The organism is Hymenobacter chitinivorans DSM 11115 (assembly GCF_002797555.1).
GTDB classification, from domain to species: domain Bacteria; phylum Bacteroidota; class Bacteroidia; order Cytophagales; family Hymenobacteraceae; genus Hymenobacter; species Hymenobacter chitinivorans.
Map to the genome: position 1 here is coordinate 460,542 of NZ_PGFA01000004.1, position 114,012 is coordinate 574,553.

Genomic DNA, 114,012 nt, shown 5'->3' on the forward strand with positions numbered 1-114,012 from the left:
ATGGTTGGAGCGGAGCGAGAAAACCAGCCAGTCGTCATCGTACGTGGCCTTGTCGTCCAGGGCCTCGGCCCGATTCTCGTTCAGCAGTCGTTGCGTGACAACCCGGTCGGCTTTGCGGTTCAGCGGAAACAGGGACCAGGCCCTGATGCTGTTGCCCAAGGAAACCGAAGTCATTTCGCCGGTCTTGATAACCTTCAGCAAGTGCTTGGCCGTGACGGCAAAGGTGTCGGCGTGATGCTTAAGCAGGAAGCCACAACTAAAGCGGGGCTGGTCAAACTTTGCGTCGGTAAAGTCAATCCGGTTGACTAAGGCTATTTCTGGAAAGTGCTTCTTGGAAACCGGCTCCTGCCCGGAGCATTCGGTGGTCAGTACCAGAAGAAAAATCAGCCAGCTGAACTTCATGCTAATTCCGGTTTTGGGGCGCAACAGTAGCGTTGACAAGGCCTTAAACTACAGCAATTGGCCGATGATTAGCAACGGGTTTGGCTACCCCCGGCGAAAGTAGCCGACCAGCAAGCAGCGTCGCCACTGCTGCTACCGCCCAATCAGAAACACGGCGGGCTGCTTGTGAATCTGGGGGAGCTTGCCTTTCCAGCCGGCCACCGTGTCGGTGCGCACCAGCTCGTCGGGAGCGGTGAGGTTGGCGGCAATGCAGAGGCGGGTGCCGGGCTGGAGCTGGGTCAGCAAATCGTCCAGCATCTGCATGTTGCGGTAGGGCGTCTCGATGAAGAGCTGGGTCTGGTGCTGGCTCAGGGCCTGCTTTTCCAGGGCTTTGATGGCGGCAACGCGCTGGGCCCGCTCAATGGGCAGATAGCCGTGGAAGGCGAAGCTCTGCCCGTTCATGCCCGAGCCCATCAACGCCAGCAGCAGGGAGGAAGGCCCCACCAGCGGCACTACTTTGATACCGAGCTTGTGGGCCAGGCGGGCTACTTCGGCGCCGGGGTCGGCCACGCCGGGGCAGCCGGCTTCGGAAATGACGCCGGCATCCTGGCCCGCCACCACGGCCTTCAGCGCCTCCTGAATCTGGGCTTCGGTCGAATCCTTGTCGATGACGGTGAGGCGCAGGCTTTCGATAACCTGGGCCGGGGCCACGCTCTTGATAAAGCGGCGGGCCGTGCGGGCATTTTCCACCAGAAAGTACGACAGCGCCGCTACCTGGGAGGCCACCTGCGCCGGCAGCACCTGGGCGGCCGTGTCGTCGGCCAGCACGGTGGGAATAAGGTAGAGAGTACCCTTCATCTTTAGTTGATAGTTGTTCGTTGTCAGTTGGTAGGTCTTTTTGGTTGCCTATGATGCTGACAACTGCTCCCGCTATAGTAGTTGTTGGTTGGTAGTTGTTAGGAACAGCTGGCAGCACGAGCTAACAACTGACAACGAACAACTATCAACTAACTTTTCGCGAAGGCCTCGACCAGGGCGTAGATTTCCTCGGGCTTTTCGGCGTGTAGCCAGTGGCCGGCGTCCACCACGGTTTCGACCTGGCTGTTGGGAAACAGGGCCGGAATGGCGTAGAGCTTGTCTTCGGTGCTTACGTAGTCCGATTTGCCGCCGCGCACGAACAGGGCCGGCTTCACGAAGGGCGTGGGTCCGGTGATTTCGGCGCCAATGGCGGGCATATTGGCCGTCAGGGCCGCCAGGTTGGGGCGCCAGGCAAAGGAGTTGTCTTCGCGACGGTAGAGGTTTTTGAGCAGGAACTGCCGCACGCCCAGCTGCGGAATGTGCTGGGCCAGGGCCTCGTCGGCCTGCTGCCTCGACTCGATGGTGGCCAGGTTCACGGCGTGTAGGCCGGCCAGAATATCGTCCTGGTGGCGCATGTCCGACAGGCGGGGGGCAATGTCGAGCACGATGAGCTTGTCGAGGCGGGCGGGGTGGTCGAGGGCGAAGCGCATGGCTACTTTGCCGCCCATGCTGTGGCCCATCAGGGTCACGTGCTGAAGCTGGAGCAGGTCGAACAATTCCAGCACGTCCTGGCTCATGAGCTCGTAGCTGTGCTCGGCCGTCTGGGGGGAGCGGCCGTGGTTGCGCAAATCCACCACAATCACGCGGTGGGTTTCGGCCCAGCGCTTGGCCAGGGTCTGCCAGTTGTCGGAAGTGCCGAAGAGGCCGTGCAGGATAACGAGCGGGTTGCCGGCGCCCAGTTCGCGGAAGTGTAGTTGCATAGTGCGGCAAAGGTCGGAAGAAGCCGGCAAACAAAACGGGCCGGCCACTTGAAAGCGGCCGGCCCGGTCAAATCAGGAGTTAATTGCCTATTGCCGCACCACCTTCAGCACTTGTTGTTGGGTACCCTGGCGCACGGTGAGCGTGTACACGCCGGCCGGCCACCGGACTGCGGCCGGCAGGGGCAGCGTCGTTTGCCCGGCCGGCAGCGTTACCTGCTCGCGCAGCCACTGGCGGCCCGTCACGTCGTGGGCCGTAACTTCCACCGGGCCCGGCAGCGGAGCCAGCAGCTGCACCGTGAGCTGGTGGGCAAACGGGTTGGGGAAAGCCTGGGTCAGAGTCTGGGTTTTGACCGCCGCATGGTTGGCCGTAATAATCGGGTTCAGCCGGGCCAGGTAGCCCACCGTGTGCACCGCGCCGGGACTGGTGAGCGTGAGTGGCCCGAACGTGGCCGTGGTCGAGCCGTAGTTGCCGGAAAAGTCGCCGGCCACGTACACCTGCCCGCTGGAACTCAGGGCCAGGTCGTAGGTATAGTTGGTGCCCCCGACGCTGGTGGCCCATTGCCACTGGCCGGCCGGACTGAGCTGGGCCACGAAAGTATCGTAGTAGCTGCGGTGGCTATAGGGCAGGGTGGTGGAACCGAAAATACCGCCGGCACTGCGGAAGCTGCCCGTGACGTAGGTCGTGCCGGTGGCATCCACGGCAATGGCTGAGCCCTGGTTGGAGCCGCGCATCCCACCCTGAGCCGCCCACTGCCACTGCCCGGCAGAGTTGACTTTGGCCACGAAAACGTCGGAGCTGTCGGAGCTGGTGAAGGCTGTGCTACCAAACGTGGCCGGGCCGCTGAAGAAGCCCGTCACGTAGGCGTTGCCGCTGGCATCGGCCGCAATGGCAGCTGTGCCGGCGTAGTCCGCGCCGGCGCCGGCGGCCCACTGCCACTGGCCGGTGCCGCTGAGCTTGGCCACGAAGGCGTTGGAATAGCCCGGGTTGCTGACCGTGGCGCTGCCGAAGGTGGCGGAGGGGCTTTGCGTGGAGCCCGACACGTAGGCGTTGCCCAGGGCGTCGAGGGCAATGTCGCTGGCGGCATCGGGACCGGTGCCGCCGCCGCTGCTGGCCCACAGCCACTGGCCGTCGGAGTCGAGCTTAGCGGCAAAGACTTCGAATGTGCCGTTGCTGGGGTTGGTGACGGTGACGCTGCCAAACGTGGTCGAAGCGCCCTGAAACGAGCCGGCAACGTAGGCGTGGCCGGTAGCATCGACGGCAATGCCGTTGCCAAACTCATCGTTGGTGCCCAAGGCCTGCGTGGCCCACTGCCACTGGCCCGCCGTGTTGAGCTTGGCCACGAAGACATCGAAGCCGCCGACGCTGCTGAGTGTGGTGCTGCCAAAGGTAGCGTCGGCGCCTTTGAAGCAACCGGTCAAATACACGTTGCCGGCCGCATCCACGGCTAGGCTGCCTTTGTCGCTGTAGTAGCCGTAGCGGGCCGTGCCGGCGGTTTGCGTCACCCAAAGCCACTGCCCGGCCGCGCTGCGCTTGGCCACAAACAGGTCGTCGAGGGTGTGGCTGGTGCGCGTGATGGAGCCGAAGCTGAGCGTGCCGGTGAAGGAGCCCGTGACGTACACGTTGCCGGCCGCATCCACGGCCGTGCTGCTCACCGTGGCGCTGCCGCCCCCTTTCGACTGCTGAGCCCACTGCCACTGCCCGGTGCTGCCCAGCTTGGCTACAAACAGGTCGGCCGCGCCGCTGCTAGTGAGCGTGGTAGAGCCAAAGGTGACGTTGTCTTCTAGGTAGAAGCCCGTGACGTAGGCGTTGCTGCTGGCGTCCACGGCCAAACCGTAGGCGTTGGCGCCACCCGCGCCGCCCGTCTGCTGGGCCCATTGCCACTGGCCGCTGGTGTTGAGCTTGGCCACGTACGTGCGCTGGTTGGGGCCGCTGCCGTTGAGGGAAATAGTGCCGAAAGAAAGCTGGGTGCTGTTGGTAAAGCCCGTCAGGTAGGTGTTGCCGGCCGCGTCGGTGGTCAGGGCCGTGGCCGTCTTGGTGCCGACGCCGCTGACCGGCGCCACCCACTGCCACTGGCCGGCCGCGTTGAGCTTGGCGGCAAAGGCAACGCCGCTGTAGTTGTTGTTCAGTGTAATGCTGCCGAAAGAGGCGGGGCCCTGATCGGCAAACCCGCCTACGTACACGTTGCCGGCCGCGTCGAGGGTCAGGCCACAGGGGGTGTCACTGTTGTAACTGCCGGCCTGGGTAGCCCATTGCCACTGGCCGTTGGGGTTGAGCTTGGCCACGAAGATGTCGGACGCACCGCTGCCGGCCACGTTGCTGGTGTTGGTCAGCACGGTGGTGCCGAAGCTGGCCGTGGCCCCGTAGAAGGAGCCCGTGACGTACACGTTGCCGCTGGCGTCGGCCCGCAGGCCGTTGGTGTAGTTCATTTTCTCACTGCCAGCCTTCACGGCCCACTGCCACTGGCCGGCCGCGGTAATCTTGGCTACGAAAATGTCGGTGCCGGTCGAGGCCAGGGTGGTGGTGCCGAAGGTGGCGCCGGTGCCGAAGGTGCCGGTCAGGTACACGTTGCCGCCGGCGTCGAGGGCCAGGTTAGAGGCATGCTTGCTGCCGGGGCCGCTGGCCTGGGTAGCCCAGAGCCATTGCCCGGCGCTGCTCAGCTTGGCCACGTACAGGTCGGAGCCGTAGGGGTTGGTGCAGGTGTTGGTGAGCGTGGTAGTGCCCAGCGTAAGGGTGCGGCCGCCAAAGGAACCCGCCACGTACAGGTCGCCGGCGGCGTCCACGGTCATGTCGGCAGCGCCCACGCCGCCGAGCACCCACTGGCACTGGCCGGTAGCCTCGTCGAGCTTGGCAATAAAGGAGGAATAGTCGGTGCTGGTGAGGGTGCGGCCGCCCAGGCTGATGGTGCCCTGAACGTTACCGGTGAGGTAGAGGTGGCCGGCGCCGTCCGACACGAACTTCTGGCCGAAGGCCTGGCCGTTGTACTCGGAGGTGCCCAGGGCCTGGGCCGCGTCCCAGGTTTGGGCCCGGCCCAGGCGGCCCGCCAGCAGGAATAGTATCAGCAGCAACCAAGTGCGGGATTGAAATAGCCGTGGTAAAAGTGTACGCATAGAGAAGAGTTAGATAAGAAGCGGCCCCAAGCAAAAGCCCGCCGCTGCATTTAGAAACTGGGATTCAGACAAATATACCGCCCAAGGGCCGGGCGGCCGCGTAAATTATAGTTGCGGCAGCTCTACTAGCACGCTGGTGCCGCCACCCGGGGCGCTCTGAATGTCGAGCGTGCCGCCGTGGCGCTGCACGAAGGCCTTGCACAGCAGCAACCCCAGCCCCGTGCCCGTGCGGGGCCCAACGGGGCTGGTAGGCGTAGTCACCGGACTATTGCTGAGCACTTCGGCCACCAGGTTGGCGGGCATGCCCCGGCCCGAGTCCGTCACGGTTAGCCGCACCGACTTCGTATCCGGCACCTCGGCGGCCGAAAACTGCACCGTGCCGCCGAGCGGAGTAAACTTCAGCGCGTTGCCCACTAAGTTGCGCAGGATGGTGCGGGCCATGTTCTGGTCGGCCCAGAGCGTGAGCTCCGGCGGGTGCGCGGCCCGCAGCGTAATCTGCTTGGCCTCGGCCGTGGTTTGGTAGAGCTGCAGGTTTTCCTCAAACAACTCGGCTACCAGCAGCTGCTCGGGGCGGAAGGCCAGCTCCCCGGTCTGGCTCACGGCCCAGTTGAGCAGGTTGTCGAGCAGGTTGTTGAGGCTCTGGGCCGACTGCCGCACCAGGGCCGGCAGGCGCTGCAGGCCTTCCTCGTCCTGGCGCTTGAGGTAGAAGCCAATCAGCTCCGTGACGCCGACGAAGGACGTGACCGGGCCGCGCAGGTCGTGGGCCACAATGGCGTAGAGCCGGTCTTTGGAAGCGGCCATCTGGCGCAGCTCGGCGGTGGTTGCCTGCAGCACCAGGTTGTTGGCGGCCAGGGCGGCCCGGCTGCGGCGCAGCTGCCAGTACAGGAATCCGAAACCCACCAGCCCCAGCACCAACGCCGCAATGGCGCCCCACAGCTCCCGGTTGCGCAGCTTCTGCAGCTCGGCCTGCTGGGTCAGCAGCTGAATCTGCTGCTCCCGGTCTTCGCTGTCGTAGCGGCTTTGCAGGGCCGTGAGCGTGGCCAGGCGGCGGCCGTTGTTGAGGGAGTCGTTCAGGGCGTCGTAGTGCTGCTGCCACTGGTAGGCCTGCTGGTACTGGCCTTGCCGGGCGGTTACCTCGGCCAGCATGCTGTAGGCATCCAGCACCCGCTCCTTACTACGGCCCCGGCGGGCCTGCCGGAGCGAGAGCCGGGCCAGGGTGGCCGCTTCCTGGGGGCGCTGGGTTTCGAGCAGTACCATGCTCAGCAGGGCCAGGTCGCCGGCTTCGTAGCGGGGCTGGTGGGCCTGCTGGGTGAGGGCCAACGACTGCCGGATCAGCTTCTCGGCCAGCTCGTAGCGTTGCCCATAATAGTGGTAAGTGCCCAGGTTGGCCAGGTAGATAGACTCATTCATCCGGTTGCCGGTGCGCCGCGCCAGGGTCAGGGCCAGGTCGGTGTAGTGCAGGGCCCGGGCATCCTGACCCAGGTGGAAAAACAGGCTCGACAGGTTGCCATACAGGGTGAGCAGCGTGCCCGGCCGCACGCCGGGGCGGTCGGCCAGCTGCAGCGCGTGCCGGTAATGGCGCCAGGCACTGGCCGTGTCGCTCCGCTCGTGGTGCACGGCGGCCATGGTGGTGTAGGAGCGCACCAGCCCGTCGGAGTCGTTGAGCTGCCGGGCCAGGGCCTGCGACTGGGCATAGAGGGTCAGGGCGTAGGCGCCGTCGGAAAGCACGGCGTAGCAGCTGCCCAGCGTGGCCAGGCTGCGCATCAGGCCGCGCTGGTCGTGCAGGCGCTGGGCCAGAGCCACGGCCTGCTCCCCGTAGCGCCGGGCCGTGTCGGGCACAATATCGTGGAGGGCGTAGCTGAGGGAATCAAGCACCTGCACCCGGCGCGGCGACTCGGGCAACACCCGCAGCTGAAGCTGCAGACGGGTAACAACCGCCGGGTCCTGGGCCCGCAGGAGCTGTGGCAGGGCTAGTAGCAGCAACAAAAAGAGTAAACGTTGCCGCATTCGGTCTGGCCATAGTAAGAACTGGGCAAAAATAGCCCTTCTGCCCTTACCAGCAAGCTGAATATAGTACTTTTTCGGGAAGCTCCACCGTGCCGGCACCTCCCAATACGGCCTTTACAGCAGGCAAAACCAGCGCTGCCGGGCCTCCAGGTGCGAATTACGCAGGAATTCGGCTACCGGCGCCAGGTTGGTCAGCAAGGAGGTTAGCACCAGCACCTCCCCCGAGGCCAGGTGCAGGCGCAGGAAATTGTAATTGCTCCAGAACAGGCGGGGCGAACGGCAGGTCACGTACTCCACCCGCAGCAGGTCGCGCTGGGCGAAGGGAATCAGCACCCGGCCCTCGTACACCTCCAGCTTGTTGTGCTTGGGGTCGAAGACCAGGGTGGTGCGCAGGTTGTGGGCGTAGTACTGGGCGTGCAGAATAAGAGCCGGCACCGAAAAACCCAGAATTACGGCCGCCAGGGCCGTAAGCAGCACCAGCTCGTAGGCGCTCAGCGTGCCCAGATACAGAAACGAAATCAGGAAGGGCAGGCCCACGCTCATGCACAGCAGGGGCCAGAACAGCAGGTAGAACTGCCGCAGAAACGTGGGCCGGTACACCCGGCTGGCCTGGGTGAAAAAGCTGGTGATAAAGCGCAGCCCGAACACGATGGCGCAGACCGCCACCGTGAATTCGAGCAACGGCCGCAGGAAAGGAAATAGCTTCACCGCTTACTTGACCTCAATCCAGGGCTCCCCGGCCACGTGGGGGCGCAGGCTGCCAAACGATTCGAGCTGCAGGCCATACTTCTCGAACACGGCCTGCACCGCCGCCTGCCCACCGGGCTCCACGCACACCAGCAGGCCGCCCGAGGTCTGGGGGTCGCAGAGCCACTGGCGCTGCTCGTCGGTGATTTCCCCAATCTTGTGGCCGTAGCTGTCCCAGTTGCGCACCGTGCCGCCGGGCACGGCCTTCTGCTGGCGGTACTGCTCGGCCTCGGCCAGCAGGGGCACCTTGCTGAAGTCGATTTCGGCGGTCAGGTTGCTGCCCTCGCACACTTCCGCGAGGTGGCCCAGCAGCCCGAAGCCCGTGACGTCGGTCATGGCCCGCACCTGGGTGAGCTGGCCCAGGTCGTAGCCGATTTTGTTGAGCTGCATCATGCTCCGGGGCGCAATCTGCTCGTGCTCGGGCCGCAGAATGCCGCGCTTCTGGGCCGTAGTGAGCATGCCCACGCCCAGGGGCTTGGTCAGATACAGCTCGCAGCCGGCCGTGGCCGTGTCGTTCTGCTTCAGGTTCGGGATATCGAGCATCCCGGTCACGGCCAGGCCGAAAATGGGCTCCGGCGAGTCGATGCTGTGGCCGCCGGCCAGCGGGATGCCCGCCTCGGCGCAAATGCTGCGGCTGCCTTCGATAACCCGGCGGGCCACTTCGGGGGCCAGCTTGTCGATGGGCCAGCCCAGCACGGCAATAGCCATGACGGGCCGCCCGCCCATGGCATATACGTCCGAAATAGCGTTGGCCGACGCAATCCGCCCGAAGTCGTAGGCGTCGTCGACGATGGGCATGAAGAAGTCGGTGGTGCTGATGATGGCCTGCCCGCCGCCAATGTCGTACACGGCCGCGTCGTCGCGGCTGCTATTGCCGACCAGCAGCTTGTCGTGCTCGGGCTGCACGATGCTGGTGTGCAAAATCTGGTCGAGCACCTTGGGCGCGATTTTGCAGCCGCAGCCCGCCCCGTGGCTGTACTGGGTCAGGCGAATCTGGTCGGTGGCGGGGGAGGAGGTATCAGGAAGCATAAGCGGGAAAGTCAGACGTTGGCGAAGATAACCGGTAGAAGCGGCAAAGCTCCCGGAAAAGTTCAGCAGCCGGCCAGTCGTTGGGTTGTCGTGAACAAGCCTTAGAACAAAGGAAAAGCCAGTTAGCTGGTTCCGATTGGCGTTCGGCTGCACCAGAACGGCGTTCCGGAGCAGCCGAACACCAATCCGGAGCACGGGAATGGCATTCTGGTGCAGCCGAACGCCACTCTGCTGCACCGGGACGTCATTCCGGTACACCGGAAACACAAACCCCTACACAGGAATGGCATTCCGCTGTAGCCGAACGCCCTTCCCGTGCAGCCGATTGCCAATCCGGAGCAGCCGACCCCCCTCCCGGTGTACCGGTACCCCCTCCGGCTGCAGCCGACCCCCCTCCGGGAGCAGCGGAGGGGCCTCCCGGGCTTGGGAAAGTAGCTGCCGAATGAGCCATTCGGAAAGCAGGCGCTACCGTTGGGTTTATTTTTGCACGATACTTGACAATCAGAAGCTTATTAGTAGATTTCAGACATAGTATTCACCATATCTTTCCTGCTTATGCCCCGCAAACCGCGCATTATTATCCCCGAGAATTCAGCCGACTTGTTTAAGCTGAACAATCTTATCTATGCCCAGCACCAGAAGCTGGGAGCCAAGTCGCCGCTGCACACCCTGGAGGAGCTACCCAGCTGGGACGAAGTGGGCCCCAAGGTCCTGGATGCCCAGAAGCTGCAAGCCGAAATCGAGCAGCGCGAGAAGGACCTCAAGATCCTCTACGGCAAGCGCCAAGCTCTGGCTGACCTGCTGCTGCCCCAGACCCGCGGCACCCGCGACCTGCTCTCGGGCGTGTACAGCCAGAACCTGCGCCGCCTGGGTGAGTTTGGCTTCGAGGTGATTGACGAACCCGAGAAGAAAGCTACCCCAGCCCCCGTCAAAAAAGGGTAAGGCCTGCTAGTAGAGCCTACCCGCCACGCCAAGCCGCCCGCTCAGTAGCGCGAACTTTGTAGTTCGCGTGCCCCAACGACCACCGTTGAACCGGTGCGGGGCACGCGAACTACAAAGTTCGCGCTACTGCTTCCAGCTAGCCGGCTGGAGCACCACGCGGTAGCCGTCGGGGTCTTCGAAGGTGCGGCCCTGCTGGTCCCAATAAGGGTTGTAGGAAGGCACGGGCACGTAGCCGTGGTCCTGCAGGCGCTGCACGGCGGCCTGCCACTCGGCGGCGTCAGGCAGGTAGAAGACCAGCAGGTTGTCGGGAGTAGGGGCCCGGCCCACGGTGTGGCCGGGCTGGTGGGTAAACTCGAAGTGGTAGGGCCCGGCCGGGTGGCCCAGCATCACCCCGTCGAAGCCGTTGTGGTTTTCGAAGCTATACAGCTCCGGCAGGCCCAGTCCGTCGCGGTAGAAGCGAATTACGGCCGCCAGATTGTCGGTAGGGCGGGCCACCCGCAGCGTGGGCACCGGCATCTAGGCGGTTTGGAGCAAGCTGGCGTGCCGGGCGGCTTCCAGTACCAGGTCGGCATTCACTTGCGGGTCGCAGGTGTCGGACGGAAGCCGCAGCACCTGGCTGTTGGTCTTGTTGTCGAGCCCGAAGCCGTAGGTTTTGTCGTAGTAGGAGAGGGCAATATCGACCATCTTCTCCATGTCGCCAACCTCAATGGCGGCCAGGGCCTCCTTGGTAGCCAGGCCGCCCAGGCGCTTGCTGATGCGCTGAATGGCTTCGGCCAGCTGCTGCGGGTCTTCCTTGCCGTACTCGGCCGCCAGCTTGCGGGTGCGCACCGGGCGCGGGATGTCGAGCACCAGCAGGGGAGCCGCCCGCATCTGCTCGAAGAGAGGCTTGGGAATAGTCAGCCGCCCGATGGTCAGGCTCTCGTCTTCCAGCCAGGGCGTCACACCCGCAGGCAGCTGGCTGAGCTCCAGGGCCAGGTTGTTCTCGAACTGCTCGGGCGTGGGCTGGGGCGGCAGGCCAATGGCCCCGAACGAGGAGCCCTTATGATTGGCCAGCCCCTCTAAATCGACAATCGTTTCGCCGCGGCGGGCCAGCTCGTGGAGCACGTCGGTCTTGCCCGAGCCCGTGAGGCCGCCCAGAATCAGCATGGGCCGGGGCTCCGCAAACTGGGCCAGGGCCCAGCGGCGGTAATCCTTATAGCCCTTATCCAGCAAATGCACCTTGAAGCCGGCCAGCTCCAGCAGCCAGTGGACGGCCCCGCTGCGCATGCCGCCCCGCCAGCAGTGCAGGCGCACTTCCTTGTTGGGGGCCAGCTTCTGGGCCTGCTTCACCATCCGGCTCATCTTGGGCCCGAAGAAGTCGAGCCCGATGTGGATGGCCCGGTCCTGGCTGACCTGCTTGTAAGCAGTACCGATGCGGGCCCGCTCCTCATCCGAAAACAGGGGCAGACTCAGCGCCCCCGGAATATGGCCGTGGGCGTACTCGATGGGCGCCCGCACGTCCAGAATCGGGGCATCGGCGGGACCAGTCAGGAAATCGGAAAGGGGAATGCGAGGCAAAGGTGAAGTTGTGAGGTGGTGAAATTGTGAAGAGGGGAAAAATAGTGAGTCGTCCTGGCAGAGTTGTTAAAAACAACTTCACCATTTCACAACTTCACCACTTCACACCAGCTGGCGGCGGTACAGCTGGATGGTATTTTCCAGCCCGTAGTACAGTGCGTCGCACACCAGGGCGTGCCCGATGCTAACCTCGTCGAGGCCGGGTAAGTTCTGCTTGAGGTAGGCTAGGTTCTCCAGGTCCAGGTCGTGGCCGGCGTTCAGGCCCAGGCCGAGCTGCCGGGCCAGGGTGGCCGCCACGGTGTAGGGGGCAATAGCGGCCTCCCGGTTGGTCGGGTACTGCCGGGCGTAGTCTTCGGTGTAGAGCTCAATCCGGTCGGTGCCGGTGGCTACGGCGGCTTTCACCATGGCCGGGTCGGGGTCGAGGAAGATGGACACCCGGCAGCCGATGGACTTGAGCTCGGTCACGACGCCAATAAGATAAATCTGGTGGGTAATGGTGTCCCAGCCGGCGTTGGAGGTAATGGCGTCGGGCGCGTCGGGCACCAGCGTCACCTGCTCGGGCTTCACCTCGCGCACCAAATCGATGAAGTCCGGGGTGGGGTTGCCCTCCACGTTGAGCTCGGTGGTCACAATCTGGCGCAGGTCGCGCACGTCCTGGTAGCGGATATGGCGCTCATCGGGCCGCGGGTGCACCGTGATGCCCTGGGCCCCAAACCGCTCACAGTCACGGGCTACCTGGAGCACATCGGGGCGGTTGTGGCCGCGGGCGTTCCGCAGCGTGGCTATTTTATTTATGTTTACGCTAAGTTTCGTCATGAGAGAAGGCGAAAAACTGACTCCAGAACGGCCAGCGTGGGTCATCAATACGCGGCCAGTCGGAATCTACGGGTTCCAGACATTTACTACTACAAACTTATGGCTCTGAAGGAAACCATCGACGCGGATATCAAAAAGGCTATGCTGGCCAAGGACAAAGTTCGGCTCCTGACGCTGCGCAGCATCAAGTCGCAGATCATGCTGGCCGAAACGGCCGAAGGAGCCCACGGTGCCGCCCTGACCGAGGACGCCGAGCTCAAGCTCCTGAACAAAGCCGCCAAGCAGCGCCGGGAAGCCGCCGAAACCTACCAGAAGCAGTTCCGCTCCGACCTCGAAGAAGTGGAGCTGGCCGAGCTGGCCATCATCGAAGAATACCTGCCCCAGCAGCTCTCCGAGGCCGACCTGGTCGAAAAGCTCGTTGCCATCATCCAGCGCGTGGGTGCCACCGGCCCCTCCGACCTGGGCAAGGTCATGGGTGCCGCCGCCCGGGAGCTGTCCGGCCAGGCCGACGGCAAAGTCATTTCCCAGGTAGTCAGCAACCTGCTCAACAACACGAATGTCTAAGCGGTGAAATTGTGAAAGGTGAAGTTGTGAATCAATATTCTGGTGACGCGCCCCTTCACAAGCTGCTATTCACAATTTCACCCTTCACTACTTCACCTCATGTCCGGCTTTGATATTCTGCTGCTGATTCCGCTGGCGGTGGGGGCCGTGAAGGGCTTCCGGCGGGGCCTGGTGCTGGAGGCGGCGTCGTTGCTGGCCTTCGTACTGGGCATTATCGGCGGGCTGGCCCTGCTCAGCGACGCTATTCCGCTGGTGCGCCACTACGTGGGTGAGGCCTTTGGGCTGCTGCCCATCGTGGCGTTTCTGCTGGTGTTCGTGCTCATTACCTGGGGTGTGCACCTGGCGGGTGGCCTGGTCAAGACGGCCGTGCACCTGACCCCCCTGGGCATGCTCGACAACGTGCTCGGCGGGGCGGCCGGGGCCCTGAAATGGGTGCTGGGCATCAGCCTGCTGCTGCACGGCATCGGTTTCGCCGGCCTCAAGCTGCTTTCCCCCGCGGTAGTCGCCGACTCCCAGGTGCTGCCCGTCGTGGAGCAAGCCACCCCGTTTGCCCTCGAAATCGTGGGCTTCGTGATGCCCTTTGCCACCACGCTGCTCGAGCAGCTGCGCGGGGTGTTCTAACCAAACGCCGGGCGGCCGGTTGCTCGGGCGGGCCCCGACGCCCGAGCTGGAAAAAGCAGGCCGCTACCAACCTTTGCGCCGCCAACCGGCTCCTCCGCTATGATGCGCCTGCTGCTGCTCGACAACTTCGACTCCTTCACCTTCAACCTGCTGGATTACTTTCAGCAGCTGGGGGCCACGGTGCAGGTGGTCCGCAACGACGTGTCGCTGGCCGAAATCAGGCAATATGAGTTCGACGGCATCGTTTTGTCGCCGGGACCCGGCACGCCGGCCAAGGCGGGCTGCCTGATGCAGGTCATCGAGGAATATTACCAGCGCGTGCCCATGCTAGGCGTGTGCCTGGGCCACCAGGCCCTGGGTGAGTTCTTTGGGGCCCACCTTGCGCGGGCGGCGCGGCCCATGCACGGCAAGGTGTCGGATGTGGCCGTGGTCCGCCCCGACCCGCTGTTTGCCGGGCTGCCCACACAGTTTGCCGTCACGCGCTACCATTCACTGATTGTCAATTTATTACCTCCTGATTTAGAGGCCCTGGCTTACACCACCGATGCGGCACACGAACTGATGGGATTCCGCCACCGTACCTACCCTCTGTACGGCGTCCAGTTTCACCCCGAAGCGCTGCTCACTTCCCACGGATTGGCACTTCTCCGCAATTGGGTCAAGTGTTGTATCATTGCAAAGGATGGTCAGTCAGCCCTAGCCGGCCTCGAAATCTCCCCTGAAGATGGAATTGCAGATTAAGGAACAGAACGGTTTTCAGTATGTAGAAGAGGGCTCCGGCGAGGTGCTGCTGCTCCTACACGGCCTGTTTGGCGCGCTCAGCAACTGGCAGGACGTCATCCAGGAATTCGGTACCGACTACCGGGTTATTATCCCGCTGCTGCCCATCTACGACATGCCCCTGACCCAGGCTGGCGTGCCCGGGCTGGTGAATTACGTGGAAGACTTTCTGCGCGAAATGCGCCTGGAGGCACCCATGACGGTGCTCGGCAACTCCCTCGGCGGACATATTGCCCTGGTCTACGCCCTGCGCAACCCCCGCCTGGTGCAGCGCCTGGTGCTCACCGGCAGCAGCGGCCTGTTCGAGGATTCGATGGGCGGCTCCTTTCCCAAGCGCGGTAATTACAACTTCGTGCAGGAACGGGTGGCCTACACCTTCTACGACCCCAGCATTGCCACCAAGGACTTGGTCGACGAGGTATTTAACGTTACCAACTCCAACACCAAGGTGCTGCGCATCATCAACATTGCCCGCTCGGCCCAGCGCCACAACCTGGGCAAGGAACTCACCAAGATTACCGCGCCCACCCTGCTGGTCTGGGGTCTGAACGACACGATTACGCCCCCCGTAGTGGCCCACGAGTTTGCCCGCCTGCTACCCAACGCCGAGCTGCATTTCCTGGACCACTGCTGCCACGTGCCCATGATGGAACGTCCGCAGGATTTCAACCTGTTGCTCCGGCAGTTCCTGCGCCGCACGACTTTGGAGCCGGCCCTGCCGTAAGTACCGCAAACAAATTGCCCCCTTGGGAGCTTATTGGCGCCCACCCTTTAGTTTAATTCTGGCTTTCAGTTCTTTCCGCCCATGCATTCGATGATTGCTGAAGACTTGCTCAACCAAATGATTCCGCCGCTGAAGGTGTCGGACTCAGCCGGGAAGGCGGCCAAGTGGCTGGAAGAATTCCACGTTGGCCAACTGCCCGTGCTCGACAACCGCCTCTACCGTGGCCTGATTACCGAAGCCGATCTGCTCGACCACGACCAGCCCGACGAGCCCCTCACCAGCGTCGCCTTCGGCTTTGCCGACGTACACGTGCAGCGCGACCAGCACTTTTACAGCATCATGGAGCTGGCCATCCAGAACAAGGTGCAGCTCGTGCCGGTGCTCGACGACAAGCAGGAATACCTGGGCGTGGTTACCGTGGGGGATACGCTGGCCGCTTTCGGCCAACTGCCCATTGCCGCCGGCCAAGGTGGTATTCTGGTGCTGTCCATGGATGAGCGTGACTATTCCCTGACCCAAATTAGCCGCTACGTCGAGGAAAACAACGCCAAGGTCCTCAGTGCCCACGTAGCCCAGGACGAGCACGACCCCTACAAGATTCGCCTGACGCTAAAGCTCAATACCCCCAACATGGCCCGCATTACGGCCACGCTCGAGCGGTTTGGCTACGTCATTACCGCCCAGTTTAGCGGGGCCGGCGAAGTAGGTGAAAATGAGCAGGAGCGCTTCGACGGTCTGCTCAAGTACCTGAGCCTGTAGGTGTCCTATTCCCGCCCGCGTGTTGCCTCCTGAACCAGTGGCGTTGCCCGATAGTGCCCGGCCTAATAAGCCCGGCACTAGGCAGCGTAACCCGCACCGCGTCACGCTCCGGGCTATTTTTCTGCTTCTGCTGCTTGGTGGGCTACCCAGCTTCATAGCCGCGGCTGCCACTCTGCCCGACTCGGTGCGCCGGGCTCCGCTGGATAGCCTCATCCTGGCCCAGTGCCCCGGCTACCCCGTGCTGCGCGTGGGCCAGATCCTGTTCGTGGGCAACGACGTCACCAAGGAGCGGATTCTGCGGGCCGAGCTCGACTTCCGGGAAGGCGATACGCTTCGGGCTGCTACTCTGGCCCGCCGCCTCGAAGCCAACCGCCTGCGCGTGTTCAACCTGCAGCTGTTTCACCGGGTGCTGGTGCAGCCCGTGTGCCGCAACGGCGAGCTGACCATCCTCTTTAGCGTGCAGGAGCGCTGGTACACCTTTCCCATCCCGATTCTGTCCCTGGCCGACCGCAACTTCCGGTCCTGGCTCGACCGGCCCGACCGGTGGCGCCGGGTAGATTACGGCCTGCACGTGGAGCGTAAGAACTTCCGGGGGCGCAACGAGGAAATCAGGGGCAACCTGCAGCTGGGCTTCAACCGCAAGTATGAGCTCTTCTACGACACGCCCGGCTACGGCAAGCTCCGCCGCCTGGGCTTCGGCGTGGGTGGGTCCTATTTCCGCAGCCATTCCCTCGACTATGCCACCGTGGAAGACCGGCTAATCAACTTCCGCGACGATGCCGGCTTTCCCATCGAGCGGCGCTACGTCACGGCCGGGCTGCGCTGGCGCTACACCGTGCAGCGCCGCACCCTGCTCGACGTGTCTTACCACCGTGAAACCATTTCCGACTCCATCGTGCGTCGCAATCCGGACTACTACCTCTCCGGCAACCGGCGCGACTACGTGGATGTGGCCCTGACCACCATTTTCAACCACCGCAACACCTTCGCCTACCCGCTCACCGGGCACTACTTGCAAGTCAGCCTGATTCAGCGCGTATTTGTCACCAAGGCCCCGCCCATTACTACGCTGCGGGCCGAAGTAGCAAAATACGTAGCGCTGGGACACGATTTTTACTACAATATTGGGATCCAAGGACAGGTGCGGGTCGGGGAGCGGGTAGCCTACGCCGACAACCGGGCCCTGGGCTACAGCGCCCTGGTGCGCGGCTACGACCAGTACGTTGTCGACGGCCGGCACTACGGCCTGGTGCAGCAGGGCGTCTCCTACCGCCTCTGGGACGCGGGCCGCCTCCGGCTCGGCGGCATCGACAACCCCAAAATCAACAGCATCCCGTTGGTGCTATATTTAAATACCTTTGCCGACGCTGGTTACGTGGCCAGCCGCAGCGCCGAGCGCGGCAGCCGCCTGCCCAACCGCCTGCAGGCCGCCGCCGGCATCGGTTTGCACCTAGTCACGTATTACGACCGGGTCATTACCCTCGAGTATACCCGCAATGTCCTCGGGCAAGGCGGGTTTTTTCTGCGCACTGAATTTCCCATCTAGCCCCGGCAGTAAGCCGGCTGCTGGTTACGTTTTTGTTATGAAAATTGCGATTCTCGGCAAACCCTTCGACGAAGAAACCCTGCCGTTTCTGCAGGCCCTGCTCGACGACCTCGTCGCGCGCCGCACCGAAGTCATCATCGTCGAGTCGTTTCGCACTTACCTCGACAACCGCCTGCGCCTGCCCGAAGGCATCGGTACCTTCCGCCGCGGCGACTCCCTGCGCGACGTGCAGTTTGTCTTTAGCATCGGTGGCGACGGCACCCTGCTCGACACGGTCACCTACGTGGGCGCCCTGCAAATTCCGATTCTGGGCATCAATACCGGCCGACTGGGTTTTCTGGCCACCATCACCGTCGAGCGCATCGCCCAGGCCATTGATGCCCTCTTTAAAGGTCACTTCGTCCTGGAAGAGCGCAGCCTGATCCGGGTCGAGACGGATCCGGAAGTTTTTGATGGTATCAACTTCGGCCTCAACGAGTTTTCGATTCTCAAGCGCGATACGTCCTCCATGATTGTGGTGCACACGTATATCGACGGCGAGTACCTCAATTCGTACTGGGCCGATGGCCTGATCGTGGCCACGCCCACGGGTTCTACCGGCTATTCCCTGAGCTGTGGTGGACCCGTAATGTTGCCCCAGACCAACAATTTTATCATTGCTCCCGTATGTCCGCACAATCTGAATGTCCGTCCGCTCATCGTCTCCGACCGCAGCGTGATTTCCTTCGAGATTGAGGGCCGCAGCAATAACTTCCTGCTCTCCCTCGACTCGCGCTCGGTGGCCGTTGACGCCGGTATCCAGATTGCGGTTCGCCGCGAGAATTTTGCGGTGCGCTTGGTAAAGCTCAACCACGTTAACTTTCTGACTACGTTGCGCAGTAAGTTAAACTGGGGGCTCGACAAGCGTAATCCGGCCGGTATCTTGCTCTAATACATTGACTTTTTCTTGTATTTCTTTTTTAAGTTCCCGGCAACCTCTACTTTTGTCACTAACTGAACTCGTGCCCCTACGGTTTTAACGACGCTCACCTTCTTCGCATATCCTTAATCTCGCTCAATATGAAGCATTTCTTCACCAACATCTTGGCTCTGCTGCTAGTGATTTCGCTGGTCGCCACGGAGGCGAGTGCGCAACAGTTCAGTAAGCGAAAGCAGTACAACTCGGTTGGCGTAAGCATCAACGCAATGAACTACTTCGGTGACATTGTACCGAAAGCTAGCATTCCCAGCCTGCGTTTTGCCGCCACTCGCCCTAACATCGGCGTAAACTTCACCCACCGCTTTGCGCCCCGGATTTCGGCTCGTGTTGCTTTTGCCTACGGCCGTATCACCGGTGATGATGAGAAAGCCGCTGACAAAACCGATCCGGACGCCCGTTTCCGCTACCACCGCAACATGAACTTCCGCAACGACATCCTTGAGCTGTCGGCCGTGGGTGTGTTCGACCTGATTGCTAACCGCAACAACTATATCAAGCGTCCGGACTTCGTTCCTTACGTATTCGCTGGTATCGGCGTATTTCACCACAACCCTAAGGGTTTGGTACGTGGTGGGGTTGTTCCTTCAGATCTTTCGGAAGGGTCATACGTGAACCTGCAGCCTCTGCGCACGGAAGGTGTCGATTATAGCCTGACTGGCCTTTCAATTCCGTTCGGTGGCGGTGTTCGCTACAAAGTCAACAAAAGCTTCGATATTGGCCTGGAAATCGGCTGGCGCAAGACGTTCACCGACTACCTGGATGACGTAAGTCAGAACTACATTCCTGACGCGCAGCTGGCAACTCCCGCCGCCAAATATTTCGGCCGGGGCATCACTCGTACGGATGATGGATCGTATCCTAACTTCAACGTATCTGGCGAAATGCGCGGCAAGGGCAATGAAAAGGATTGGTACATCGTTACCGGTCTTAACGTAAACTACATTCTCGCTCCGCGCGTTAAAAGCCCCAAATTCCGATAGCCCGTTCTGGCTGGCTGTCGGGTCCAACTCACAGCTAGTCTAATGACGCATTCGAATCTCTTCAAAACACTCCTTGTTTGCTTCGTGCAAGCCGGGAGTGTTTTTTTTGCTTTCTCCGCTGCCGCCCAGAACACGAGTGAACTCGGGATTGGTATCGGGGGAATGGTGTACAAAGGAGAATTGGCCCCGGCCTATAAGTTCAATAATAATCGGCCCGCGGCTACCATCTTCTACCGCAAGGATCTGTCGGCGCCCATTACCCTGCGCGGCAGTGCCCTTTGGGGCTTGGTCCGTGCCGATGATGCCAACGTGCAGGGGGTGAATGGCAACGTGGCCCCGCTGCCGGCCTACCGGCAAACCAACGTCAAAGGAAATATTCTGGAAGCCGCGGCAGCCGTGGAATACAACTTCTTCGATTACCGCAACCGCAAGGAGAAGGTACACTTTACGCCCTACGTCTTCGTGGGGGTGGCCGGGTTTTTGGCCCGCACCCGCACTACCAGCAATGCTGGCCTCGACCAGCTGGAAAAAGATGGCAGCACGCTGGGCTTGGCCATTCCGGCCGGTATTGGCTTTAAGCTGGCCCTGTCTCCCCGCTGGAACCTGGGCCTGGAAGCTGGGGCCCGCAAAGCCTTTACGGACGACCTGGACCACTTAAGCACCCAAAATCCGCTCCTGGTGAATACCCACGACCAAGACTGGTATTTCTATAACGGATTGAGTGTTTCTTATACCTTTTATAAAATTCACTGTCCCGATTCCTACAAGTCTAATCCTAAACTGCTGCGGTAGAACTCGGATGGGCGGGGGCTTAATGCAACCATTTGCGTAACTTGCAGCCTCTTTACGCAAAAAGTACCGATGGCCGCCCGGTCCGAACTAGACACTCAGAATATTCCTGCCCACGTTGCCGTCATCATGGATGGTAACGGCCGTTGGGCCAAAAAAAAAGGTGGACTCCGCATTTTCGGGCACCAAAGTGCTATTACTGCCGTTCGGGAAACTGTGGAAGGTGCCGCTGAGCTGGGGGTTCACTACCTGACGCTGTACGCTTTTTCCACTGAGAACTGGGCGCGCCCCAAGCACGAGGTCATGGCCCTGATGCAGCTGCTGGTGCACACCATCCGGCAGGAAACTCCCACGCTGCTCAAGAATAGCATCCGGCTGCAGTCCATTGGCGACGTGGCCAGCTTGCCCGAATCCTGCCAGCGGGAATTGCGCGAGTCCATTGAGCTCACCAAAGGCGGCTCCCGGATGACGCTGGTGCTGGCTTTGAGCTACAGCGGCCGGTGGGACCTGACGCAGGCGGCCCAGCGGTTGGCGGCGGATGTAGCCCGTGGCAGCGTGCAGCCCGAGCAGGTAACCGAGAATACTATTGCCGGTTACCTCGCCACCGCCGGCATGCCCGATCCGGAGCTGTTGATCCGGACCAGTGGAGAGCAGCGCATCAGTAATTTTTTGCTGTGGCAGCTGGCGTACACCGAACTCTACATAACGGAGGTACTGTGGCCGGATTTTCGGCGTGAGCACCTCTACGACGCCATCCAGGCCTATCAGCGCCGGGAGCGGCGCTTTGGCAAAACCAGTGAGCAGCTAACCGTTTCGTAAGTTTTTCGAATGATTTCTTTTCAGAATAAATTTCTCCTGCTGCTAACGGTGCTTGCTCTGGGTGGAGCGGCTGCCGCGCCCAAGACCTGGGCTCAGGTTTCTTCGGCTAGCAGTGGGGAGCCTCAACGCTACGAACTCGGCGGCATTACCGTCAGTGGAGCTTCCTACTTAGATACCAATACGCTTATCGGGCTAACGGGTTTGAAAATCGGGGACCCGGTAACGGTACCCGGGGAGGAAATTGGCAAAGCCATTCGCCGCCTCTGGGACCAGGGTATCCTGGGTGACGTGAGCGTGTCTATTTCGCGCATCGAAGGCAATAAAATCTACCTGGACTTTAACCTCAAGGAGCGGCCCCGCCTATCCAAGTTTGAGTTTTCTGGTATCAGCAAGGGCCAGGCCGATGATCTGAAAAACAAGATCAAGCTGATCCGCGGCAAGGTGGTGACCGATGCCCTGCTGAATAATACCAAGTCTCAGGTACGCAAGTTCTACACCAACAAGGGCTACCTTGACGCAAAGGCCACGATTACGCAAACGCCGGATTCGAGCCTGTCGAATAGCGTGGTGCTGAATATCAAGGTGGACAAGGGCAACAAAATCCGCATTCGGGATATTGCCTTCGAAGGCAACGAGGCTTTTTCAGACAAGAAGCTCAAAGGCAAGCTGAAGAAGACCAAGGAGCGGAAATCCTACAAGTTCCTGACCTCGGGTAAGTTTCAGAAGGCCGAGTACGAGTCGGATAAAGACAAGCTGCTTGAGTTCTACAACGCCCAGGGTTACCGCGACGCCGCCATTGTATCGGATACGCTGATCCGCACCGACGACGGCCTGGCGCTGCGCATCAAGATGGATGAAGGCCCGAAGTACTACTTCCGCCACATTACCTGGAACGGCAACTACCTCTACGATTCCAAAACCCTGGCCTCGGTGCTTGGTATCAAGGAGGGCAGCGTGTACAGCAAGGAAACGCTGGACAAGCGCCTGAACTACAACCCCACGGGCCAGGACGTAACCTCGCTCTACATGAACGACGGCTACCTGTTCTTCCAGATTGAGCCGGTCGAAACCAAGGTGGAAGGCGACTCGATTGACATCGAGATGCGCATCAGCGAGGGCGTGCAGGCCCGCATCAAGGAGGTTAACATTGCCGGCAACACCAAAACCAGTGACCATGTGCTGCGCCGGGAACTGCAGACCCTGCCGGGCGACAAGTTCAACCGGGAGCTGCTGATTCGTTCCCAGCGCCAGATTGCAACCCTGGGCTATTTCGACCCCGAAAAGATTGGCCTGAACCCCGTGCCTAACCAGGCCGAAGGTACTGTGGACATCAACTACACGGTAGTCGAGAAACCTTCCGACCAGATTACGCTCTCGGGCGGCTGGGGCGGCTACGCGGGCTTTATTGGCACCGTAGGCCTGGTGTTCAACAACTTCTCCCTGCGCAAAGCCGGCAGCCTGCGCAACTGGACGCCGGTTCCGGCCGGTGATGGCCAGCGCCTGGCCCTGAACGTGCAGGCCAATGGCTTGCAGTACCAGGCCTACTCTTTCTCCTTTACCGAGCCCTGGCTGGGTGGCCGCAAGCCCAACTCCCTGTCGTTTAGCCTCAACAAGAGCATTCAGCGCGTGGGCACCAGCCTCGACGCCAACAACGACCAGTCCATCAAGGTGAACAGCGCCTCGCTGGGCCTGGGACGCCGCCTGCGCGTGCCCGACGACTACTTCACGCTGAGCAACTCGCTGTCGGTGAGCCAGTACAAGCTCAAGAACTACCCCTACATCCAGGGCTTCGCCAACGGTACGGGTAATGCTACCAACATTACCTTCAACACGACCCTGTCGCGCAACAGCATCGACAACCCGACCTACACCCGTCGGGGTTCCTCGCTGTCGTTGAGCGTAAACCTGACCCCACCGTACTCCATCTTCAAAGGTTCGCACCCGAGCGTAAACGAGTGGGTGGAATTCCACAAGTGGATGTTCGACGCCTCGTGGTTTACGCCCATCGTGGGCAAGCTAGTGCTCAACACCCGGGCCCACTTCGGCTTCATTGGTACTTACAACTCCAGCCGCGCCATTGGTCCGTTTGAACGGTTCAAGCTGGGCGGCTCGGGCCTGGGTTACGGCGGCTCGTCGAACTTCCTGGTGGGCACCGAATACGTGGGCCTGCGGGGCTACGACGACCCTAACAATGCCAACTCCATTCAAAACCCGAACTCCAGCGGCGGGGTGGCCTACAATAAATACGTACTGGAAATGCGTTACCCAGTGTCGCTGAACCCGGCGGCCACGGTGTACATCCTGAGTTTCGCCGAAGCCGGCAACGCCTTCGAACGGTACCAGGACTACAACCCCTACAAGCTGTACCGCTCGGTGGGCGTAGGCGCCCGGATTTTCATGTCGGCATTCGGTTTGCTTGGCTTCGACTACGGCTACGGTTTCGACGCGGTGCCCCGGTACACTTCCGGCCAGGCCCTGCAGGACAAAGGCCATTTCCACTTCATCATTGGTCAGCAGATTCGCTAAGTCTTTGGCGGTTTGCCCCGCCCGTTACTCTCTATCTACTTGACATGAAAAAGCTCCAATTCCTTCTGCTGGGCGTGCTCCTGCTTCTGTCGGCTCCCGCCGCTCTGGCCCAGAAATTCGGCTACGTCGATTCTGAGTTCATTATGAGTAAGATGCCGGCCTATTCGCAGGCTCAGCAGGAACTGAACACGCTGTCGGCCAACTGGCAGAAGGATATTGAGAGCCAGAAGAAAGACCTGGACAAGTTGTACCGCAACTACCAGGCAGAGGAAGTGCTCCTGACCGAGCCCATGAAAAAAAAGCGGCAGGACGAGATTCTCAAGAAGGAGCAGGACGTGAAGGCCTACCAGAACAAGATCTTCGGCTACGAAGGGCAGCTGTTCAAAAAGCGCCAGGAGTTGACCAAGCCCGTGCAGGATCAGGTGTTCGAAGCCATTGAGAAAGTGGCCAAGAAGAAGCAGCTGGCCATTATTTTCGACAAAGCTGGTGACCTGACGATGCTTTATACCAACCCCACGCACGACTACACGGAATTTGTACTCGAAGAATTGGGTTTAGCATCTGAAGACCGGAACCAACCGGGCCAGAAAGGTGCCGTCCGGACTGTGACTACCCCGAAGACGCCGGCGGGTGACGATACGGCTACCGATTCGGATGCTGCTCCCGCCACCCGGACCCGCCAGCCCACCAAGGCAACAAATACGCGCCCGGCTAGCCGAAAAAATTAACTTTGCCCTTGCAACCTAACTTTCTGAAAGTTTCCCCTTAATGAACATCATGAACAAATTCCGTCTTGCCCTAGCTGTAGCCGTTCTTACCATCAGCACGGCCACCTCGGCACTGGCGCAAGCCCCCCTGAAAATCGGTTATACCAGCGTAGAATACGTTCTGAGCCAGATGCCGGAAAGCCGGCAGATTGAGTCGGATTTGAAAGCCTACAGCTCCCAGCTCGAAGCCCAGCTGAAAAGCAAGTACGCCGACTACCAAGCCAAAGCCGAAGCCTACCAGAAAGGCGCTTCGACCATGACCGAAGTAGTACGGGCCGATAAAGAGAAAGAGTTGACCGGCCTGCAGAATTCCATCCAGGAGTTTCAGCGCAGCGCCGACCAGAGCCTGCAGCAGAAGCAGCAGGCCCTGCTGAAGCCCGCTCTGGACAAGCTGCAGAAGACCATTGATGCCGTAGCCGAGGAAAACGGTTACACCTACGTGCTGAACTCGGACGGTGCCAGCCCAGTGCTGCTGCACGGCCCCAAGGAAGGTGATATTTCGGACCTGGTGCTGAAGAAAATGGGTGTTACGCCCGGTTCTGCTCCCGCGGCCAAAGCTGCTCCCGCTGCTACCACGCCCGCCGCTACGCCCGTTAGCACGCCTACCAAAACCAAAACCAAGTCGAAGAAGTAAGGTCCCCACTTTTTCGAAGTTGAAAGCCGGAGCGCCATGCTCCGGCTTTCTTGTTTCCATTCTTTTTCGAGTTGCTCATCATGTCTGATTTGTCCGATTCTCACTTGCCCGACCCCGACCTGCCCGACGACGAAAGTGAGGAAGGGGATGAGCTCTACGAACACCACCGTATCCGCGTCGACCGGGGCCAGGAACTCTTGCGCCTCGACAAGTTTCTGATGAACCGCCTCTCGAATGCGTCGCGGACCAAGATTCAGAACGCCATTCGGGCCGAAGCGGTGCAGGTGAATGAGAAGGTAGTCAAGTCGAACTACCGCATCAAGCCCTTCGACGTCATCACCATCACGCTGCCCGAGCCCCCGCGCGACGTGAAAGTGGTGCCCGAGCCCATGGACCTCGACATCCGCTACGAAGACGAGTCCTTGCTCATCGTCAACAAGCCTGCGGGCCTAGTGGTACACCCGGCCTTTGGTAACTGGAACGGGACGCTGGTCAACGGCCTGGCCTACCACCTGAGCAACCTACCTACGGGCCGCAATGGTGAAATTCGCCCCGGCCTCGTCCACCGCATCGACAAGGACACTTCCGGGCTGCTGGTTATCGGCAAAACGGAATGGGCCATGACGCACTTGTCCCAGCAGTTTTTTCACCATACCATCGAGCGAACCTACTTGGCGCTGGTGTGGGGCATCCCCAAGGAAACGGAGGGCACCATTACGGGCCATATTGGGCGCAGCCTGAAGGACCGCAAGGTGCAGGCCGTATACCCGGAGGGTGACCAGGGCAAGCACGCTGTAACGCACTATAAAGTGCTCAAAACGTTTCGGCACGTGGCCCTGCTGCAGTGCAACCTCGAAACCGGCCGCACCCACCAGATTCGGGCCCACATGAAGCACATTGGCCACCCGCTGTTTTCGGATGCCACCTACGGCGGCGACAAAGTGCTCTACGGGCAGCGCACGGGCTCCTACAAGGCCTTCGTCGAGAATGTATTTGAGCTGATGCCCCGGCAGGCGCTGCACGCCAAGTCCTTGGGCTTCGTGCACCCCGTCACCGGCGACACTATGCAGTTTGAAGCCGAGCTGCCCGCCGACTTTGTGGCCGCCCTGGAAAAGTGGGAACAGTACGCCACCCAGCACGCGTAGTCGCATTGGTATAAGCCAATAAAAAAAGCCTGCCTCATAGCTGAGGCAGGCTTTTTTGGGTGCGAAGTCCAGAAAGATTACTTCTTCTTGGCCGGAGCTTTAGTCGCCGTTTTCGGGCGGGTCATGCTGTCCACCACCGACTTAGCATTCTGGTTGCTGGGGTCCAGGGCCAGAACTTCCTTGTAGTAAGGCAGAGCAGCCGTTTTGTCGCCTTTCTGGTAGTAGTAGTAGCCCAGGTAGCTGTTGGCCTCCACCAGGCCGTCCTTGTACTTGGCTGGGTCGGCTTTGGCTACTTCCACGTATTTCTCATAGTAGGGCTTAGCGAGGCCCTGCTTAGAATCCGGGTCCATACCGTAGTTGGCTTGGGCGCGCATCAGGTAGCCGGGAGCGTAAGTCGGACGAGCCGTCAGCACAATGCCGTAGAGGCTGTCAGCCTGCGCGTACTGCTTGTTCAGGCTATAGGCCCGGGCCAGCAGCACTTGGTCGGTCAGACCACCCTGACCCTTCATCTTAGCCTTGTAGGTAGCAATGGCCATGGGGTAGTTTTTGGCACCCAGGTAAGCCGTAGCCAGGTCATTCTGCAGGTCAGCATTGGTGGGGTCGGCCGCAATGGCCTTCTGCAGCATGGCAATGCCCTGCTCACCCTTACCGCCTTTGGCCATCATTTTGGCGTAGTACACGTTGTCCTCCTTGATGATCTTCTCGGGGGGCGTAAGTTTCATGTACTTGTCCATGGCGGCAATAGCCTCGTCGTTCTTGCCTACTTCGTAAAGCGAGTAGGCATTCAGACGGTTCATGGTCACGTTGTTGGGTTCCCGGGCCAATACCTTCTGAATTTCAACCAGCGCCTCGGGATACTTCTTGGTCAGAAACAGGAACGAAGCATATTTAGCGTCCGTGTCCGACGACTTCTCGGCCAGGCCCGTGTACTTCTGGAAGTTCGACAGGGCGTCGTCATACTTTCCGGCGTAGAAGTAGGTTTCAGCCAGGGCATTGTAAGCCGGAGCGTAGTTGGCATCCAGAGAAATGGCCTTCTGGAAAGCGTCCCGGGCTTCGTTGTAGTTGCGCGAACGAACGTTGAGCTGTCCTTTGCGATAATAGGCCAGCACGTTGTTCGGGTCAGCCAGAACGGCACGGTCGTAGCTGTTCATAGCTTCACCGCCGCCGTTTTCCTGCTTCAGGTAAATATCGCCGCGGGCAATCATCAGCGCCGGGTCATCCTTCAGTTTGTTGGCTTTGTGGGCTGCCTCCACGTACGACAGGCCTTTCGAAGCGTCTTTCACGTCCGATTCGGCGTAGGCTTGGGCAATCATGGTCAGCACCTTGGCATCTTTGCCTTTGGTGGCCTTCACGGCGTTATCAAATTGAATCTGAGCTTCCGCATTCTTGCCTTGGGCGAGGGCTGCGCGGCCGGCCGCTACCATCGTGGTAGCGTCTTTGGGGTTCAGCGAAATGCGGTTGAAGTAATAAGCCGCCGAGTCGGGCATGTCGCGCATCTGGTACAGACGACCCAGCTCAAAAGAGGTTTCGTTCGAGGCTCCCTGCCGGAGCAAAGCCGCGCGGGCTTCGTTGTAGCGGCCGAGTTCAATCGATTTCTGGGGAGTCGTTTGGGCAAAAGCGGCGGAGCCGGAAACAGACAAGGCAGCGAGGAGCGAGAGCTTCCAGGGCTTGAAGTTCATGTGCAAAAAGTTTGGTGGAAAGCGTTTTTAATGGAAAGACAAAAAAGCAGGGCTAGCGCTTGTTGGTATCAATGATTCGCATCTGGCCCGTTGCCGGAACCAGCCCCGACTTGAGGACAATCAGCTGGCCTTTGTTACCTGCGGCAAAGGATGCAAAACCGGTGCCAAGCCCGGCACGGGCCTCCCGGCTGATCAGGTATACATCCCGGCGCAGGGGGTAGGTTTTCAGCGCCAGGTAGGCCTGGTAGGGCTGCAAGTAGTCGTCAGCACTTTGCGGGGCAGGCTTGGCACTAACGCCCACAATCCGCACTTTCTTCAGAAAGCTCTGTACCGATGCATCGTCCCGGTCACTGATCCAGTTTACGCCAATTATCCCAATGGCATTCGGATGAGTAGCAACGTAATCAAGCAGAGCAGGGTTCGATTTGGCCGCAAAAACCCGCTTGGTCAGCGGGGCGCCCTTGGTCAGGGAATCCTGTACGAAGCGCGTAGTGCTGGAGTGGTTCGTGTCAAACACCACGTTGATGTCGCCCAGGCCTTTCTTGCCACTCACCTGAGGCCACTGCTGGATTTTGCCGGTAAAGATATCCTGCAGCTTGGCCACCGTTAGCAGCGAGTCGGCATTACTGGGGTGTACCACGATGGCCAGGCCGTCGGTGGCGAGGCGGGCAATACGGGGTACAATTTTCAGCCGGTCAAACTCGGCCTGCTCTTCGGCACTGAGCTGCCGAGTTACCACGGCCACGCGCACTTTGTTGCTGAGCAGATCCTGCATGGCCTCCGCCTCCGGCTTGTAGGAAGCCGTAATCCGGGCCGCTGGGTAGAGTTTCTGAAACGTATCCACCTGCGACTGCAGAATCGGAGCAAACGTTTCGTCGACGCTGATGCTCAGCTTACCGCTGGTCGGCGTGTCAGACATATCCTCCGCGGGACCCTTGTACTGATTACAGCCAGCCAACAATAGGCCACTCAGCAGGAGGGAGAAGCCCGTTGGATGTAGGTTAGCGCGCATTATGATTTTTATTTTGTTGGAAGTGCTGGCGGTAGGTACGGGCAAATCTAAGAATTCCGTAAAAGATGAATACCGAGCCTAAAATCCGGCGGGTGGTGGTGGGTAGGGCAAATATATTGGCCTGGGGCAACCACATCATAATACCAAGGCCGGTATATACGAGGGCCATGAGCAGGGTGAAGTACGGCACCAGGCCCCGGGAGGAGCTCCGGTTCAGACGTTCTTCGGTAGTCGGACGATCAAACATAAACGGGGCAAAAGAAGAGGTTCTGAGCGTAGAACGTAAAACTACCACGCTCTCGTTCGCTCAGCTACTAAGCTTCCGGTGATGAATAGATGAAGCTGTCTGCAAAAAAAGCCAAAAATCAACCGGTATAACGTATACCGGTTGATTTTTGGCTATATATAGAATGCTAAATTGAGTAAGCCTCTGAATCACAACTCATAAGCTGACTCACTTTTGGTACTTTACTACTGATACTGAAAGGTGATGGGCAGGGTATAGCGCACGGCTACCGGTCGGCTATTCTGCCGCCCTGGCGTCCAGGAAGGCATGGAGCTTACCACGCGAGCTGCTTCCTCGTCAGTGCCGTAGCCCAGGCCTTTGAGCACCTGCACGTCGGAAATTGAGCCATCGGCCTGCACCGTGAACGAAACGAATACCTTACCCGATACGGCATTGGCCAGGGCTTGCTTGGGGTAGCGCAGGTTGCTCTGCATGTATTTGCGCAGGGCATTGATGCCCCCGGCAAACTCCGGCATTACTTCCACGTGCACAAACGGCTTGGCCGGCGGCGGAGCCGTAGTCGTGCCCGAGTCGGTGCCGGGCACGCTCAGACCAGGCCCAGTAGTTACGACGCCGTCACCGGGCTTGACGTCAGTTGGGTTATTATCATTCCCTACGACTGGCTCTGTCGTCGGCATGGGCTTGGTAAGCAGTTCGTCCTTTACCACCGTCGGAGCTACGTCGGCGCGAGGCGTGACTACCACCGGCTGCTGGTGAGTCACGGGCGGCTTTGGTGTGTCGATGTGCTTTGGCTCGGCTGGCAGGGTAATGTCGGAAAGGATAGTGAGCTTATCCGGGGCTACGTAGGCCTTGGGCAGCACCGAGGGAAAAAGCCGCTGCATAACCAGCGTACTGCTGACCAGAAGCAGGGCCAGGGCTACCGTAATGGCCAGGGCCCTGGCCAGGTGGCGGTTGTAGAGCTGGCGCAGGACGAAGGCGCCGTAAGCTTTGTTGCGGCCCTCGAAGATGATTTCATCGAGCGAGGCGGTGTGCAGGTTGGTGGTGTTCATGGGACATATGGGCTAAAGGTGAAACGGGATTCACAGGCACGCATTACCCAAGCCATTTGTCTCACGGGTTCCACTTCATCTTCCTGGCTTTCAAATCTAAAACGGAGGCCCTACAGGGAAAAGTATGCGGCAAGCCGAATTCTTTTTGCACGAAAAAGCCCGAACTGAGCAGTTGCTCAATTCGGGCTCTTAGTGCTCAGCAGCCGAAGCTGAAAAGCGGGGGTATTACTTGATAGCGAAGGTTACCGGAACCGTGTACGAAACACTTACCGGACGACCGTTCTGCTTACCAGGCGTCCAGGCGGGCATGGCCTTGATAACGCGAACTGCTTCTTCGTCGCAGCCGGCACCGATGCCTTTGGTCACTTTCACATCCGTGATACCACCCGTCGGGCCTACCACGAAGCTAATGAACACTTTGCCTTCAACCTGGTTGCGCAGGGCCAAAGCGGGATATTTAATGGTTTTGCCCAGATAAGAGAGCAAGCCTTCCATACCGCCGGGAGGAGTAGGCATCTGTTCTACGTACGTGTAGACCTTATTCTCTACTACCTCTTCTACTACTTTCGTCGGCTCATCCCCCAGACCGTTAAGGTCAGCGGGGTTGTCGGTGTTACCCTTTACCGTTTCGGTAGCTACTACTTTGTCCTCCAGTTCTTCCTGGTCCGGCACCTCTTCTACCTTCTTGATTTCCTCGTCTTTCTTAACGACCGGCGGGGTAAACTTGATGGTAGAAAGCTTTGGTGGCGGTGGTGGCGGCGCCTCGGGTGGCGGTGGGGGTGGTGGGGGCTTGGTTTCGTCCAGCGGCGGTGCCTCCATCAGCTCGTTTACCTTGAGCATCTTGTCGTCCTTTACCACCTCGTCCTTGGCAAACATCCGCGCGATGAGCGGGAAGCTTACCATCAGGGCCAGGAGGGCAACGGCGATGAGAAGAGCTCGGGTAACGTGCTTGTTGTACAACCGCCGGAGCACGTAAGCTCCGTAAGCCTTGTTACGACCTTCAAAGACGATGTCGTTGAAAGACGCCTGGCTTAATTGCGTGTTATCCATCATAGCCCTGAAGTTTTAATCAGGTCCTCATCAGCCTTCGAGATGTCAACCAGAGCGTATTTCTTCTGGTCGGTAATGTTCATCTCGTCGAGGATGTCAACCATGTTCTTGTAATTGGACTTGTCCGCAGCCTTGATCAGCACCACCACTTTGGGGTTAGCCTGACGGCGCTGCAGCAAAGTCTTCCGGATACCATTAGCATCGTAACTCGAGGCCTGCAGTTCCGGCTTTACGTCACTCGACAACAAGCCATCGTAATAATAGATCTTGTTGTTTTCGCCTAGCAAAACTGTGAAAGCGTCAGAGGCCTTAATCTCGGTCTGCTCTTCGTTCGCCTTCGGTTTCACCGGCATGGTGAGCTGCATCACGGTCGGCTTGCTGAAGGTAGTCGTCAGCATGAAGAAGGTCAGAAGCAGGAAGGCCAAGTCCACCATCGGCGTCATGTCGATTTTGGTCGACATTTTCTTGGCCCGCTTCTTACCTCCTTTACCGGAGTCGGCTTGTTGTTGTATTTCTGCCATTTCTCTGCGTCGGTTATTTCCCGGCTACCGGCTTGGACTCCAAGTCAGTAATCAGGTTGAAACGGTTGATGTTCTTATCCTGCAGCAGTTTGATGACTTTCTTCACGGTTGGTACGTCCGCGTTACCGTCGCCTTTGATAGCGACGAAAGCGGGCTTACCGAACTCCTTGCGGCTGGCGGCCTGCGCTTCTACCACCCAGTCGATAAACTGGTTGTTCAAGGAGTCGGCAGGGATGCCAGGCTGCTTGATGGCTTTGCGCTGCTCGTTGTCGCGGCTCAGGAAGTCGGGAAGCTGTTGTACCGGTACGCCAAAGCTCGACAGGTTGGAGAAGGTCTTCGCCTGAGCAGCCGTGAAGCTTACTCCGTACTTAGCACCTACCCGGGTCAACAGGTCCAGCTTGGGTTTGGCGTCGTCCATCCCGAAAAATACCCGCTTGTCCTTGTCCACCGAGATGGTGATAACATGGCTTTCCGGCAGGCGAATTTCGGAAGTGGATGAGGGCGTATCCACCACTACAGCTTCCTCGGGAGCAAACTTGGTGGTGAGCATGAAGAAGGTCACCAGCAGGAATGCCAAGTCCACCATCGGAGTCATATCCAACGAGGGGGACGTTCTATGAGGTTTTACTTTTGGCATTGCGAGCGTGGTTAAAGAGCTTTATTCAGAAACGTTTAGAAACGCTGCTTTAGTGCGGTAACCGCAGATTAAGCAGTATAAGTTTCTTTTTCGCCGTGCTGCGAAGCAAACGTCTGGATAATGCTGAAACCAGCTTCGTCGATGCTGTAGGTCAGCTCGTCAATCTTGCTGGTGAAGAAGTTGTAGGCAATGATGGCCAGGGCCGAGGTCAAGATACCCAGTGCCGTGTTGATCAGAGCTTCCGAAATACCGTTGGCCAGACCTACGGCGTCAGGAGCACCGGCGTTAGCAAGAGCCGAGAAGGCGTTGATCATACCGAATACCGTACCGAGCAGACCGATCAGGGTAGCTACCGAAGCGATGGTCGAGAGGATAACGAGGTTCTTTTCCAGCATGGGCAGTTCCAGAGCCGTCGACTCTTCGATTTCCTTCTGAATGGCAGCAATTTTCGAGTCTTTGTCGAGGCCACGCTCACGGGCCATCTCCTGGTATTTGCCCAGGCCGGCTTTCACTACGCTGGCTACCGAGCCTTTCTGCTGGTCGCAGGCGGCCAGAGCACCGGTGATGTCGTTTACGTTCAGCTTCTGACGCACGTTGCGGATGAAGGCTTCGATGCTCTTGGTGCCTTTAGCCTTGCTGATGGTCAGGAAACGCTCGATCGAGAAGGTGATTACCAGCAGGAACAGCGTCAGCAGGATCGGTACGATGACACCACCCTTGTAGATAATGCCGAGATAGTTGCCGGGCAGGGGGTTATTCTCAGGATTACCGCCCTGGAAGTTGCCGGGGTTACCAAAAACGAATTTGAAGATGATAATCGATACGATCAACGCCAGTGGAATCACGATGGCGGCAAACGCGGAACCGCCTTTCGCTTCGCCCTTGGGAGCAGCGGGAGCGGCGGGCCGCACGTTTTTATTCATGGCATTCTTTTGTTCCATTGTTCCGGAGAATTAGTGGGTTGGTGGTGAAAGGTTGAACTCTGTAAGGTGAAAAAGTGAAGAAAATGTACGCCGGATAGCCTGAAGACAGCAGCGCCCCGCTCACCCGCACACTGGGCCCGTTTAGAGAACGGAAAGTGTGGGTCTGCTCGTGCGCGGGGCCGTTAGGAATTCAGAGTATCCTTGGCAAACCTAAATAAAAACCTACGTGCTGCCAAATGGAAAATGCGTTTAAACGCTTTAAAACGGGTAGGGCCTTAAAAAAAGGCTATTTCTGCCCGTCGGTTTCTTGCTGATTTAAGTTGAGTTTTTTGGCTCGCTCCCAGTACGTGTCCATTTGGGCCAGGTTCAAATCGGCCAGCCGGTGCCCATCCCGGGCCGACTCAGTTTCCAGGTATTGGAAGCGCTGAATGAACTTCCGGTTGGTTCGCTCCAGGGCCTCTTCCGGGTTGATGCCCGCGAATCGGGCAAAGTTGACGAGCGAAAACAGTAGGTCGCCAAATTCGGCGGCGGCCCGCTCCGCATTGCGCTGCTCGGGGTTAGTGTGGGCATACTCAACTCCGAATTCTCCTAACTCTTCCTGCACTTTCTCCCATACTTGCTCGGGTTTTTCCCAATCGAAGCCGGCGCCGCGGGCCTTTTCCTGAATCCGCATGGCCTTGACCAGGGCCGGCAGTGAGGTAGGAACGCCGCCGAGCACCGAGGAGTTGCCTTTTTCCTTCAATTTGAGCTGTTCCCAGTTGCGCTTCACGTCTTCCTCGTCGTTCACGGTGGTGTCGCCATAGATGTGGGGGTGACGGAAGATGAGTTTCTCACACTGGGCGTTGAGGACGTCCGCAATATCAAAATGGCCCGTCTCGGAGGCTATTTTGGCGTAGAACGTGAGGTGGAGCATCACGTCGCCGAGTTCCTTCTTCACATCCGCCAGGTCGTCGCGCAGGATGGCATCGGAGAGTTCGTAAGTCTCCTCAATAGTGAGATGACGTAAACTCTGCATGGTTTGTTTCTTATCCCACGGACATTCGGCCCGCAGACGGTCCAGCACGTCGAGCAGACGGCCGAAGGCGGCCAGCTGTTCGGCGCGCCGGTTGGGCATTGAGGGTTGTGTTTCCATTACTCAAATATACGGCACCCAACCCGGGCGGGCTATACGTATGTGAAGGCAGGGGCGGGCCGGCCACCGGAGCGCTGCGAAATACTTTCGTAGAAAAGCAGGGCCATTTCTCTACTTTTGCACTTCAAAACAAACATTGCTTGTGGCACTGATCAAATCAATTTCCGGCATCCGGGGCACTATTGGCGGCGCGGCCGGCGAAGGGCTGACCCCTATTGACATAGTGAAGTACGCGGCGGCTTTTGGCACCTGGGTACTGGAGAAAACGCAGAACAACACGATTGTCATCGGCCGCGACGCCCGCATTTCGGGCGAGATGGTCAGCAAGCTGGTGGAAGGAACCCTGCGCGGCCTCGGCATCGACGTTATCGACCTGGGTTTGAGCACGACGCCAACCGTGGAAATAGCTGTGCCAGCCAAAAAAGCCGGTGGGGGCATCATCCTGACGGCTTCGCACAACCCCAAGCAGTGGAACGCCCTGAAGCTGCTCAACGACAAAGGCGAGTTTATTTCCGACGAGGAAGGGCAGGCCGTACTGGCCCTGGGCGACAACGAAGCCTTCAACTTTGCCCCGGTCAATAAGCTGGGCCAGTACTCGACCGACAACACCTTCTTCAAAAAGCACATCAAAGCCATTCTGGCCCTGCCCCTGGTGGACGTGGAAGCCATTAAGGCCAAGAAGTTCCGCGTCGTTATCGACTGCGTTAACTCCACCGGCGGCATCGTGGTGCCCATGCTGCTGGAGGCCCTGGGCGTCGAGAAAGTGGAAAAGCTGTTCTGTGAGCCCACCGGCGACTTTGCCCACAACCCGGAGCCCCTGCCCGAAAACCTGCGCGACATTGCCCGGGTGCTGGAGAAAGGCTCCTTCGACCTGGGCATCGTCGTGGACCCCGACGTGGACCGCCTGGCCCTGGTGAATGAGGACGGCTCTATGTTCGGGGAAGAATATACCCTGGTAGCTGTGGCCGATTACGTGCTGCAGCAGAACGGGGGCGGCAACACCGTCAGCAACCTGAGCAGCACCCGCGCCCTGCGCGACGTGACTGAAAAGGCTGGCGGCAGCTACTCGGCTGCTGCCGTGGGCGAGGTGAACGTGGTAACCAAGATGAAGGAAACCAACGCCATTATCGGCGGCGAAGGCAACGGCGGCATCATCTACCCCGAGCTGCACTACGGCCGCGACTCGCTAGTAGGCATTGCGCTTTTTCTGAGCCACCTGGCCAAGTCGAACCTGACCATGACGCGGCTGCGGGCTTCGTACCCGGGCTATTTCATCTCCAAGAACAAGATTGAGCTGACGCCCGAAATTGACACCGACCAAGTGCTGGTGCAGATGCAGCAGCGCTACGCCAAGCAGCCGGTAAACACGATTGATGGGGTCAAAATCGAGTTTGACAAGGAGTGGGTACATCTGCGCAAGTCCAACACTGAGCCCATCATCCGCATCTACGCCGAATCGGACTCCAACGCCACGGCCGACCATTTGGCCAACAAGATTATTGCTGACATTAAGGAGATTATCTCGCTGAAGAGCTAAGCCTCTTTTTGCCCCAATTGCTAAAGGATTCCGGCTGCCAAGCGGGAATCCTTTATTTTTGTGCGGCTATATTCTCTCTCGTAGCCGTCCACCTCCCTCCACCTTAGTTGCGCGTATGCCTCTCCACCCCGATTCGCACGCCTCCACGACCACACCCATGGCCGTGTATTTTGACAACGCGGCGACCACGCCGCTCGATCCGGAAGTTCTGGATGCGATGCTGCCCTTTCTGCGCGAGCACTACGGCAATCCCAGCAGCATTCACGGCCACGGCCGCAAGGTGCGGGCAGCCATTGAGAATGCCCGCAAGACCATTGCTCACCTGATCAACGCCGCGCCGGCCGAAATTTCCTTTACCTCCGGCGGTACTGAGGGCGACAACTACGCCGCTTTCGGCAGCATCCGGACGCTGGGGTTGAAGCATGCGGTGACTTCCAAGCTGGAGCACCACGCGGTGCTGCACACCCTGCAGGCTCTGGAAAAAACCGGTGACATCACGCTCAGCTACGTGCGCCACGACCAGCAGGGCCGCCTGGACCTGGAGCACTTGGATGAGCTGCTGGGTGCCAATGGCCGCTCGTTCGTGAGCTTGATGCACGCCAACAACGAAATCGGTAACCTGAACGACATTGTAGCCATTGGCGACATCTGCCAGCGGCACCAGGCTATTTTCCACACCGACACGGTGCAGACGATGGGCCACTACCGCCACGACGTACAGAAGCTGAAAAACCACTTTCTGGTGGGCTCGGCGCACAAGTTTCACGGCCCGAAAGGTGTCGGCTTCCTCTACCGGCGGCCCGAGGTGCACGTTTCGCCGCTCATTCACGGCGGCTCCCAGGAGCGCAACGTGCGGGCCGGCACCGAGAATGTGTACGGCATCATTGGCTTGGCCAAAGCCCTCGAAATTGCCTACCGCGACATGGACACCCATCAGCAGCACATTCAGGGCCTGAAAGACCGGTTTATTGCCCGTCTGACCAGCGAAATTGAAGACGTGCAGTTCAATGGCCTCTCGGCCCACGCCGACCAGAGCCTCTACACGGTGCTGAACGTAAGCTTGCCGCCGTCGGGCATGAGCGAGATGCTGCTCTTTAACCTGGACATCAGCCGGGTGTCGGTGTCGGGCGGCTCGGCCTGTAGCAGCGGCGCCGATGCCGGCTCCCACGTGCTGACGGCCCTAGGTTGCGACCCGCAGCGCGGCGCCATTCGCTTCTCGATGAGCAAATACAATACCGCCGAAGAGGTAGACTACGCCGTGGAGCAGCTGGCCAAGATGTACCGCAAGGTGCCGGCGTAAGGCTGGATTGCCTTTTTCTGATCAAACCTGCCGAAGCCCCGGCGGCGCTGCTCCCGTTATGGGCCGGCGCCGCCGGGGCTTCGGGCTGTGGGCCTGACCCAGGCTAGGCCAGCCGGGCAGGGTAGCAGGCGGGGCTATATAGCGGCGGCCTATCTATTTTGCCGTCCTTGCGTACTCACTGGCAAAAGCAGTTTCCGATTCTCATGGCCGACATTAACATTCAGCGTAAAAAGTCTTCTCCCAGTCCCTGGCTTCTGGTCTTGCTCGTGCTTGTGGCGCTGGGCCTGCTGGGGTATTTCCTGTTTCGCTCCGACTCCACCACGCCCGCCGAGCAGCCAGCCCCGGCCACGACCAGCGCCACGCCGGTTGCACCCGAGGCCGATACTACGGCTCAGGCGTCGCCCCCGCCTGCTGAAGGAACTGCCGCTGGTGGCGACGCCGCCGCCGTAGCCGACATGGCCGCCGAAGAAGCTCCGGCCACGGCCGACGAACTGGACACCTTTGCCCGCGGCGAAGCCGATAGTCCGGACTACGGCCGTCGGGGGCTGCAGATGCTGACTTCCTCGCTCAGCGCCCTGGCCGACCGGGCCGACCTGCGCGGCGACGCTACCGTGGCCGAGCGGCGCAACGACCTGACCAGCGCCATGAGCCGTAGCTCGGAGCCCAACGCCAGTTTGCGGCCGGGCTTTGTGGCGGTGGCCGGCCTGCTGCAAGCCATTCAGCAGAAAAGCTACCCCGACCTGGAAAAACCAGTGGCGGAGCTCGGCGAACAGGCCCGGGCCTTATCGGGGCGCACCACGGCCGCCGACCAGCCCGCCCTGCAGGCGTTTTTCACCAAAGCGGCCACCATTCTGCAGACGCTGAACGAGCCTACGCCCTAGTTCTGGGGCCTTATTTGCCTTTGTTACCGTTTCACTTGCTTGCTAATTCCGACTCATGGAGCCGATTTCCCCTATTCCCTCCGCCGAAGGCATGCACCTGCGCCGCCTGCGCGACCTGACCGACTTTGAAGTGGCCGACGGCAGCCCCGACGTACGCGGCTGGGCCGTGCGCGGCGGCGACGGCCACAAGTTTGGCGACGTCTACGAGCTGATTGTGGAGGAAGAAGCCCTGAAGGTGCGCTACCTCGACGTGGAGCTGGATGCCTCGCTCAACGTCAACCGCCACGAGCGGCACATCCTGATTCCGGTGGGCGTAGCGGCCCTTGATGAAGAAGGCGACAATGTATTTGTGCCATCCTTGAACAAGGAGTCGGTACTGGACTACCCGCCTTACGAGGAAATTCAGATTACCCGGGAGTATGAGGAAGCCATGCTGCGCAGCCTGAAGCTACCCTTGCCCGAAGCTCGTCCCGGAGGATTTTACGACCAGGACCCCTACAATGAGCAGCGCTTTTATCAGAACCGCCGTCCCGCCGCCAACGAGGGCCTGCGCCGCCGTGACCCGGCCGCTTAGCGCCTAACGTCTTCGCCTAGCGCCGCTCGACGCGCCGCATCAGCACTTGTCCATTATTGAGCGTGACGTGCAGAAAATACAGCCCCACCGGCTGCGCGCGCAGGTCGGCCACGTAGGAGTTGGGAGCTATGGCAATGGTGGGGACGCTTACTCGTTGCCCGACTACGTTGTACCACGCTAGCTGCTGGGCCGGCGCACTGAGGCTGATGTGAATTTGCTGACTGGTCGGATTGGGGTAGAGCGTGCAGGTAGCCGTTGTCGTGGCGTTGCGGCTGGCCAGGGGCCGGCTTTTGGGCGTCGCCAGCCAGATGGTGGCGTTGACGAGCACGCGGGCATGGTCGCCGTTGGCTTCGCCCGCCCAGCCGTCGTAGAGACTGTCGCCGGGGTCCCCGCTGCCATCATCGGGCGGGGAACTGTCGCCCAGGGCTACTACTTTGCCGCGGCCGTAGCGGGCATAGGCCATAAAAGCACCCGTAGTACCGGTAGCACTTACGCCGAGCTTGTAGATAATTCCCCGGACGCTGGCATTGGCCGAGGGCGTGAGGGTGAGCGTAGCGCCGTTGTGGTACTCCATAGCCGCCACATTGCCGGCCGGGCCGTGCAGCAAGGAATCGGCGGGCAGGGCTGGCACGTTGGTGGTATTTACTACAAAGTTGTTCAAGTCGAAGCTGATGCCGAACGGGTTGGCCTGCACGGAGTTCGTGCTCATCAGGTCGTTCCAGATTTGGGGCGAGTCCCAGCCGTCGTTGTTGCGGTCCGACACGGCGTGGTCGGAAATCATGAACAGGCCGCCGCCATTCTTGACGAAGTTCAGCAGGGCGGTTTTCTCGGCGGCCGAAAAGCGGATGTTGGGCTCACACACCACAAAAACCTGGTAGTTGCTCAAATCCTGCACATTCGAGGCGTCGCCGTAGGTCAGGCGGCTGCCGTTGGGCAAAGTCTCGACTTGGTAGCCGCGCTTCACTAGTGCCACACCCCACGACGACAAAGCCCCGCTCCAGTAGGTTTCGGGCGTATTGGCCGTAATGCCGCTCTGGGCGGGCGTCGGGAACCGCTGGGGGTTGGAATCGGAGCCGGCGCCGGTGACCATGGCCCCGCCGCTGCCGATGCCCAGGTTGCGGGCGTCTGCGTCCAGCACCCAATCGGCGTTGTTGGCCATTTCGGCGCGGGTGGCGTCAAACAGGACTTTGGGAAGTTGCTGCTGGCCGAAAGCCGCGGCGGGCAGCAGTAGGCAAAAGAAAAGTAAAAAACGAGTCATACAGGGCGGAAAAGCTAGCAAGTTACAGCTTTTTCTGCCTCGTATGACTCGTCCTACTGTCGGGCTACGCCGCGCCCCGAACCAACTTTAATTGCGGTGAATCATGCTTACAACGCCCTCCACCCACTGCGGGTGCGAGTTCAGGCTGGGTACCAGCTGCCAATGCTCCCCGCCGGCTTCCTCAAACATTTCCTTGAATTCCAGGCCCACCTCGATGGTCGTTTCGAGGCAGTCGGCCACGAAGGCCGGGCTGAAGGCCAGCACGTTCTTGATGCCTTTGGCGGGCATCTCTTTTAGGACTTCATCGGTGTAGGGCTGCAGCCACGGGTCCCGCAGGCGGCTTTGCAGGCGGCTCTGGAAGGAAGTGGTGTACTGCTCGGGCGCCAAACCCAGGCCGGCGGCCAGCTGCCGGGAGGTTTCGTAGCACTGGGCCCGGTAGCAGTAGCGGTTGTTCTTATTGTAGCTGTTGCAGCAGCTGCCCAGCTTGCAGTAGTTGTTGTGGCTGCCCTTGAGCACGTGGCGCTCGGGAATGCCGTGGTAGCTGAACACGACATGGTCGTACTTGCGCTTGGCCATTTCCTCCTTGCCCAAGGTCACGAAGGTGCCAATAAAGCCCGGGTCGTCGGTGAAGGTGCTGATGAAGCTGATGCTGGGCACCACCCACCACTTGCTCACGATGTCCATTACCTTCTCCTGCACCGAGCCCGTGCTGGCCGCCGCGTACTGCGGAAACAGCGGCAGCACGATAATCCGGTCGACGGCGGCTTCGCGCAGTTCGTCCAGAGCTTTTTCGATGCTGGGGTTCTGGTAGCGCATCCCGAAGGCCACCACGTAATCTTTACCCAGCTTTTCCTGCACCATCTTCTGCAAGTCGAGGCCGTGGTAGAGTAGGGGGGAGCCCCGCTCGGTCCAGAGCTGCTGGTAGATTTTAGCCGATTTCGGGGCCCGCAATGGCACCACCAGGCCCTGAAACAGGGGGTAGCGCACGGCGGCGGGCATGTCGATAACCCGGCCGTCGGTCAGGAATTCGTTGAGGTAGCGGCGCACGTCGGGCGTTTGCGGCGAGTCGGGCGTACCCAGGTTGACAAGCAAAACGCCGATGCGGCGCTGCGGGGAGGCGGGAGTTGGCATAGAAAAAGAACGGTCGTCCGTCGAAAGACAAAGGTAGGGCCTCCAGGGTTTGGGATGGAGGCCGTATTTTTCGCACATGACAAAAGTCACCTCTTCCCAATCCGTCGATACGCTGTCGGTGGGCATGCTCAACGTGATGCTCTGGGCCACCACCCAGGCCGGCGCCGACTATGCCGAGTTGTGCCAAAAGTTGAACGTGACGCCGGCCCAGCTCACCGACCCCGACGCCCGGGTGCCCATTGCCACCATTCAGCAGCTCTGGGGCGAAGCCGTACGAGTCACCCAGGATCCGCACCTGTCGCTGCACCTGGGCGAAAAGCTAAACCCCGGCGACATTGGCATTCTGGGCTACGTGCTGCTGCACTGCCCCACGCTGGGCGCAGCCCTAACCCAGCTGGTGCGCTACCAGGACGTGGCCTGCTCCGGGGTTAAGCTCACCGTGCGGCACGAGGCGGAGGTATGCTGGCTGGACATGGAAATAACCAGCGCGGCCATCATTTACCCGGAATACGTCATCAACTCCGAGTTTTCGACCTACCTCAGCGCCTTCCGGGCTCTGACCGGTCAGGTGCTGGTGCCGCGGGAGGTTCGTTTTGCCTATCCTCAACCCGCCGACACGCAGGAGCACGAGCGGGTTTTTGCCCCAGCCCGGCTGGTGTTTGGCACCGCCCAGAGTAGTATCAGCTTCGACGCGGCCCTGCTCGATTTGCCCGTCATCAATGCCAACCCGGTGCTGTTTCCGCTCTTTGAGCAGCACGCGGCAGCCTTGCTGGCCCGCCTGCACCAGCCCAGCTTGCCCGACCGGGTGAAGCGTGAAATTGTGGACTTGCTGAAAGGTGCCGAGCCCACCCTGGCCACCGTCGCCGACCGGCTCACGATGGGCGTGCGCACCCTGCAGCTCAAGCTCAAGGAAACCGGCCATACCTACCAGCAGCTGCTCGACGCCGTGCGTCACGAGCTGGCCTGCCGCCACCTGCGCGACGCCCAGTTCAGCACCACCGACATTGCCTTTCTGCTGGGGTATTCCGAGCCCAGCGCGTTTGTGCGCTCCTTTAAGAAATGGACGGGGCAGACGCCGGGCGCGTTTCGGAAATAGCCGGCCCGGTGGTGCGGACCGCGCGGTTCCGGTCGGCCCAGGTGGCCCAGAGTACCGGCAGCCACATAAGCTGCCCCACCCAGCCCAGCTCCGTGACGCTGCCGGGCACCGGGCTGAAGAAGTTGCTGAAGTGCACCAGCAAGAGGAAAGCTACCAACGACCACAGTGCGTACCGGCCCGTTTTGTTCAACGCCTGGGTCCGGCGCAGGTACAGGTAAAGTCCGGCCACGAAAATCGGCACCTCCACTACCTGGCTCAGCAGCAGATGATTCCACAGTCCCAGTCCAACCAGCGGGGAGTGGCCGGGGTAGAGCGGCAGGTCAGGCCCGTGCACTACCGCGTCGAGCAGCCAGTGGCTCAGAACACTGAATCCCAGCAGCAGCGCCGCCGGCGTGTCGTGCCGCAGCAGCCGGTAGCCTAGGCCTAGCAGCACACTCCACACCACGCTCATCAGCAGGCTGTGGGAAATGGGGTAGTGGGAAAACGTAATGGCTTGCCCGGCGCTGGGCACCAGCTCTACCCGCTCCAGGCCCAGCAACAGCAGCGTAGGCCAGAGCAAATCGGCCAGCTGCACGGCCAGAAACAAGAGGCCCAGGGAGAGTTGAGGCTTGGCGGCTTTGGCCCCGAAGGCCAGCCCGTAATGTCCGATAAACATGGCGGTAGGAGTAGAAGGTGAACTAGCTTGAGTGCCTCACAAAGGTCGGCTGCCGGCCGGCCCGCATTGCTGACCGTTTCCGCAATTCAATTGACCGAAAACGAAAATCTGGACCGGCCTTAGCTGCCTGGTTCGGCGGCTACCTCTGCCTGCCCGGGGCTCGGCCGCCAGGATAAGATCAGCAGCAGCATACTCCCGAAGGCGAAATACAGCAGGAAGTGAATCAGCTGCTCGCGCAGCAGGTCAGCCGTAAAGATGGGCCTGGCGTGCGCCGCCCGGATGGTTTGCAGCAGCCAGTTCCGCAGCAGCTGCCGCGTCAGTTCGTAGGTCACGGCCAGGCTGGCGCCCACCAGCGGCGTCCACCAGGCCTGCGCGGGTGTCGAGTCGCCCGGCACTCGGCTTGGGGAAGGACTCAGCCACTTAAAGAGCACAAATCAGGCCGCCGGGCCTAACAACAGCCAAGCCCCGGACGGCGGCACGTGTTGGTAGCGGCTATACGAAGGCGGCTGCAGCATCCCATCGGCGGCTACCACCAGCGTCAGAAGGGCCGCCCCGACGATTCCCGTCCACCAGATAACCATGCTTTGTTGCCGGGCCAGGCGAATTTTCTTCAGGCCTATCAGCAGCCCGGCCAGCGGTACATACACCTGGGTCAGCACGTTGGGAAAGCCGTTGCCGGGCTTCAGGGTTGCCGAAAACACGCTGCCGACATACAGGCCCACCGCCCCGCCCAGCAGCACCAGCACAATGGTAAACGGCCGGGGATTTTCGCGCTCCGACTGAAAATCGGCCAGGACGGCGCGTAGCCCCACGCCCAGCAGCAGCACCAGCACAAAGGCGAGCAGGAAAGGCAGCGCGTTGGCCAGCCCGAGGGCTTCCATGGGCTTGGCAAAGCCTGGACAGGGACACAGCAGCAGGCCGATCAGGAGAAGAATGCGTAGCATAAGCTCGGGGAACGAAAGGCGAAGCGGCCAAGGTAGCGCCTGCGCTCCACATGGGAAATGGCGCGGGGGGTAGTGGCCTCAGCTACTTGATTTTACCAGATACCGTGCGCGTCTGCCCGTAAAGCGGTACCTTTGCAGACTTATTTGAAAAACACTGTGAATCCCGAACCTAAACCGCACCGCGCTGGCTTTGTGAGCATTATCGGCAAGCCCAACGTAGGCAAGTCGACGCTGATGAACGCCCTGATGGGCGAGCGGCTCAGCATTGTTACCAGCAAGGCCCAGACCACGCGCCACCGCATCCTGGGTATTTTGAACGGTGACGACTTCCAGCTGGTCTACTCCGATACGCCCGGCATCATCCAGCCCAAGTACGAGCTGCACAACGCCATGATGTCGTTCGTGTACAGCTCTCTGGAAGATGCCGACGTTGTTTTGTTCGTGACCGATATCTACGAAAAACACGACGAGGAGCCAGTGGTAGAGCGCCTGCGCAAGATGGTGGACACGCCCATTCTGCTGCTGGTCAACAAAATCGACCAGGCCGACCAGGCCGAGGTGGAGGCCAAAGTGGAATACTGGCGCGAGCAGCTGCCCAACGCGGCCCGCGTGCTGCCCATTTCGGCCCTGGAAAAGTTCGGCACCGGCGAATTGCTCGACCTCGTGCTGGGCTACCTGCCCGAGCACCCGGCGTATTACCCCAAAGATGAACTCACCGATAAGCCGGAGCGTTTCTTCGCCGCCGAGATGATTCGGGAGAAAATATTCAAGCTCTACAAAAAGGAAGTCCCCTACAGCTGCGAAGTCGGCATCGAGGAGTTCAAGGAGGAAGAAGATATCATCCGCATCCGGGCCACCATCTACGTGGAGCGGGCCAGCCAGAAAGGCATCATCATCGGTAACAAGGGCGAGGCCCTGAAAAAAGTGGGCACCTGGGCCCGGGAGGAAATGGAGAAGTTCTTCCAGAAGAAAGTCTTCCTCGAAACCCACGTCAAAGTCAACGAAAACTGGCGCACCGACCCAAAGGCCTTGAACCGCTTCGGGTACAGCCAATAGGTGAAATTGTGAGATGGTGAAATGGTGAGTTAATGTTCAATACGCGCATAGCTGCGCAGCCGAACGAAAAACTCACCATTTCACCATCTCACAATTTCACCACTTATATCTCCGACCTCACATTCACTTAACTACTCCGGGCACTGCCGAACTTGGTCGGGCCGGCGGCTGGAGTCAGACGCATGAAGAATACCATTGCAATTGTGGGCCGCCCCAACGTGGGCAAATCCACCCTGTTCAACCGCCTCGTGGGTCACCGCAAGGCTATTATGGACAACCAGAGCGGCGTAACGCGCGACCGGCACTACGGCTACGGCGAGTGGATCGGCAAGCACTTTACCGTCATCGACACCGGCGGCTACGTGCACGGCTCCGACGACGTGTTTGAGGAAAGCATCCGCCGCCAGGTAAAGCTCGCCATTGATGAGGCTGATGTAGTGCTGTTCATGGTCGACGTAGATGCCGGCATGCACGGCCTCGATGAGGAGTTTGCCAACGTCCTGCGCCGCTACCAGGGCAAAAAGCCGATTTATCTGGTCGGCAACAAGGCTGATACCAACGCCCGGGCCCACGCGGCCGGCGAGTTCTACGCCCTGGGTGTGGGCGACGGCGACATTTTCACGATTTCGTCGCAGAGCGGCTCCGGCACCGGTGATTTGCTCGACGCCGTCGTGTCGCACTTCGAGGATCCGTGGGAAGAAGTTACCGAAACCGAGCTGCCTAAGATTGCCGTGGTCGGCCGCCCCAACGTGGGCAAGTCGAGCCTGGTAAACCTGCTGCTGGGCGAGGAGCGCACCATCGTCACCGACATTGCCGGCACCACCCGCGACGCCATCAAGACCCGCTACAACGCCTTCGGCAACGAGTTCATTCTGATTGACACGGCCGGTCTGCGCCGCAAGACCAAGGTGAAAGAGGACATCGAATTCTACTCCGTGCTTCGCTCCATCCGGGCCATGGAAGAATCCGACGTTTGCATCGTGATGCTCGACGCCACCCGCGGCGTGGAGGCCCAGGACGTGAACATCATTGCCCTGGCCGACAAGAACCGCAAGGGCATCGTGATTCTGGTCAATAAGTGGGACCTGGTCGAGGACAAAGAAACGAATACGACCAAGAAAATCGAGGAGCAGATATACGAGAAGATAGCGCCCATTGCCTATCCGCCCATCATCTTCACCTCGGTGCTTACCAAGCAGCGCGTGCACAAGGCTATTGAAACGGCTATTCAGGTGTACGAGAACAAGACCAAGAAAATCCCGACTTCCCAGCTCAACGAAGTGATGCTGCGCGTGATTGAGGAGCACCAGCCGCCGTCCACGAAGGGCAAGATGGTGCGCATCAAGTACGTGACCCAGCTGCCCACGCACAACCCGGTGTTTGCCTTCTTCTGCAACCTGCCGCAGTACGTGAGCGAGTCGTACACGCGCTACCTGGAAAACCGCCTGCGCGAGAACTTCGACTTCGGCGGGGTGCCCATCGGCATTATCTTCCGCAAGAAGTAAGCTGAGACGCAGGACGTTGAAGAAAAGCCGGATATTTTTTTCTACGGTTGGGTTACCTAATGGGGGGAAGGGTATAAAGCCCCGAATCTAGCGCCGAGCTGCCTGGCACTCGACGCGGAATTCAGCTTTACCTGATTTGAATTTTCAACAACCCCATTAATTCCTCTCACCATGAAAAAGGTTCTGTTCCTTGCCCTGGCTGCTGCTTCGTTCACCTTCGCTTCGTGCGACAGCAAGAAAGAAAACGCTCAAGAGAATGCCGCTGACAACGTAGAAGCCGCTGGCGAAGCCAAAGCTGACGCTATGGAAGAGCAGGCTGACGCCGTTCGTGACTCGGCCGACAACAAGGCTGACGCCATGGAAGATGCCGCTGATGCCAACCCCAGCCAGGCTACTCCCGCTCCCGCTGCCGGCGCTACCACGACCCAGCAGTAATTGCGCTGCCTGCAAAGGCAAAAAAGAGGCTCCCCAATCCGGGGAGCCTCTTTTTTTGTGGTATAGGGCAATTGTAAAGTGGTTACTACGGCTGCCTTTTCGGCTATCATCCTGAGCAGAGCGAAGGACCTTCCTTGCCTGGCTGGCTAGGTGGATTCAACGTGAAAAAGCCCTTTCCTGCCTGCGCGGGAAAGGGCTTTGTGCATTGGTAAAAGCTTTGGTGGGGTAGGGGAGGAAGGTCCTTCGGCTGCGCCTCAGGATGACAGTAGGAAGGATGGCTGCCCGCTACGCTAGCCCAGGCGGCGGCGCAGGATGCCGTCGACGACGGAGAAGAGGCGGCGGGGCTCGTAGGTGCGCCAGGGCATTTCGTCGAGTTGTCCACCGAAGTTGACGTAGTTATCCACATTGAATTGGTGCATTTCGCGGATAACGTGCTCCTGGAAGTTGACGCCGGCAATCCAGCCGTCTTCCACGTCTTCGAACCACTCTTCGTAGTAGCAGTCGTCGGAGCCGTGGAAGTTGAACACGTTTTCGCCGACGAGGATGAACTTACGGATGCCTTCGTGCACCATCGAGTCGATGATGTTGCGCTTGAGCTGCATGATGTCGTTTTCGATGGCATCGTTCCACTCCCCGATAAACTCGATGATGCCGATGCCTTCGTCGTAATCGACGAAGAGGATTTTGAGGAACAGCGTGTCGGATTCGAGGCTGTCCCACTGGGGGTGGATGTAGTACCCGTAGATGGTATTGGTGAAGGAGTCGAGGCTGTTTTCGGCTTCGAAAAGCGGGGAGCGGGGGTCTTCGGAAGCGGAATACTGCTCAATCCAGTTGTAGTGGGGCTCGATGGTATGCACGGGCAGGCAGCGGTTGGAATGACAGGATGAGGTAGTAACAACGGGGGGCGGAAAAAGCTCCGGGGCGGGCCGGGAATATCCCGGGGTGAGGCGGCAGCCGGGCCAGTGCGGCAGCCTAGGAAATGTACGGGAGCCGCTCTATTTTCGCTGCTTCATCGTGGTTTCTTAGGCGTTAGCGCGGCGGTCTTGTTATGATAAAATACTACGGGCTGCTGGGCATAGCGGCCCTGCTGGGCGGTGGCCCGGCCACGGCTCAGAACGTGGGCATGGGTACGACCCAGCCCAACGGGCGGGCTATTCTGGATATTTCCTCGCCCACTGGCAACCAGGGGCTGCTGATTCCGCGCCTGGACTCGGTGCAGCGGGTGGGCATTGCGAGTCCGCCCGACGGGCTGATGGTGTTCCAGAAAAATGGGCGGCAGGGGCTGTGGTACGCTTTCGGGGGGCAGTGGCTGTATCTGCCGCCGGCTGGCAAGCGGCCCGACGATTTGGGTGCCCACTCGGCTGCTAAGGACCTGAACCTGGGCACTAATAAGCTGGTGGGCAACGGGGGCACCGCGGGGGTGGGCGTGAGCAGCAAGGGCGGCGTGGATATCGGCAGCAGTACGGGTAACCTGATTCTGGGCTCGGGGGGGGAGGCGCTGACGACGGGCGGCACGAACGGCCTGGTGGGCGCCGATGCGGGCTGGCGGCTGACCACGGGCTCCAGCAACGAGTTTTGGGGCAACAACAGCAGCTACGCTATCCAGACGAGCGGGAGCAATGCTTTTATCGGCGACAATGCTGGTACCATGGTGCTGGGCGGTATCAGCGACGTGGGCGGCAGCGTGGCCATTGGGTCCTTCTCCCGCTTTGAGGTTCAGCCCACGCCCCAGGTGCCGAGCCCGCGCAATATGATTGCGGTGGGCTATACCAGCATCGGGGTGGTGCCCAATACGCTGGTGTTGGGTAATTATTACCCCGGCAGCGCACTCGATAACGTGGGCATTGGGACGGCGAGCCCGCAGCGGGCCCTGGACGTGAACGGCACCATTCGGCAAACGACCTATACCGCGGGCTCCTTTACGCTGCGGCCGGGCGAGGCCATCTCCTACGACTGGAACCACGGCCTGGGCTACCGGCCCATGGTGATTGTGAGTCGGGACCAGACGGGTGGGGGCGGGGCCGAATACGTGAGGGTGAGCTACGAGCACGCCGACGACAACCTGCTGCGCTTCTGGCTGCGCAACGGCAGCGACAACTCTACCGCCACTTTTGTATTGCGCTGGATTCGGGTGGATTAAGTCCCCGGCTGCCGCGCTTGTATTTCTGCTCCTATGCACACTTTTGCTATGCCTTTTTCGCGTTTTTCCTTTCCGCTGACTTCTTACCGGCCCGGGCTGGCGGCCGCAGTTGTACTGGTGCTGCTCGGCCGGGGACCGGCCCGGGCCCAGAGCGTGGGCATTGGTACTACGACGCCCAACAGCAAGGCCGTGCTCGACATCGTGGCGCCTAATAACAACCAGGGCCTGCTGATTCCGCGCCTGGACTCGGTGCAGCGGGTGGGTATTGCGAATCCGCCGGACGGGCTGATGGTATTCCAGAAGAACGGACGGCAGGGGCTGTGGTACGCCCTGGGCGGGCAGTGGCTGTTTGTGCCCGACCGGCTGCGCGGGGGCGACAATCTGGGCAACCACACGGCGACCAAGAACATCAACCTGGGGACCTACAAAATTGTGGGGAACGGGGGCACGGTGGGCGTGGGCGTAAGCAGCAAGGGCGGGCTGGACCTGGGCGCCAACGCGGGCAACGTGCTGGTGGGGATACAGGCGGGGGCCAGCCTGGCCGCGGGAGCCAACTCCAACACGTTTGTGGGCTACCAGAGCGGGCAGAACGTGACGACGGGCTACAGCAACACGCTGGGCGGCTTTCAGAGCGGCTCGAATGTGACGACGGGCCTGAATAACACGTTTTTGGGCTACCAGAGTGGGTTTGCTGTTACGACCGGCAGCGGCAATACGGCGGTGGGGGCCTTTGCCGGGCCGACCAACTTCAACCTGGAAAACACCACGGCCATTGGGTTTCGGGCCCAGGTAAGCCGGAGCAACTCGGTGGTGCTGGGCGGTACGGGGCCCTTTGCGGTGAACGTGGGTATTGGGACGACGAACCCGCAGCGGACGTTGGACGTGAGCGGCAGCATCCGGCAGACCACCTACAACACGGGCTCCACCCGGCTGTCGGGCAACGCCAGTGCTTCCATTGACTGGAACCATAACCTGGGCTACCAGCCCACGCTGATGCTGGCCCTGGACCAAACCAACGGGGGCGGGGCCGAATACGTGGGGGTGAGCTACGAGCACGTGAACAACAACACCGTGCGCTTCTGGCTGCACAATACCAGCAACTTCAACTCGGCCACCTTCGTGCTGCGCTGGATTCGGGTGGATTAGGCGGGAGGCGGGGGTTGCTCCGTCGGGGTTGGAAGCTCCTCCGGCATGGTTGGAGTCGGCTCCGTCGGGGTTGGGAGCTTCTCCGTCAAGGTCAAAACCTTCTCCGTTGCGGTTGGAAGCTTCTCCGTCATGGTTGGGAGCTTCTCCGCCGGGGTCAGTAGCCTCTCCGTTGGGGTTGGAGCCTTCTCCGTCGGGGTAGAAGGCTTCTCCGTGCAGGAAGTGGGCGGGGAGCTAGGTAGAGCGGGGCAGGGGGTAAAAGAGAAGCTTATAGTAGGATGAAAATATAGTTGCTGCTGAATATAAATAGTTCTAGCTTACTGGTATTGTTCATCTTAACTATTTGTTCTTATGGGAGTGAGTAATGCCGATTTTAGTTTTCGCAACGAGGAGCTGGTGCCGTTGGCCAAGCTGCTGCGCGACCAGTACACCCAGGATGAGGCCGACTTTGTGGACCTGCTGCCCAGGGTGTACACCAAGAATTTTTTGCCCGACTACGACGTGCGGCTGAAGGCGGCTGATGCGGTGGTGAGCGCCAAGCTGGGGCAGGGACAGTCGGCGGCCTTTGGGGCGCGGATGGCCGAAACGCAGGCGGCGCTGCCGGCCCTGCTGAACCGGCTGGAGGCGCGGGCCCGCCGGGCCGAGGGCCTGACGGTGCCGCTCAAGGCGCTGGGCGTGCAGGCCGTGCGCGACGCCTATAAGCTGCAGGACCGGGAGCGGCTGGATACGGCCCTGAAGCTGCTGCTGCGCAACCTGGACGACAACGCGGCGGCGCTGGACGATACCGGGCACACGCCGGCCGAAACCGCCAAGCTGCGCACGTTGCACCAGTCGCTGATGAGCGACAGTGCGGCCCAGGACGCCAGCCAGACCAACAGCCAGCGGCTGACGGCGGCCAACGTGACGGTGCTCAACCACCTGTACGCGGCCATGCAGCACGTGCTCAAGGACGGCAAGAGCCTGTATCGGGGCGTGGATGCGGCCCGGCTGAAAGGCTATACCGTGAAGGAGCTGCTGAAGCGGGTGCGGCAGACGCGGGGGGATACGGGGGAGGCGTGAGGTGGAATGGGTTTGGAATGGAAAAGGGCGCCCGGTGGGCGCCCTTTTTGGGTATATTCGGAGACGCCCACTTACCACTTCTGCTATGGATACCGCTGCCATTACCGCTTTTATCGAACTGAACCCCCCAGTGCGCTTTGGCAAGCCGGTGGTGAAGGGGACGCGCACGACGGTGGCGGAGGTACTCGAAATGCTGGCCAACGGGATGAGTGCGGCCGATATTGAGGAGGATTTTCCGGCTATCGGGGCGGAGCAAGTACGGGCCTGCCTGCTGGATGCGGCGTATAAGGAAAGCGTGGTGCTGCTGTCGGTGGCGTAGGGGAGGCGTCTGCTGCTGGATGAGAATGTTTCGTGGCGCCTGGCGGCGTACCTGCGCCTGTACTGCGCGGCGGTGGGGCACGTGCGGGAGCTGGGAATGGAAAACAGCCCGGATACGACTATCTGGCGTTATGCCCGGCAATATGAGTATGATATCGTGACCAAGGATGAGGACTTTCTGCGGCTGGTAGTAGCGGAAGGGTTTCCGCCGCGGGTGGTGGCAGTGCAAAACGCGCAGGTGCCGGTAGCGAAGCTGGCTGAATTCCTGCTGGCCCGGCTGCCACAGTTGCAGGAGTTTCTGGGGGAGCAGCCGGAGTTTGGGGTGTTGCTGCTGCGGGTGGGATAGAGGGGGCGCGGGTTGAGGCTGTGTCTAAACCCACGCCTGCGCCGTTGTTGAGGCTATTTGGCGTGTTGGTAGTCGTTCAACGGGGAGACGCAAGTATGCGTCTCTACATTGTGCGGTAGGCATCCAGGGCGGCGCGGACGGAACCGTGCTTCTTGAGGAGCTCGGCGGCTTCGGGCTGCTCGATGCCTAGTTCGTCCATGATCATCTTTTCGCCGCGGTCCACGAGCTTGAGGTTGGAGAGCTGCATGTCGACCATCTTGTTGCCTTTGACGCGGCCCAGGCGAATCATGGTGGCGGTGGTGAGCATGTTCAGGACCAGCTTTTGGGCGGTGCCGGCCTTGAGGCGGGTGCTGCCGGTGACGAACTCGGGGCCGGTGACGACTTCAACGGGGTAGTCGGCGAAGGCGGCGACGGTGGAGCCGGGGTTGCAGACGATGCAGCCGGTGGCGATGCCGTGGCGGCGGGCAATGGCCAGGCCACCGATGACGTAGGGCGTGCGGCCGGAGGCGGCGATGCCGACGAGCATGTCGTTGGGGTTGATGTCGTATGCCTGGAGGTCGCGCCAGGCTTGCTGGGCGTCGTCTTCGGCGTTTTCAACGGCCTGGCGGATGGCGGTGTCGCCGCCGGCAATGAGCCCGATGACCAGGCCCTGGGGCACGCCGAAGGTGGGCGGGCATTCAGAGGCGTCGAGGATACCGAGGCGGCCACTGGTACCGGCGCCGATGTAGAAGAGGCGGCCGCCACGCTGGAGTCGTTCCACCGTAGCCTCCACCAGGGCCTCAATCTGGGGCAGGGCCCGGGCGACGACCTGGGGCACCGTCTGGTCCACGCTGTTGATGCCGGCCAGCAATTCCCGCGTCGAGAGGGTTTCGAGGTTGTTGAACTGGGAAGGACTTTCGGTGGTACCCAAGGGGAAGTGGTGAAGTTGTGAAATGGTGAGTTTTCGTGCTGGACTCACGATACCGTTACGAGGCGGAAGGAGCGGGTGTTTTGAGGCGGCCGATGGCGGGGAACTTGTCGAAGACGTGCTCGGTGTGGGGGGCGTCTTTCTGGAGCTCTTTGGTCAGGTCCTGGCCGGCCCAGTGCTCGTAGTGGTTGCCGCGGCGCCAGAGGCGGGAGCGGGTCACGTCGTAAATCAGCCCCTTGTAGCCGACCCAGATTTCGTCCCGGTCCTGGCCGTTGCGCAGGGCTAATTGGGCCGGGGTGTATTCGGGGAGGTGGTGGTTGGGAGTTGATTGTTGATTGTTGGTTGATGCAGGCGGCGTGTTCATGAGCGGAATTCGGAATGACTGCCGCGAAGCATGGGCAAAGAACAATTAACAATCAACTCCCGACAATCAGCCTAATAAGGCCTGGGTCAGAATCCAGCGGTTGGGCAGGTCGCCCTGGGCGGCTTTGAAGTAGTCTTCGTAGCTGCAGGGCACAATGCGTTTGATGGCGCTATCGGCCAGGCTTTCCACTTCGAGCCACCACTTTTCGGTGCGTTTGGCTTTGTAGAAGACCAGCTTGGCCGGGGAGCCGGGCAGGCCCACGGCGTAGCGAATGAAGCGGCGGCTCTGGAAGTCGGTTTCGTTGCGGCGGTGGTAGTAGCCCTCGATGAAGTACCAGAGCATGGTGGCCAAAGTACTGGCGGCCAGGCCGTGCACGTCGTGGTCGGGGCGGTAGCCGTAGAGGCCAAAGGAGGTGAGCTGGTCGTTGTGGCCGGCGTACCAGGCCAGCTTGGCGGCTTCCTCGTTGGTGAGGCCGAAGGGGTTGGCCGGGCAGTAGGCGGGGGCGTCGTTCCAGCGCAGGGCGGCCACGTCGAAGCTCACGAAGTCGGCCTGGCGCAGCAGGGGCTCGGCCTGGCGGATATCGTCGCGCACCTGGCCCAGGCGCAGGGTTTCGAAGTGGAGCTTTTCCAGGGCGGCCAGCACGTCGGGGGCTACCAGATACTGCTGGTGGGCGAGCTGGGCGAAGTTGAACACGAAGTTGGGCTCGTGCATCAGGATGCGGCGCAGGTGGGCGTCCTCGGCGGGGGCGGTGTCGTGCTCGGCCATATCCACCCGCGAATCGACCATGGCGAAGCTGACGGGCCGCTCCAGGGTTTCGTAGGCTAGGAACTGGCCGTAGTCGAGGTCCTGGCTGCCGCCGAGCAGGATGGGCACCGTGTTGTGCTCGAGCAGGGTGGCCACGATTTCACGCAGGCGTAGGTAGGTGTCTTCCAGAGTGAGGCCGGGGCGCAGGTTGCCCAGATCGACGAGGCGGAGGCTGCCGGTGCCTTTCTGGAGCTGGTAGAAGCGGCGGCGCACTTCGTCGGCCCCGTGCACGGCGGGCTCCCCGCCGGCGCTACCCCGCCACTCGTTCAGCCCGATGAGGGCCAGGTCGGCCACCCGCCAGTCCGGAAACGTGTCCAGAAAGCGCGTCGCATAGTTGGCGAGCGTAGTAGAGGCGGCCGAGGCGGCCGTAAGCTCCTCGCGGAGCGGATCAAAGAAGATGGCCAGATTCATCGGGCGCGAACAGTGCAGGCAGACAAAACTACGCAAAACCCGCTAGCCCTGCCCGTTTTTCGGCGTCAAACCTTTGCCCTCAGCTGGTCCGTAATAGGCATTACGCCAAAAAATCTATTTATTTAAGCTGTCTTGGCCGTTAAGCTTGGACTTCTTTGCCCACCCTGACGTTATAGAACGGGGCATTTTGCGCCACTCTCAGCGTTTCCCACCACTAGTATCCCACTCTACATGGAAGTCCGCCGCGCGTTTGATATTCTGCCGCACCAACTTGCCACTGCCCCCAAAGCCGACTGTCTGGCCGCCAAAATCGACGGCAGCTGGCAGAAATACAGCACTCAGCAAGTCCTCGACCAAGTAAACCAGGTCAGCCTGGGTTTGCTGGCGCTGGGGTTGAAAAAGGACGATAAGGTGGCCATCATTTCGATGAACCGCCCCGAGTGGATGTTTGCCGACTTCGGCATCTCCCAGATTGGCGGCACCACCGTGCCGATGTACCCCAGCATTACGGTCGAAGACTACAAGTACATCTTCACCGACGCCGGCGTAAAGGCCGTTTTCGTGTCGGATGAGAAGCTCTACGCCAAGGTGAAAGAGGCCACCGCCGACTTGCCCGAGGTCAAGCACGTGTTTACCTTCGATAAAGTCGACGGGGTGCGCCACTTCAGTGAGCTGCTGGAAATGGGCAAGCAGGGCGACCCGGCCACCCTGGAACCGTTGAAAGCCGCCGTGCAGCCCGACGACCTGCTCACGCTGATTTATACCTCGGGTACCACCGGCAACCCCAAGGGCGTGATGCTCAGCCACGACAACATCCTGAGCAACTGCCGCAACTCCCAGCCCTTCGTGCCCGTCACCAAGGACGACAAAGCGCTGAGCTTTCTGCCGCTCTGCCACATCTTCGAGCGGATGGTGACCTACCTCTACATGATTAACAGCGTGAGTATTTACTACGCCGAAAGCATGGAGGTCATTGCCGACAACCTGCGGGAAGTCAAGCCCCAGATTTTCACCACCGTGCCCCGCCTGCTGGAGAAGGTCTACGACAAGATTGTCGCCAAGGGCCACGAGCTGGACGGCGTCAAGAAAAACCTGTTCTTCTGGGCCCTGGATTTGGGGCTGAAGTACGACACCCAGAAAGACCAGGGCTTCTTCTACAACACCCAGCTGGCCTTGGCCAATAAGCTTATCTTCAACAAGTGGCGTGAGGCGCTGGGCGGCAATTTGAAGTGCATCGTATCCGGGGGCGGGGCCCTGCAACCCCGTTTGGCCCGGGTGTTCTGGGCGGCCGGCATCCGGGTGATGGAAGGCTACGGCCTGACCGAAACCTCGCCCGTAATTGCCGTGGGCGGTTTCGAGCCCGAAAACAACATGATTGGCACCGTGGGCCCGCTCATCGACAACATGGAAGTCAAGATTGCCGAAGACGGCGAGATTCTGACCAAGTCGGCCTCGGTGATGAAAGGCTACTACAACAAGCCTGACCTGACGGCCAAGGAAATTGACCAGGACGGCTGGTTCCACACCGGCGACATTGGGGAGTTTGTCAACGGCAAGTTTCTCAAGATTACCGACCGGAAAAAGGAGATGTTCAAGACCTCGGGCGGCAAGTACATTGCCCCGCAGGTCATCGAGGGCAAGCTCAAGGAGTCGCCCTTGGTGGAGCAGTGCATGGTGGTCGGGGCCGACCAGAAATTCCCCGCCGCCCTAGTTATTCCCTCCTTCGACGATTTGAAAGGCTGGTGCAAGCGCAACGGCGTGGACTGCAACTGCTCCAACGCCGAGCTCATCAAGAACGAGAAGGTGGTGCAGATGTACGAGGACCTGGTGAAGAAGTACAACCAGAACTTCGCCCAGTGGGAGCAGGTCAAGAAAATTGTGCTGCTGCCCAACCAGTGGACCGTAGAAACCGGCGAAATGACGCCCACCATGAAAGTGAAGCGCAAGATTATTACTGAGAACAACAAGGATATTATCGAGAGCCTCTACCACCAGGAGGCGCACCGGTAACGACTAGCTCGGTTTCGGTTAAAAAGGGTTGGGGCGGCCGGCAGTTTGGAGAAAAACGCGGGGCCGCCCCAAACTTTTTTTCTGGTTATTTAGTATGCAAGCATAACATATTCTTTGTATGTTTACCGGACTTCGCCACACCCATGACACCGGAAGAAACCGTCGATTATAACATCAAAGTTGCCTGGCACGCCATTTCGCGCATGTACAATACGCAGGCCGCCAAGCACGACATTACCACCAGCATCGGCTTTGTCCTGCTCAATATAGACCAGGAACTCGGGACTCCGGCTACCAAAATTGCGCCCCTGCTGGGCCTCGAAACCCGGAGCCTGACCCGCATTTTACGCTCGATGGAGGAAAAGGGCCTGATCTACAAGCAAGCCGATACCCAGGACAAACGCTCGGTCCGCATTTTCCTGACCGAGGAAGGCCTGCGCAAAAAGGAAGTTTCCCGCCAGACCGTGCGGCATTTCAACCAGAAGGTCCGGGAGAAAATCCCCCAGGCCCAGCTGGAAGTTATGTTCAAGGTCGTGGGTCAGATTACCGGCATGATTGAGGGCAAAACCCTTTTCGACGACTTTAAGCTGAAACCCCTACGCTCCGAATCCGCGGCCTAACGGCCCGGGCTCGGAGTGTTCAGTTTTCTGAGTGCCAAACATTTGCAGTGACTTCGTGCTTGGATAAGCTCGGCATGACGAGTAGTTTGACACGAAGTTTCCTCTCTGAATCTTTCATTTCTCACCCACTCATTCCTTCCCGAATGAATCGTATTATCAAAAAAGTAGCCGTGCTCGGCTCCGGTGTGATGGGCTCGCGCATTGCGCTGCACTTCGCCAACATCGGCGTGCAGGTGTTATTGCTCGATATTGCTCCCAAGGAGCTGACTCCCGACGAGGAAAAGAAGGGCCTGAAGCTCGACGCGCCGGCGGTGAAAAACCGCATCGTGAATGCCTCGCTGCAGGCCGCCATTACGTCGAACCCGTCGCCGCTCTACCGCAAGGCCGACGCCTCGCGCATCAAGACCGGCAACTTCGACGACAACCTCAAGGACATTGCTACCTGCGACTGGACGATTGAGGTCGTGGTAGAGCGCCTGGATATCAAGAAGAGCCTGTTTGAGCGCATCGAGCAGTTCCGCAAGCCCGGCACTTTGATTACGTCGAATACCTCGGGTATTCCGATTCATTTGATGGCCGAAGGCCGCTCCGACGACTTCCGCAAGCACTTCGCCGGCACTCACTTCTTCAACCCGCCCCGCTACCTGAAGCTGCTCGAAATCATCCCGACGCCCGAAACGGACCAGTCGGTGGTGGATTTCCTGATGCACTACGGCGACCTGTACCTGGGCAAAACCACGGTACTGGCCAAGGACACGCCCGGCTTTATTGCCAACCGCGTGGGCGTTTTCGCCATGCTCGACGTGATGCAGACCATGCAGCGCCTGGGCCTGACGGTGGAAGAAGTCGATAAGCTGACCGGCCCGGTTATCGGCCACGCCAAGTCGGCCACCCTGCGCACTTCCGACGTGGTGGGTCTGGACACAACCATCAACGTCACCAACGGCCTGGCCCAGGGCCTGCCCAACGACGAAGCCAAGGACGTATTCGTGCTGCCCGACTTCGTCAAGAAGATGGGTGAGAATAAGTGGCTGGGCGACAAAACCGGCCAGGGCTTTTACAAGAAAGTAAAGGGCGCGGGCGGCAAGTCCGAAATCCACGCCCTGGATTTGAACACGCTGGAGTACAAGCCCAGCCAGAAGGTGAAGTTTGCCTCTCTGGAAGCCACCAAGGCCATTGATAAGGTGGCAGACCGGTTTAAGGTGCTGGTGGCCGGCAAAGACAAAGCCGCCGACTTTTACCGCCAGAGCTTCGGCAGCCTGTTTGCCTACGTTTCGAACCGGATTCCGGAAATCACCGACCAGCTCTACAAGATTGACGACGCGCTGCGCGCCGGCTTCGGCTGGGAGCTGGGCCCATTCGAAACCTGGGACGCGCTGGGCGTGCAGAAAGGCTTGGAGCTGGCGCAGGCCCACGGCAAGAACGTAGCGCCCTGGATTGAGGAAATGCTGGCCGCTGGCAATTCGACCTTCTACAAGGTGAATGAGCAGGGCGTCAAGCAGTTTTACGATGTAGCGTCGAAGTCGTACCAAGCCATTCCCGGCGTGGAGAACTTCATCATCCTCGACAACCTGCGCGCCACGGGCAAAGTGCTGTGGAAAAATGCCGGGGCTTCGGTTATCGACCTCGGCGACGGTATCCTGAACGTGGAGTTCCACTCGAAGATGAACACCCTGGGCTCCGACGTTATCCAGGGCCTGATGAAGGGCGTGGACATGGCCGAGCAGGGCTACCGCGGCCTGGTGGTCGGCAACGACGCGCCCAACTTCTCGGCTGGTGCCAACCTGGGCCTGGTGTACATGTACGCTCTGGATCAGGAGTTCGACGAGATTAACATGATGATTGCCCAGTTCCAGAATGCCATGATGCGCATGCGCTACAGCAGCATTCCGGTGGTGGGCACGCCCCACGGACTGGCCCTGGGCGGCGGCTGCGAGCTGAACCTGCACGCCGACAAAGTAGTAGCCGCGGCCGAAACCTATATGGGTCTGGTGGAATTCGGCGTGGGTTTGATTCCGGCCGGGGGTGGCACTAAGGAAATGACCCTGCGCACGGCCGCCAAGTACGAAGAGGGGGAGCCCGAGTTCAACCTGCTCCGCAACGCCTTCGTGACCATCAGCACCGCCAAAGTATCGACTTCGGCCGCCGAGGCTTTCGACCTGGGCTTCCTGCGCCGCGGCGACGAAGTGGTAGTCAACAACAACCGCCTCATTGCCCAGGCCAAAGCCGAGGCCATTGCCCTGGCCGACGCCGGCTACACCCAGCCCGTGCAGAAATCGGACATCAAGGTGCACGGCCGCGGGGCTCTGGGCATGTTCCTGACGGGTGTGCACGCTATGCGCGCCGGCAACTACATTTCCGACCACGATGTTAAGATTGCCAACAAGCTGGCCTACGTCATGACCGGCGGGGATTTGTCGTCGCCGACCAACGTGAGTGAGCAATACCTGCTGGATCTGGAGCGCGAAGCCTTCCTGAGCCTGACCGGCGAGCGGAAAACGCTGGAGCGTATCCAGAGCATCCTGACGACGGGCAAACCACTGCGCAATTAGAACTCAGAACTGAGAGCTTAGAACTAAGAAGTTGTTCTGGTATGGTAAGTCGGCATCATTTTCGGGAGCTAAAAATCTGGCATAAGGCGATGCTGATTACCAAGCTGACCTATCAGTGTTCGGCAGCTTTCCCAAGTGACGAACGATTTGGTCTGACATCCCAGATACGCCGGGCAGCAGTTTCTATTCCTTCTAACATTGCGGAAGGTTCAGGTAGAGGCTCGGTCAAGGACTTCAGTCAGTTTCTGTCAATTGCTACTGGCTCGGCTTATGAGCTAGAAACACAGCTCATTCTGGCTGCTGAATTCGGATATCTTGATGAAACCCGTTTGCAGTCAGTTCTGGATGAGTTAGCCGAATTGCAAAGGATGCTTTACGGCTTTCAGAAAAGTCTTCAACCTGAGAACTAACCACCCGAGTCTAAGCTCTGAGTTCTCACCTCTAACATCTAAAATCATGAATGCATATATCGTAGCCGGTTACCGCACTGCCGTTGGCAAAGCCACCCGTGGCGGTTTCCGCTTCACCCGTCCCGACGATTTGGCCGCGGACGTAATCAAACACCTGGTGGCCTCCGTGCCCGCCCTCGACCCCACGCGCATCGACGACGTGATTGTGGGCAACGCCGTGCCGGAAGCCGAGCAGGGCCTGCAGATGGGCCGCCTGATTTCCTTGCTGGCCCTGCCCATGAACGTATCGGGCCTTATTGTGAATCGCTACTGCGGCTCGGGCGTGGAAACCATTGCCATGGCGGCTGGTAAAATTGCCGCTGGCATGGCCGACTGCATCGTGGCCGGTGGTACCGAAAGCATGAGCATGGTGCCCACGGTGGGCTGGAAGACGGTTCCCAACTACAACCTCTCCAAGAAGCACCCCGACTACTACCTGGGCATGGGCCTGACCGCCGAAGCCGTAGCCAACGACTACAAGATTTCCCGCGAAGACCAGGACGTATTCTCCTACAACTCCCATCAGAAGGCCATCAAGGCTATTGAGGCCGGCAAGTTCAAGGAGCAGATTGTGCCGATTACGGTGGAGGAAACCTACCTCGACCAGGCTTCGGGCAAGAAGAAAACCCGCTCGTACGTAGTCGATACCGACGAAGGCCCCCGCGCCGATACCTCGGTAGAAGCCCTGGCTAAGCTGCGCCCCGTATTCGCCGCCAACGGTACTGTTACGGCCGGCAACTCGTCCCAGACTTCCGACGGCGCGGCTTTCGTTATCGTCATGTCGGAGCGCATGGTGAAGGAGCTCAACCTGGAGCCCATTGCCCGCATGGTAACCTACGCCACCGAAGGCATTGACCCGCGCATCATGGGTATGGGCCCCATCAAGGCCGTGCCGAAAGCGCTGAAGCAGGCCGGCATGAAGCTCGACGACATCGACCTGTTTGAGCTCAACGAGGCCTTTGCTTCCCAGTCCATTGCCGTCGTGCGGGAGCTGGGTATCGACGAAAGCAAGCTGAACGTGAACGGCGGCGCCATTGCCCTGGGTCACCCGCTGGGCTGCTCGGGCGCCAAGCTCAGCATCCAGCTATTCCACGAGCTGCGGGCCCGCGGCCAGAAATACGGCATGGTAACCGCCTGCGTGGGCGGCGGCCAGGGCGTAGCCGGCATTTACGAGCTGCTGAAGTAACTCTCCGTAGCTTCGACCCGGGCCGGGTGCTGGTCGGAAAGCGTGGCAGCGCTTCTCCACCGGAAAACTCAGGCCGCGCCCGGCCCGAGTCGAAGTTCTTGTTTAGCTTAGGTCATGAAAAAACGCCTGCGTAAGAAAACCCACCGCCAGGAATTCAAGGAATTCAGCTGGAACGTGTCCTACCGTCTCACCGACGACAAGCCCGACAGCTACCTGGATTTCTCGGATATTCTGCTCGAGCAGATTGAAACCTTCGAGCTGATTATCGGCGGGGCTTTGGACGATTTTGCCGCTACGCCGGTCAAGCGCCTTTCCGAAGTCCAGGCCCGGGAAAAGCGCGACCAGCTCCAGCAGTGGCTGGCGGCCCGGCCCGAAGTAGCCGAGGCTACCAGCTCGGAACTGACCGACGCCTACTACGGCCCGTTTCGCGACCAATAAGTGAATTGGGAAGCCTCAGTGCGCTGGGGCTTCTTTTTTTCGGGCAAAGTACGCTGCAAGCATAACATAATTACGTATATTTCGGTACGAATGTATTCGGGCCTTTTTACGTTATAAATAGTAGGCAAGCCGAACACTTCGCCCTCAGACTTTCGACTTCAACACATTCCTTAACCCAACTCTCACCCTGGCCATGGAAGTATCCAACAAGCTTGTAAAAGGCGGCGAATTCATCATCAAGGAAACCGACGCCCAAGACGTATTCACCCCCGCCGACTTCTCGGAGGAGCAGAACATGATGCACCAGACCGCGCTGGACTTCGTGGAAAAAGAAGTGCAGCCCCTGCTGGAGCGCCTCGATAACCACGAAGAAGGCCTGATGCGCGGCCTGATGGAAAAAGCCGGCGAGCTGGGCCTGTTTGGGGTGAGCATCCCGGAGGAGTACGGCGGACTGAACATGGACTTCCCGACCTCGCTGCGCGTGACGGAAGGCGTGGGTGGTGGTCACTCGTTCCCGGTAGCTTTTGCCGCCCACACCGGCATTGCTATGCTGCCCATTCTGTACTTCGGCAACGACGAGCAAAAAGCCAAATACCTGCCCGGCCTGACCAGCGGTGAGCTGATGGGGGCCTACTGCCTGACCGAGCCCGGCTCGGGCTCCGATGCCCTGGGTGCCAAAACCAAAGCCATCCTGACCGAAGACGGCGAGCATTACGTGCTCAACGGTCAGAAAATGTGGATTACCAACGGCGGTTTCGCCGACGTATTCGTGGTTTTCGCCCAGGTGGACGGTGACAAGTTCACCGGCTTCATCGTGGAGAAAGGCACGCCCGGCCTGAGCCTCGGCAACGAGGAGCACAAGATGGGCATCAAAGGTTCTTCCACGCGCCAGGTGTTCTTATCGGACGTGAAAGTGCCGAAGTCGGCCGTGCTGGGTGAAATCGGCAAGGGTCACCTCATTGCTTTCAACATTCTGAACATTGGCCGCATCAAGTTGGCTGCCGCTTGCCTGGGGGCTACCAAAATGGCTTCGACGCTGAGCATCAAGTATGCCAACGAGCGGGTGCAGTTCAAGATGCCGATTGCCAAGTTTGGCGCCATCAAGTACAAGCTGGCCCAGCAGGCCGTGCGGATTTACGCCGTGGAATCGGCCATCTACCGCGCCGGGATGGACATTGCCCGCATGGAGCAGGAGCTGCTGGCCAAAGGTCAGAGCCACAATGAAGCCCTGCTGGGCGCCGCCCGCGAGTTTGCCGTGGAGTGCGCCATTCTGAAAGTAGAGGGCTCGGAAGTGCTCGACTACGTGGTGGACGAGGGCGTGCAGGTGTACGGCGGTTACGGCTTCTCGGCCGACTACCCCATGGACCGGGCCTACCGGGATTCGCGCATCAACCGCATCTTCGAAGGCACGAACGAAATTAACCGCATGCTGGCCGTTGACATGATCCTGAAGAAGGCCCTGAAAGGCGAGCTGGACCTAATGGGCCCCGCCCAGGCCGTGCAGCAGGAGCTGATGGCTATTCCGGACTTCAACGTCGAGGAAGAAACCGGCCTGTTTGCCGTGGAGAAAAAGACTATTGCCAAGCTGAAGAAGGCCATTCTGATGGTAGCTGGCACGGCCGTGCAGAAGTACATGAACTCCCTGGCCAAAGAGCAGGAAGTGTTGATGAACATTGCCGACATGGCTATCAAGGTCTACACCGCCGAAAGCACCATTCTGCGCGTGGAGAAAGAAGCCGGCGTGAAAGGTGAGGAGGCCGTAGCTCCCCAGATTGACATTGCCCGCATCTACCTCTACGACACCGTGGACCAGGTAAATAAGTTCGGCAAAGACGCCATCGGCACCATGACCGAGGGCGACGAGCAGAAGCTGCTGGCTATGGGCTTGAAGCGCTTCACCAAGGCTGACCTCTACAATGCCAAGGAAGCCCGCCGCCGCGTAGCCGACGTGCTGATTGCCGCCAACGAGTACAGCTTCTAAGCAAGAAGTAGTTTGGTTGAATGAAAAAGGCCGCTCCTAAGCTAGGAGCGGCCTTTTTTTGTTCAAGATTCGGAAATCAGCCAGGCTATTCGGCTCGGACGAAGTGTCTGGTGAAAATGAAGTCGGGGCCCTCGATGCGCAGGGTGTAGCTGCCCGGTCGCACGGTCTGCAAAGGAATCCGCACTTCACCGCCGGCTCGAACTGCTGGCAGGGTTAGTACCTCCCGGCCCAGCAGGTCGAACACCTGGAGCTTCAGGAGCTGGGTTTCCGATAGCTCGGGGAAGTGCAGCGTCAGGGTTTGAGCGGCGGGGTTGGGATACAGGGTAAGGCTGCCAGTCAGTGGGGCGCGGCTGCTCAAAGTCGGGGAATACACCAGGCCCGCAACGCCGAATGACTTGTTGCCGCTGCCATCGGTCTGGGTGCCGGCTATTACCACCCGACCGTTTGGCTGTAGAGCCATAGCCACTGGGCTGAAGCCTGGTAGCGCGATGGTAGAAGTGGTAAAAGTGGGGGCAGTAGCTGAAAACCGGAAGATGCGGCAATCGTTGGTCGCCGTGCGAAGGCCAGCCAGAACTTCACCTGTAGCCAGCACGTCTAGGCCCAACACTGCGTTGGTGGTGCTACCTGTGGCGGCTTTCAGCAGGCCCTTCTTCCCAAACGACGTATCAAGCACGCCATCGGCAGTAAAGCGGGCTATAGCGATACTATCGTTTCTATCCAGTCCGGCCACTACAATCTTGTTATCAGACTGCAACAGCATTTTTCTCCAGGCGATTCTTTGGCCGCCAGCCGATGCGTTCAGAATGGTAATACCATTGGTGCCAAAGCCTGGGTCAGGCTGGCCAGTGCCCAGGTAGCGAACAATAGCGGCCCCATTCGGGCCCACGTAATTCTGGTTAGAAACAAGGTGCTCACCAGCTGTGAGCAAGCGGCCAGCGTTGTCAACAAGCGCAGTATATGCTATTTTCCTACTTCCTGATGTCGTATTACTGGTTTCGTTGCCGGTCACCGGGTAGTTGTGGACAAATGAGTTGTCGTAAGTGCCAGCCGCCGATATCCGCTCAATGGTAGTAAGTTCTATGTTGCCACCAACGTTAAGGCGGTAATTGATGCTAAAGAACTTCCCGTCGGCCTGCAGGGCCAGTGCATTCACGTAGGTGTTCAGGCTGCCCGTGTTGGCATCATTGAGAAGCCGGCCGCTCGTGCCAAAGGAGTTGTCGAGAGCACCGCTAGGCTGGAAGCGGGCACAGGCTTTCTTCGCGGGACCAGTGGTAGAGGGCGAGGTAAGCATGGTGGCAAGCTGGCCACCGACCAAGATGTTGCCATCGGGCTGTAGCAAGGGGGCCGTTGCCTGCGCCGAACTCACGGTAAAACTGGGGCTGTTACTAGTGAAGGAAGTCGTGGTGGTGCCACCAGTGCCAAAAGTGAGGTCTGGCTGGCCGGTAGCCGTGAGCTGCGCCAGCCCAAACATTTTATTGTTCTCGCCCGCCACCAGTAGTTTACTACCGGGCAGCAGCGCAAGGCTGGTCACTACATCCGTATTTGCCGCCGTAGGAAAGACTATTGTGGTCTTTCCCGCCGTACCAAAAGTAGGGTCGAGGATGTAGGATTGCCCATAAGCCGCCCGCATGCCGCTGCACGTCAGAAGCGCGCACGTTAGGAGAGTAGAAGTGTGCATAAGCAGAATTGTTAGGTTGGGAAAAGGAGAATCATAGCTGGCGGGCAGCAGCAACAGCTAACAGGGAGCAATACAATTAGGCCCTGTGAATGAGTGTATAGTAACTACGAACATACTTGTTCTCTGGGTAGAAGCTATGTAGAAGGTTGACTGGAGCACTACAGCTGTTTTGATTTCCTAAACAGCCGTAGTGCTCCGGTCAACCAAAGTCTCTTACTTAACTACAATCTTGTTCAGCATCAACGCCGCCGACTTTTTGCTGGGCCGGCTTACCCCAATAATGGTTTTAGCGTCGAGCCAGCCGGTGAAGTCCTTCACGTAGGCCAGGTTCTGGTCACTGGCTACGCTCAGCCCCAGACCTTTGGGTGGCGACACCACACCGGTTTGCACGTTGACCTGGCGCACGTACAGGTCCGATTTGCCCTTGATTTTCTCCTGGGTCAGAATCTGCACGTCCGGCCCGAAAACGGCGGCCCGGAAACCGATACCAGTAAACGACTCGGTGGGCGGGGCTACCTGGTCTTTGGCAATGATGCTGTGCCAAGTCGGGCTCTGAAATTCGTTGTAGCCGAACACGTGCAGCTCCCGGGCGTGCACCGGCGACTCGTCGCCGCCTTCCTCGTACTTTTTCTCGGCAATAACGACCAGCTGCTTTTCGCCGGTCAGCAGCAGTTCGGAGAGGTACACGTCTTCCAGGCGCTTGGCGCTGGTTTGAGCCGTCTTATTGACTTCGGCCAGGTACTCGGGGGTGAAGCGAAACTCGGGAGCAAACTTCATGTCGCCCTCGCCGGCGAAGTCAAACTTGACCACCTTCAGGCTGTAGTACTGCCCACTTTCCCGCTCGGTGCAAATGGCGGCGGCGTACAAGGTGTTGTCGGGTTGCAGGCCAAACTTGGCGTCGAACACCGTCACGGCCTTGCCCCCAAATGAGCCGCCCACGGCTACCGACATGACTTTGGTCTCGGGCTTGTCGTTGAGGTAGCGGCGCACGGTGAGCTTCTTCATCTGGTCGCTGATGAGGGCCACGTACTGGGTGCCATCGTTGCCGACGTGGACGGTAGGGGAGAAGAAGTCGCCCAGGTCGTGAAAGTCGTAAGTGCGGTCCTTGAGCTTGGTCAGCTTCTGGTCGTACACCGTGGCGCTGATAGCGCGGATCTGTACGTCGCGGGTGAGGTAGCGAAAGGCCACCAGCTTGGAGCCGTCCGGGGAAACGGCCACGCCGGGACGCCGGTCGCGGGCTGCCGCCTCGATAAGCTTTTTAGGCGCCGCTTTCTGGCCGTTGCGCAAATCAACCAGCACGGCCGACAGGTTCTGGTTGGCGTTATCTTTTTGGTGCAGCACTACGAAAGCCTGCTCCGAGCCGTGACCGAAGGCCTCCACGCTTTCCCCTTCGGCCACGGGAATGGCGGCCGTCCACTGCGGCTTCAGGTCGGCATCGTAGCGCTCCACGGCGTACTGCGTGGCCGACTTATGAGCCAGAATTACGAAGCCGCCGCCCGCCACGGGCAGCATTTTACGCGTGACTCGCTGGTTGTACCGGTCCTCGGCCTGTTCAGGTAAGTAGCTGAACGGTACCGACTTCACCTTTTGAGCTACAGCCGCCGCCGGAGCGGTCAGCAGGCCGAGCGCCAGGGCGCCAGCGGAAAGGAAAAATGTAAACCGCACGAAAAAAGACAGTTAAGGGTGAAAAGCTGCAATGAACAAAAAAATGTACTCTCCAAAGGTATCCATCTCCGGCCGCATCTCGTAAAGGCCACGCTCCCCAACGGCAACCGGCCTGGGTCATCATGATTTGTTCATGCTATCATAACGTTTTGATAGCCGTTTTCAAGGCGTAGCTCTCGTTACTTTGCCGAAAATAAGAAAGAGCGGCTGTTGAAGCGCCACGGGAAAATATTGTAGAATTCAAATACAATCATTGTCTCGGCTGAACAACTCACCGGAGCAAAAAGGTGATTTTCTGCTCAGTTTTCTGTTGTTTTTGGCTCAAAATTTGCGGTGTCCGCGCCGCCTATTGACTAGCTCCCCAACACTATGAAATTTCTACTCAAATTCGTTCTGCTCTTTGCCTTGATTGTCGTTGGTAAGTTGGCTAAAGAATCTGTTACGCCACTGGCCGCTACTACGAAGCGGGTGCAGCCCGAAGCTCCGGTGCAGGCGGCTTCTTTCTTCGCCCGACAGGTAAGGCTAGAAAATACTCCGCACGGTGGTGGCAGCCGATTGTGGCAGGCTACGGCTCCTTCTACTACTTCCCGATCCGCGGAATCATTCGAGTAATATCGGCAGGCGACTTAACCAAGTCGCCTTTTTTATGTCCAGTGCAAACGTTTGGACCAACTTTAGTTTTCTCAACTAATGCGGCTCCAGTTGACGGCCGTGGCGGGTAAGGATTCGATGTGGCGCCGGATGTTCAGGTTTTGGGGCTGACTCAGGCTGGGGTCTTCGGCCAGTAGCTGCTGGGCCGCCGCCCGGCTTTCGGTCAGAATGCGGCCGTCCTTGGCCAGGTCGGCAATGAGCAGGTCGAGTACGCCGCTTTGCTGGGTGCCCATCAGGTCGCCGGGGCCGCGCAGCTTCAGGTCGATGTCGGCAATTTCGAAGCCGTTGTTGGTCCGCACCATGGTTTCGATGCGGATGCGACTGTCTTTGCTGAGCTTATAGCCCGTCATTAGGATGCAGTAGCTCTGGTCGGCGCCCCGGCCCACGCGGCCCCGCAGCTGGTGAAGCTGGGAAAGGCCAAACCGTTCGGCACTTTCAATGACCATTACCGAGGCATTGGGCACGTTGACGCCCACCTCAATAACCGTAGTGGCCACCATAATCTGGGTTTCGCGCTTCACGAAGCGCTGCATCTCGTAGTCCTTTTCCTCGGCTTTCATCCGGCCGTGCACGATGCTGATTTCGAACTCCGGAAAGGCCCGGGCCACGCTTTCGTAGCCGTCGGTGAGGTCCTTGTAGTCCATCGTTTCCGACTCCTCAATGAGCGGATACACGATGTAGACCTGGCGGCCAAGGTTGATTTGGTCCCGGATAAATTGGAATACCTTGAGCCGGTTGGCGTCGTAGCGGTGCACGGTTACAATGGGCTTACGACCAGCGGGCAGCTCGTCAATCACCGACACGTCCAGGTCGCCGTAGAGCGTCATGGCCAAAGTGCGGGGGATGGGCGTGGCCGTCATCACCAGCACGTGGGGTATCACGTGGGGATTTTTCTGCCACAGCTTCGAGCGTTGGGCCACCCCGAAGCGGTGCTGCTCGTCCATGATGGTCAGGCCCAGGTTGCGAAACTGCACCACGTCTTCCAGCAGAGCGTGGGTGCCCACAAGCATGTGCATGGTCCCGTCGCGCAGTTGCTCGTGCAGCACGCGCCGCTCGGAGGTGCGGGTGCTACCCGTGAGCTTGCCGAGCTTGATGCCGAGCTGGTCGGCGTAGGCTTTGAGGCCCACGTAGTGCTGGTCGGCCAGAATTTCGGTGGGCGCCATCAGGCAGCTCTGGGCCCCGTTGTCGGCGGCCATGAGCATGCTGATAAAGGCTACAATGGTTTTGCCCGAGCCCACGTCGCCCTGCAGCAGGCGGTTCATCTGCTTGCCGGCGCAAAAATCCTTGTAGATGTCGTGGATAACCCGCTTTTGGGCCCCGGTCAGGTCAAAGGTCAGGTGGTTTTTGTAGAAGTCGACCAGCGTGGGCACTTCCTTGAAAATCTGACCGGCCAGGGTCACTTTGCGCTGGTCGCGCTGGCGCAGCAGCTTGAGCTGCACGTAGAAAAGCTCCTCAAACTTGAGCCGGAACCGGGCCGCCTGCAGCAGCTCGGTGCTCTGGGGGAAGTGGATCTGCTGGTAAGCGTCGGCCTTGCCCATGAGGTTGTAGTGCCGAATCAGGTCCGGCGACAACGACTCCTGCACGTAGGGCAGCGCGATTTTGAGCAGGTCGCTCGTCATCCGCGCAATGGCCTTGCTGTCGATGCGGTGGTAGTTCTTGAGCTTCTCGGTGGTGTTGTATACCGGCTGCAAATAGCTCTGACCCGGCTTGGCTTCGGATACTTCTTCCAGGTCGGGGTGGGCCATCTGGGGCCGGCCGTTGAATATGGTGGGCTTACCAAAGACAATGTACTCCTGGTGGTTTTTAATCACCTTTTCCAGGTAGTTCACGCCTTTAAACCACACCAAATCCAGTTCGGCGCTGCCATCCGACACCTTGGCCACAATGCGTTTCTTGGGCCCTTCGCCGATGACTTCGCGGTTGCGCAGCACGCCCTTGACCTGTACGTAGGGCAAATCCTCGGTCAGGTCTTCAATCTTGTAAAACTGAGTGCGGTCGAGGTAGCGGAAGGGGTAGCGCTGAATCAGGTCGCCGTAGGTGAAAATCTGCAGCTCCTTCTGCAGCAGGGTGGCGCGCTGGGTGCCCACGCCTCGCAGACTCTCGATTTTGGTATTGAAAAAACTCATTTCCTGTAACAATTAACCGGTATCATTCAACAATTGGCAACTCGGGCCACAAGAGCGGCACGGCGGTTAAATGTTAATTGACACCTGCTAAATGAATGGCTACTTGAATTGTAGAGTGTTGAGCAGGTGCACCACGTCCTTCTTCACGTAGTCGATGACCGGGGCCAGGGAGTCGTTGGCCGTAGCCGTGCGGAAATACAGTGCCCCGCGAAAGAAATGGGTGGTGCTGTCGGTAGTATAAAACTGGAACTGACTGGGCACTTCCCCCGACAGCTCGAAAACGGCCGCCCGCAGGCCGCTGGGGGTTTTTATTACGCTTTCATCAATGGCCGAGGCCTTAATCTGGTGCTTGGCCGTGAGCTTGCGGGCATCTTCCAGGAGCTTATTGAACAGCTTCTGGTCGTGCTTGATGGGCATATAGGTAAGCTGGACATTGGCCTGCAGCTTGGGGTAATAAATGTTAATCCAGTGCGGCTGGGCCAGGTAGGACGAGTCGCGCAGTACTTTGGCCTGGCGCGAGTACTCAAACGTGTAAGGGTGCCCGGGCGCCAGCTGCTGGTAGGTGGCCGCCGGCAAGTCGATACGATTATAGCCCTTGGGCTTGGGCGTATAGTCGGCGGGCGACGAGCAGCTGGCCAACAACAGGCCAAAGCCCAGAACGGCACTCAGACCGCGCAAAAGTGAGGATGCAGGCATTTAGAGCAGGGCGGATGTACTCATCAAAGGTAACCAGAATCAGGGACGCCGCTACGCGCGGCCGGCGCATGCCCGAAGCCTGGGGCAGGCTATTACGGTTGGCCCCACCGCAGAACGCAGAAAGCCCCGGCGACGTGCCGGGGCTTTGCAAAAACTCCTCGTTAAAGGTAGTTAGAAAGGCAATTGGTCAATTTCGGGTTCTTGGCGGAAGGTCTGGGCCTCGGCGGGCTGCTCCTGGCCCTGGCCGTTGGCCTGTCCATCACCCTGGGGACGGCCGCCTAACATGGAAATTTCGTCGGCTACTATTTCGGTAATGTAGCGCGTCTGATTGTCCTTGTCCTGGTACTGCCGGGTGCGCAGCTTGCCCTCCACGTAGATCTGCTGGCCCTTTTTGAGGTACTTCTCGGCCATTTCAGCCAAGCCGCGCCAGGCCGTGATGTTATGCCATTCGGTCCGCTCTACGCGGTTGCCGGATTTGTCTTTGTAGTAGTCGTTGGTGGCCAGGGTGAAGTGCGCTACGCTCGAGCCACCTTCCAAATGCCGAACCTCGGGGTCCTTACCCAGGTTGCCTACCAGAATTACTTTGTTGATGCCAGCCATTGCTTGGTTGTTAAGTAGTTAAACGTGTCGATAAAATATCTTTATCTCTTATAAAAATAGACAAAGCTGATTATATAACCAAATATTTTAGCTTTTTATTTCCAGGATTTGTCAATATAATTAGCAATTAGCACAGGCTTGGGTAATTCGTGCGCTTCCGCCGCCGTGAAAGGTGCCAGTCCTGAAGCCTCTAATGTTCCTGCAGGTAGGGGCTGACTCAGCCACACCGAGTGAAACCGCGCCTCTACTTTCTGGTGGCTCAGCACGTGGCGCAACGCCAATACCGGCTCCTCGGCGCGGTCCATAGCTAGTTGCCCGCCCAGCTCCGTTACGGCCTGCACCAAGTCTACGGCGGGCAGTTCGGCGGCCTCGGTTTCGGTCAGGGCAAAGTCGTACAAACCCTGCCAGATGTCTTTGGCAGTGCGCTTTTTCAGATACAGCGTATCGGCATGGCGCAGCACCAGGTAGTGGAAGTAACGGGTGCGGCCGGCCTTGGCCTTGCTTTTTACCGGCAATTCCTGCACCATGCCGTGCTGAAAGGCGTAGCACTGGCTTTGCAGCGGACAAAACAGGCAGTCGGGCTTAACCGGCGTGCACTGAATGGCCCCAAACTCCATAATAGCTTGGTTGAACTCATCGGGGGCCGCGGCCGGTATCAGCGTATCAGCCAAGGCTTGGAACTCCTTGCGCGTGGCCGGCGCGGCAATGTCGGAGGTGATGCCAAACACCCGGGACAAGACCCGGTACACGTTGCCGTCGAGCACCGCCACTTTCTCCCCGAAGGCAAAGGAGGCAATAGCTGCCGCTGTGTACTGGCCTACACCCCGCAGCTTGAGCAGCTCCGTATAAGTATTAGGGAACACGCCCGCGTACTCGCGCACGACCTGTTGAGCTGTGTGGTGCATGTTGCGGGCCCGGGAATAGTAGCCCAACCCCTGCCAGTGCCGCAGCACCTCATCTTCAGGGGCCGCGGCCAAGTCGTGCACGGTTGGGTAAGTCGTGATGAAATCCAAGTAGTAGGGCAGGCCCTGCTTGACCCGGGTTTGCTGCAGAATAACCTCTGAAAGCCAGATGGCATACGGGTCGCGGGTGTGGCGCCAGGGTAGGTCGCGGCGGTGGCGCGGGTACCATTCCAAGAGGGCTTGGGCGAAATACGGGTGAGCAGGGGCGAGAACGGAAAGAGGCAAAGATTTGATATATAGAGGTTTGAAGAACAAATGGGACGCTAAATGGATTGCGTAAAAAGTATTGCAAAACCAAAAAAGGGGGCTACCTTTGTGGCCCGAATTCTTAAGCGAACAGCCTACCGGGCAAGGGCTTACGTTTTGAATCGGGAGTTTTGCCCAGCATACATTTTTCACACCTTAGTACACATACCAGCGTGACTAAAGCAGAAGTAATCGCCGAAATCGCCGACAAGACCGGCATTGAGAAGACCGACGTATCGGCTACCGTTGAAGCATTTTTCAAAGTGGTAAAGGATTCGATGGCCGATGGCAACAATATCTACGTGCGTGGCTTCGGTAGCTTCGTAAACAAGAAGCGGGCAAAGAAAGTCGCTCGTAACATCTCAAAAAACACTTCGATCATCATCGACGAGCACTTCATCCCGAGCTTCAAGCCGTCGAAGACCTTCATCGGTAAGATCAAAAACAGCAAGAAGATCAAAGAGACGGCTCAGGCCTAATTTTCTTTCTTCGTAACATTGCCGGCCGAGCCGCCGGGGATTCCAGTGTTGGGAGCCCGGCGGCCTGCTTTTTCCACATGGCTGCACGTCCTTCTTCGCATCAACTTCTTGTTTTGGCCGTCGCCCTGGCGCTGGTGGCCGGCTTGTTTTTGCTGCCGAAGGGAATCGTAAAACCCAAGGAAGGCAAAAAGGAGCTGAACCAGCAGGACGCGGCCCGTACGGCCAACCGGGACAACGGCGCAGCCGCCCCTTCCACGGCCTCCGTGGAGGGCGGCATGCCGGCCGGCGCTACCCCGGAGCAGCCGCACATGGCGGTAGCTCCGGAGCAGCGCCGCGAAATCAACGGCTTGCTGGCCAAGTACTCGGCTGAAGGTGATTTGGGAGCTAAGCTGCGGCTGGCTACTGATCTGGCCGCCAAGTACCGCGCCGTCGAGAAGTTCGACAGCGCCGGCTACTACCTCGAGCAGATTGCCATGACCCGGCCCGGTGAACAAACGTTGCAGCGCGCTGCCGATGCGTATTACGAAGCCTTCAGCTTCGCTACGACCGAGGAGCGCGCCAAGTCGTTGGGCGCCAAAACCAGGGAGCTGTACGAGCGGGTGCTGAAAAACAACCCCGACAACCTCAAGGCCAAAACCAACTTGGGTATGGCCCTGATGGCCAGCGACAACCCCGTGGCGGGCGTAAGCCTGTTGCGCGAGGTACTGGCTGCCGACCCCAAAAACGAAGAGGCTATCTACAACCTGGGTATCCTCTCGTTGCGGAGCAATCAGAATGACAAAGCGGTGGAGCGGTTCCGGGAGCTGACGGTGGTAAATCCCCAGAATGCCAACGGACAGTTCTACTTGGGCGTATCTTTGGCCCTGACCGGCGCCAAAGAAGACGCCCGCAAGGCCTTCACCAAGGCTAAGAGCTTGAGCACGGACCCCGGCTTTACGGCCTCGGTGGACGAGCAATTGCAGAAATTGAATTAAGTTTTTTTACAACCCTAACCTCACCAACATGCCCTGCGGTAAAAAGAGAAAGCGTCATAAGATTGCCACTCACAAGCGGAAGAAGCGTCTGCGCAAGAACCGTCACAAGAAGAAGTAAGCCCTTTCCGGGTTTGCTGGCGGCCGGTTAATTGCTTTAACCAATAAGGCCGTCTATCTCTCACGTAGAGTATCTCGAGAGTGGCTAAAAGTTCGCTTTTCCCGTGGCTAAGAAGGGAAGCTGGTGCCTCGTGCACTAGCTTCCCTTTGCCGGTTTCGGGGGATAGGGCTGCGGCTAAACTTGGTACTCTCTTAACTTATCTGACCCATTGAGTAACGAATTAGTCATTAATTCTACTCAGGAAGGAGAACGGATTGCCCTGCTCCAGGATAAGCGGCTCATCGAATACCACTTTGACCGCAACGACACCAACTATTCCGTTGGTGACATCTTCCTGGGTACGGTCAAGAAAGTTATGCCCGGTCTGAACGCCGCGTTCATCGACATCGGGTATCAAAAAGACGCGTTTCTGCACTACGGTGACCTGGGGGAGAATTTCCCCTCGCTGCTGAAGTGGAGCAGAGGCGTACAATCGCAGAAAATTACCGTCGGGGCGCTCAAGAACTTCCAGTTCGAAGGGCAGCTCGACAAAGTCGGCAAGGCCGCCGACGTCTTCAAGAAGGGCCAGCAGTTGCTGGTCCAGATTGTGAAGGAACCGATTTCGACCAAGGGGCCACGCTTGAGCATGGATATTTCCATGGCGGGCCGCTACTTGGTGCTGGTTCCTTTTTCGAATACAATTAGCGTATCCAAGAAAATCGTCAGCAAGACGGAGCGGGAGCGGCTTAAGCGGCTCATTGCTTCCATCAAGCCCGACAATTTCGGCGTGATTATCCGCACCGTGGCCGAAGGCCGGGAGGTGGCTGAACTCGACCGGGATATGCAGAGCATGACGGCCAACTGGGAACAGCTCTTCCAATCCTTGCGCGCGGCCAAGCCGAACGACAAGGTGCTGGGTGAACTGGGCCGCACCAGCTCGATGCTGCGCGATATGCTCAACGAAAGCTTCGACTCCATTACCGTGGATTCGGCGCCGATGTATGAGGAGATGCGCAGCTACCTCCAGAAAATTGCGCCCGACAAGCTCGGCCTGCTCAAGCTCCACACCGGCAAGGTGAAAGTGTTTGAGCACGTGGGCATTGAAAAGCAGCTTAAAACGCTGTTTGGCAAGACTGTAACGGTTCCCGGCGGCGGCTACTTGGTGATTGAACACACCGAAGCCCTGCACGTTATCGACGTCAACTCGGGCAACAAGAGCAACCAGGAAAGCGACCAGGAGGCTACGGCCCTCATGATCAACATGCTGGCGGCTAAGGAGGTAGCGCGGCAGCTGCGCCTGCGCGACATGGGGGGCATCATCGTTGTCGACTTTATCGACATGAAGAGCCCCGAGAGTCGCAAAAAGGTGGAGGATGCCGTGAAGGACATCATGAAGAACGATAAAGCGCGCTTCACGATTCTGCCCATTACCAAATTCGGGCTGCTGCAGATTACGCGGCAGCGCGTGCGCCCCGCCGAAAACATTGTGACCGGTGAAGTATGCCCCACCTGTGGCGGCACGGGCAAGATTTCGGCCTCTATCCTCGTAACGGACGAAATCGACAACAGCATTGAGGACTTGCTGGTTACCCAAAACCAGTCGGGCATCACGCTGTACGTGCACCCCTTCCTGCACGCTTATTACACCAAGGGATTGGTGTCGAAGCAGATGAAGTGGTATTTGAAGTATTATAAGTGGGTTAAGATCATGAAGGACACGTCCTTGGGCTTGACCGACTACCGCATCGAGGATGAGCGGGGCGAGGAAATCGAAATACATTCCCCCGCCGCCGCCATGAGCCGCCTCCAGGACCGGGAGGTGGAAGAAATTACTGATTGACGGTTTTTCTGCGAAAACCTTCCTGATAAGAAGAAAGCCCCCGTTACTCTGGATGAGTAACGGGGGCTTTTTCTTTCTAATGTGCGAATGTGAGGAATGTGCTGAGGTGCTACTTGTCTGCCATTGCGAGAAAGAATGACATTCCGCGCCTCAAGCGGCGGCTACCCGTCCTCTGCTAGTGACAAACTCCCTGTTACCAGAAAGCCCTTTCCTACATGCGTGGGAAAGGGCTTTTCACATTAGAGGACCTGGTGGATTTCAGAGGACGGATTGCCATGGCGGCGCCGCGCAAAGGCAGCTAGCACTTCCGCGCGCTAAAACTTCAAGCCCAAATCCAGGGCTACTTCGTTGTTTTTGAGGGTTACGTCCTGAAAGCCCCGCTCGTCTTCAAAGTAGTTGTCGATGTTGACCAGGCCGCGGTGGTAGGAGAGGCCGGCAAATACTTTGGTGCTTTGGCCCACTTGGTACTCCACGCCGGCGCCGATGAGGGCCGACATATCGGGAATGATGACGTGCTTGGACGCTTTGGTTTCGGTGTTGCCGTTGCTGGCATCAATAAAGCGTTTGTCGCCGTTGATGCGGGCCGCAATAACGCCGCCGGCCGTAACACCAAGCTGGAAGTAGAGCTTAGTATCGGTGGTAATATCGTTGGTGAAAAGCTTCACTGTCACGGGCACTTCCAGGTACTGCAGGGCAATTTTCTGCTCCCGCCGTACACTGGGCGTAGTTGAACTTGAGTTCGGGTCCCGGTCGAGGTAGCTGATGGTGCCGCCTTTGCCGCTCAGCCACACGCCGGAACTGAAGGCGTAGTTCTGGCCGAAGAAGTAGTCGACGACCAAGCCCCCGCCGAGGCTGAGCTTGCTCTTTTCATTCTGAAAATTGTAGCTGGAAGGCCCGTCCGCCCGCAGATACGTAATGGAGGGCGAGAGTTTCAAACCAATTTCAACCTGGGCGGAAGCCGTACCGGCCGCTGCACCTACGGTCAGAAGCGCGAGGAGCAATTTTTTCATGAGAATGGGAAAAGAGTCAGGCTTTAGACGAAAGTCAGCCGCGCGGCGTTTCGTTTTGGCTATTTTCGCCCTAAAGATAGAAGCGTGACTTACATTCCTGCCTACCTGCGCCTTTTGCTGTTCAGTTTTCTGGGCACTGGCCTGCTGCTCAGCGGCTGCTCGTCGAATGAAACCTGCCAAGCCGACCCGGAAGTGGCCAAAATACCCGTGACGGTGCAGCTCGAGCGACTGGAGCAGCCGTTCTTCCAAATCAAGAACGTGGCCGAAGCCAAGCAGTTTCTGCGGCAGCAGCCGGCGTTTACCACGTACTTCCTGGGGCGCAAGCAATTTCCATCGGAAGACATTCTGGCGCAAAAGCTGGTCAGTTTGTCCACCAACCAGGGTTTGCAGAAGCTGGGCCGGGAGTCGGAAGCTGAGTTCAAAGATACCCAGGCCCTGCAGGCCGAGCTTAAGCAGCTGTTTCAGCACGTGCGCTACTATTTCCCGGCGTTTCCGGTGCCGCCGGTCAAAACCTTCGTGAGCGGGCTAAGCCAGGACTTGTTTGTGAATGACAGCCTGATGGTGCTCAGCATCGACTTCTTTGCGGGCCCCAAAGCCAGCTACCGGCCCAACGTGCCCGAGTACATTTTGCGCCGCTACGAGCCGGCCTATATGCTACCTACGGCGGCCCTGGCTATTTCTGGCAAGTACAATCAGAAAAAGCTCACCGACCAGACCATGCTCAGCGAAATGGTGCAGTTTGGCAAGTCCCTGTACTTCGCCGAAAAAGTGCTGCCCTGTACCGCCGATACGCTGCTGATTGGCTTTACGGGCCCCGAAATGGCCAATCTGCAATTCAATGAGGCCAAGGTGTGGGCACACTTCATCGAGAAAAACCTGCTCTATAACACCAGCCCGTTTACCATCCAGAAGTACATCGGGGAGCGGCCCAACGTGCCCGAAATCGACAAAACCTGCCCCGGTCGGGTAGGGGCCTGGGTGGGCTGGCAGATTGTGCGCAAGTATATGGCCGAGCACCCCAACGTGACTTTGGCCCAACTCATGGCCCAGAAGGACCCCCAGCGCATTCTGAATGAGTCGCGCTACCGGCCGCGGCGGAAGTAATTTTAACTGTTGAAGGCCGAATGTTGAATGGGCGTGCTGCTTTTATCAAGGGAGCCCCCGGCAGTAATCCAACCCGCAACATTCACTACTCATAATTTCTACCGTGCACATTGCCGTTTTCAGCCAGTATCATTCCAACCCTGACTGTCCGGCAACGAGCCGCCACTACTCCTTGCTGGCTCAGCTGGCCCAGACGCACCGCGTTACGCTGATTACCACCCGCACCTGGGAAGCTCAACGCCTGACGCACGCGTATCCGTGGCTGCCGGAAGGCGTGGAAATGCGGGCCGCCGCGGTGCCCTACGAGAACAAGATGGGCGTAGCCCGCCGGGTACTGTCGTTTGGGCAATACGCGGCCTACGCCGTGCGGGAAGGCCTGAAGCTGGAGCGCCCCGACGTTATCTGGGGCATCAGTACGCCCCTGACGGCCGCCTGGGCCGCCGCCCAAGTGGCCCGGCGCCGCCAAATTCCCTGGGTGTTTGAAGTGCAGGACTTGTGGCCGTCGTTTCCTATTGCTATGGGGGCCGTGCCCACGCGCTGGGCCCAAAACCGGCTGTTCGCCCTCGAAAAAAGCCTGTACCAGAGTGCCCGCCACATTCTGCCCCTGTCGCCGGATATGACGCGCTACGTTGAGAGCCTGGGCATTGCTCCCGGCAAAATAACGACGGTACTCAACGGTACCGACCTGGACCTGGCGGCGCTGGCCACTGCGGAAACGGCGGCCAAACTCCGCGCTGAGCACAACCTAGAGGGTAAGCAAGTAATCCTGTACGCCGGCACGTTTGGGCGGGCCAATGATATTCCGACCCTCGTAGCTGCCGCCGAGCAGCTGGCCCTGATCCAGCCCGACGTGGTGTGGCTGTTTATGGGCCTGGGTTTTCACGAGCCCCTGGTGCGGGCTGCGGCCGGGCGCTGTGCCGCCATTCGGTTGGTGCCGCCCCAGCCGCGTCACACTGTGTTTGGCTGGTTTAAACTGGCGGCGGTTTCCGTGGTGTCCTTCCTGGATATGCCGGTGTTAGACGCTAATTCCCCGGCCAAGTTCTACGACAGCCTCGCGGTGGGCACGCCGGTAATCGTCACCAACCAGGGGTGGACGAAGAAGCTGGTCGAGCAGTACGGCTGCGGCTGGTACGCCCCAGCTGGCAATGCCGAAGCGCTAAGCCGGGTTTTAGCTGAAGTGTTAGCCCGACCGGAAGCGTTAACTGAGGCCGGCCGGAAAGGGCAAGCTGTGGCCGCCGCGCAGTTCGACCGGCGACAGATAGCGCAAACCATCCAGCAGATTCTGGAAACTAGCTCGGGTGTTTAAACCAGGTAGAACCACTTTTGTACTAAGTTGTACTAAATGGCTGCTCTGACTAGATTTCTACGTTGTGGTCCGGGCTTTTTTCTTCGGCGCTGGGTTTGCCAAAGTGCGAGGCGTAGTATTTACAAAAGCCCTTTAGTGGGCAAATAGCGCACTTTGGCGTGCGAGCCACGCACACGTAGCGTCCGTGCAGGATCAACCAGTGGTGGGCCTTCGGAATTAGTGCTTCCGGTATATAATGCACCAGCTCTTTCTCCACGGCCAGGGGCGTCGTGGCTTTCTGCGTTACTAGGCCCAGCCGGTGCGATACCCGGAACACGTGAGTATCCACGGCCATGGCAGGCTGGTTGTAAATCACCGAGACGATGACGTTGGCCGTTTTGCGGCCCACGCCCGGCAGGCGCTGCAGCTCCTCAATCGTGCTGGGTACTTCCGAGTTGAATTCCTCAACTAGCAGGCGGCCCAGGCCGGCCAGGTGCTTGGCCTTGTTGTTAGGGTAGGAAACGCTGCGGATAAAGGGAAATATTTCTTCAGCCGAGGCCAGAGCCAGGTGGGCCGGCGTGGGGAACTGCTCCAGGAGCGCGGGCATAATCTGGTTGACGCGCTTATCGGTGCACTGGGCGCTGAGCACCACGGCCACAATAAGCTCGTAGGGGTTGCCGTAGTGCAGCTCCGTTTTCGGCTCGGGAAAATGAGTCGTGAAGTAGTTGAGGAAATGGCGGAACCGCTCGGGCTTGCGCATGGCTGGAAGCGTTGGACTCGAATGAGCGGCAAAATAACGCCAAAAAAGTCATCCTGAGCCTGCCAGTAGCGGCTGCATTTCTTCCCACAGGGTTCCTGTGCGGTGAATAGCAGCCAGCCGTTTTGGCAAGCTCAGGATGACAAAGGAAATTAAACTTTACCCAGCCTTGAGAAAGGTGCGGGAGTACTGCAGAATAGAATCGGTGGTACGCCGGCTGGGGGCACTTTTGAGGCCATCCAGGCAGCGCTGGGCCAGTAGGAGGTCGGCGCACACAGTAGCCAGTTCGGCGTCGTGGAGCAGGGCACGCTCTACTTCCTGGTGCTCATTAGCCGGCAATTCGTTGTATACGTACCGGAGCAGTTTCTCGTGGGTAAAGGTTTTGATCATAGAAAACGGGTTGTGCGGCCATCTTCTTCCGCAGGTTGATCAGCGCGTAACGCATACGCCCCAGCGCCGTGTTGATGCTAACCCCCGTCGCGTCCGCAATTTCCTGAAAGCTCATGTCGCCGTAGTGGCGCATGATGAGCACTTCTTTCTGCACTGCGGGCAGGTCCTGGATTAGCTCGCGAAGACGGGCGTGGGTTTCCTCACGGGTGATGGTAGCGTCCGCTCCCTCTTCTGCCAACGACAACGAATTGAACGCATGACTTGTTGTATCAAGATTCAATAAAGGGCTGCGTTTTTCGCGGCGGAAAAAGTCAATCGCCAGATTATGAGCGATACGGCAAATCCAGGAAGAGAATTTTCCTTCCTCATTATAGCGTCCACTCTTCATTGTGTGGATGGCTTTGATAAAGGTATCCTGCAGCAGGTCTTCGGCCACGTCTTCGTCGCGCACGATAAGCATAATCGTGGTGAAAACGCGGCTCTTGTGCCGATCTAGCAATAGGGCAAAGGCATCTTCCTTACCGGCGATGTAAAGGGATATGAGAGCGGAGTCGCTCGGCTGCAAGGTGTCCATAAAGGCTACGGGTTAGAGGAACGTAGAGCTTTAGGCCATAGAGTGCAGTTGCCGGTGAAATCGAGAAAGTTTCTGAAGAGGAGATGAAGTTTCCAAATGTAGAAAACGGCAACACCATTCGCAACGGGTGGTTGCTTCAAAACCAAAATAATTTTTGCCTTTTAAAACAAATTATTCAATAGTGTATATCAACTATTTCAGATTGAAGCCGCTACCAAAAAAATTAAATGCCCTTTCATTCGTTGACGCGGGCGTTTTAAGCTAAAAAAGCCCGCTGTAGGCGGGCTTTTCTGCGGGGTGGGCCGGGGCTCAGCGCCGTAGCTGGGCGTCGATGGTTTGGAGCTGGCTGTCGATGGGGGCCGCGCCGGGATTGGCCCCGACGGCCACTTTGGTACGCTCGGCCAGGCGGTCGGAGAGCTGCTCGAGCAACTGCAGGCGTTGCTCGGTGCGGCGCAGCTCGGTGGCCAGGCGCTGGGGCACCAGGGGGCGGGTAGCACCGGGCACCGGAGTTTCGGTGGGCTGCCCGGTTACTTGGCGGGCGCGCTGCTCAATGGCCGGGGCCGACATCATGTCGTCGGTGAAGTTGACGATGTTGCCCTGCATATTCACGGCTTTACCCTCGGGCAGCATCTGGCGGGTGCCGTCTTTGCTGATCATGATACCGTCGGGGCGCACGACCAGGCCGTTGTCCATCGTGACCGGGGCCGACAGGCGCGACATCTGGCCGGCTTGCAGGCGCATGGTCAGACCGTTGCGGCGGGCCACGCCATCTTTCAGGGAAGGAGCCGCCGTGGAGGTCGAAGCCGCGGGTGTGGTTTGGGCCAGGGCAGCGGGGGCAGTCAGTAAAAAGCTGGCGAAGGCGAGGCAGGCAAACGGAGCGTAGGGCATGGCGGCGGGAACGAGGGTGGGAACCGGACAACCCGGCCACGGGCCGGTAGTGCTGCTGACGCGCTTTGCGGCGGCAAGGTTACGCGTTGGCTTCGTGGGCGCGGCGCCGGGCCAGCCAGTCGGCAGCCTGGCCTTCGTCGCTGAAGAGGCGCACGTGGCAGTCGGCGTTGGAAACCAGGGGTGCGCCGTTTTCCTGGTCCACGTTGCTCAAGTGGGCCGGCGACATCAGAAACGCCAGGTAGACGCGGCCGCCGAGCAGGGGCGTGAGCCGGGGCAAAAACGTGGACAGCACCCACTGGGTGGAATCTTCGCTGATGGTACCGCGGCGGCGCAGGTCGAGCAGCCAGTAACGCACTTTCTGGGGGGCAGCTACCCGGAGTGTAGCCTCGTAGCCCTGCTGCACCTCGGCCGGGCTAACCTGGCGCAGCCAGCGGCCCAGCAGCGTACCTAGGTCCTCGCGCAGGGTAAGCTCCACAAAATCGGCAATGGCAGTAACGGTAGGCACGGGCGGCAGGGCGAGAAGTGAACGGGACGGGAAGTTTCGCGGAGGGCAGGCAAGTAAGATAGGCAAATCAGGGAATTTTACAAAATCCTCCCAAGCGGCCTTTTTCGTGGGGTTGAATGGGTTGTTCTGGGCCCGGCCGCCGTATGGCAGGCGGACTAAGCGGGGGCTGAACCGTGCCTTTCGCCCCCACTTTCGGATTACCTTTGCCCGGCTTCTTTCTTCTGTTCCTGCTTTATGGCTGCTGATACTTCGCTCACGCCCCACGACCCGTACGCGGCGCTCCGGATTCCTGATTTTCGCCGGCTGATTTCGGCCCGGGTGTGTTTCACGGTAGCCACCCGGGTGCAGGGCCTGGTGGTGGCCTGGCAAATCTTCCGGCTCACCAACGACCCGCTGGCCCTGGGCTTCATCGGGCTGGCCGAGGCGTTGCCCAGCATCGGGGTGTCGCTCTACGCGGGGCACGTGGCCGACTCGGTAAAGCGCAAGAACATCATCATCGTGACCGTGACGGTGCTGCTGCTGTGCGCGGCGGCGCTCTGGGCCCTGGCTACGCCGGCGGGGCTGCCCTTGCTGGCCAAAGGGGCGCTGTACACGCTGCCGCTGTACGTAGTTATCTTCATTAGCGGCATTGCCCGAGGCTTTCTGGGGCCGGCCTTATTTTCGTTTATGCCCCAGCTGCTGCCCAGCCGGGACAAGCTGGCTAACGCCATTACCTGGAACAGTACAACTTACCAGGCCTCGGCGGTGCTGGGGCCGGCCATTGGCGGCTACTTGGTAGCTCATTTGGGCGTGGCCAACTCCTACGCCGTGGCCGCCGGGCTGCTGCTGCTGGCCTTACTGCAGTTTGCCGGCATATCTTCCCGGCCCCTGCCGCCGCGCGAAGGCGAGAAGCTAAGCTTGCAGGAAAGCGTGCTGAGCGGCCTGAAGTTTATTTTCAGCAACCAGCTGGTGCTGGCGGCCCTGGCCCTGGACATGTTTGCCGTGTTGTTTGGCGGGGCCGTGGCGCTGCTGCCAGTCTTTGCCGTGGATATTCTGCACGTGGGGGCCGCCGGGCTGGGCCATTTGGAGGCGGCACCGGCCGTGGGCTCGGTGCTGATGGCCGTGGTGTTGACCTACTTCCCGCTCAAGCGCCACGCCGGCCGCAAGCTGCTCTGGGCCGTGGCCGGCTTCGGGGCCGCTACCATTGCCTTTGCCCTGTCCACCAACTTCTGGCTTTCGTTGGGCCTGCTGTTTCTGACCGGCGTGTTCGACTCCGTATCGGTGATTGTGCGCTCCACCTTGATTCACACCTTTACCCCGGAGTACATGAAGGGCCGGGTGTCGGCCGTGAACAACATCTTTATCGGTTCCAGCAACGAAATCGGGGCCTTTGAGTCGGGGGCGGCGGCCAAGCTGCTGGGCGTGGTCCGCTCGGTGGTATTCGGGGGGCTGATGACCATCGTGGTGGTGCTCATTACCACTTGGCGGGCCGATAAGCTGCGCACGCTGGACATGACGCCCAAGAAACCGGAGCCCGAGCCGGCGGCATAAGGCCAAATTATATGGCATAATGGGGTGATACTTGTGTAGTGAAAACGCTATATAGTGTAGATTTGCCCCGAATTAGGCGGCTCCCGGATTTTCCCGGCGGAGCGGCTCCCCCGCGCTATGGCTACTTCCGACGCTGCAGATGCTCTAGAAGGCCGGCTCACTCAGCTGCGGGCCACCGATGCCGAGGCCTTCATGGAAGTGCTGTTCCGGGAGTTTTACCGGCCGCTGGGTAGCGTAATTCAGCGGGTGGTGAAGGACAAGGAGGCCACCGAAGACCTGCTCCAGGACGTGTTTCTGCGCATCTGGCACGGGCGCGACACGCTGGTCATCACCACCACTTACCGGGCCTACCTGTACCGGGCGGCCCTGAATGCCGCCCTGCGCTACCAGGAGCGGGAGCAGCGCCAAGTGGCCTGGGACGATGCCCCGGCCGCCGCCGAGCCCCGCACCGACAACGCCCTGCACGCGCTGTACCAGCGGGAAGCCGAAGACTCGGTGGAGGCGGCCCTGGACCGGCTGCCGCCCCAGTGCCGGGCCGTGTTTACGATGAGCCGCTACGAGGAGATGAGCTACCAGCAGATTGCCGACACCCTCGAAATTTCGCCCAAAACGGTGGAAAACCAGATGGGCAAGGCCCTGCGCATTTTGCGCCAGCAGCTGAGCAGCGTGCTGAAAAACCTGTATTCATTGCTGCTGTAAGGCGGGGTCGAAAAAATATTTTCGAGCAGCGTAGGGGTACGGGCCGGGTTGCGGATCAGAGAGAAGAAAGCACCCTTTTTCTCTGACCTGAAACCTTAATCCTGCTCCGCTATGAAAACTCTCCTCTACTCCGGCCTGCTCACGCTTAGCCTGGGCCTGATGACGTCCTGCGACTGTGACGACATCTTTCCCGACAAAGTCAGCGGCAACGGGCCGGTTGTGGCTGAAAACCGCACCGTGGCCAGCTTTTCCCGCCTCGAGCTGAGCATAGATGCCGAGGTATACCTAACCCAGGGCCCCAGCCGCACGGTGCGCGTGGAAGCCCAGCAAAACATCCTCGACGTGCTGCAAACCAACGTGAACGGGGAACGGCTGGCCATTAGCTACGGCCGGGCAACCGTGCGCCGCCACGAGCCGGTGCGGGTGTACGTCACGACGCCGGACCTGAGCAGCGTGGCCGTGTCGGGCTCGGGCAGCGTGGTGGGGCAAACCGCCTGGCGCGTCGATAACCTGGGGCTGAGCCTCTCGGGCTCGGGCGGCATCGACCTGGGCGTGCTGGGCGCCCAGAGCCTGCGCACCGATATTTCGGGCTCCGGCGCCGTGCGCCTCTCCGGCGACGCGGCCCGGCACGAACTGCACCTGAGCGGCTCGGGTGCGGTGGAAGCCTACCCCCTGACCACGGCGGCGGCCGAGGTGAGCATCAGTGGCTCGGGTGGGGCTCACCTCACGGTTACCCGCACCCTGCAGGCCACCATCAGCGGCTCGGGCAAGGTGTACTACAAAGGCCAACCCGCCCTGACGGTGCACACCTCCGGCTCGGGCCGGGTAGTGGATGCCAACTAACGCTGCCGGGGCTTGCTGGCGGACATAGTAATGTCCGGGCCCAGACATTACTATGTCTTGGCAAAACCCGCCTAGTGCTTTTCCAAACGGACCCGTCGACTTGCCCAAACGGACGGGACGTTTTTCAAAATCGACGGGACCATTTTCAAAAACGTCCCGTCGATTTCCACCGGCCCGCCCGAGCGGCCACCTGCTTTTCACTTCGTCATTCCTGAGCCTTATTTTCTATGCTTCGACTTCTCGCGTTTTTCGCTCTATTACTACTGCTGGTGCCCGCGGCCCCAGCCTGGGCCCAGTCGGCGGGGGCGGGTACCAACCCTACCGGCAAAGTGACGGTGAGCGGCTACCTCAAGGACGCCGCCAACGGGGAGGCCCTGGTGGGGGCTACGGTGGTCGTCAAAAGCCTCGGCGTGGGCGCCACGGCCAATGAGTACGGCTTTTACTCCCTGACTTTGCCCAAGGGCACCTACACCATTACCTACACCTTTCTGGGCTACGAGGCCCAGAACGTGATGCTCACCCTCACCGAAAGCCAGACCCGCTCCATCCGCCTCGGCGCCCAGGGCCTGCAAACCGGCGAAGTGGTGGTGACCGGCAAAAAGCCCGACGAGAACGTGCGCAGCACCGAAATGGGCACCAACCGCCTCGACATGAAAACCGTGAAGCTGGTGCCGGCCCTGCTGGGTGAGGTCGACGTGATTCGCAGCATTCAGCTTTTGCCGGGCATCAGCACGGTGGGGGAAGGGGCCTCGGGCTTCAACGTGCGCGGCGGCGGCGTGGACCAGAACCTGATTCTGCTCGACGAGGCCCCGATTTACAACGCCTCCCACCTGTTCGGGCTGTTTTCGACCTTTAACCCCGACGCCGTCAAGGACATCAAGCTGGTGAAGGGCGGCATTCCGGCCCAGTACGGCGGCCGGCTCTCGTCGTTGCTCGACGTGCGGATGAAGGAAGGCAACACCCAGCGCCTGGGCGTATCGGGTGGGGTCGGGCTGATTATGTCGCGCCTGGCCGTGGAGGCGCCCATTGTGAAGGATAAAGGCTCGTTTATCGTGGCCGGGCGGCGCTCCTACGGGGATTTGTTCCTCAAATTCGTGCCCGACCAGAAAGACAACCAGGCCTATTTCTACGACCTCTCGGCCAAGGCCAACTACACCCTGGGCGAGAAAGACCGGCTCTACGTGTCGGGCTACCTGGGGCGGGACGTGTTTGCCTTCGGTAAGGCCTTCAAGAACACGCTGGGCAACCGCACCGGCACCGTACGCTGGAACCACGTGTTCAATTCCCGGCTGTTTGCCAACGTGACGGGCCTGGTGAGCAAGTACGACTACGGCCTGGGCGTGCCCGAGGGCAACCAGTCGTTTGAGTGGAAGTCGAACATCGTCAACTATAGCCTCAAGGCCGATTTCAACTACTACCGCACGCCCCAGAGTACGCTCAACTTCGGCGCCAGCGCCATTTACTACACCTTTTTGCCCGGGCAGGTGACGCCCTTGAGCTCCACGTCCATCTTCCGGCCCATTGCCCTCGACAACCAGCAGGCGGTGGAGTACGGGGCCTATATTGATAACGAGCAGACCTTCTCGCCCCGGTTGTCGGCCCAGTACGGCCTGCGCCTGAGCATGTTCGACTACCTCGGCGGCGGCACCGTGTATGACTACGAAGGGCCCAACGGCCGCCAGAAAACCCCGGTCAACCCCCAGCAGTACGGGAGCGGGCAGCTCATCAAGCGCTACCCCAACCTGGAGCCCCGGGCCTCGCTGCGCTACGTGCTGACGGATAACAGCTCGCTCAAAGCCAGCTACAACCGCATGGTACAGTACATTCACCTCGTGTCGAATACCACGGCTTCCTCGCCGCTGGACGTCTGGACGCCGAGCACCAAGAACATCAAGCCCGAGCACGCCGACCAGCTGGCCGTGGGCTACTTCCGCAACTTCCGGGACAACGCCTACGAGGCCTCGGTGGAAGTATTCGGCAAGCGCATGGACAACCAGATTGACTACATCAACGGGGCCAACACGCTGCTCAACAAGAACCTGGAAGCCGAGCTGCTCTACGGCCAGGGCCGGGCTTACGGGGCCGAGTTCTACCTGAAAAAGAACGAGGGCCGGATGACGGGCTGGATCAGCTACACCCTGAGCCGCTCGGAGCGCCAGATTGACGGCATCAACAACAATAACTGGTACGTGAACAAGTACGACAAGACGCACTACCTCTCGGTGGTGGGCATCTACACCTTGTCGCCGCGCTGGACGGTGTCGGGCACGTTCAACTACAGCACCGGCATTGCCACCACCTTCCCCGATTCGCGCTACGTGTACCAGGGCCTGGTCATTCCCAACGTGAACGGCGACGTGCGCAACAACTACCGCGTGCCCGCCTACCACCGCCTCGATTTGGCCGCCACCTGGGAAGGTAAAATTGACCCCGCCAAGCGCTGGCACAGCAGCTGGACGTTCTCGGTATACAACGCCTACGGCCGCCGCAACGCCTACAGCATCTATTTCCGGCAAAACGAGGACAACCCGGCCAAAACCGAGGCCGTGCGCCTGGCCGTCTTTGGCTCCATGCTGCCGTCGGTGTCTTACAACTTCAACTTCTAAGCCTGCTTCGGCTCCCAGCTATATGCTCCAGATAAACCGCATTGTCCCTTTTCTGCTCGCCGCCGGCCTGCTTGGCCTCACCAGCTGCATCGACGTGGTCGACGTTAAGATTCCCGAAGGTAAGCCCCTGCTGGCCGTGGATGGGGAAATAACCGACCAGCCCGGCCCATACTACGTCACCCTGACCAAGACGGCGCCCTACTTCGACGAGGCCGAGCTGCCCCGCGTCACGGGTGCCGTGCTGACGCTGCAGGACAGCGAAGGCCACCGCGAAACGCTGACCGAAGTCAGCCCCGGCCGCTACGCTACCAGCACGCTGCAGGGCAAAATCGGTAACCAGTACGTGCTGACCATCCGGGCGGAAGGAGAGGAGTACCGGGCCGAAACCGAAATCCGCCGCACCCCCGAAATCGACAGTATCCGGGCCGAGTACCGGGCCAAGTCGCCCACCGAAGGCGAGGGCTACTACATCCTTTACTACGGCGAGGAACTGCCCGGCGTGGGCGACTACTACCGCTTCAAGGTGTACCACAACGGCAAGCTGCTCAACCAGCCTAATGACCTGATTGTGACCAACGACGAAATGGTGGACGGCAAGTACATCAACGGCGTGGAGCTGACCGAGGAGGAGGGCGCGGGCGGCGTCCCGTTCAAGAAAGGCGACAAAGTGCGCGTTGAAACCATGTCCATTCCGCGCGACTATTTCTACTTTCTCAACGAAATGGCCACCCAGATCAACAATGTGGGCCTGTTTGCTACCCCGCCGGCCAACGTGCGCACCAACGTGCGCAACGTGCAGCCCGGCTCGGAAAAAGTAGCGGTGGGCTACTTCGCCGGCCATACCCTGCGCGCCGACTCCCTGGTAATTGAGTAAGAGTTTAGTTGCTGGTTGTTAGTTGCTAGTTGTCAGTTTTTGACTTCTCATGCCTTCATTATGTGGAGTTCTTCTGGAAATCAATGGCATATTTGTGCTACAGCTCATTATTCGGCCCTGGACCAGCTGCGGCTACCAACTAACAACTGACAACTAACAACGAGTATGCTGCACTCCGAGCCTGAGGCGCCCTGGGATTTGCTGGCCAAACACCTGGCTGGCGAAGCCGCGCCCGACGAATTGGAGCAGCTGCGCACCTGGGTGGCCGCCGACCCCAAGCGCCTCGGCTTGCTCACCGACGCCACTCGGGCCTGGGAGCGGACCGGCGCCGTGCCGGTAGCCGACTTGTTTAGCGCCGCGGATGTGGAAGCGGCCTGGCAACGGTTTCGACCCAAGATGACCGGCCCCGCACCCGCCGCCGAACCGCCATTGCGAGTGGTCCGGGCAGCGCCGGCAGTAGAAACCGGGGCGGCGCCCGAAGCCAAAGTCATTCCGCTGCGGCCCAACCCGCTGCCCTCATTATTGCGCATTGCGGCCACCATTCTGTTGCTGATAGGCGCAGTGTACGCCATGCAGAACTACCGGCGCGAGCTGCTGCCCACGCCGCCCGTGGCCGTGTCGGCGGGCCCGCAGAAGCGCCTGGTGGCCCTGCCCGACGGCAGCAAAGTCTGGCTTAACAAGCACTCGACCCTGGAATACGCCGCCGACTTCAGCGGGGGCAGCGGCCGGGAAGTAACCCTGACCGGCGAGGCATTCTTCGAGGTGCAGAAAGACCCCGAAAACCCCTTCACCGTGCTCAGCGCTGCTTCCCGCACCCGGGTGCTGGGCACTTCATTCAACGTGCGCGCCTACGCGGCCGAAGACTCGGTGGAAGTGTCGGTCGTGACGGGCAAGGTGGCCTTTGCCAGCCGCAGCAGCCACCAGGACTCGGTGCTGCTCACGCCGGGCATGCGGGGGGTACTCCTGACGGCGGGCCCGACCAATACGCCGGTTCCGGTGCGGCAAACGGCTTCGGCTGATGCCAACTTCCGGGCCTGGCAAACCGACGAGCTGGCCTTCGACAACGCCACGCTGGCCCACGTTATCCGCACGCTACGCACCACCTTTGGCACCACCATCACCGTGGCCGATAAAAGCCTGCTCAAATGCCGCTTCACCGGCACCTTCCGCCAGCCCGACCCAATCCAGGTGCTGCAGGTGGTCAGTGTAGCTACCAATGCCACGCTGAGCGGCGACGCGGCCGACGGCTTTATTCTCGGTGGTCAGGGCTGCGAATAGGCCGGCCATGGGCAACTAATATAGACAAAGCTGCATCTTTGCTTTGCTGGCTCGATGCTCCGCCGGTTCCGTTTTTCGCCCACCTTTCCATTTCCCGCGGCTATGCGGTACCTGTTTGCTCTGATTTTGTGCCTAGGGCTGCTCGGGATTCCGGCGGGAGCCCAGGCCCCGCCGGTGCTGCTGGCCCGGCGGGTGCAAGTAAGCGCGACAGATGCTTCGTTGCAGCAGGTGCTGCGCGATATTACCCGCCAAAGCGGCGTGCCGTTCAGCTACAGCAGCACGTTTATTCCGCTTCAGAAACGCGTCACGCTGCACACGCCGGGCCGGCAGCCGGTAGGCGACGTGCTGCGCCAGCTGCTGCAAAGCCGGGGCGTTTCGTACCAGGTTATCGGTGGGCAAATCGTGCTCTGGCGTACCGGCGAGAAGCCGCCCTTTGCCGCCCCGGCACCCGTCAAAGCAGTAGCGGCGGCCAAGAGCGTGCCGCCGACGGTAGCCGGTAGCTCGACCAGAAACCATTCGGCCGGGGCAAACACTCCCGGGCTGACTTCCAATCGGTCGGCCGCGCAAAAACTGGCTCGGGGCCAGCAGGCGGTAGCCGCCAATGGAAAAGTGAAGCCCGCAGCGGCTGTCGGCTATACCCGCCGGGCTACCCCTGCGGCGAAGGCAATTATGGCCCGCCCGGCCACTTCAGCCAAGCCGAAGCCGGCCACCGCGTCGTTGCTGCCGTCCGTGACGCTGCCGCCGGCCCTGCCCCCAGTACCGGGCGCTACTCCGGCTCCCAGCGCCACGGCGGATACCGCTGCCCGGGAGACGGCATCGGCCCTGGCCCGGCTGCGGCAAAAAGCCCGGACTGCCGCGCAGTCTGCCACGGGGGCTCTGGCCCGCACGGCCCGCCAAACCGGCCGCGTTTTGGGGCAGGGCGCGCAGCAGGTAGCCGGCGGAGCCAAAGCCGTACTCGACACCGTGGCCCTGGCCGCTACCGAGCTGCGGGAGCCGTTGCGCAAGGCCGCCCAACTGGGCATTGGTAAACCAGGTGAGCCGCTGGTCCAGCGCCCCGTAACCGTGCAGAGCGGGCTGCCGGGCCGTGACACGGTGCTGGCCGCCGTGCCGGTGCCTCCCGCGACGGTGCGCAAAGCCTATGACCGGCACGTCTGGCAGGTGAGTTTTGTAGCGCCGCTAGGCTCGAACTGGCTCCGTAGTGGCCGTAGTATCAACCAGTTTTCTTTAAACATACTGGCCGGTTACGCAGCTGGGGTGCGCGGAGTGGAAGTGGGCGGCCTGGTAAATGTGGTGCGCGACACGGTGCGGGGTGGACAGGCCGCGGGCCTGCTCAACGTAACCGGTACCGAAGTGCAGGGCGTGCAGGCGGCGGGCTTGGTCAACGTGACGGGCGGCTCGGTGCGCGGGGCCCAGGCCGCGGGGCTGGTCAACCTGGTGCGCGACGATGCCCGGGGGCTGCAAGTGGCGGGCTTGGTCAACATTGTGGGTGGGGCCGCCCGCTCCCGCCACAACGACGGCCGCCCCGCCCGGGCCCGCCGCGCATTGGGCCTATCCCGCCTGCTGGCTACCGATTCGGTGGCCCGGCACCTGGGAGCACCCAGCGCCATGTCCTTGCCCGGCCCTCTGCTGCAAGCCGCCGGCCTGGCCAACCTGACCGGTACCGATATTCGCGGGCTGCAAACGGCTCCCCTGCTCAACTCGGCCCGGCGCGTGACGGGCATGCAGTTTGGCCTTATCAACGTGGGGAAGCACGTTAAAGGCGTGCAATTAGGGCTGATTAACATAGCCGATTCCGTGGATGGCGTGACGTTGGGCATCGTCAACATCGTGCGGCACGGTTACTTGCACGGCGAGGTTTGGACCAGTGAAACCCTGCCCCTGAATGCCGCGCTGAAGCTGGGCGTGCGGCGCTATTATACCATTCTGGCCGCGGCCACCCAGCCCCTGAACAGCCGGGTACACTGGGCCACGGGGTTTGGCCTGGGTACGGCCAGCCGCCCGCACGGCCGCTTCAGCTGGAACCTGGATGTGCTCGGCTGGTACCTGATTAAGCAGTCAGGAACGGAGGGTACGCTGCTTTCCTACAACCAGCTGCGGCCGTCACTGGTCTGGCAGATTGAGCCCCAGGGCCACCTGGGCCTCGTATTTTCTCCCACGCTCAATTTGGCTTTGTACGAAAACGACGGCAACGGCACCAACTCAGAATTTGGCAAGAATCAGCTACTGCTCACCGACACCCAGTGGGGCAATACGCCCGTGCGGATGTGGATCGGTGGGCAAATCGGGCTGCGGTTTTAGGCCCGCATCGGCACCAGAATAAACGTGCCGCGCAAGCACTGCCGAAAGCCCTGGCGCTGGTTGTCGCGCTTCAAATCGGCGGTGCGGTAGCGGTGGTTCAGGCCCCGCTCACTGACTATCATAATAGTGTAGCCCCGGCTGCGCACCAGGTAGCGCCGGGCGTTGTGGGGCGCTACCGCGCCTTCGGTTTCGTCGGTAGCTTCGGCCGGAGCACCAAGGCTGGCGGCAGTGTAATGCTCGGGCCAGGTGGTGCGGGCAATAATATCGTGGGCCTGCCAGAGGTGGCGCATGGCGGCCCGGGCCGCAATGGCCTCGCCGCAGTGCCGGCAGATGCGGGCATCGGTGAGCATGACCTGCCGCTTCTGCTGCAACTCCCGCAGCATCTCGGGCTGCTCGGCGTCGGCCCGGCGCTGGCGCACCACTTTGGTTACGGCCGCAAACAGGTCCCCTTCACTCACCCCATACTTATGCTGCAGAATATCCAGCGTGTGGGCGCTGAGCATTCCGAAGGACAATAAATCCTGCAGGTCGGAGTGGAGGGTGGGCATGGAAGAGCTATAAACCGCAGCCCCGCCGACAAGTTCCGGACGGGAAGCTGCCAGCGGGGCTGCGTACATCGGGCCAAGGCGGCAGCGCTTAATTCTGGGCCGTGGGCTTGGATACTTTCTTCACGTCAGATTTGGGGTTCGAGCGGGGCGTGTTCAGGATGGGGCCCGGCTTGGTGGTTTGCTCCAGCCAGGTTTGCATCAGGGCCAGGGCTTTGGGCGAGAAGTTGGGCTGCTGCTCCCCGTTTACCAGGGGCCACTGCGACTCATCGGGCTGAAAAGCGTGGTTGACGCCCACAATTTTCACCGTTTTCACGTGGCGGTTGCCGCCGGCTTTCAGGCCTTTGCTCAGCAGGGCCAGGTTTTTGGTTGCGCCCACCTGTAGGTCTTCCACGCCGTTGAGGGCCAGCACGGGGCACTTCACGGCGGGCAGCTTCACCTTGGGGTCGAAGTCGAGGTAGTAGCGGTACCAGGGCGAGGTGAGCTGGGCGGCCCGGGCCCGGGCCATGGTGGGGTCAATGTCCACGTTGCTCATCCGAATCATGGCCGCGAGCTTACCCCGGGCCTGGTTGCTGTTCGGCGTCTGGCGGATAATGCTGATCATCTTGTCGTGCAGCTTCAGGGCCGCATCCACCTGGGTGGCGTTGCCGCCAATCATGCGCATGATTTCCACCTGTTGCCGCCGCAGTACGTCGCGGCCGGGCATGCCGTAGCCAGCCAACGATACTACAAAGTCGGGTCCTTTGGGCTCGGCGGCGGCCAGCAACGCAATGTTGGCGCCCTCACCGTGCCCAATCATGCCCACGTTCTTCTTGTCGATGCGGGGGCGGCTGCGCAAATAGTTCATGGCCGTTTCGGCGTCAGTCATCAAATCGGCCGTGGTGGCCGCCGCGTACCGGCCCCCCGATTTGCCCACGCCCCGGTCGTCGTAGCGCAGCACCACCATGCCGCGGCGGGCAAAGTAGTCGGCCAGGATGGCAAACATGCGGTAATCTTCCTGCTGGGCCGCGTCCCGGTCCTGGGGCCCGGAGTCCGACACCAGCACTACGGCCGGGAAAGGGCCGTTGCCGTTGGGCGTGGTAATGGTAGCGCCCAGGCACAAATCAGTCTTCTCGTTGGTAATAATGACCTGCTCAGTCTTGTAGGGCTGGGCCGGCTTGAAAGTCGGGGCGCTAACCACCGGGGAGCTGCCCTGCTCAAACTTCACTTCCTGCTTCAGGCCCGGCTGCTCCCAGATACCCGTCATCGACTTCCGGTCCTTGCTCAGCTTGCCGGTAAAGCGGCTGCCGGCCTGCTCAATCTTGAGCAGCACGTCGCTGTTGGTCAGCGTCATGTCCACGGCCATGCGGCTCACGCGCTGCTTGGGCACGTCCAGGGCCGCGTAGTAGGTGCCCCCGGTCAGCGGCACGATGGTCAGGATCAGGTCCAGACTGCCGCCCGGCACTTTCAGCGGACCTTTCCACTGCCCGCTGAGCGGGGTGGGTTCCCCGCCGGCTGCCCGGCTGGCAACGGGAGCAAGCAACACGCTGAACAGCAGAAGAGAAACAAAAACAACGTGTAAATAATTCTTCATAAAGTCCTGTTTTAGAACGGCATTGAGCGTGGGTAGGGAAGGAGAGAGCCCCGAAAATACCAAACTTACGCGACTCTGCCCGCAGAAGATTCAGGAGCTGAACGGTAGGGTCTTTTATAGTAAAAGCAATATTTAAGCCCGTATTGGGTTAAAAAGATAGCCTGGGCAAACTGCTGCCGGGCTGCTCAGGGTATCGGGTATGCATAATAAATTGGGCCCGTGGGCGCTGGTAGTTCTGGGGTTGGGCAGTTGCCAAACGTCTTTTGAGCAAGCACCCGGGCAAGCGCCGCTCGCGCAGTTTAAATTACCCCTTATTCAGCAACCCCCGCAGCCCCCGCCGGCGCCGCTTCAGGTCGACAGTATCCGGGCGGTAGCGCATCGTTTGGTTGGCCGCTTCAGCTTTGCCAACCGCCTCAACCTGCAGAAGCCCGACAGCCTGGGAGCCGACCGGTACGAGTTGGATTCGGGGCAGCCCTTCCGCTGGGCCGACAGCCTGAACACGGACGGCTTGGAGCTTATTGCCGATTATCAGACCTCCCTGCCGTTCCGGGAGTCGGGCGAGTTGCCGGCTCGGCTGGTGTATCCCGTCTACATCGTTAATTCGACGCCCCGGGCCAAGCTTTTGTGCGGCAAGGATTCCTGGACCTACGCTATTCAGGAAGCCAGGGACCGTACCGGCCAGTGGCGGCCCATCGAGAGCAAAGGCCCGGAGTCCTGTGGCAACGGGGAGTGGATCCTGAAAATAAGGCCCCGGCAAATGGTCGTGCTGCTGGTCGATAAGTACCAGGGCAGCTTCAAAACCCGGCTGCGGCTGCGCCTTAGCAATGGAAACAGCCAGTATGTCTCGGCGGCGTATGAAGGCTGGATAAGCGAAACTCAGTTTCTGCCTACCCAACGGGAAAGGCGGCTGCTGGCGAAAGACAAGCTAGCCGTGGCCGGTTTGTACTACGGCGCTCTGCCCGCCCTGATTGATTCGCTCGATCTGCGGGAGCGTCAGACTCCCCACAACTAGCGGGGCTCGGGGGGCTACCGCCCAACTAACTTTCCCCGTGGGGCAACAAACCTGCCCTCCGTCGCCGTACCTTCGTTGGTCTAATTGCGGGGGCGGAAACCTTACGGGCCGCCTCGGCTGTTTACCGTTTCTATGGCCCAAGATTCTTTACAAGTAGCCGCCCCCGCGGCCGACCCGACTGACCAGCTCGACCCGCGCGAGTTCATTCTGATCAAGAATGCCCGGGTGCATAACCTCAAAAACCTCAGCGTGGCGTTGCCCCGCAACAAGTTTATCGTCGTCACGGGCCTCTCGGGCTCGGGCAAGTCGAGCCTGGCCTTCGACACGCTGTATGCCGAGGGGCAGCGCATGTACGTGGAGAGCCTGAGCTCCTACGCCCGGCAGTTTCTGGGCCGCATGGACAAGCCCGACGTGGACTACATTCGCGGTATTTCGCCGGCCATTGCCATCGAGCAAAAGGTCAGTATTAAGAACAACCGCTCCACCGTCGGGACCAGCACCGAGATTTACGACTACCTCAAGCTGCTCTTCGCCCGGGTAGGCCGCACCTTTTCGCCCGTTAGCGGCGAGCAGGTGCGCAAGGACACCGTGGCCGACGTCGTCGATTACCTCTTCGGCCTGGAAGACGGCACCCGTGCCACGATTCTGGCCCCGCTGCTGCCTTCCGAGGAAGGCCGGCCCATGAGCAAGGAGCTGGATTTGCTGCTGCAGAAAGGCTACAGCCGGGTGGTCATCAACGGCGACGAAACGGCCTTTATCGAAGACCTGATTGGCGAAGGCAAGCCCGAAGTGAAGGGTGAGGTCTACATCATGATTGACCGGGCCGTTATCCGCCCCGGCGACGAAGACCTGCAATTCCGCCTTTCCGACTCGGTGCAAACCGCGTTTTTCGAGGGGCACGGCGAGTTAGTTGTTCGTTGTCAGTTGCCAGTTGCTAGTGAGCAGAACAACCCAACAACGGACAACGAACAATTAATAACTAGACGCTTCTCCGACCGGTTTGAGCTGGACGGCATGGTGTTCGAGGAGCCCAACGTCAACTTCTTCTCCTTCAACAACCCCTACGGCGCCTGCCAGACCTGCGAAGGGTTCGGCTCGGTCTTGGGCATTGATGAGGATTTGGTCATTCCTGACAAGAGCCTGACCGTGTACGAGGGCGCCATTGCCCCCTGGCGCACCGACAAGCAGAGCGAATGGCTAAAGCCGTTGCTCAAAAACGGCATCCGCTTCGACTTCCCCATTCACCGGCCCTACAACGAGCTGAGCGAAGCCGAGCGCACCCTGCTCTGGAAAGGCAACAAGTACTTCGAGGGCCTCGACGAGTACTTTAAGTGGGTGAGTACCCAAACCCACAAAATCCAGTACCGGGTGCTGCAAAGCCGCTACCGGGGCCGCACCACCTGCCCCGACTGCCGCGGCACCCGCCTGCGCAAAGACGCCCAGTACGTTAAAATCCAGGACCAAAGCATCACCGATATCGTGCTGCTGCCCATCAGCAAGGCCCTCGACTTCTTCGAAAATCTGTCGTTGACGGAGCACGAAATGAAAGTGGCCGAGCGCCTGAGCACGGAAATCACCAACCGCCTGGGCTACCTCAACCGCGTGGGTCTGGGCTACCTGACTCTGAACCGGCTGAGCAGCACGCTCTCCGGCGGCGAGAGTCAGCGGATTTCGTTGGCTACTTCGCTCGGCTCGGCCCTGGTAGGCTCCATGTACATCCTCGATGAGCCCAGCATCGGCCTGCACCCCAAGGACGCCGAGCAGCTCATCGGCGTGCTACGCTCCTTGCAGAAGCTCGGCAACACCGTGATTGTGGTGGAGCACGAGGAGAAGATGATGGAGGAGGCCGACCAGATTATCGACATCGGCCCCGAGGCCGGCTCCGGCGGCGGCCACCTGATGTTCCAGGGCACGTATCCTGAGATTCTCAAGAACACCACCACCTACACCGGCAAGTACCTCAGCGGCGCTATGGAGGTGAAGGTACCCCAGATCCGGCGGCCCTGGCGCAACGCGCTGGAAGTAACCGGCGCCCGGGAAAACAACCTGAAAAACGTCAACGCCAAGTTTCCGCTGGGCGTGATGACCGTGGTAACCGGCGTGTCGGGCTCGGGCAAGTCGACGCTGGTGAAGCGCATTCTGGCGCCGGCCGTGGCCAAGCAGCTCGGCGGTGGGGCCGGGGAAGCCACCGGCAAATTCGACCGGCTGATGGGCGTGCAGGGCCAGGTGTCGCACGTCGAGTTCGTGGACCAGAACCCCATCGGCAAGAGCAGCCGCTCCAACCCGGTGACCTACGTAAAGGCCTACGACGCCATCCGGACGCTGTTTTCGGACCAGCCCCTGGCCAAGGCCCGGGGGCTGAAACCTTCCCACTTTTCGTTCAACATCGAAGGGGGCCGCTGCGAGGTGTGCCAGGGCGAAGGCCAGGTCAAGATTGAAATGCAGTTCATGGCCGATATCTATTTGACCTGTGAAAGCTGCGGCGGCCGCAAGTTCAAGCAGGATATTCTGGACGTGAAATTCCAGGACAAAGGCATCGACGACGTGCTGGAAATGACCGTGGCCGACGCCGTGGAGTTCTTCAAAGGCCAGCCCAAAGTAGCCGAGCGCCTCAAGCCGCTCGACGACGTGGGGCTGGGCTACATCCGCCTGGGGCAGTCGGCCAACACCCTCTCGGGCGGGGAGGCCCAGCGCGTCAAGCTGGCTTCCTTCCTGACCAAGGGCGCCACGCTGCAGCAGGATAAAATCCTGTTCATCTTCGACGAGCCCAGCACCGGCCTGCACTTCCACGACATTGCCAAGCTGCTCAAGGCCCTCAACGCCCTCATTGAGCAAGGCAACTCGGTGCTCATCATCGAGCACAACATGGACATCATCAAGTGCGCCGACTGGATTATTGACCTGGGCCCCGAGGGCGGTACCAACGGCGGCCACCTGCTGTTTGAAGGCACGCCCGAGGACATGCTGGCCCTCAAGGACACCAACCACACGGCCCGCTTCCTGGCCGAAAAGCTGTAAGCCCCACCGCGTGAGTTTGCCGTAAAAACCAAAAGAGCCGCCCGTAAGGCGGCTCTTTTTACGTAAGATTGACCATGATACTAGGTGCCGAAGAACAAATCAACGTAGGGCAGCCCGAGCCGGGCCAGGAAAACCAGCTCATTAGCAGCACGGCCGCCGGCCACGAGTTCGAAGTCATGTTTGAGGACGACGGCGAAACGGGCTACCTCTACGCCCTGCGCAACGGCGACGAGCTGGAAATCCTCGACGCCCTGCACATCTATAATGTGGAAGACGTGCAGGACCGCGAAACGCCCGTGACAGTGCAGGTTTTCTGGGACGTGGCCCAAACCACCGCGGCCCTCATCATTGCCGGCTACTGCCACGCCCTCTACGACTTTCAGCGGCAAATGGGCTTTTGCCGCAACGCCTTCCCGCCCGCCAAAAACGGCCAGGCCGGCTCCCGGGAGCTGACCGACGAGCTAGTGGAAAAGTACTTCGCCGCCTGATTCTGCTTCGTTGAACGATGTAGAGACGCATACTTGCGTCTCCGTCGTTGTTAAGTCTCCGTCGTTGTTAAGCGTTGTTTAATCCAAGACGACGGTTGTTCAACGACAAGACGCAAATATGCGTCTCTACAGATCAGACAGTGGCTGCCTTACTCCGCTGCTTCTTGGGCTTCTTGCGCCGGCCCCACCACACCATAAAGCCCGTGACGGGCAGGCTGGCCGAAATCAGGCTACCCAGGAAAGCCAGGATTTTGCCGCCCAGGCCCAGTACCTGCCCCGTGTGCAGGTCGTAGTTCACGTCGGCCATCTTCTGGCCGTTGCTTTTGCTGCTGTGCGGAATGCTTTTCAGCAGCTGGCCCGACACGGGGTGGAAGTAGTACTCGTCGCGGTGGTAGTAGTACAGGGCCCGCTCGTAGGCAATGCTGTACACGGGTTGCTTGGGTGACGTGGGCAAGCCCAGGAAAATCATCTTGGCCGCGGGGGAGCCGCGCCGGATCTGCTGGTACAAAACGTCGGCCACGGGCTGGGGCGCGGCGGCTACGGTTTGCAACGTGTCCACCGTCGGCGGCGTTTTCTCTGCCGGATACTCCTGGCCGGCATTGCTGACGAAGTACACCGACTTCATCACCCACTCAAAGCTCATCATCAGCCCCGTCAAGGCCAGAATAAGGGCAATGCTGGCCGCGTAGAAGCCCAGCACGTTGTGCAAATCGTAGTTGACGCGCCGCCACCGGGCGCCCCACTTGATGGTGAAGCTGCGCTTCCGGTCGGTTTTGCGCTTGGGCCACCACAGAATAATGCCCGTAATCAGCATCACCACGAACACCAGCACCGAAATGCCCACCACTGTTCCTCCGATTTCCTCGGGCAGCAGCAAGTACATGTGGAGGGCCTGGATGATGGAGAAAAAGTCTTTCCGCAGGTCCAGATGGCCCAATTCCTGACCCGTGTAGGGATTCAAGGCGGTAGCAAAGTAAGTGCCCTGCTTATCAGTAGTATATAACACCGCCGAGCGGTCGGGGCCCATCAGCATAAAGAAGGCGGGCTTCAGCCCCGGGTGATTGTGCTCGACCACCGCCTGCAGGCGGGAGGGCAGCAGCAGCTCCGTGGGCTGGGCCGGCACCTCCACCTTGCGCCACGCCTGCGTCGCATCCCGGATTTCGTCCTGAAACGTGAAGATGGCCCCGGTCAAGCTCACAATGAACACGACCAGCCCGGTGGAAAGCCCGAGCCAGAGGTGCAGTGTGCCGACAGCTTTCCTGAAGGTGGTCATGGTGCGAGAGGTGGTACTAGGCGTAAAAAATTGTTAACCACAACAAAAAGAACGTCATGCTTGATCTGGCGGCCGCCAGATCAAGCATGAGGGTGGTTCCAGCCTTTAGAACTTATACGCCACGCTGCCCACGATGCTGCGCAGCTTTTGAGGGCTGACGGTGGTGTAGCCCACCCAGTACTTCTGGTCGGTCAGGTTGTCTACTTTGGCCGAAATCCGGTACCGGGGCTGGTCGTAGAAGGCCGAGGCGTTGAGTACGGTGTAGCTGGGCAGCGTGAAGGTGCCGGCCGTCGTGTTCTGCACCTTGTTTTCACTGGCGTAGTTGCCCCCGATGCCGAAGCCCAGGCCTTGCAGCAGGCCTTCGGGCAAACGGTAGCTCAGCCACAGGTTGGCCAGGTAGGGGGAAGAGGCCGTGTTGGGCCGCAGGCCGTTCACGGCTTCGGCGGCCTTCTCCAGCTTCGAGTCGTTGTAGCTAAAGCCGGCCACGGCATTGAAGCCCACGAAAGGGTTGGCAATCAAACTTACCTCGACGCCCTTGCTGACCTGGGTGCCGTCCTGGGTTTGGGCCCCGGGCACGGTCAGGGTCGGCGTGGTGCGCAGCAAATCCTTCACCCGAATATCGTAGTAGCTCACCGTAGCGCTGATTTTGCCGTCGGCCGCGTCCAGCTTCACGCCGCCTTCCACCTGGTTGGCCCGCTCGGGCTTGGCCCGCTGCTGCTGGTTGTTGACGTCAATGTAGGGGCCATTCTGGTTGTTGAAGCTGTTCTGGTAGTTGGCAAAGAGCGACACCCGGTTCAGCACCGGCTGAAACACCACGCCCAGCTTGGGCGACAGGTTCGTTTGCCCGTACGCGTCTACCGGCCCGTACAGAATTCCGCCTTTGTTGTCGTAGTGGTCGAGGCGTAGGGCGGCCAGCACGCTGAGGTGCTCGGTCAGGTTCAGCACATCCGAGAGAAAGGCGCTGTAGGTGTTCGACTTAACGTTGTTGATGTACGCGGCCGGAGCCTGCCGGGCGTAGAAAGCTTCCACGTTGGCGCCGTTGAAGGCCGAGTAGTCGTAGTTGGGCTGGTTGAGCGGCACGGTATCCACGATGCCCCCGAAGAACTTGATGTTGTTGTCGAGCCGCAGAAAGTCCAGGCCCAGCACCACCCGGTTGCGCAGGTTGCCCAGCAGGAAGTCGCCGTTGAAGAGCTGCTGCACCTCGTAAGTGTTCAGCGTGCTGTTGCGCGTCGACTGGTCGGCCCGAATCAAGGAGTGCATGCCGGGGGCAGGCACCGGGGTGCCTTTCTTGGCCAGGGCCGCATCCGAAATCAGGTAGAAGTAAGGCCCAAAACCGTCGGAGAAGCTTTGGCCGGCGCTCAGGTTGGTCGAGGAAGTGAAGGCGGAAGATAGCCGGTAGTTGACCTGCCCGAAGACGTTGGCACTGCGCGAGCTTTGCACCAGGCCGTTGCCGGCGTAGGATTTGCGGTAGTCGAAAGGCAGGTCTTCGGCCCGCGACACGCCCAGCTCAGCCACCGGCGAGTAGAAAAAGAACAGCTGTTTGCCCATGTTCTGGCCCTGCATCAGCTCCGCGTCCAGGTTGATGGTCAGCCGCTCGGTGGGGCGGAAGGTCAGGCTCGGAGCCACGGCCACGTTGCGGCTGAAGCCCTTGTCCTGAAAGCTGTCCTCGTACTGATAGGCCGTGCTCAAACGAAACGCCAGCGTCTTGGGCCGGTCGGCCGGGGCGTTGGGGTCCACCAGGTTTACGTCGGCGCTGAGGCGGTGAAAGCCGTAGCTGCCGCCGGCCACGTTGATTTCGCCCCCGAACGTGTCGTAGGGCTTCTTCGTGACGCGGTTCATCAGGCCGCCGTACGACGTCAGAGCGCTGCCAAAGAGCGTGGCCGACGGACCCTTGATTACTTCGAGCCGCTCCAGGTTTACCGCGTCGATGTCGCTGGTTACGCTGCCCACAATCCCGTTGCGCAGCCGGCTTTGCAGAATATAGCCGCGGCTGTTGTAAAACCCGCCCCCGTCGCCGGCCCGGCCGGTGGCGTCCCACATCCGCTGCAGGCCCGGGGCGTTGCGCACGGCGTCATCCACCGAAAATACCAGCTGTTCGCTGAGCAGCTCCTTGCCAATGCTGCTGTACACCTGCGGATTCTCCAGGTTTTTGAGCGGCATTTTGCCCACGTACTCCGATTCGCGGCGCACAAATTTATTGGTGCCCTGGCCTTCGACCACCACTTCGCTCAACTGTTCGGTGCTTTCGGTGAGCACGAAGTTCTGGGTGCTGGTTTCGCCCGCCGCCAGCTTCACGCGCCGCTCCTGGGTGTCAAAGCCCACCAGGCGCACGCTCAGCGAATACTGGCCGGCCGCCAGATTGGCGATTTGAAAATTGCCTTCCGCATCGGTATTGGCGCCCAGGGCCGTGCCTTTGACACCCACCCCGGCGCCCACCACCGGCTGCCCCGCCGGGGTGGTTACTCGGCCCTGAATGGTGGCGTTCTGACCCTGCACGGTCAGGGTTAGTAAGGAAAGTAAAAGGGTAAATATGGTCAGGGCCAATTGGCGGCTCTGGGGCATACGGGGTTGTTGCATGAGAGTAAGAATTGAGTAGAACGCCGCAAAACTCCGCAGGGATTCCGGGCAATGCAAGTTTATTTAGACGAATTATAAATAATATTTAGAATTGATCCAGATTACGCTAAATCTGAGTTGATTAATATTTCGTAGGTTTCGTACAATACTCACCTCTAGCGGGGCGCATTGCCTTTCTACTCGATGGAAATCACTGGTTCAGCCGTGCGCTCCCGCTCCCGGTCATCTGTTCCCACTTGGCGCTGGCTGGCGGCGCTGAGCATTTTCGGCAACATTGCCCTGAACTACTGGGCCAATACCCATCCGTTCAACGACCAGACCATGGGCGCCGTCTCGGCGCAGTATCCTACGCTGCTTACCCCGGCCGGCTACACGTTCAGCATCTGGGGACTTATTTTCCTGGCCCTAGCAGGCTATGCCGTCTGGCAACTGCTGCCGACCCAGCGCAATCTGTACCTGGCCGGCTACGTAGCTCGGCCCCTGACGGTCGCCAGCGTGGCTACGGCCGTCTGGGTAGTGCTTTTCGCCTACCATCTCATCGAAATCAGTGCTGTGGTAATGCTCGTTATCCTCGGCACGCTAATTATGGTGTACAGCCGGGCGCGTCGCCTGGTGCTGGAGCGTAAAGCGCCGCGCTGGTCCAGCATTCCTTTTTCGCTCTACCTGGGTTGGATATCCGTGGCTACCGTCGTCAACGTGACGATTGGACTGCAGCAGCACCTGTGGCGCGCCGATACGGCCATTTCCGTAATGCTCACGCTGCTGCTGCTGGCCGCCATTGTGGGGCTGGCCGTGGCTATCAGCTACGCCGCCCGGGACCTGGTTTTTCCGTTGGTTGTGACCTGGGCTCTGCTGGGAATCTGGGTGGCCCAGCGGGTTGAGTACCCGGAGCTGGGCTGGGTGGCGCTGGCCGGCGCCGGCATTTCGGCCGTAGCGGGCGTGGCCCTGAGTCTACGCAAAGTTAGCCGCCGCCGCGCCTAGCGGTTCGGGGCCGAGCAGCCATTTCGGGCTCGGCCGGCCGGCCGGCTTTTCGGTGCTCGAATTATCGTTTCTTTGCAGGCAAACGATTCATTCCTCTCCCAACCCTGATTTATGCGCAAGAATATCGTCGCCGGCAACTGGAAAATGAACATGACCTACCAGGACGGCCTGGCCCTGGTTTCGGAAATCACCAACATGGTAGCCGACGAAACTCTGGCTGCCAACGTGGAAGTGGTGATTGCGCCGCCCGCGCCGTTTCTGCACTCCATTGGCAAGCTGCTGACCGAAGGCGGCAAGATTCATCTGGGCGCCCAAAACTGCCACCAGAAGGAAAGCGGTGCTTACACCGGCGAAGTTTCGGCCCGGCAGCTGCAGTCGGTAGGGGTGGAGTACGTGATTCTGGGCCACTCTGAGCGGCGCCAGTATTTCGGCGAAGATGATGAGCTGCTCAGCCAGAAGCTCAAGGCCGTATTGGCCGCCGGCCTGAAGCCCATCTTCTGCATCGGCGAAACCCTGGAAACCCGGGAAGCCGACGAAACTTTCAATTTCCTGGCGGCCCAGCTCAAAAACGGCCTGTTTCACCTCTCCAATGAGGAGTTTGACCAGGTAGTCATTGCCTACGAACCCATCTGGGCCATTGGCACCGGCAAAACCGCCACCAGCCAGCAGGCCCAGGAAGTACACGCCTTTATCCGGGAGCAGATTGCCGGCGCCTACGACGCGGAAGCCGCCCTGAACACTACGATTCTCTACGGCGGCTCGGCCAACGCCCAGAATGCCCGGGAGCTGTTCAGCCAGCCCGACGTGGATGGCGGCCTGATCGGCGGAGCCTCGCTCAAGTCGCGCGACTTCACCGAGATTATCAAGTCGTTCTAACGAGTTTGAAGATTAGGGCGAAGAGCGTAGAACTTAGACTGCCGTCCGGGTGGTTGTAGCGGCACGTTTCTGGCTTATATCGGTTTCTCAGTTATACGTCCTGACTTCTCTGCTCCACAACTATGCTTGCTTCCTTACTGCTGTCCGGCTTCCTGGCTCTGAATCCGTTCCGGCCGGCACCGCCCGTGCCGTTTGTGGCTTCGGCCGCCGTACCGCTCGGCTCCATCGACCCCTGCCTGATCTACGGCTCCATCTACCTCGAAACCGACCCCTACCGGCGCAGCTACTGCTTTGCCACGGTGTATCTGGAGCCCGAGGAAGCCTTTGCCGACCTGCTGGTGTACCAGGAAGACAACAAGCTCTTTGCCGATAAAGCCGGGTTCTGGTACCAGACGCCCACCCGCGACTTTGCCGACTACGTGCTCTTCGTAACGGATAAGCGCGCCCTGGCCGACTTCTACATTCACTACACCAAGTCCCGCTCGTTTGCCGGCTGCCGGAAGCAGTAAGGGAAGTTGTTACAAATCAAAAAGCCCGTTCCAAGCAGTTGGAACGGGCTTTTTAGTTGGCGCGCAGGCCTAGAGCTTCACTAATTCCACCCGGCGGTTCCGGGCCTTGCCCGCCTCGGTGCCGTTGTCGGCAATGGGTTTGTCGGGGCCGAAGCCGGCGGCCCGCAGGCGGCTACCGGCAATGGCTTGGCTGGTGAGGGCGGCTACCACGGCTTGGGCCCGGGCTTCGGACAGCTGCCGGTTGTGGGCTGCCGCGCCGGTATTGTCGGTGTGGCCTTCCACGGAGAGCCGCAGCGCCGGGTTCTGCTGGAGCAGCTTCACCACCTCCGCCACCGCCGCCTCCGACTCGGGCTTGATGCGGGCCTGGTCGGTGTCGAAGTTGACGTAGATGGAGGCTTTACCCTCGGTATCTAGTTTTTTTTTAGCTCCGTGGCGCCCACCACGCCGGCCTGCTGGGGCATGGCGGCCTTTTCGATGACGTTCAGTTGGTACTTATCATCCTCGGGCTGCACCTGCACCCACACTTCCTTGTCTTTCTGCCGGATAACGTACGTATCGACGGGGCGGTAGGTGCTGATGTGGTTGTTATGCTTGTTGTATTCCTGCTCACCAAAGGCAGTGACTGTTTCCTCCGGAACCTGGCCCGAGGCTACTTTCACCCCGCCCAGGCTGGTCACCAGGTTTTCGTAGTTGCGCTGCATCATTATTTCCGAAGCAGCTTTTTCGGAGTCGATTGGGCGGAAGTTGCGGGTCACGATTCGGCCCTCAACGGCTATGATCTTCTTGCCGTCATAAATGTAGGCACGGTCGAAGTCGAAGCCCGTACTGTCGCTGTCGTAGCCAATTTTGTAGCCTTTGAGCCGGCTCAGATAGGGCCAGGTGCCCAGGTTGGCGCTGGTAACCGGCACGGCGTTGATGTCGAAGGTGCCCGCCGGGGTGGTAGCCGCAGCTTCGGCCGGAGCCGCCGGAGCCGCCGGGGCAGCCTCCGCGGGGGCAGCGGCGGGTGTTTCGGTGGTAGCAGCGGCGTCGGTGGCGTCGGCTTCGGCCGTTTTGGCCTTGCAGCCGAATAGGGCCACGCTGCCCGCCACAGTAAGGCAGGCTACGGATAAGATAGTTCGTTTCATGTGGATTGAAAGGAATGGAACATGGCTGCCGGGAAATGGCGTGGTAAATAAACGAGTATTTATATTACTAAATATCCAAAGGTTGATTTCGGCGGCCCTGGCCCGTACTACCGGCCGGAACCGATCAGCTCCTGTTTGCTGTTGCCCAGCACTGGTAATAAGCAGCTTGGTTGTGGCGCACCGGTTTTTTCGTGCGAACTTGCCATCTTATTCACCAAAGCCTTTCGGGCTTTTCCCGCCTCAACAACTCAATAAGATGGATTTTGTAGAAGTACGCGTACAAGCCCCCCGTGAACTGGCCGATATTCTGGTAGCCGAACTGGCCGAAGTAGGCTACGACACCTTCGAGGACAACGACGAAGGCTTCTGCGCCTACATCGGGGAGGGCGACTTCAACCCCGACGCCGTGGCCGAAGTTATGGCCCGCTACGAAGGCCTGGGGGAGCTGGGCTACGAGCACCGCGTTATTACCCGCCAAAACTGGAATGCCGAGTGGGAGAAAAACTTCCAGCCCCTGATTATTGCCGACCGGGTTTCGGTGCGGGCGCCGTTTCACGAGAAGCCCGCGGGCCTGGAGTACGAAATCGTGATTATGCCGCGCATGTCCTTCGGCACCGGCCACCACGAAACTACGGCCCTGATGATTGAAAACCAGCTCGACATCGACCACAACGGCCAGCGGGTGCTGGATATGGGCTGCGGCACGGGCATTCTGGCCATCATGGCCGCGCACCTGGGCGCCCGGGAAGTGCTGGCCGTGGACGTGGAGCCCTGGACGGTGGAAAATGCCGCCGACAACGCTGCCGAAAATAACTGCACGAATATTGAGTGCCGTTTGGGCGGGGTAGAAGTGCTGGCCGGGGAGGCGCCGTTCGACATCATTCTGGCCAACATCAACCGCAACGTGCTGCTGGAGGACATGCACGCCTACGCAGCCTTGCTGCCCCAGGGGCGTCCCATCTTATTCAGTGGCTTTTACCAAGAGGATTTATCCAAGATTGAAGAGGAGGCAAAGAAACACGCATTAGTCTATCAATCACACCGAACCAAGAATAACTGGGTTTCGGCGATTTTCACGAAATTGTAGCCGTCTTAGTAGGCCTTGACGGAAAAAGTATGAAGCAACTTGCTTTTGGGTGGCTATGCGCGGTGGTGTTGGGACTAAGTACCCCCGCCTGGGCCCAACAACCGAAAACTCCCTCCAAACAGCCGGCCACCGCGCCGGCTGCGCCAGTATTGCCCAAATTCACGGGTAAGCTGTCCAAGGAGCCCGCCCAGTTTATCATCGACGTGCAGTCGATGATGGTGGCGGCCAACAACGCCCAGGCCAAAGCCGTGGGCGCCAAGCTGCAGCAGCTCTGGGCCAGCAATAAGCTCACGGCTACCCAGCAGGGCCGCATTGTGGAGATTTCCCAGCAGATGCTGCTGCGCAAATACAAGCCCCACCCCGCCATTGAAGGCTTCTTCCAGGGCATCGTGGGCGGGGCTACCGTGCAGAACTTCTCCGATCAGCAGATGGACGAGTTTCTGGAAGTGGTGGTCAAGACCGTGAACCGGGAGCAGCTGGCCAACGCCGAGAAGTTCCTCGTCAGCGCCGGCCAGTTTCTGGATACCAAAACCCTGTATAAGTCGCGCTACAGTACCCTGCGCGCGGTGGGCGGCACGTTCAGCTTCGCTTACAACGAAACCGACATGCCCCAGCCCGCCCCGGCTCCGCGGCTGGCACCTGCTAACCCGGCTCCCGTCACGACGGGCCCGGCCCTGAACACCACCACGCCCGCCGCTAAGCCGGCCGCGAAGCCCGCACCCAAAAAGAAAAGCAGTGACGGCTGGGACACGGCCGACGTGTGGGACACCGGCAGCGACGACGGCTGGGGTACGCCCAAGAAAAAGCCGGTGGCCAAAGCACCAGCTAAAGGCACTGCCCCCGCCGCCGCTCCCGAGCCCGAGCCCACGCCCGAGCCAGCTGCTCCCTACTACGACAGCTACGTGGCCCCCGCTACCCGCGGCCCGGTGCTGCTGCTCAAAGACGCCGACCTGTTTATGGCCACCGCCGGCGACTCTATCTTCATCCGCAAAACCAGTGGGGTAGTGGTGCCCGGCACCAACCGCTTTATTGGCCGCGGCGGCCAGTACGTGTGGTCCATTAAGCAGAATCTGGTGACGGCCGACTTCGTCAACTACGACTTCGACATGAGCAAGGCGGAATTCACCGCTGAACCCGTCACGCTGACGTACCCGGCCGTGCTGGAAGCCCCCATTCAGGGCGCCTTCTCCTATAAGAGCGTCAAGAAGAAAACCGGCGCTACCGACACGGGCTACCCCCGCTTTATCTCGCTCACCAACGACGCCCGCGTCAAAAACATCGGCGAGAATATCCGCTACTTCGGGGGCTTCTCGCTGGCCGGCAGCCGCACGCTCTCGGCCTCGCTCGACGGCAGCCTCTCGCGCATCATCGTGGACGTGGACGGCAAAACCAAGTTCCGGGCTTCGTCGCGGGCCTACCTACTGGGCGACACGCTGATATCGGCCGACCGCGCTGCCGTGACCATCTTCCAGGACAAGAGCGACTCGCTGACTCATCCCGGGGTGAAGCTGCGCTACTCCAAAACCCGGCAGGTGCTGCAGCTGGCCCGTGAGGATGGCCTCTACAAAACCACGCCCTACACGGACTCTTACCACCAGATGGAAATTGCGACGGAGCTGCTGACCTGGCCGCTCAAGACGCCCTACATCAACCTGGCCATCCTGACGGCCAAAAACCAGGTGACGGCCAATTTTGAATCCCGCGAATTCTACACCAACACCCGCTACCAGCAAATTAAGGGCATCAACAAGCTCCACCCGCTGCAGATGGTGGTGGGTTACAGCCAGCAGAACGGCAACGTGAAAACCTTCACGGTGCAGGACGTGGCCAAGGCCCTCAACGTGAAGGAACCCAACGTGCGCTCGGCCGTGGCTGGCCTGGCCAAGGATGGCTACGTGCAGTGGAACCCCCAGACCGAACAGGTGGTGCTGCTGCCCAAGGCCATGCACTACGTGAATTCGTCGCGGGGCAAAAAGGACTACGACCACATTGCCATTCGCTCCTTGTCGCCCTCGGGCAAGAACGCCACGCTCAACCTGGCCACCAACGACCTGATTGTGCGCGGCGTGGACCGCTTCAACTTCTCCGACGACTCCGTGACGGTGTTTGTGAAGCCCGACAGCAGCGTTATCAAGATCCAGAAAAACCGCGGGGTGCTTTTCAACGGCACCGTGGTGGCCTCGGCCTTTATCTTCAAGGGTAAGGAGTTCAAGTTCGACTACGACGGCTTCTACGTGGACCTGGTCAAGATTGACTCCATCATTGTGAAGGGCAAAGGCTCGAAAGGCTCGGTGATGAAGGCCCGCAAGGAAACCGACTTCACCCTGACCAACAAGAACCGCAACTCGGCCGGCCGCCTCTACATCAACGCGCCCAACAACAAATCGGGCCGCAAGAAGCTGGGCGCCTTCCCCTCATTCGACGCTTCCACCGGGGCCTACGTGTTCTTCAACAAGCCCGAAGTACTGGGCGGGGCCTACGACACGACGATTTACTTCGACATTCCCCCGTTCAAGATTGACTCCCTCAATAACAAGAACCGCTCGGCCGTGGGCTTCAAGGGCACGTTCGTGTCGGGGAAGATTATGCCCGCCTTCAAGACCAAGCTCAGCCTGCAGGAAGACGGCTCCCTAGGCTTCGTGTACGACCTGCCCAAGGACGGCTTCCCGGTGTACGGGGGCAAGGCCCGGCTCTTCAACAAGGTGTCGATGAGCAACCGCGGTATTCAGGGCGTGGGCGAACTGAAGTACCTCACCGGCGACTTGTTTAGCGACCAGTTCATCTTCTACAAAGACTCGGTGGTGACGGTGGGCAAAACGGCCACTATTGCCCAGGGCCCGCTCAACGGGGTGGAATACGCCAAAGTCTCGCTTCTGCCGGGCTACCAGATGAAGTGGGTAACGGCCTCCGACTCCATGTACCTGAGCACCCAGCGCGACGGGCAGCCAATGAAGTTCTACGCCGGCGACTACAACTACAAGGGTACCGCCATCCTGACGCCCTCCGGCCTCTTCGGCGACGGCCGGATGGACGGCCCCCAGTCGTTTATCCGCTCCCGCCAGTTTGTGTTCAAGCCCAGCAGCTACTCGGGTAAGAAGTCAACGCTGAGCATCAAGTCGGCCGAGGCCAACAAGCCCGCCCTGACCGCCAACGAGGTAGCCTTCCAGTACAACATCAAGCAGGGCTACGCTGAATTTGCCCGCGAGGAAAACAGCAAGGCCAGCATCGATTTGCCCTACTCCGACTACCGCACCACGCTCAGCGGCGGTAAGTGGGACTTCAAGAAGAAAATCGTGCAGATGCGCGTAGCGGCCGGCGCCGACTCGTCGCGCTCCTACTTCTACTCGACCAAGCCCGAGCAGAAGGGCCTCAAGTTCCTGGCCAGCACCGGCCAGTATGACTTGAGCCGCTACCGCCTCATTGCCGGCGGCGTGCCCCACATTGCCTCCGCCGACGCCTGGATTGAGCCCGACAGCAACAAGGTCTACGTGCTGGCCGGGGCCCAGATGCGGGCCTTCCAGAACGCGCGCATCACGATGGACACCCTAGCCAAGTACCACAACCTGTACAAGGGTGAAATCAAGATTCAGTCGCGCACGTCCTTTATGGGCAACGCCCTGTACAGCTATAAAAACGCCTCGGCCGACTCCTTCGCCATCAAGTTTACCAACTTCGCCGTCGACTCGGCGGCGGTGCTGGGCGGTAAGGGCAAGGCCCTGGCCGGCAAGGGTGGGGCCAAGAGTATCCTGAAGAAGCGGGACGACGACGGGTCCCCGTTTGCCCCGCCCACCACGGCCGTAGCCACCATTCAGGCCACCGACAAGTTTCACCTCGCGCCCCGCATTGCCTACCGTGGGGCCGTGAACCTGAACTCCCAGAAACGGGGCTTCACCTTCGACGGGCAAAGCCGCCTGGAGTTCAGTAAGAACCAGGCCTCCTCCGAGTGGTTTGCCGTCCAGGATAGTATCGACCCCAAGGGTATCCGCATCAAGCTCAATGGGCCCAAAACCGACGACGGCACGCCCATGCTTACCGGTCTGTTCCTGTCCGATGCTACCGCCAAGGTCTACCCGCTGTTCGTGGCCGCCAAGCCCGGCATTACCGACATGAACATCTTCCAGGTAGACGGTACGCTGAGCTTCGACGCCAAGAAGGGCAACTACACCATCACCCGCAACGACCTGGCCGACCCCAACGTGTACGAGGGCAGCGTGCTGACCCTGCACGACTCGACCGGGGCCCTCGACTTCCGCGGCAAGGTGCAGCTGCTCAACTCCAACAAGGACTACAACGTGCAGTCGGCGGCCGTGGGCTATGCCAAGCCCGATAGCAGCATCTACCGCCTCGACACCTTCCTGACCTTCGACATCAACATGCCCGAAAAGGCCATTGAGGCTATGGGCACGGATATGGCCACCAACACCAAAGGCCTGACCGAAGCCCTCGACGGCTCTCCGGCCCTGATGTACAAGATGGGCGAATTCATCGGCAGCAAGGGCGTGCAGAACTACCTGGACCGGAAGGGCGGCTACACGCCGCTCCAGAAAGTGTCGCCCAAATTCCTGCACACCCTGGTGCTGAGCAAGGTGGACCTGCGCTGGTCGGAGAAGTTCAAGGCCTGGTACTCGGTGGGCAAGATTGGCCTGGTGAGCGTGGGCAAGAAGGACATCAACGCCCTGATTGACGGCTACATCGAAATCAAGAAGGAAACCACCGGCGACGCCGTGGAAATGTACCTGGAGGCCGAGCCCCAGACCTGGTACCACATCCGCTACTCCAACAACGTGCTGCTGACCAAGGCCCAGCACGGCTCCTACGACGAAATCATCGGCTTCAAGGCCAAGGGCGACTACAACACGGCCACCGAGTACGGTTTCTACCTCGGCGACGAGCAGGAAAAGGACCTCTTTACCCGCCACTTCCGCAAGGACTACCTCGGCGACAACAGCAAGCAGAAGGCCTCCTCGGCCCCGCCCAAGCCCGTAAGCACCGGCAACTTCGACTTCATGGAAGACAACAAGAAGAAGAAAAAGAAGGACAAGGATGCCGCCGTTGACGAAGCCAGCCAGCCCGCCGCCGATGCCCCGGTAGAAGATACCGGCAAGAAAAAGAAGAAGGACAAGGACGTTGTGGCCGACCCCGCCACGCCGCCGGTAGACGAGGGCAAGACGGCCGCCCAGATGAAAAAGGAAGACGCCGCCAAAGCCAAAGAGGCTGAGCGCCTCAAGAAGGAAGAAGAGAAAAAGGCCAAAGAGGCCGAGAAAAAGAAGAAGAAAGGCGAGGAGGACCCCTTCGGCGACTCCTAAGCTGCTCCCACTCTTCCCATCCGAATCAACAGCCCCGTCCCGGTTTCCGGGGCGGGGCTGTTGCGCTAAGAACAAAAGCGTAAGAACGTCCTGTCGAGCAGAGCGAGACATCTCGCGTGCTGATGTTGCCAGGCTATCGGATGACCATTGCCCGCGAGATGTCTCCCGTGGGTCGACAGGACGTTCTTCGGTTTCGGGCCAGCCAGAGAGCGAGACGGGCAACGGGGCAGGGTAGCTGAGCAGCGTTACGCCGTAAAATTGCGTAGAAGCCTGCGGAAGCCCCTTATATTTGGCTGCACCGCCCTTTTTCTATGAACCTCCCCCTCGTCCTGGCCCTGCTCGTGGCCGCCTACCTGCTCGGCTCTATCCCGACGGCCCTCTGGGTCGGCCGCCGCTTCTTTGGCCTTGATATCCGGGAGCACGGCTCCGGCAACGCCGGGGCCACCAACACCTTCCGGGTGCTGGGCAAAAAGCCGGGCTCCGTGGTGATGGCCATCGACGTGCTCAAGGGCTGGGCCGCCACCATGATGGCCTCGGTCATGCTCAGCCAGGGCGCCATCCGGCCCGATCAGCTGCTCTACTTCCAGCTGGCCTGCGGGGCCCTGGCCGTGGTGGGGCACATTTACCCCGTCTTCGCCCAGTTCCGCGGGGGCAAGGGCGTGGCCACCGTGCTGGGCATGATGCTGGCCATTGCCCCGGCCACGGTGGGCGTCTGCATCCTGGTGTTCCTGGTGATGCTCCTGCTGTTCCGCTACGTGTCCCTGGCCTCCATGACGGCCGGCGTGGCCTTTGCCCTCTTGCAGCTGCTGCCCCCCTTCCGCCCCGACAACAGCCTGCTCCTGGGCTTCGGCTTCGTGCTGGCCATCCTGCTCATCTACACCCACCGCGCCAACATCGGCCGCCTGCGGGCCGGCACCGAGAGTAGGGTGCCGCTCTTTGGGAGGAAGTAAAGAGCAAGTAGGTATAGCAATGCTCAACACTTCTAGGGTACGCCGCACTAGTGCACTTGTAGCAGTCCTTGCCACTAGCATCTCCCTGCCTGCCTATGCGCTAGGCGACATGATTATCCCTCAAACTGCAGCACTGGTTATCGGTGGTCCATTGCTACTCATTCTATTCTCCTGGATGTGGACCACTGCCCGCGCCGCCAACCCTGCCCATTCCGGTTATTGGTGGGAAGTAGCCGCTTCAGGTGCTCTATTTAATATTGTCTGGTTGACCGTTCTGATTGTCCTCGATTCTGACACATGGAACAACAGAGAAATTAATAAGACAGGTTTATTTCTGTGCTACATGCTGCCGATCGGAGGCTTGGCTATAGCGCTAGGATTTCGAAGCCGGCTGCGCCCTGCTCTTGTGTTTATAGCAAGCTGCCTGTGTGTCTTTGTAGCCTACCTGCTAAAATAGCTCTGTGCAGTCGCTCGGCTGTGCCGAGTGACGCTTATGTAGAGGGGCTGCGCCCCAAGGGTCCCGCGCCGGTTGGCCGTTCTGTTGGCGCGGCCCAATTCGCAGCAGAACTGCTCACACGTAGTCGTCACTCGGCACAGCCGAGCGACTGCGACGGCATGGGTTCTGGTTAGGCATTCCTTTTCCTAGCCCCAGCGGGGCGGCATAGCGGTAGCTTCTGACCAGCCTTTAGA

104 protein-coding genes (1 of these 104 cut by a window edge) are annotated in these 114,012 nt (G+C 59.9%); 58 read left to right on the plus strand and 46 right to left on the minus strand.

What is annotated here, in order from left to right; translation table 11 throughout:
* From CLV45_RS21925 to selD, 7 genes are all read right to left on the minus strand, one after another.
* On the minus strand, nucleotides 1-402 hold the 5' portion of the coding sequence (locus CLV45_RS21925; RefSeq protein WP_157807726.1) for a trypsin-like serine protease. Its footprint begins 333 nt before the window's first position; the window shows 402 of its 735 coding nt (coding positions 1-402); the start codon lies at nucleotides 400-402; its stop codon lies off the left edge, out of view.
* A 132-nt stretch (nucleotides 403-534) separates the two neighbouring features.
* Complete coding sequence (locus tag CLV45_RS21930; protein WP_100338625.1) at nucleotides 535-1,239, minus strand: SAM-dependent methyltransferase; 705 nt, start codon at nucleotides 1,237-1,239, stop codon at nucleotides 535-537.
* Nucleotides 1,240-1,388: 149 nt separating this feature from the next.
* Nucleotides 1,389-2,159: an alpha/beta fold hydrolase gene (locus tag CLV45_RS21935; RefSeq protein WP_100338626.1), complete on the minus strand. Its 771-nt coding sequence runs from the start codon at nucleotides 2,157-2,159 to the stop codon at nucleotides 1,389-1,391.
* 87 nt (nucleotides 2,160-2,246) lie between these two features.
* Nucleotides 2,247-5,267, minus strand: a complete 3,021-nt coding sequence (locus CLV45_RS21940; protein WP_100338627.1) for an SBBP repeat-containing protein — start codon at nucleotides 5,265-5,267, stop codon at nucleotides 2,247-2,249.
* A gap of 105 nt (nucleotides 5,268-5,372) precedes the next feature.
* Entirely contained in the window at nucleotides 5,373-7,274 is a 1,902-nt protein-coding gene (locus CLV45_RS21945; protein ID WP_157807727.1) for an ATP-binding protein, read from the minus strand.
* Between the two features lie 114 nt (nucleotides 7,275-7,388).
* On the minus strand, nucleotides 7,389-7,955 hold the full coding sequence (locus tag CLV45_RS21950) for a hypothetical protein (protein WP_100338629.1): 567 nt from the start codon (nucleotides 7,953-7,955) through the stop codon (nucleotides 7,389-7,391).
* Between the two features lie 30 nt (nucleotides 7,956-7,985).
* On the minus strand, nucleotides 7,986-9,050 hold the full coding sequence (selD, locus tag CLV45_RS21955) for a selenide, water dikinase SelD (protein ID WP_100338630.1): 1,065 nt from the start codon (nucleotides 9,048-9,050) through the stop codon (nucleotides 7,986-7,988).
* A gap of 555 nt (nucleotides 9,051-9,605) precedes the next feature.
* Here selD and CLV45_RS21960 point away from each other — a divergent pair.
* On the plus strand, nucleotides 9,606-9,992 hold the full coding sequence (locus CLV45_RS21960) for a hypothetical protein (RefSeq protein ID WP_100338631.1): 387 nt from the start codon (nucleotides 9,606-9,608) through the stop codon (nucleotides 9,990-9,992).
* Between the two features lie 123 nt (nucleotides 9,993-10,115).
* Here CLV45_RS21960 and CLV45_RS21965 read toward each other — a convergent pair whose 3' ends face one another.
* The 3 genes from CLV45_RS21965 to CLV45_RS21975 all read right to left on the minus strand — a co-directional run bounded on the left by CLV45_RS21965 (nucleotide 10,116) and on the right by CLV45_RS21975 (nucleotide 12,365).
* Complete coding sequence (locus CLV45_RS21965) at nucleotides 10,116-10,508, minus strand: VOC family protein (protein WP_100338632.1); 393 nt, start codon at nucleotides 10,506-10,508, stop codon at nucleotides 10,116-10,118.
* Entirely contained in the window at nucleotides 10,509-11,549 is a 1,041-nt protein-coding gene (mnmH, locus tag CLV45_RS21970) for a tRNA 2-selenouridine(34) synthase MnmH (protein ID WP_100338633.1), read from the minus strand. It abuts the gene before it with no gap.
* A gap of 102 nt (nucleotides 11,550-11,651) precedes the next feature.
* Nucleotides 11,652-12,365: a pyridoxine 5'-phosphate synthase gene (locus tag CLV45_RS21975; protein WP_100338634.1), complete on the minus strand. Its 714-nt coding sequence runs from the start codon at nucleotides 12,363-12,365 to the stop codon at nucleotides 11,652-11,654.
* 99 nt (nucleotides 12,366-12,464) lie between these two features.
* On the opposite strand from CLV45_RS21975, the gene CLV45_RS21980 reads away from it, so the two are divergent.
* From CLV45_RS21980 to CLV45_RS22045, 14 genes are all read left to right on the plus strand, one after another.
* On the plus strand, nucleotides 12,465-12,929 hold the full coding sequence (locus CLV45_RS21980) for a GatB/YqeY domain-containing protein (protein ID WP_100338635.1): 465 nt from the start codon (nucleotides 12,465-12,467) through the stop codon (nucleotides 12,927-12,929).
* A 99-nt stretch (nucleotides 12,930-13,028) separates the two neighbouring features.
* Nucleotides 13,029-13,550 (plus strand): CvpA family protein, encoded by a 522-nt coding sequence (locus tag CLV45_RS21985; protein WP_100338636.1) that lies wholly within the window; start codon nucleotides 13,029-13,031, stop codon nucleotides 13,548-13,550.
* A 99-nt stretch (nucleotides 13,551-13,649) separates the two neighbouring features.
* Nucleotides 13,650-14,291, plus strand: coding sequence for an anthranilate synthase component II (locus CLV45_RS21990; RefSeq protein WP_317045132.1), 642 nt, complete (start codon nucleotides 13,650-13,652; stop codon nucleotides 14,289-14,291).
* Nucleotides 14,275-15,054, plus strand: coding sequence for an alpha/beta fold hydrolase (locus tag CLV45_RS21995; RefSeq protein WP_100338637.1), 780 nt, complete (start codon nucleotides 14,275-14,277; stop codon nucleotides 15,052-15,054). The genes CLV45_RS21990 and CLV45_RS21995 overlap by 17 nt, the downstream gene beginning before the upstream one ends.
* 90 nt (nucleotides 15,055-15,144) lie before the next feature.
* On the plus strand, nucleotides 15,145-15,813 hold the full coding sequence (locus CLV45_RS22000) for a CBS domain-containing protein (RefSeq protein WP_245882950.1): 669 nt from the start codon (nucleotides 15,145-15,147) through the stop codon (nucleotides 15,811-15,813).
* A 19-nt stretch (nucleotides 15,814-15,832) separates the two neighbouring features.
* On the plus strand, nucleotides 15,833-17,359 hold the full coding sequence (locus CLV45_RS22005; protein ID WP_100338639.1) for a BamA/TamA family outer membrane protein: 1,527 nt from the start codon (nucleotides 15,833-15,835) through the stop codon (nucleotides 17,357-17,359).
* Nucleotides 17,360-17,396: 37 nt separating this feature from the next.
* Nucleotides 17,397-18,290: an NAD kinase gene (locus tag CLV45_RS22010; RefSeq protein WP_100338640.1), complete on the plus strand. Its 894-nt coding sequence runs from the start codon at nucleotides 17,397-17,399 to the stop codon at nucleotides 18,288-18,290.
* 128 nt (nucleotides 18,291-18,418) lie between these two features.
* Nucleotides 18,419-19,318 carry a DUF6089 family protein gene (locus CLV45_RS22015; protein WP_100338641.1) on the plus strand — a complete coding sequence of 300 codons (900 nt, stop codon included), beginning with the start codon at nucleotides 18,419-18,421 and terminating at the stop codon, nucleotides 19,316-19,318.
* 42 nt (nucleotides 19,319-19,360) lie between these two features.
* Nucleotides 19,361-20,110, plus strand: a complete 750-nt coding sequence (gene porG / locus CLV45_RS22020) for a type IX secretion system protein PorG (protein ID WP_100338642.1) — start codon at nucleotides 19,361-19,363, stop codon at nucleotides 20,108-20,110.
* Nucleotides 20,111-20,179: 69 nt separating this feature from the next.
* On the plus strand, nucleotides 20,180-20,926 hold the full coding sequence (locus tag CLV45_RS22025) for an isoprenyl transferase (protein WP_100338643.1): 747 nt from the start codon (nucleotides 20,180-20,182) through the stop codon (nucleotides 20,924-20,926).
* 9 nt (nucleotides 20,927-20,935) lie between these two features.
* Nucleotides 20,936-23,452 carry an outer membrane protein assembly factor BamA gene (gene bamA, locus CLV45_RS22030; RefSeq protein ID WP_100338644.1) on the plus strand — a complete coding sequence of 839 codons (2,517 nt, stop codon included), beginning with the start codon at nucleotides 20,936-20,938 and terminating at the stop codon, nucleotides 23,450-23,452.
* Between the two features lie 44 nt (nucleotides 23,453-23,496).
* Nucleotides 23,497-24,180, plus strand: a complete 684-nt coding sequence (locus CLV45_RS22035) for an OmpH family outer membrane protein (protein ID WP_100338645.1) — start codon at nucleotides 23,497-23,499, stop codon at nucleotides 24,178-24,180.
* A 49-nt stretch (nucleotides 24,181-24,229) separates the two neighbouring features.
* Nucleotides 24,230-24,853, plus strand: a complete 624-nt coding sequence (locus CLV45_RS22040) for an OmpH family outer membrane protein (protein ID WP_245882952.1) — start codon at nucleotides 24,230-24,232, stop codon at nucleotides 24,851-24,853.
* 80 nt (nucleotides 24,854-24,933) lie between these two features.
* Nucleotides 24,934-25,998: an RluA family pseudouridine synthase gene (locus CLV45_RS22045; RefSeq protein ID WP_100338785.1), complete on the plus strand. Its 1,065-nt coding sequence runs from the start codon at nucleotides 24,934-24,936 to the stop codon at nucleotides 25,996-25,998.
* 77 nt (nucleotides 25,999-26,075) lie between these two features.
* Here CLV45_RS22045 and CLV45_RS22050 read toward each other — a convergent pair whose 3' ends face one another.
* The 9 genes from CLV45_RS22050 to mazG all read right to left on the minus strand — a co-directional run bounded on the left by CLV45_RS22050 (nucleotide 26,076) and on the right by mazG (nucleotide 34,248).
* Nucleotides 26,076-27,677, minus strand: coding sequence for a tetratricopeptide repeat protein (locus CLV45_RS22050; protein ID WP_100338647.1), 1,602 nt, complete (start codon nucleotides 27,675-27,677; stop codon nucleotides 26,076-26,078).
* A 52-nt stretch (nucleotides 27,678-27,729) separates the two neighbouring features.
* A complete protein-coding gene (locus CLV45_RS22055) occupies nucleotides 27,730-28,596 on the minus strand; it encodes a PstS family phosphate ABC transporter substrate-binding protein (RefSeq protein ID WP_245882953.1) in 867 nt (288 codons plus the stop codon).
* A gap of 82 nt (nucleotides 28,597-28,678) precedes the next feature.
* Nucleotides 28,679-28,936: a hypothetical protein gene (locus CLV45_RS22060; RefSeq protein ID WP_100338649.1), complete on the minus strand. Its 258-nt coding sequence runs from the start codon at nucleotides 28,934-28,936 to the stop codon at nucleotides 28,679-28,681.
* Nucleotides 28,937-29,160: 224 nt separating this feature from the next.
* A complete protein-coding gene (locus CLV45_RS22065; protein ID WP_100338650.1) occupies nucleotides 29,161-29,985 on the minus strand; it encodes an energy transducer TonB in 825 nt (274 codons plus the stop codon).
* A gap of 225 nt (nucleotides 29,986-30,210) precedes the next feature.
* Nucleotides 30,211-31,038, minus strand: a complete 828-nt coding sequence (locus tag CLV45_RS22070) for an energy transducer TonB (RefSeq protein ID WP_245882954.1) — start codon at nucleotides 31,036-31,038, stop codon at nucleotides 30,211-30,213.
* Complete coding sequence (locus CLV45_RS22075) at nucleotides 31,035-31,556, minus strand: ExbD/TolR family protein (RefSeq protein ID WP_100338651.1); 522 nt, start codon at nucleotides 31,554-31,556, stop codon at nucleotides 31,035-31,037. The genes CLV45_RS22070 and CLV45_RS22075 overlap by 4 nt, the downstream gene beginning before the upstream one ends.
* A gap of 13 nt (nucleotides 31,557-31,569) precedes the next feature.
* On the minus strand, nucleotides 31,570-32,193 hold the full coding sequence (locus tag CLV45_RS22080; RefSeq protein ID WP_100338652.1) for an ExbD/TolR family protein: 624 nt from the start codon (nucleotides 32,191-32,193) through the stop codon (nucleotides 31,570-31,572).
* A 68-nt stretch (nucleotides 32,194-32,261) separates the two neighbouring features.
* Complete coding sequence (locus CLV45_RS22085) at nucleotides 32,262-33,134, minus strand: MotA/TolQ/ExbB proton channel family protein (protein ID WP_245882956.1); 873 nt, start codon at nucleotides 33,132-33,134, stop codon at nucleotides 32,262-32,264.
* 268 nt (nucleotides 33,135-33,402) lie between these two features.
* The gene (gene mazG, locus CLV45_RS22090; protein WP_100338653.1) at nucleotides 33,403-34,248 is read right to left on the minus strand and encodes a nucleoside triphosphate pyrophosphohydrolase; all 846 of its coding nucleotides are present in this window, start codon (nucleotides 34,246-34,248) and stop codon (nucleotides 33,403-33,405) included.
* Nucleotides 34,249-34,390: 142 nt separating this feature from the next.
* Here mazG and glmM point away from each other — a divergent pair, with 142 nt between their 5' ends.
* The 4 genes from glmM to CLV45_RS22110 all read left to right on the plus strand — a co-directional run bounded on the left by glmM (nucleotide 34,391) and on the right by CLV45_RS22110 (nucleotide 38,540).
* Nucleotides 34,391-35,785 carry a phosphoglucosamine mutase gene (gene glmM / locus CLV45_RS22095; protein ID WP_100338654.1) on the plus strand — a complete coding sequence of 465 codons (1,395 nt, stop codon included), beginning with the start codon at nucleotides 34,391-34,393 and terminating at the stop codon, nucleotides 35,783-35,785.
* Between the two features lie 157 nt (nucleotides 35,786-35,942).
* Nucleotides 35,943-37,085, plus strand: coding sequence for a cysteine desulfurase family protein (locus CLV45_RS22100; RefSeq protein WP_100338655.1), 1,143 nt, complete (start codon nucleotides 35,943-35,945; stop codon nucleotides 37,083-37,085).
* A 203-nt stretch (nucleotides 37,086-37,288) separates the two neighbouring features.
* Nucleotides 37,289-37,966 carry a hypothetical protein gene (locus tag CLV45_RS22105; protein ID WP_100338656.1) on the plus strand — a complete coding sequence of 226 codons (678 nt, stop codon included), beginning with the start codon at nucleotides 37,289-37,291 and terminating at the stop codon, nucleotides 37,964-37,966.
* 55 nt (nucleotides 37,967-38,021) lie between these two features.
* Nucleotides 38,022-38,540 (plus strand): PRC-barrel domain-containing protein, encoded by a 519-nt coding sequence (locus CLV45_RS22110; RefSeq protein WP_100338657.1) that lies wholly within the window; start codon nucleotides 38,022-38,024, stop codon nucleotides 38,538-38,540.
* Nucleotides 38,541-38,556: 16 nt separating this feature from the next.
* Here the strand turns inward: CLV45_RS22110 and CLV45_RS22115 are convergent, their stop codons facing one another.
* Both CLV45_RS22115 and hemH read right to left on the minus strand, forming a co-directional pair.
* Nucleotides 38,557-39,798 carry a T9SS type A sorting domain-containing protein gene (locus CLV45_RS22115; protein WP_100338658.1) on the minus strand — a complete coding sequence of 414 codons (1,242 nt, stop codon included), beginning with the start codon at nucleotides 39,796-39,798 and terminating at the stop codon, nucleotides 38,557-38,559.
* 87 nt (nucleotides 39,799-39,885) lie between these two features.
* Complete coding sequence (gene hemH, locus CLV45_RS22120; protein WP_100338659.1) at nucleotides 39,886-40,929, minus strand: ferrochelatase; 1,044 nt, start codon at nucleotides 40,927-40,929, stop codon at nucleotides 39,886-39,888.
* A 76-nt stretch (nucleotides 40,930-41,005) separates the two neighbouring features.
* On the opposite strand from hemH, the gene CLV45_RS22125 reads away from it, so the two are divergent.
* Nucleotides 41,006-42,025, plus strand: coding sequence for an AraC family transcriptional regulator (locus CLV45_RS22125; RefSeq protein ID WP_100338660.1), 1,020 nt, complete (start codon nucleotides 41,006-41,008; stop codon nucleotides 42,023-42,025).
* Here the strand turns inward: CLV45_RS22125 and CLV45_RS22130 are convergent.
* The 3 genes from CLV45_RS22130 to CLV45_RS22140 form a co-directional block, all read right to left on the minus strand.
* The gene (locus CLV45_RS22130) at nucleotides 41,982-42,680 is read right to left on the minus strand and encodes a hypothetical protein (protein WP_100338661.1); all 699 of its coding nucleotides are present in this window, start codon (nucleotides 42,678-42,680) and stop codon (nucleotides 41,982-41,984) included. The two genes, CLV45_RS22125 and CLV45_RS22130, sit on opposite strands and share 44 nt — an antisense overlap.
* 119 nt (nucleotides 42,681-42,799) lie before the next feature.
* Nucleotides 42,800-43,075, minus strand: a complete 276-nt coding sequence (locus CLV45_RS22135; RefSeq protein WP_100338662.1) for a hypothetical protein — start codon at nucleotides 43,073-43,075, stop codon at nucleotides 42,800-42,802.
* 39 nt (nucleotides 43,076-43,114) lie between these two features.
* Nucleotides 43,115-43,624 carry a hypothetical protein gene (locus CLV45_RS22140; protein WP_100338663.1) on the minus strand — a complete coding sequence of 170 codons (510 nt, stop codon included), beginning with the start codon at nucleotides 43,622-43,624 and terminating at the stop codon, nucleotides 43,115-43,117.
* A 156-nt stretch (nucleotides 43,625-43,780) separates the two neighbouring features.
* On the opposite strand from CLV45_RS22140, the gene era reads away from it, so the two are divergent.
* From era to CLV45_RS22155, 3 genes are all read left to right on the plus strand, one after another.
* Nucleotides 43,781-44,680: a GTPase Era gene (gene era, locus CLV45_RS22145; RefSeq protein ID WP_100338788.1), complete on the plus strand. Its 900-nt coding sequence runs from the start codon at nucleotides 43,781-43,783 to the stop codon at nucleotides 44,678-44,680.
* A gap of 182 nt (nucleotides 44,681-44,862) precedes the next feature.
* The gene (gene der, locus CLV45_RS22150; RefSeq protein ID WP_100338664.1) at nucleotides 44,863-46,185 is read left to right on the plus strand and encodes a ribosome biogenesis GTPase Der; all 1,323 of its coding nucleotides are present in this window, start codon (nucleotides 44,863-44,865) and stop codon (nucleotides 46,183-46,185) included.
* Between the two features lie 171 nt (nucleotides 46,186-46,356).
* Nucleotides 46,357-46,620, plus strand: coding sequence for a hypothetical protein (locus CLV45_RS22155; protein WP_100338665.1), 264 nt, complete (start codon nucleotides 46,357-46,359; stop codon nucleotides 46,618-46,620).
* Nucleotides 46,621-46,910: 290 nt separating this feature from the next.
* On the opposite strand, the gene CLV45_RS22160 is transcribed toward CLV45_RS22155, so the two are convergent.
* Complete coding sequence (locus CLV45_RS22160) at nucleotides 46,911-47,477, minus strand: hypothetical protein (RefSeq protein WP_100338666.1); 567 nt, start codon at nucleotides 47,475-47,477, stop codon at nucleotides 46,911-46,913.
* Nucleotides 47,478-47,668: 191 nt separating this feature from the next.
* Between CLV45_RS22160 and CLV45_RS22165 the strand changes: the two genes are divergently transcribed.
* From CLV45_RS22165 to CLV45_RS22190, 5 genes are all read left to right on the plus strand, one after another.
* Nucleotides 47,669-48,760 (plus strand): hypothetical protein, encoded by a 1,092-nt coding sequence (locus CLV45_RS22165; protein WP_100338667.1) that lies wholly within the window; start codon nucleotides 47,669-47,671, stop codon nucleotides 48,758-48,760.
* Nucleotides 48,761-48,808: 48 nt separating this feature from the next.
* The gene (locus tag CLV45_RS22170; protein ID WP_157807729.1) at nucleotides 48,809-49,906 is read left to right on the plus strand and encodes a hypothetical protein; all 1,098 of its coding nucleotides are present in this window, start codon (nucleotides 48,809-48,811) and stop codon (nucleotides 49,904-49,906) included.
* Between the two features lie 348 nt (nucleotides 49,907-50,254).
* Nucleotides 50,255-50,962 carry a hypothetical protein gene (locus tag CLV45_RS22180; protein ID WP_100338670.1) on the plus strand — a complete coding sequence of 236 codons (708 nt, stop codon included), beginning with the start codon at nucleotides 50,255-50,257 and terminating at the stop codon, nucleotides 50,960-50,962.
* Between the two features lie 85 nt (nucleotides 50,963-51,047).
* The gene (locus tag CLV45_RS22185; protein WP_100338671.1) at nucleotides 51,048-51,281 is read left to right on the plus strand and encodes a DUF433 domain-containing protein; all 234 of its coding nucleotides are present in this window, start codon (nucleotides 51,048-51,050) and stop codon (nucleotides 51,279-51,281) included.
* A gap of 15 nt (nucleotides 51,282-51,296) precedes the next feature.
* Entirely contained in the window at nucleotides 51,297-51,626 is a 330-nt protein-coding gene (locus tag CLV45_RS22190; protein WP_262496907.1) for a DUF5615 family PIN-like protein, read from the plus strand.
* Nucleotides 51,627-51,729: 103 nt separating this feature from the next.
* Here CLV45_RS22190 and murQ read toward each other — a convergent pair whose 3' ends face one another.
* The 3 genes from murQ to CLV45_RS22205 form a co-directional block, all read right to left on the minus strand.
* A complete protein-coding gene (gene murQ, locus CLV45_RS22195; RefSeq protein WP_100338673.1) occupies nucleotides 51,730-52,536 on the minus strand; it encodes an N-acetylmuramic acid 6-phosphate etherase in 807 nt (268 codons plus the stop codon).
* 55 nt (nucleotides 52,537-52,591) lie between these two features.
* Nucleotides 52,592-52,897, minus strand: coding sequence for a cytochrome b5 domain-containing protein (locus CLV45_RS22200; protein WP_100338674.1), 306 nt, complete (start codon nucleotides 52,895-52,897; stop codon nucleotides 52,592-52,594).
* 66 nt (nucleotides 52,898-52,963) lie between these two features.
* Entirely contained in the window at nucleotides 52,964-54,112 is a 1,149-nt protein-coding gene (locus CLV45_RS22205; protein WP_100338675.1) for a formimidoylglutamase, read from the minus strand.
* A gap of 231 nt (nucleotides 54,113-54,343) precedes the next feature.
* Here CLV45_RS22205 and CLV45_RS22210 point away from each other — a divergent pair, with 231 nt between their 5' ends.
* The 7 genes from CLV45_RS22210 to CLV45_RS22240 all read left to right on the plus strand — a co-directional run bounded on the left by CLV45_RS22210 (nucleotide 54,344) and on the right by CLV45_RS22240 (nucleotide 63,348).
* Nucleotides 54,344-56,122 carry an AMP-dependent synthetase/ligase gene (locus tag CLV45_RS22210; RefSeq protein WP_100338676.1) on the plus strand — a complete coding sequence of 593 codons (1,779 nt, stop codon included), beginning with the start codon at nucleotides 54,344-54,346 and terminating at the stop codon, nucleotides 56,120-56,122.
* 143 nt (nucleotides 56,123-56,265) lie between these two features.
* Nucleotides 56,266-56,742, plus strand: coding sequence for a MarR family winged helix-turn-helix transcriptional regulator (locus tag CLV45_RS22215; protein WP_100338677.1), 477 nt, complete (start codon nucleotides 56,266-56,268; stop codon nucleotides 56,740-56,742).
* 143 nt (nucleotides 56,743-56,885) lie between these two features.
* Entirely contained in the window at nucleotides 56,886-59,294 is a 2,409-nt protein-coding gene (locus CLV45_RS22220) for a 3-hydroxyacyl-CoA dehydrogenase/enoyl-CoA hydratase family protein (RefSeq protein WP_100338678.1), read from the plus strand.
* Between the two features lie 41 nt (nucleotides 59,295-59,335).
* Entirely contained in the window at nucleotides 59,336-59,704 is a 369-nt protein-coding gene (locus tag CLV45_RS22225; protein ID WP_100338679.1) for a four helix bundle protein, read from the plus strand.
* A 46-nt stretch (nucleotides 59,705-59,750) separates the two neighbouring features.
* Nucleotides 59,751-60,929 (plus strand): acetyl-CoA C-acyltransferase, encoded by a 1,179-nt coding sequence (locus CLV45_RS22230; protein WP_100338680.1) that lies wholly within the window; start codon nucleotides 59,751-59,753, stop codon nucleotides 60,927-60,929.
* A 114-nt stretch (nucleotides 60,930-61,043) separates the two neighbouring features.
* Nucleotides 61,044-61,367 carry a 50S ribosome-binding protein YggL gene (locus CLV45_RS22235; protein WP_100338681.1) on the plus strand — a complete coding sequence of 108 codons (324 nt, stop codon included), beginning with the start codon at nucleotides 61,044-61,046 and terminating at the stop codon, nucleotides 61,365-61,367.
* Nucleotides 61,368-61,560: 193 nt separating this feature from the next.
* Nucleotides 61,561-63,348, plus strand: coding sequence for an acyl-CoA dehydrogenase family protein (locus tag CLV45_RS22240; protein WP_100338682.1), 1,788 nt, complete (start codon nucleotides 61,561-61,563; stop codon nucleotides 63,346-63,348).
* An 85-nt stretch (nucleotides 63,349-63,433) separates the two neighbouring features.
* On the opposite strand, the gene CLV45_RS22245 is transcribed toward CLV45_RS22240, so the two are convergent.
* Together CLV45_RS22245 and CLV45_RS22250 are read right to left on the minus strand one after the other, a co-directional pair.
* The gene (locus CLV45_RS22245) at nucleotides 63,434-65,026 is read right to left on the minus strand and encodes a T9SS type A sorting domain-containing protein (protein WP_100338683.1); all 1,593 of its coding nucleotides are present in this window, start codon (nucleotides 65,024-65,026) and stop codon (nucleotides 63,434-63,436) included.
* A 213-nt stretch (nucleotides 65,027-65,239) separates the two neighbouring features.
* Nucleotides 65,240-66,691, minus strand: coding sequence for a hypothetical protein (locus CLV45_RS22250; RefSeq protein WP_100338684.1), 1,452 nt, complete (start codon nucleotides 66,689-66,691; stop codon nucleotides 65,240-65,242).
* A 369-nt stretch (nucleotides 66,692-67,060) separates the two neighbouring features.
* Between CLV45_RS22250 and CLV45_RS25100 the strand changes: the two genes are divergently transcribed.
* A complete protein-coding gene (locus tag CLV45_RS25100; RefSeq protein ID WP_157807730.1) occupies nucleotides 67,061-67,303 on the plus strand; it encodes a hypothetical protein in 243 nt (80 codons plus the stop codon).
* Between the two features lie 71 nt (nucleotides 67,304-67,374).
* Here CLV45_RS25100 and recG read toward each other — a convergent pair whose 3' ends face one another.
* The 4 genes from recG to mutY form a co-directional block, all read right to left on the minus strand.
* The gene (gene recG / locus CLV45_RS22255; protein ID WP_100338685.1) at nucleotides 67,375-69,468 is read right to left on the minus strand and encodes an ATP-dependent DNA helicase RecG; all 2,094 of its coding nucleotides are present in this window, start codon (nucleotides 69,466-69,468) and stop codon (nucleotides 67,375-67,377) included.
* A 99-nt stretch (nucleotides 69,469-69,567) separates the two neighbouring features.
* Nucleotides 69,568-70,164, minus strand: coding sequence for a gliding motility lipoprotein GldD (gene gldD, locus CLV45_RS22260; protein ID WP_100338686.1), 597 nt, complete (start codon nucleotides 70,162-70,164; stop codon nucleotides 69,568-69,570).
* Nucleotides 70,165-70,335: 171 nt separating this feature from the next.
* Complete coding sequence (locus CLV45_RS22265) at nucleotides 70,336-70,764, minus strand: single-stranded DNA-binding protein (protein WP_100338687.1); 429 nt, start codon at nucleotides 70,762-70,764, stop codon at nucleotides 70,336-70,338.
* Nucleotides 70,765-70,859: 95 nt separating this feature from the next.
* Nucleotides 70,860-71,951, minus strand: a complete 1,092-nt coding sequence (mutY, locus tag CLV45_RS22270; RefSeq protein ID WP_170061914.1) for an A/G-specific adenine glycosylase — start codon at nucleotides 71,949-71,951, stop codon at nucleotides 70,860-70,862.
* Nucleotides 71,952-72,112: 161 nt separating this feature from the next.
* Between mutY and CLV45_RS22275 the strand changes: the two genes are divergently transcribed.
* The 3 genes from CLV45_RS22275 to CLV45_RS22285 all read left to right on the plus strand — a co-directional run bounded on the left by CLV45_RS22275 (nucleotide 72,113) and on the right by CLV45_RS22285 (nucleotide 75,362).
* On the plus strand, nucleotides 72,113-72,451 hold the full coding sequence (locus CLV45_RS22275; protein ID WP_262496908.1) for an HU family DNA-binding protein: 339 nt from the start codon (nucleotides 72,113-72,115) through the stop codon (nucleotides 72,449-72,451).
* Nucleotides 72,452-72,564: 113 nt separating this feature from the next.
* Nucleotides 72,565-73,425: a tetratricopeptide repeat protein gene (locus tag CLV45_RS22280; RefSeq protein ID WP_157807731.1), complete on the plus strand. Its 861-nt coding sequence runs from the start codon at nucleotides 72,565-72,567 to the stop codon at nucleotides 73,423-73,425.
* Nucleotides 73,426-73,751: 326 nt separating this feature from the next.
* Nucleotides 73,752-75,362: an Rne/Rng family ribonuclease gene (locus CLV45_RS22285; protein WP_170061915.1), complete on the plus strand. Its 1,611-nt coding sequence runs from the start codon at nucleotides 73,752-73,754 to the stop codon at nucleotides 75,360-75,362.
* A 314-nt stretch (nucleotides 75,363-75,676) separates the two neighbouring features.
* On the opposite strand, the gene CLV45_RS22290 is transcribed toward CLV45_RS22285, so the two are convergent.
* Entirely contained in the window at nucleotides 75,677-76,372 is a 696-nt protein-coding gene (locus tag CLV45_RS22290; protein ID WP_100338690.1) for a porin family protein, read from the minus strand.
* Between the two features lie 84 nt (nucleotides 76,373-76,456).
* Between CLV45_RS22290 and gldB the strand changes: the two genes are divergently transcribed.
* Both gldB and CLV45_RS22300 read left to right on the plus strand, forming a co-directional pair.
* Nucleotides 76,457-77,476 (plus strand): gliding motility lipoprotein GldB, encoded by a 1,020-nt coding sequence (gene gldB / locus CLV45_RS22295; RefSeq protein ID WP_100338691.1) that lies wholly within the window; start codon nucleotides 76,457-76,459, stop codon nucleotides 77,474-77,476.
* Between the two features lie 103 nt (nucleotides 77,477-77,579).
* A complete protein-coding gene (locus CLV45_RS22300) occupies nucleotides 77,580-78,782 on the plus strand; it encodes a glycosyltransferase family 4 protein (RefSeq protein WP_100338692.1) in 1,203 nt (400 codons plus the stop codon).
* Nucleotides 78,783-78,831: 49 nt separating this feature from the next.
* On the opposite strand, the gene nth is transcribed toward CLV45_RS22300, so the two are convergent.
* The 5 genes from nth to CLV45_RS22325 all read right to left on the minus strand — a co-directional run bounded on the left by nth (nucleotide 78,832) and on the right by CLV45_RS22325 (nucleotide 81,875).
* Complete coding sequence (nth, locus tag CLV45_RS22305; protein WP_100338693.1) at nucleotides 78,832-79,521, minus strand: endonuclease III; 690 nt, start codon at nucleotides 79,519-79,521, stop codon at nucleotides 78,832-78,834.
* Nucleotides 79,522-79,677: 156 nt separating this feature from the next.
* The gene (locus tag CLV45_RS22310) at nucleotides 79,678-79,908 is read right to left on the minus strand and encodes an anti-sigma factor (protein WP_100338694.1); all 231 of its coding nucleotides are present in this window, start codon (nucleotides 79,906-79,908) and stop codon (nucleotides 79,678-79,680) included.
* Nucleotides 79,847-80,482 (minus strand): RNA polymerase sigma factor, encoded by a 636-nt coding sequence (locus tag CLV45_RS22315; protein ID WP_100338695.1) that lies wholly within the window; start codon nucleotides 80,480-80,482, stop codon nucleotides 79,847-79,849. Before CLV45_RS22315 ends, CLV45_RS22310 begins: the two co-directional genes overlap by 62 nt.
* Nucleotides 80,483-80,791: 309 nt before the next feature.
* Nucleotides 80,792-81,370 (minus strand): DUF6799 domain-containing protein, encoded by a 579-nt coding sequence (locus CLV45_RS22320; RefSeq protein WP_100338696.1) that lies wholly within the window; start codon nucleotides 81,368-81,370, stop codon nucleotides 80,792-80,794.
* 79 nt (nucleotides 81,371-81,449) lie between these two features.
* On the minus strand, nucleotides 81,450-81,875 hold the full coding sequence (locus CLV45_RS22325; RefSeq protein WP_100338697.1) for a hypothetical protein: 426 nt from the start codon (nucleotides 81,873-81,875) through the stop codon (nucleotides 81,450-81,452).
* 234 nt (nucleotides 81,876-82,109) lie between these two features.
* Here CLV45_RS22325 and CLV45_RS22330 point away from each other — a divergent pair, with 234 nt between their 5' ends.
* The 7 genes from CLV45_RS22330 to CLV45_RS22360 all read left to right on the plus strand — a co-directional run bounded on the left by CLV45_RS22330 (nucleotide 82,110) and on the right by CLV45_RS22360 (nucleotide 92,003).
* Nucleotides 82,110-83,405 carry an MFS transporter gene (locus CLV45_RS22330; protein ID WP_100338698.1) on the plus strand — a complete coding sequence of 432 codons (1,296 nt, stop codon included), beginning with the start codon at nucleotides 82,110-82,112 and terminating at the stop codon, nucleotides 83,403-83,405.
* Between the two features lie 117 nt (nucleotides 83,406-83,522).
* Nucleotides 83,523-84,104: an RNA polymerase sigma-70 factor gene (locus CLV45_RS22335; protein ID WP_100338699.1), complete on the plus strand. Its 582-nt coding sequence runs from the start codon at nucleotides 83,523-83,525 to the stop codon at nucleotides 84,102-84,104.
* Between the two features lie 111 nt (nucleotides 84,105-84,215).
* On the plus strand, nucleotides 84,216-84,947 hold the full coding sequence (locus CLV45_RS22340) for a head GIN domain-containing protein (RefSeq protein ID WP_100338700.1): 732 nt from the start codon (nucleotides 84,216-84,218) through the stop codon (nucleotides 84,945-84,947).
* Nucleotides 84,948-85,174: 227 nt separating this feature from the next.
* Entirely contained in the window at nucleotides 85,175-87,553 is a 2,379-nt protein-coding gene (locus CLV45_RS22345; protein ID WP_100338701.1) for a TonB-dependent receptor, read from the plus strand.
* 22 nt (nucleotides 87,554-87,575) lie between these two features.
* The gene (locus tag CLV45_RS22350) at nucleotides 87,576-88,427 is read left to right on the plus strand and encodes a DUF4249 domain-containing protein (protein WP_100338702.1); all 852 of its coding nucleotides are present in this window, start codon (nucleotides 87,576-87,578) and stop codon (nucleotides 88,425-88,427) included.
* A gap of 165 nt (nucleotides 88,428-88,592) precedes the next feature.
* Complete coding sequence (locus tag CLV45_RS22355) at nucleotides 88,593-89,705, plus strand: FecR family protein (protein ID WP_100338703.1); 1,113 nt, start codon at nucleotides 88,593-88,595, stop codon at nucleotides 89,703-89,705.
* Nucleotides 89,706-89,807: 102 nt separating this feature from the next.
* A complete protein-coding gene (locus tag CLV45_RS22360; RefSeq protein ID WP_100338704.1) occupies nucleotides 89,808-92,003 on the plus strand; it encodes an STN domain-containing protein in 2,196 nt (731 codons plus the stop codon).
* Here CLV45_RS22360 and CLV45_RS22365 read toward each other — a convergent pair.
* Both CLV45_RS22365 and CLV45_RS22370 read right to left on the minus strand, forming a co-directional pair.
* Nucleotides 92,000-92,551, minus strand: coding sequence for a hypothetical protein (locus CLV45_RS22365; RefSeq protein ID WP_100338705.1), 552 nt, complete (start codon nucleotides 92,549-92,551; stop codon nucleotides 92,000-92,002). The genes CLV45_RS22360 and CLV45_RS22365 overlap by 4 nt on opposite strands.
* Nucleotides 92,552-92,639: 88 nt before the next feature.
* On the minus strand, nucleotides 92,640-94,121 hold the full coding sequence (locus CLV45_RS22370) for an alpha/beta hydrolase family protein (protein WP_100338706.1): 1,482 nt from the start codon (nucleotides 94,119-94,121) through the stop codon (nucleotides 92,640-92,642).
* A gap of 382 nt (nucleotides 94,122-94,503) precedes the next feature.
* Here CLV45_RS22370 and CLV45_RS22375 point away from each other — a divergent pair, with 382 nt between their 5' ends.
* The 3 genes from CLV45_RS22375 to CLV45_RS22385 all read left to right on the plus strand — a co-directional run bounded on the left by CLV45_RS22375 (nucleotide 94,504) and on the right by CLV45_RS22385 (nucleotide 98,639).
* Complete coding sequence (locus tag CLV45_RS22375; RefSeq protein ID WP_100338707.1) at nucleotides 94,504-95,133, plus strand: hypothetical protein; 630 nt, start codon at nucleotides 94,504-94,506, stop codon at nucleotides 95,131-95,133.
* Nucleotides 95,134-95,265: 132 nt separating this feature from the next.
* Entirely contained in the window at nucleotides 95,266-98,151 is a 2,886-nt protein-coding gene (gene uvrA, locus CLV45_RS22380) for an excinuclease ABC subunit UvrA (protein WP_100338708.1), read from the plus strand.
* 74 nt (nucleotides 98,152-98,225) lie between these two features.
* Nucleotides 98,226-98,639 (plus strand): DUF2251 domain-containing protein, encoded by a 414-nt coding sequence (locus CLV45_RS22385; protein WP_100338709.1) that lies wholly within the window; start codon nucleotides 98,226-98,228, stop codon nucleotides 98,637-98,639.
* A gap of 133 nt (nucleotides 98,640-98,772) precedes the next feature.
* Here CLV45_RS22385 and CLV45_RS22390 read toward each other — a convergent pair whose 3' ends face one another.
* Nucleotides 98,773-99,912: a PepSY-associated TM helix domain-containing protein gene (locus tag CLV45_RS22390; protein WP_100338710.1), complete on the minus strand. Its 1,140-nt coding sequence runs from the start codon at nucleotides 99,910-99,912 to the stop codon at nucleotides 98,773-98,775.
* A 105-nt stretch (nucleotides 99,913-100,017) separates the two neighbouring features.
* Nucleotides 100,018-102,489, minus strand: coding sequence for a TonB-dependent receptor (locus CLV45_RS22395; RefSeq protein ID WP_245882958.1), 2,472 nt, complete (start codon nucleotides 102,487-102,489; stop codon nucleotides 100,018-100,020).
* 183 nt (nucleotides 102,490-102,672) lie between these two features.
* Here CLV45_RS22395 and CLV45_RS22400 point away from each other — a divergent pair, with 183 nt between their 5' ends.
* The 3 genes from CLV45_RS22400 (at nucleotide 102,673) to CLV45_RS22410 (ending at nucleotide 104,855) form a co-directional block, all read left to right on the plus strand.
* The gene (locus tag CLV45_RS22400) at nucleotides 102,673-103,470 is read left to right on the plus strand and encodes a tryptophan-rich sensory protein (RefSeq protein WP_100338712.1); all 798 of its coding nucleotides are present in this window, start codon (nucleotides 102,673-102,675) and stop codon (nucleotides 103,468-103,470) included.
* Nucleotides 103,471-103,581: 111 nt separating this feature from the next.
* Nucleotides 103,582-104,346 (plus strand): triose-phosphate isomerase, encoded by a 765-nt coding sequence (gene tpiA / locus CLV45_RS22405; protein ID WP_100338713.1) that lies wholly within the window; start codon nucleotides 103,582-103,584, stop codon nucleotides 104,344-104,346.
* A gap of 122 nt (nucleotides 104,347-104,468) precedes the next feature.
* Nucleotides 104,469-104,855: a DUF6150 family protein gene (locus CLV45_RS22410; protein WP_245882959.1), complete on the plus strand. Its 387-nt coding sequence runs from the start codon at nucleotides 104,469-104,471 to the stop codon at nucleotides 104,853-104,855.
* A 69-nt stretch (nucleotides 104,856-104,924) separates the two neighbouring features.
* On the opposite strand, the gene CLV45_RS22415 is transcribed toward CLV45_RS22410, so the two are convergent.
* Nucleotides 104,925-105,245: an OmpA family protein gene (locus tag CLV45_RS22415; protein WP_100338714.1), complete on the minus strand. Its 321-nt coding sequence runs from the start codon at nucleotides 105,243-105,245 to the stop codon at nucleotides 104,925-104,927.
* A 20-nt stretch (nucleotides 105,246-105,265) separates the two neighbouring features.
* Nucleotides 105,266-105,979, minus strand: coding sequence for a hypothetical protein (locus CLV45_RS22420; protein WP_157807732.1), 714 nt, complete (start codon nucleotides 105,977-105,979; stop codon nucleotides 105,266-105,268).
* Between the two features lie 256 nt (nucleotides 105,980-106,235).
* Between CLV45_RS22420 and prmA the strand changes: the two genes are divergently transcribed.
* From prmA to CLV45_RS25105, 4 genes are all read left to right on the plus strand, one after another.
* Nucleotides 106,236-107,066 (plus strand): 50S ribosomal protein L11 methyltransferase, encoded by an 831-nt coding sequence (gene prmA / locus CLV45_RS22425; RefSeq protein WP_100338716.1) that lies wholly within the window; start codon nucleotides 106,236-106,238, stop codon nucleotides 107,064-107,066.
* A gap of 29 nt (nucleotides 107,067-107,095) precedes the next feature.
* On the plus strand, nucleotides 107,096-112,372 hold the full coding sequence (locus CLV45_RS22430; protein WP_157807733.1) for a hypothetical protein: 5,277 nt from the start codon (nucleotides 107,096-107,098) through the stop codon (nucleotides 112,370-112,372).
* Nucleotides 112,373-112,683: 311 nt separating this feature from the next.
* A complete protein-coding gene (gene plsY, locus CLV45_RS22435) occupies nucleotides 112,684-113,322 on the plus strand; it encodes a glycerol-3-phosphate 1-O-acyltransferase PlsY (RefSeq protein ID WP_100338718.1) in 639 nt (212 codons plus the stop codon).
* Between the two features lie 109 nt (nucleotides 113,323-113,431).
* Nucleotides 113,432-113,779, plus strand: a complete 348-nt coding sequence (locus CLV45_RS25105; protein ID WP_157807734.1) for a hypothetical protein — start codon at nucleotides 113,432-113,434, stop codon at nucleotides 113,777-113,779.
* Nucleotides 113,780-114,012 lie beyond the last annotated feature (233 nt).

Bases quoted from the DNA above. Each gene is read 5' to 3' on its own strand.
- CLV45_RS22200 (WP_100338674.1), bottom strand. From the start codon at position 52,897: ATGAACACGCCGCCTGCATCAACCAACAATCAACAATCAACTCCCAAC.
- CLV45_RS22100 (WP_100338655.1), top strand. From the start codon at position 35,943: ATGGCCGTGTATTTTGACAACGCGGCGACCACGCCGCTCGATCCGGAA.
- CLV45_RS25105 (WP_157807734.1), top strand. From the start codon at position 113,432: ATGATTATCCCTCAAACTGCAGCACTGGTTATCGGTGGTCCATTGCTA.
- CLV45_RS22015 (WP_100338641.1), top strand. From the start codon at position 18,419: ATGAAGCATTTCTTCACCAACATCTTGGCTCTGCTGCTAGTGATTTCG.
- CLV45_RS22065 (WP_100338650.1), bottom strand. From the start codon at position 29,985: ATGAACACCACCAACCTGCACACCGCCTCGCTCGATGAAATCATCTTC.
- CLV45_RS22130 (WP_100338661.1), bottom strand. From the start codon at position 42,680: ATGTTTATCGGACATTACGGGCTGGCCTTCGGGGCCAAAGCCGCCAAG.
- plsY (WP_100338718.1), top strand. From the start codon at position 112,684: ATGAACCTCCCCCTCGTCCTGGCCCTGCTCGTGGCCGCCTACCTGCTC.
- CLV45_RS22070 (WP_245882954.1), bottom strand. From the start codon at position 31,038: ATGATGGATAACACGCAATTAAGCCAGGCGTCTTTCAACGACATCGTC.
- CLV45_RS21935 (WP_100338626.1), bottom strand. From the start codon at position 2,159: ATGCAACTACACTTCCGCGAACTGGGCGCCGGCAACCCGCTCGTTATC.
- CLV45_RS22225 (WP_100338679.1), top strand. From the start codon at position 59,336: ATGGTAAGTCGGCATCATTTTCGGGAGCTAAAAATCTGGCATAAGGCG.
- CLV45_RS22315 (WP_100338695.1), bottom strand. From the start codon at position 80,482: ATGGACACCTTGCAGCCGAGCGACTCCGCTCTCATATCCCTTTACATC.
- CLV45_RS22230 (WP_100338680.1), top strand. From the start codon at position 59,751: ATGAATGCATATATCGTAGCCGGTTACCGCACTGCCGTTGGCAAAGCC.
- CLV45_RS22395 (WP_245882958.1), bottom strand. From the start codon at position 102,489: ATGCAACAACCCCGTATGCCCCAGAGCCGCCAATTGGCCCTGACCATA.
- CLV45_RS22220 (WP_100338678.1), top strand. From the start codon at position 56,886: ATGAATCGTATTATCAAAAAAGTAGCCGTGCTCGGCTCCGGTGTGATG.
- CLV45_RS22410 (WP_245882959.1), top strand. From the start codon at position 104,469: ATGCTTGCTTCCTTACTGCTGTCCGGCTTCCTGGCTCTGAATCCGTTC.
- uvrA (WP_100338708.1), top strand. From the start codon at position 95,266: ATGGCCCAAGATTCTTTACAAGTAGCCGCCCCCGCGGCCGACCCGACT.
- CLV45_RS22370 (WP_100338706.1), bottom strand. From the start codon at position 94,121: ATGAAGAATTATTTACACGTTGTTTTTGTTTCTCTTCTGCTGTTCAGC.
- CLV45_RS22235 (WP_100338681.1), top strand. From the start codon at position 61,044: ATGAAAAAACGCCTGCGTAAGAAAACCCACCGCCAGGAATTCAAGGAA.
- CLV45_RS21965 (WP_100338632.1), bottom strand. From the start codon at position 10,508: ATGCCGGTGCCCACGCTGCGGGTGGCCCGCCCTACCGACAATCTGGCG.
- CLV45_RS22010 (WP_100338640.1), top strand. From the start codon at position 17,397: ATGAAAATTGCGATTCTCGGCAAACCCTTCGACGAAGAAACCCTGCCG.
- CLV45_RS22060 (WP_100338649.1), bottom strand. From the start codon at position 28,936: ATGTTTGATCGTCCGACTACCGAAGAACGTCTGAACCGGAGCTCCTCC.
- CLV45_RS22210 (WP_100338676.1), top strand. From the start codon at position 54,344: ATGGAAGTCCGCCGCGCGTTTGATATTCTGCCGCACCAACTTGCCACT.
- CLV45_RS22360 (WP_100338704.1), top strand. From the start codon at position 89,808: ATGCGGTACCTGTTTGCTCTGATTTTGTGCCTAGGGCTGCTCGGGATT.
- selD (WP_100338630.1), bottom strand. From the start codon at position 9,050: ATGCTTCCTGATACCTCCTCCCCCGCCACCGACCAGATTCGCCTGACC.
- CLV45_RS22000 (WP_245882950.1), top strand. From the start codon at position 15,145: ATGATTGCTGAAGACTTGCTCAACCAAATGATTCCGCCGCTGAAGGTG.
- CLV45_RS22105 (WP_100338656.1), top strand. From the start codon at position 37,289: ATGGCCGACATTAACATTCAGCGTAAAAAGTCTTCTCCCAGTCCCTGG.
- CLV45_RS22420 (WP_157807732.1), bottom strand. From the start codon at position 105,979: ATGAAACGAACTATCTTATCCGTAGCCTGCCTTACTGTGGCGGGCAGC.
- CLV45_RS22340 (WP_100338700.1), top strand. From the start codon at position 84,216: ATGAAAACTCTCCTCTACTCCGGCCTGCTCACGCTTAGCCTGGGCCTG.
- CLV45_RS22350 (WP_100338702.1), top strand. From the start codon at position 87,576: ATGCTCCAGATAAACCGCATTGTCCCTTTTCTGCTCGCCGCCGGCCTG.
- gldD (WP_100338686.1), bottom strand. From the start codon at position 70,164: ATGCCTGCATCCTCACTTTTGCGCGGTCTGAGTGCCGTTCTGGGCTTT.
- CLV45_RS22215 (WP_100338677.1), top strand. From the start codon at position 56,266: ATGACACCGGAAGAAACCGTCGATTATAACATCAAAGTTGCCTGGCAC.
- CLV45_RS21995 (WP_100338637.1), top strand. From the start codon at position 14,275: ATGGAATTGCAGATTAAGGAACAGAACGGTTTTCAGTATGTAGAAGAG.
- CLV45_RS22345 (WP_100338701.1), top strand. From the start codon at position 85,175: ATGCTTCGACTTCTCGCGTTTTTCGCTCTATTACTACTGCTGGTGCCC.
- CLV45_RS22335 (WP_100338699.1), top strand. From the start codon at position 83,523: ATGGCTACTTCCGACGCTGCAGATGCTCTAGAAGGCCGGCTCACTCAG.
- CLV45_RS22155 (WP_100338665.1), top strand. From the start codon at position 46,357: ATGAAAAAGGTTCTGTTCCTTGCCCTGGCTGCTGCTTCGTTCACCTTC.
- nth (WP_100338693.1), bottom strand. From the start codon at position 79,521: ATGCGCAAGCCCGAGCGGTTCCGCCATTTCCTCAACTACTTCACGACT.
- CLV45_RS22245 (WP_100338683.1), bottom strand. From the start codon at position 65,026: ATGCACACTTCTACTCTCCTAACGTGCGCGCTTCTGACGTGCAGCGGC.
- CLV45_RS22320 (WP_100338696.1), bottom strand. From the start codon at position 81,370: ATGCCCTACGCTCCGTTTGCCTGCCTCGCCTTCGCCAGCTTTTTACTG.
- CLV45_RS22390 (WP_100338710.1), bottom strand. From the start codon at position 99,912: ATGACCACCTTCAGGAAAGCTGTCGGCACACTGCACCTCTGGCTCGGG.
- CLV45_RS22355 (WP_100338703.1), top strand. From the start codon at position 88,593: ATGCTGCACTCCGAGCCTGAGGCGCCCTGGGATTTGCTGGCCAAACAC.
- CLV45_RS22025 (WP_100338643.1), top strand. From the start codon at position 20,180: ATGGCCGCCCGGTCCGAACTAGACACTCAGAATATTCCTGCCCACGTT.
- CLV45_RS22400 (WP_100338712.1), top strand. From the start codon at position 102,673: ATGGAAATCACTGGTTCAGCCGTGCGCTCCCGCTCCCGGTCATCTGTT.
- CLV45_RS21975 (WP_100338634.1), bottom strand. From the start codon at position 12,365: ATGACGAAACTTAGCGTAAACATAAATAAAATAGCCACGCTGCGGAAC.
- CLV45_RS22170 (WP_157807729.1), top strand. From the start codon at position 48,809: ATGCCTTTTTCGCGTTTTTCCTTTCCGCTGACTTCTTACCGGCCCGGG.
- CLV45_RS22125 (WP_100338660.1), top strand. From the start codon at position 41,006: ATGACAAAAGTCACCTCTTCCCAATCCGTCGATACGCTGTCGGTGGGC.
- CLV45_RS22115 (WP_100338658.1), bottom strand. From the start codon at position 39,798: ATGACTCGTTTTTTACTTTTCTTTTGCCTACTGCTGCCCGCCGCGGCT.
- CLV45_RS22085 (WP_245882956.1), bottom strand. From the start codon at position 33,134: ATGGAACAAAAGAATGCCATGAATAAAAACGTGCGGCCCGCCGCTCCC.
- CLV45_RS21960 (WP_100338631.1), top strand. From the start codon at position 9,606: ATGCCCCGCAAACCGCGCATTATTATCCCCGAGAATTCAGCCGACTTG.
- der (WP_100338664.1), top strand. From the start codon at position 44,863: ATGAAGAATACCATTGCAATTGTGGGCCGCCCCAACGTGGGCAAATCC.
- CLV45_RS21990 (WP_317045132.1), top strand. From the start codon at position 13,650: ATGATGCGCCTGCTGCTGCTCGACAACTTCGACTCCTTCACCTTCAAC.
- CLV45_RS25100 (WP_157807730.1), top strand. From the start codon at position 67,061: ATGAAATTTCTACTCAAATTCGTTCTGCTCTTTGCCTTGATTGTCGTT.
- bamA (WP_100338644.1), top strand. From the start codon at position 20,936: ATGATTTCTTTTCAGAATAAATTTCTCCTGCTGCTAACGGTGCTTGCT.
- CLV45_RS22365 (WP_100338705.1), bottom strand. From the start codon at position 92,551: ATGCCCACCCTCCACTCCGACCTGCAGGATTTATTGTCCTTCGGAATG.
- CLV45_RS21940 (WP_100338627.1), bottom strand. From the start codon at position 5,267: ATGCGTACACTTTTACCACGGCTATTTCAATCCCGCACTTGGTTGCTG.
- prmA (WP_100338716.1), top strand. From the start codon at position 106,236: ATGGATTTTGTAGAAGTACGCGTACAAGCCCCCCGTGAACTGGCCGAT.
- hemH (WP_100338659.1), bottom strand. From the start codon at position 40,929: ATGCCAACTCCCGCCTCCCCGCAGCGCCGCATCGGCGTTTTGCTTGTC.
- porG (WP_100338642.1), top strand. From the start codon at position 19,361: ATGACGCATTCGAATCTCTTCAAAACACTCCTTGTTTGCTTCGTGCAA.
- CLV45_RS22265 (WP_100338687.1), bottom strand. From the start codon at position 70,764: ATGGCTGGCATCAACAAAGTAATTCTGGTAGGCAACCTGGGTAAGGAC.
- CLV45_RS22045 (WP_100338785.1), top strand. From the start codon at position 24,934: ATGTCTGATTTGTCCGATTCTCACTTGCCCGACCCCGACCTGCCCGAC.
- CLV45_RS22040 (WP_245882952.1), top strand. From the start codon at position 24,230: ATGAACAAATTCCGTCTTGCCCTAGCTGTAGCCGTTCTTACCATCAGC.
- CLV45_RS22180 (WP_100338670.1), top strand. From the start codon at position 50,255: ATGGGAGTGAGTAATGCCGATTTTAGTTTTCGCAACGAGGAGCTGGTG.
- tpiA (WP_100338713.1), top strand. From the start codon at position 103,582: ATGCGCAAGAATATCGTCGCCGGCAACTGGAAAATGAACATGACCTAC.
- CLV45_RS22240 (WP_100338682.1), top strand. From the start codon at position 61,561: ATGGAAGTATCCAACAAGCTTGTAAAAGGCGGCGAATTCATCATCAAG.
- CLV45_RS22140 (WP_100338663.1), bottom strand. From the start codon at position 43,624: ATGCTACGCATTCTTCTCCTGATCGGCCTGCTGCTGTGTCCCTGTCCA.
- CLV45_RS22330 (WP_100338698.1), top strand. From the start codon at position 82,110: ATGGCTGCTGATACTTCGCTCACGCCCCACGACCCGTACGCGGCGCTC.
- CLV45_RS21945 (WP_157807727.1), bottom strand. From the start codon at position 7,274: ATGCGGCAACGTTTACTCTTTTTGTTGCTGCTACTAGCCCTGCCACAG.
- CLV45_RS22385 (WP_100338709.1), top strand. From the start codon at position 98,226: ATGATACTAGGTGCCGAAGAACAAATCAACGTAGGGCAGCCCGAGCCG.
- CLV45_RS22055 (WP_245882953.1), bottom strand. From the start codon at position 28,596: ATGTCTGACACGCCGACCAGCGGTAAGCTGAGCATCAGCGTCGACGAA.
- CLV45_RS22205 (WP_100338675.1), bottom strand. From the start codon at position 54,112: ATGAATCTGGCCATCTTCTTTGATCCGCTCCGCGAGGAGCTTACGGCC.
- CLV45_RS21985 (WP_100338636.1), top strand. From the start codon at position 13,029: ATGTCCGGCTTTGATATTCTGCTGCTGATTCCGCTGGCGGTGGGGGCC.
- CLV45_RS22310 (WP_100338694.1), bottom strand. From the start codon at position 79,908: ATGATCAAAACCTTTACCCACGAGAAACTGCTCCGGTACGTATACAAC.
- CLV45_RS22430 (WP_157807733.1), top strand. From the start codon at position 107,096: ATGAAGCAACTTGCTTTTGGGTGGCTATGCGCGGTGGTGTTGGGACTA.
- mazG (WP_100338653.1), bottom strand. From the start codon at position 34,248: ATGGAAACACAACCCTCAATGCCCAACCGGCGCGCCGAACAGCTGGCC.
- CLV45_RS22035 (WP_100338645.1), top strand. From the start codon at position 23,497: ATGAAAAAGCTCCAATTCCTTCTGCTGGGCGTGCTCCTGCTTCTGTCG.
- CLV45_RS22080 (WP_100338652.1), bottom strand. From the start codon at position 32,193: ATGCCAAAAGTAAAACCTCATAGAACGTCCCCCTCGTTGGATATGACT.
- CLV45_RS22290 (WP_100338690.1), bottom strand. From the start codon at position 76,372: ATGAAAAAATTGCTCCTCGCGCTTCTGACCGTAGGTGCAGCGGCCGGT.
- CLV45_RS22050 (WP_100338647.1), bottom strand. From the start codon at position 27,677: ATGAACTTCAAGCCCTGGAAGCTCTCGCTCCTCGCTGCCTTGTCTGTT.
- CLV45_RS22185 (WP_100338671.1), top strand. From the start codon at position 51,048: ATGGATACCGCTGCCATTACCGCTTTTATCGAACTGAACCCCCCAGTG.
- recG (WP_100338685.1), bottom strand. From the start codon at position 69,468: ATGAGTTTTTTCAATACCAAAATCGAGAGTCTGCGAGGCGTGGGCACC.
- CLV45_RS22075 (WP_100338651.1), bottom strand. From the start codon at position 31,556: ATGGCAGAAATACAACAACAAGCCGACTCCGGTAAAGGAGGTAAGAAG.
- CLV45_RS21980 (WP_100338635.1), top strand. From the start codon at position 12,465: ATGGCTCTGAAGGAAACCATCGACGCGGATATCAAAAAGGCTATGCTG.
- CLV45_RS21930 (WP_100338625.1), bottom strand. From the start codon at position 1,239: ATGAAGGGTACTCTCTACCTTATTCCCACCGTGCTGGCCGACGACACG.
- CLV45_RS22110 (WP_100338657.1), top strand. From the start codon at position 38,022: ATGGAGCCGATTTCCCCTATTCCCTCCGCCGAAGGCATGCACCTGCGC.
- CLV45_RS22165 (WP_100338667.1), top strand. From the start codon at position 47,669: ATGATAAAATACTACGGGCTGCTGGGCATAGCGGCCCTGCTGGGCGGT.